The sequence below is a fragment of the Enterobacter oligotrophicus genome (assembly GCF_009176645.1).
In the GTDB taxonomy this organism is placed as follows: Bacteria; Pseudomonadota; Gammaproteobacteria; order Enterobacterales; family Enterobacteriaceae; genus Enterobacter; species Enterobacter oligotrophicus.
Map to the genome: position 1 here is coordinate 3,550,178 of NZ_AP019007.1, position 114,370 is coordinate 3,664,547.

Below are 114,370 nucleotides of genomic sequence, written 5' to 3' on the forward strand. Positions count from 1 at the left end.
CTGATGAAACCCTACCTCTCCCGTCTGCTCGAAGAGCTGGGCCAGGTAGAAAAAGCAGTGTTGCGTATCGCGCTGTTTGAGCTGTCTAAACGTGATGATGTGCCGTACAAAGTGGCCATCAACGAAGCGATCGAACTGGCGAAAACCTTCGGCGCTGAAGACAGCCATAAGTTTGTTAACGGCGTGCTGGATAAAGCCGCACCTGCGATCCGTCCCCACAAAAAGTGATCCGCAAACCGGAGTCTCGCATTGCCTGACGGGCGGTGCGGCTCCGGTTTTTTTATTTAATTTGCTGAGGCATAACGTATGGCATGCGGCGAATTCTCCCTGATTGCCCGTTATTTCGACCGTGTCAGAACCTCTCGTCTTGATGTTGAAACCGGCATTGGCGATGACTGCGCACTTCTCAATATTCCTGAAAAACAGACGCTGGCAATCAGTACCGACACCTTAGTCTGCGGACGTCATTTCTTACCGGATATCGATCCTGCCGATCTGGCGTACAAAGCGCTGGCGGTCAACGTAAGCGATCTGGCGGCGATGGGGGCCGATCCCGCATGGCTGACGCTCGCTTTAACCCTGCCGAATGTCGATGAAGCCTGGCTTGAAGCCTTTAGCGACGCGCTGTTTGACCAGCTCAACTACTACGATATGCAGCTGATCGGCGGCGATACCACTGCCGGGCCGCTGTCGATGACGCTGGCGATCCACGGCTATGTGCCTGTCGGACGCGCGCTGAAACGTTCGGGCGCAAAACCGGGCGACTGGATCTACATCACCGGCACGCCGGGTGACAGCGCGGCTGGGCTGGCGATCCTTCAGGAACGTTTAACGGTCGACGATAAAGACGACGCGGCGTATCTGGTGAAACGCCATCTGCGACCAACACCACGCATTCTGCACGGCCAGGCGCTGCGCGATCGTGCCAGTTCGGCTATCGATCTGTCTGATGGGCTGATCTCCGATCTGGGGCATATTCTGAAGGCCAGCGGCGTGGGGGCTCGCGTTGATCTGGATCTGTTCCCGCTGTCAGAGCAACTGCTTCGTCACGTCGAGCCTGAGCAGGCGCTGCGCTGGGCGCTCTCCGGCGGTGAAGATTACGAGCTGTGCTTTACCGTTCCTGAGCTTAATCGCGGGACGCTGGATGTGGCGTTAGCGAATCTGGGCGCGAAATTTACCTGCATCGGGCAGATTATGCCGGAAAGTGAAGGACTGCAGTTTGTCCGTGAAGGTGAGCCGGTCGCGTTTGACTGGAAAGGGTACGATCACTTCGCGTGAGTTTTTTGCCGGGTGGCGGCTTCGCCTTACCCGGCCTACAGGTTTTATTCCCTCTCCCACAGGGAGAGGGTTAGGGTGAGGGCATCAGGCCGCACAATTCCTATTTAAACCCCACCACCGGATGTTGCTGATACGGCGTTTCAAGCTCCGCAATCTGCTCCGGCGTCAGCGTTAAATCCACCGCGCTCAGCAACTCATCCAGCTGTTCTTCCCGCGATGTGCCGATAATCGGTGCTGCTACACCGCGTTTGCTCAGCACCCATGCCAGCGCTACCTGTGCACGCGTGGCTCCGGTTTCGTCAGCAATACCCGCAAGGCGTTCAGCTATCTGCGCATCGCTGGCTTCTGTCCCTTCGTACAGCGTTTTTCCAAACTCATCCGATACTGAGCGGGCGGTGGTTTCCCCCCACGGGCGGGTTAAGCGTCCGCGCGCCAGCGGGCTCCATGGGATCACCGCCACCCCTTCCTGGTAGCAAAGCGGCAGCATCTCGCGCTCTTCTTCGCGATAGATCAGGTTGTAGTGATCCTGCATGGTGACAAAACGCGCCCAGCCGTGCTGCGCCTGGAGATCCAGCGCCTGCGCAAACTGCGAAGCATGCATGGATGACGCGCCGATGTACCGCGCTTTACCCGCTTTCACTACATCGTTAAGGGCTTCCAGCGTCTCTTCAATCGGCGTGTTGTAATCCCAACGGTGGATCTGCAGCAGGTCGACATAATCCATGTTCAGGCGGCGGAGGCTGTCGTCAATAGAGCGCAGGATTTGCGCGCGTGACAGCCCTTCTGCGAGATCGCCAACCTGATGATAAACCTTGGTGGCGACAACGACGTCATCCCGGCGAGCAAAGTCACGCAGGGCGCGACCAACGATCTCTTCGCTGCTGCCGTCGGAGTAGCTGTTGGCGGTATCAAAAAAGTTAATGCCGCCGTCGAGGGCGCGTTTGATGATGGGGCGGCTGCTCTCTTCCGGTAGCGTCCAGGCATGTTTTCCCCGGTCAGGCTCGCCAAACGTCATGCAGCCCAGACAAAGCCGGGAAACCTTAAGGTCTGTTTTTCCTAATGTAGTGTATTGCATGGTTCCACTCCTGCTGTGTTAAACATTACGTTTAAGCATAGCAGGAGCGGAAAAGGGGGGAATTCAGGCAAGCCAGGTACGGATTTTAGCTTCGATACCGGCGGCATCCAGGCCAATGGCCGCGCGGGCCTCGTCCTGCGTGCCTTGTGGGATAAAGTGATCCGGTAGGCCGAGGTTCAGCACCGGAACAATTTTACGGTTCGCCATCAGCACTTCGTTCACACCGCTACCTGCGCCGCCCATAATGGCGTTCTCTTCCAGCGTGACCAGCACATCGTGGCTTTCTGCCATGCTCAGAATGAGAGATTCATCGAGCGGTTTTACAAAGCGCATATCGACCAGCGACGCATTCAGGGTTTCAGCGACTTTTGCCGCTTCTGGCATCAGCGTACCGAAGTTCAAAATCGCCACTTTCTCTCCGCGACGTTTGACCAGACCTTTACCGATCTCCAGTTTTTCCAGCGGCTGCAGTTCAACGCCTACGGCATTGCCGCGCGGGTAGCGAACCGCGCTTGGACCATCCTGATAGTGGTAGCCGGTAAACAGCATCTGACGACATTCGTTTTCGTCGCTTGGCGTCATGATCACCATGTCAGGAATGCAGCGCAGGAAGGAGAGATCAAATGCGCCCTGGTGCGTCTGGCCGTCAGCACCCACGATGCCTGCGCGGTCGATAGCAAACAGCACCGGGAGTTTCTGGATAGCCACGTCATGGATCACCTGATCGTAGGCGCGCTGCAGGAAGGTCGAATAAATGGCGACAATCGGTTTGTAACCGCCAATCGCCAGGCCAGCCGCAAACGTTACGGCGTGCTGCTCGGCGATAGCCACGTCAAAATACTGGTCAGGGTATTTTTTAGAGAACTCCACCATGCCGGAGCCTTCACGCATGGCGGGCGTGACCGCCATCAGCTTATTGTCTTTGGCCGCGGTTTCGCACAGCCAGTCGCCGAAGATTTTCGAATAGCTCGGCATGCCGCCGCTGCTTTTTGGCAGGCAACCGCTGGTATGGTCGAATTTCGGTACGGCGTGGAAGGTGATCGGATCTTTTTCTGCCGGCTCGTAGCCACGCCCTTTTTTGGTCATGATGTGCAGGAACTGCGGGCCTTTCAGGTCGCGCATGTTTTTAAGCGTGGTGACCAGACCCAGCACGTCGTGGCCATCAACCGGGCCGATGTAGTTAAAGCCCAGCTCTTCAAACAGCGTGCCCGGCACCACCATGCCTTTGATGTGTTCTTCGGTACGTTTGAGCAGCTCTTTAATTGGCGGTACGCCGGAAAAGACCTTTTTACCGCCTTCGCGCAGGGTTGAATAGAGCTTACCGGAGAGCAGTTGCGCCAGGTGGTTGTTCAGCGCGCCGACGTTTTCAGAAATCGACATTTCGTTATCATTGAGGATAACCAGCATGTCCGGCTTGATATCACCCGCGTGGTTCATGGCCTCAAACGCCATACCGGCGGTGATCGCCCCGTCGCCAATCACGCAGACGGTGCGACGCTGTTTGTTCTCTTTTTCAGCGGCGACGGCAATACCAATACCCGCAGAAATGGAGGTGGAGGAGTGACCGACGCTTAACACGTCATACTCGCTCTCGCCGCGCCACGGGAACGGGTGCAGGCCACCTTTCTGGCGGATGGTGCCAATTTTATCGCGACGGCCAGTCAGAATTTTGTGGGGGTAGGCCTGGTGGCCCACGTCCCAGATCAGCTGATCGAATGGCGTGTTATAGACATAGTGCAGCGCCACGGTCAGCTCAACCGTGCCAAGCCCGGAGGCGAAATGGCCGCTGGAGCGGCTGACGCTGTCGAGCAGGTAGCGACGTAGTTCGTCGCACAGCTTCGGCAGACTCTCTTTCGGCAACAGACGTAACTCCTGGGTGGAGTCAACTAACGCCAGTGTCGGGTATTTGGCAATATCAAAACTCATCAAAGGCTCATCGAGATATATAGTTTATTTATCACGCTGGATTATGTAGTCCGCTAGCGCTTCCAGTGCCGAGGTATCCAGTGATTGCGCGGCCAGTTCATTCAGTGACTGGCGGGCATCCTCTATCAGGTCCCAGGCTTTACGTTGGGCTTGCTCAAGGCCCAGCAGGGCGGGATAGGTACTTTTGCCAAGCTGCTGGTCTGCACCCTGACGTTTTCCCAATGTTGCAGTATCGCCCACCACATCCAGAATGTCATCCTGAACCTGGAACGCCAGACCGATACTCTCTGCGTATCTGTCCAGAATCGGCAGGGCGTTACGCCCGCGTTCACCTGCACTCAGCGCGCCCAGACGAACGGCGGCACGGATTAATGCCCCCGTTTTATGGCGGTGAATGCGTTCCAGCTGTTCCAGGTCAACCTGGCGGCCTTCCGCCTCTAAATCCAGCGCCTGACCGCCGCACATTCCGGCGACGCCGCTGGCCATCGCCAGTTCGGACACCATCGCCAGGCGATCGCGGTCGTTCACTTCGGCCATCGGGGCATCGCTTAAAATCGAAAATGCCAGCGTTTGCAGAGCATCTCCCGCCAGAATGGCATTTGCTTCGCCAAACTTGATATGGCAGGTCGGCTGGCCGCGACGCAGATCGTCATCGTCCATGGCGGGTAAATCATCGTGGATCAGCGAATAGGCGTGGATGCACTCAACGGCAGCCGCCGGGGCGTCCAGCGTGTTATCGCTGATCCCGAACATGTTGCCTGTGGCATACACCAGGAACGGGCGCAGGCGCTTTCCGCCTAAGAGTGCGCCATAATGCATGGCCTCAACCAGAGGAGTGTTCTGAAAAGGCTGTGGCGCAATAAAACGGCGCAGGGCGTCGTTAGCGCGGATTACGCGCGCCTGAAGCGTGTTGGCAAAATCCATTTACTCGGCGTCCGGTGTGAAAGGCGTGGTTTTTGCGTCTTCGGCATCTGAGAGCAGGATCTGCACACGCTGCTCGGCCTGCTGCAGTTTGACCTGCCCCTGGCGCGCCAGCTGCACGCCACGTTCGAATTCGTTGAGCGCCTCTTCCAGCGGGAGATCGCCGCTCTCAAGGCGGGTAACGATTTGCTCCAGTTCATTCAGCGCAGTTTCGAAACTGGCCGGTGCGTCGTTCTTCTTCGGCATAGTGAATTGACTCTTATATTCTCAGCCCCGATATGGTAACGGACTCAGGGCAATTATCAAATAACGCGCAATGTGCACAGGAGCGGCGCGATGGTGGTATACTTGCGCGCCTGGAAGCAGTCTTCGGTTATAGGGGCTGCTGTACTTTTCCATTACAAGCCTTATCGCTTGCCTAAGAAACATTGCCGCCATGAAGTTTATCATTAAATTGTTCCCTGAAATCACCATCAAAAGCCAATCTGTGCGTTTGCGCTTTATTAAAATTCTCACCGGGAACATTCGTAACGTATTAAAGCACTACGACGAAACCCTCGCCGTGGTGCGCCACTGGGACCACGTAGAAGTGCGTGCCAAAGACGAAAACAAACGTCTTGATATCCGCGACGCGCTGACCCGCATTCCGGGTATCCACCATATTCTGGAAGTGGAAGACGTCCCGTTCAGCGATATGCATGACATCTTTGAAAAAGCGCTGGTGCAGTACCGCGACCAGATCGAAGGCAAAACCTTCTGTGTGCGCGTGAAGCGCCGTGGCAAGCATGAGTTTAGCTCTATCGAAGTAGAACGCTATGTCGGCGGTGGTCTGAACCAGCACGTTGAGACGGCGCGCGTGCGCCTGACCAACCCGGATGTGACCGTGAATCTGGAGATCGAAAACGATCGCCTGCTGCTGGTAAAAGGCCGTTACGAAGGTATCGGTGGCTTCCCGATCGGCACTCAGGAAGATGTGCTGTCGCTGATCTCCGGCGGCTTCGACTCCGGCGTCTCAAGCTACATGCTGATGCGTCGCGGCTGCCGCGTACACTACTGCTTCTTCAACCTGGGCGGTGCGGCGCATGAAATCGGCGTGCGTCAGGTGGCGCATTACCTGTGGAACCGCTTTGGCAGCTCCCACCGCGTGCGTTTTGTGGCGATCAACTTTGAACCGGTGGTTGGCGAAATCCTGGAGAAAGTGGACGACGGACAGATGGGCGTGGTACTGAAACGCATGATGGTGCGTGCAGCGTCCAAAGTCGCTGAGCGTTACGGCGTACAGGCGCTGGTCACCGGTGAAGCGCTGGGCCAGGTTTCCAGCCAGACGCTGACCAACCTGCGTTTGATCGACAACGTCTCGGATACGCTGATCCTGCGTCCGCTGATCTCCCACGATAAAGAGCACATCATCGATTTAGCGCGTGAAATTGGCACCGAAGATTTTGCCCGCACCATGCCGGAATACTGCGGTGTGATCTCAAAAAGCCCAACCGTCAAAGCGGTGAAGGCGAAGATTGAAGCGGAAGAAGAGAACTTTGATTTTGCCATTCTTGAGAAAGTGGTGGCGGAAGCGTCCAACATTGATATTCGCGAGATTGCCCAGCAGACCGAGCAGGACGTGGTCGAAGTTGAGACCGTCAGCGGTTTCGGTGCCAACGATGCGATTCTGGATATCCGCTCTATTGATGAGCAGGATGACAAGCCGCTGAAGGTTGAAGGTGTGGACGTGGTGTCTCTGCCGTTCTACAAGCTGAGCACCAAATTTGGCGACCTCGACCAGAGCAAAACGTATCTGCTGTGGTGTGAGCGTGGGGTGATGAGCCGCCTGCAGGCGCTCTACCTGCGCGAGCAGGGCTTTGCGAATGTGAAGGTGTATCGCCCGTAGTTTGTTGCCGGGAGTGCGGCCTGATGCCCTCACCCCGACCCTCTCCCTGTGGGAGAGGGAGAAAAGATGAGCACGTGTAGGCCGGGTAAGGCGTAGCCGCCACCCGGCTTTTTTTATTCGTAGTAGTTATAAATCCCTGCCGCCATCACCAGCGACGACGCCACTTCGTAGGCTTTCTCGCGTCCCACCAGCAGGTCAATAATCTTTAAGCCAAAATCAATCGCGGTACCCGGCCCCTGGCTGGTCAGCAGATTGACGCGCGGGTCCCAGACGACGCGTTTATCCACCCACTGGTCCTCTGGAATCGTCTCCTTCAGCCCTGGGAAACCGGTCATGTTGCCAATCGGGAACAGGTTATGAGGAACCAGAACGGTTCCGGCGGCAGCGCAAATCGCGGCGACAATGCGACCAGACAAGTGAAACTGCCTGACGGTCTCGACTAGCAGCGGGCTGTCGCGGAAACACTCCGCGCCTTTCACTCCGCCCGGCAAGACGATGACGTCGTAATCGCCGTCAGCCACTTCGACCAGTGGAGCATCCGCGAGGAGCTTCACGCCGCGAGAGCAGGTGATGACCCGATCGCCATCGCTGGCGACGCTGGCGGTTGTCACCGCAATCCCACCGCGCACCATTAAGTCAATGGTGGTTACCGCTTCAGTCTCTTCGCTACCAGGGGCGAGGCATACCAGTGCCGACGCGCTCATACTCACTCTCCTTACGTTTAATTCGATCATACAGGCGGGCATTTTCCGGCACAGCGATGCCGTGTGCGCGGGCGCGTTTTAACAGATAGCCGGTGATGTAGTCGATTTCGGTGTGGCGTAACGCCCGAACATCCTGCAACATCGAAGAGATATTTTCTGCCGTACTATCAATAACCTGCTCAACATAATAGCGTAAATCATCCGCCGATGTGTGTAAGCCTTCACGTTCAATCACCGACGCGACCTCGGCACACAAGGCTGCAACCTCCTGAGGATGGTTTTTCAGCTCACCGTTCGGACAGTCCCACAGTGCCGTCAGCGGATTAATCACGCAGTTGGCCGCCAGCTTGCGCCAGAGCTGTGGGCGAATATTGTTATGCCAGGCCACGTCCGGCAGCACGTTTTGCAGTATGTCCGCCAGATAACTGTAGTCGCCATCCTGTTCACGGGCCGGGCCAATGTGCGTTACGCCGCTGGCAACATGCACAATGATATTGCCATCACGTCGTGCGGCATGCGTGGTGGTGGCCATCAGCAGGGGCTGGGCGATGCTTTTCAGCTCATCAAGGGTGCCCATACCGTTATGCAACAGTAAAATGGGCGACGTGGAGGGGAGCTGATCCGCCAGTGTTTTCACCGCATCCGAAACCTGCCACGCTTTGAGAGTGACCAGTAGCAGGTCGCTTTGCGCAAGAAAATCAGGATCGTTCGCGGTGAGCGATTCGTTAAAGATGCTTCCGTCTTCATCAATCAGGTTTACACTGCAGTAGGGCTGGGGCACACGCAGCCAGCCCTGTACCTCGTGTCCGTGCTTGCACAGCGCGGTTAGCCATAGCTGGCCAAGGGCTCCGCATCCGAGCACTGTAATTTTCATTGTTCCTCCTCACCTGCAACTGCGCCAGGTGTTACGGCCTAAGTATAGCGCCGTCAGCTACGCTTCTCGTTATGCCTTGTAGCGGGTATTATGCAACGCAACAAAAATGAAGGGAGAAGAAAAGATGCCATCTTTCGATATTGTTTCCGAAGTTGATATCCAGGAAGTCCGCAACGGCGTGGAAAACGCAAGCCGTGAAGTTGAGTCACGTTTCGATTTTCGCGGCGTTGAGGCGACGTTTGAGCTGAACGATGCAAATAAGACGATTAAGGTGCTGAGCGAATCTGATTTCCAGGTAAATCAGCTGCTCGATATTCTGCGCGCCAAGCTGTTAAAGCGTGGCATTGAAGGCACATCGCTGGATGTGCCGGAAGAGTTTGTGCACAGCGGCAAAACCTGGTTTATTGAAGCCAAACTGAAGCAGGGTATTGAGAGCGCGGTGCAGAAAAAAATCGTTAAGCTCATTAAAGACAGCAAGCTGAAAGTTCAGGCGCAGATCCAGGGGGAAGAAATCCGTGTAACCGGTAAATCCCGTGACGATCTGCAGTCCGTCATGGCGCTGGTGCGCGGTGGCGATCTGGGACAACCGTTCCAGTTTAAAAACTTCCGCGATTAAGTCAAAAAAGCCCGGTTTTCCGGGCTTTTTTTCAGGCTTTCAGCGCCTGCTCCACTTCAAAGCGGTTAGTGATTTTGCTGTCAATTTTGACGTAGGCGCTACGCTCTTCCGGCACAACCAACACCTCAGTAACGCCTTCTTTCGCTTCAAGGCGCTGTTTTAGCGCATCGTTAATGTCGATATCGTCCGGGATTTCCACTCGTAAACTGCTGACATAGCGCGGCTCTTTCATGGTGCTGGCGATAAGCAGCCAGAGCATCGCCAGCAATGCACCTGCTAAAAATACCGTTTGAGAGTCAAACAGGCCGTCCACCCAGCCGCCGAGGGAGCCACCAATCGCGACGCCGATAAACTGACTGGTGGAGTAAATCCCCATCGCGGTGCCTTTGTAGCCAGCCGGGGATTCTTTGCTGATAAGTGAAGGTAACAGCGCTTCCATCAGATTAAAGGCCAGGAAGAATAGCTGCACGCCGATAACCAGTTCCCAGAAGTGGGGGCCCGAACCCCACAGCACGATTTCCGCAATCAGCAGTAGTGCCACGCAACCGAGGAAGACGCGTTTCATCTTACGTTTCACTTCGGCGTAGATGATAAACGGCACGACGGAGACAAAAGAGATAAGCATGGTCACCAGATAGATTTTCCAGTGTTCCGCAGCCGGGAAGCCCGCAGCCGCCAGTTGGCCTGGAAGCGCCACAAACGTGGACATTAGCAGGATGTGCAGGCACATAATGCCGAAATTCAGCTTCAGCAGGCGTGGCTCGGCAATCACCTTATTAAAGCTGCCTTTTACCATGCCGGATTCACGGTTCAGAACGTGGTTTTTACTGTCCGGGACAACCCATAGCGTTAATGCAATGCCGAGCGTTGCTAGCGCGGCAATCATCCAGAACAGGGCGTGCAGGCCAAGTTTATGCGTGATGATGGGGCCAAGCACCATCGCAATCGCAAAGGTGACGCCAAAGCTGACGCCAATAAAGGCCATCGCTTTAGTGCGGTTCTGCTCGCGGGTTAAGTCCGACAATAGCGCCATAACGGCGGCGGCAATCGCGCCAGAGCCCTGCAGGGCGCGGCCAAGAATAATGCCCCAGATAGAGTGGGAGAGGGCGGCAATCACGCTACCCAGTACAAAGACCAGTAGCCCGCCGACGATAAGCGGCTTGCGACCAACGCGGTCAGAGAGTAAACCAAAGGGGATCTGGAAGATCGCCTGGGCTAAACCATAAATGCCAATCGCCAGGCCAATCAACGCTTCGCTGGCACCCTGTAGCGCCATTCCGTATGTGGTCAGAACAGGCAGGACCATAAACATGCCAAGCATACGTAGCGAGAAAACAGTCCCTAAACCCCAGGTCGCGCGCAACTCGCCCGGCGTCATTTTATAATCGTTCATTACCACCTCTACCAAAATGCAGGCCATAGTTTAGGCGGGGTGATAAGTGCGGTAAATAGGTGTTTGTTTAAGAGATATTACGAGGGTGTGATAAAAGCACCCTCGGATAAAAAAATTACGCCTCGACGCGCAACCCGTAGCTTTTGAATTTTTCAAGCACGACGGCAATTTCCTCGTTGCTGAGCACCGGGACGGGATCAACAATCGCCAGCGTTTTCAGATAGAGTTTTGCCAGTACCTCCACTTCCTGCGCCAGCCACAGCGCTTTCTCAAGGCTCTCTTCGCAGGTTATCAACCCATGATGCTGCAACAGCGTGGCTTTGCGATCGCGTAACGCCACCGCGACATGCTCTGACAGGGCGCGTGTACCGAAGGTCGCGTAAGGGGCGCAAGGGATGGAGTTACCGCCCGCGGCGGCAATCATGTAGTGAATGGCCGGAATAGGGCGATTCAGTATCGAGACGGCTGTGCTGTTGACTGCGTGGTTATGAACGACGGCATTGGCTTCCGGGCGAGTTTGATACACCACCTGATGAAAACGCCATTCGCTCGACGGCAGTTTCCCCTCCTCGTGGTGACCCTCTGCATCCACATAGACGATGCTCTCTTCGGTGAGGTACTCGTAGGGAATGCCGGTCGGTGTAATCAGCATCCCGTCGCGGTAGCGCACGCTAATGTTGCCGGCGGTACCCTGATTTAACCCTAAACGGGTCATCTCAAGGCAGGTATCGATAATGTCTCTGGCTAATCGGGCTCGTTCCATTTTTATTCTCCGGGTACAGTTTTATTCTTACTGGCGGGAACGTTTGACCAGCTTCATATCGACTTTCGCCGTCTCGTTGACTGCGTCGCCGTCGATGGCTCGTTGCATAAGTTCAAACGCTTTTTCCGCCCAGGTATCTTCATCCTGCTGCATCGACCAGACGCTGTTAGGCAGGAATCCCAGCATGGGGTGTTCATCGAATGTGCCGATATTGATATTCCTCGGGACTGAGCCAGTACGTGCGCGCAGGGCCTCGATTGCTCCTTCCAGCACCGGTAACGACGAGGCGATAAAAGCCTGCGGGACACCGTTGCTGGCGATAAGTGAGTCCATCAGGGCGTATCCCCCCTGCGGCGTGTTGTCTGGCCCTTCGATGACCCACTCGCGGTGGTTAATTCCTGCGGCTTTCAACGCATGCAGATAACCGTTGAGACGGTCGGTGATGCTGGGAAGCGCGGTATCGCCAACCAGAAACCAGAGCGGAGTTTCGCTACTCTCCAGCATGCTGCTGGTCAGTTCATCGCCCCCGGCTTCGTTATGACTCTCCACCAGTGCGTTGTCGGTAAAGCCAAAATCACGGTCGAGGAGCACCAGCGGCTTTTGGATCTGCCGCAAATGGTGCTGCTGGTTTTCCAGCGTGGAGGGGACGATAAACAGGCCGTCCACGTTGCGTGCCATTAAGGCTTTTACCAGCTTGTTTTCGTAATCCACATCGTTATACGTACAGCTGATCATCAGTTGATAGCCCGAACGGCGGCAGCGCAGTTCGAGTTTTTCTGCGAGCGTGGCAAAGAAGACGTTGGAGATATTGGGCACGATAAGCCCCAGCGTCTCGGTTTTGTTCAGCTTCAGGCTGCGCGCTGAATGGTTCAGTGTGTAGCCGTAGCGCTCGACATGTTCATTAATTCTGGCCTGCGTTTTCACGCTAATCCGGTACTGCTCAGCTTTGCCGCCCAGCACCAGCCGAACGGTGGTGACGGATAAATTCAGATCCTTAGCTATCTGTTCAACTGTTTTGGCCATTGCTATGCCTCAATCCTTAACGTACGTGAAAAACTGCAGATAAAGCATACGCATCCTGCCATTACATTTCCTGTTGCATCAGTTGATTAAGCGCCTGCTGCTGTGTCCACAGCGCAAGGTAAGCCGCGTATTTTTGCTGGTGGAAGGCCGCCGTTTCCGGACGACGGGGAATGACTTCTCCGGTTTTGACCATCACACGCGTGGCATCGGTTAACGTGGGCCAGGCACCACTTGCCACTGCGCCGCAAATTGCCGCCCCCAGCGTGACCGCATCCTCTTCAGCTAACAGATGGATGTCGCAGCCTGTTGCATCGGCGTATTCCCTCAGCCAGAGCGGGTTATGGGTCGCCCCGCCGCAAATCACAATACGTGACAGCGTGTGGCCCTGGTGCGTCAGGGTGTCGATGATATGTCGCGTGCCGTAGGCGATAGCCTGCAGCGTGGCGAGATACAGCCTTGCCAGCGCGCGTTCTCCCGTTTCCAGCGTCAGGCCAACGACGCTGCCTCGTGCGTCCGGGCGCGAACGTGGCGAACGATTGCCGTGGTGATCCGCCAGAATATGCAGGTTGCGGGTGGGGTATTTCTCCTCCTGTTCAAGGGCAGTGACCCAGTCATTAATTAGCGCCACCGGATGGCGTTGTGCCGCCTTCGCTTTCGCCAGTAACTCCGCGCTGGCTCCGTGTTCGCGCAGCGTCCAGTCGACCAGCGCGCCAGCAGCACTCTGCCCGCCTTCTGTCAGCCAGTAGCCCGGCAGCATGGCGCTCCAGTAAGGTCCCCAGACGCCGGGCGTGTGGATCTCTTTCTGGCTGGCAAGCATATGGCAGTTTGAGGTTCCGCTGATGAGTGCCAGCGTACCTTCCGGCTGCGATCCGGTTAGCGCCACGCCGCCCGCGTGGGCGTCGATCATGCCGCTTGCCACGATTACGCCTTCGGATAAACCCAGCGCGTGTGCCGCCTGCGGGCTTAAAGTTCCCGCACAGTCGGCTACGTCCAGAATATGTTCGGGAATTTTAGTCAGTAGGTTTTCCAGACCAACGGCCCTGAGCAGGGTGTCGCTGAAACGTGCCTCATGCGCCAGGTAGTTCCATTTGCAGGTGAGAGTGCAAAGGCTGGCGACGTCCTGACCGGTCGCTTTCCAGACCAGAAAATCGGCCAGGTCGAAAAAACGCCAGGCCTTATTCCAGGTTTCAGGATGGTGATGCTGTAGCCACAGCAGCTTGGGCAGCTCCATCTCAATGCTCACTTCGCCGCCCACATAGCGCAGCGCCGGGTCGCGGGTGGCATTAATTTGGGCGGTTTCAGCCTGCGCCCGGTGATCCATCCACATGATAATGTCCTGCGTCGGCGGGCCGTCCGGCGAGACGCTCAGGCCATTTCCGTTGGCATCCAGCGCCACCAGCGAACAGGTGGCGTCGAATCCCACGGAGCGAATGGCTTCACTGGCGATACCCGATGAGTCGACGGCTTCCCGCACCACCGCGCAAACCTGCTGCCAGATCTCCGCGGAAGATTGTTCCACGCGCGCGTTACTGGCATGAAACTGCGATATCGGGCGGGTCGCAAAGCTCAGTCGATCGCCCTGGGCAGAGTAAAGCCCCGCCCGCACGCTGGCTGAACCGACATCAACGCCGAGGAAATAGCCGTCACTCATCCTGAACTCCCTTATTTTTTACCAAACGGATGCAGCAGTTTATCAATTTCAGGGGTGTTGATATTCTGTGCATTGACATATTTCACTGGAATATCAATTTCTTTCGCCACGGTCTGCCCGGAAATCACCGCATTCAGCGCTTTAATGCCCTGGTAGCCAATCTGATATGCATCCTGAACCACAAAGCCCTGAATCACACCGTTCTTAAGGAAATTAATGATTGCTTCGGTACTGTCGAAGCCGATGACCTTAACTTTCCCCTTCAGGTTCTGGCTGTCGATGGCGTTCGCCACGCCCAGGGTTGAGCCTTCATTCGTGGCATAAATGCCCGCGATATCCGGGTTGGCCTGAACCATATCAATGGTTTTATCCATCGCTTTTTGCGGGTCGCCATCGCTGTACTGGACAGGCAGCACCTGAATGTTCGGATACTTCGCTTTCATCTCCTCGCTGAACCCTTCGGAGCGTTCGATGGCGGAGGTCGTCCCGGCTACGTGGGCAATGATCCCCACTTTCCCTTTCTGACCGATCTGCTCAGCCAGCGCGTCCGCCGCCTGTGCGCCCGCCTTACGGTTGTTGGTGGCGACAAAGCTGGCCGGGATATCGGAATTCACGCCGGAGTCGAACGTTACGACCTTAATTCCACGGCTGTTGGCGGTTTCGACCAGCGGGGCAAGGGCATTAGCGTCCAGCGCGGCCAGCAGCAGGCCGTTCGGTTTCTGCGCCATGGTGTTTTCCACCAGCTGGATTTGCTCGGCGATTTGCGTTTCATCCGCCGGGCCTAAATAGCTGGTTTTGTCACCTAACTCCTTTGCGGCGGCTTCGGTTCCCATTTTGACCGTTTGCCAGAATTCATGCTGATAGCCTTTACTGACCACCGGCAGGTTTAAATCTTTCGCCAGCGCGCTGCTGGTCATGATGGCGACGAGCGACAGGGCGCTCAGGATATGGCTGGTTTTCATTATTTTGCTCCGTTGTAGGGTTTTTTGTGTCGAGAACCTAACGCATTCTTTTACGTAACGTGTCCAGGTAGACGGCGGCCACGACGACCACGCCCATCGCCACCATTTGCCAGAACTGAGATACTCCCATTAAGTTGAGGCCGTTTTTCAGCACGCTCATGATGAACGCGCCAATGATGGTGCCGCCGATAGTGCCCACGCCGCCCATCAGACTCGTCCCGCCGATGACGACCGCGGCGATCGCTTCCAGCTCGTAGCCTACGCCCACGGTCGGCTGGCCGGAGTTGAGACGCGAGGCGAGGATCACCCCGGCAATACCGGTCAACAGGCCGCAGAAGGCGTAGACGAAAATTTTCACCCGCTGCACTTTGATCCCGGAAAGATGCGCTGCGGTTTCATTGCTGCCGACGGCGTAGATATAGCGGCCCATCACCGTTTTTTTCAGTATCCACATCGCAACCAGTGCCACAATGACCAGGTAAAACACCGGATAAGGCAGCACGTCGAACAGGCGGCCCTGCGCCAGAGTTTTGAATTCCGGGTAGTCAGAAAAGTAAATCGCGCGTCCGTCGGTCATCACCATGTTGATACCACGAACGGACATCATCAGGCCGAGCGTGGCAATAAATGGTGGGATAGTCATCTTCGTGACCAGAAATGCGTTTACATAGCCGCACACGCCACCCGCCAGCACACCGGCCAGAATGCAAACTGGCAGTGGCATACCAAACCCGGCGGCAATGCCTACCGCAACGCCAGAGAACGCCACCACCGAACCGAGCGACAGGTCGATCCCGGCGGTGATGATGACGAAGGTGACGCCAATGGCCATGATGCCAATCACCGCCGTTTGCAGGGCGATGGTCATGATATTTTCGGTATTAAAGAAGAACGGTGAGCTGAAGCTGAAAAAAAGAACCAGCAACACCAGGCTGAACAGGGGAGCCAGGCGCATCAGCAGCGCTTTATTAATTTTCATCGAATGATTCCCGCTTTGCGGCGAAGGGACGGTGACAGACATGATTAATCCTCCAGCGTGGCGTATTGCATGATTTTTTCCTGGGTGGCGTGCTCAGCCTCTATTTCGCCGGTAATGCGGCCGCCGCGCATCACTAATATGCGGTCACACATTCCTAAGACTTCCGGCAGTTCGGATGAAATCATGATGATCGATTTACCTTTAGCGACAAGGCGGTTCATTAATTCGTAAATTTCCAGTTTTGCGCCGACATCAATTCCCCGTGTTGGCTCATCAAAAATTAAAATATCGGTGTCTTTGCAGACCCAGCGGGCAATAATGATTTTTTGCTGATTACCGCCGCTTAAATTCAGTGCCGCCTGCTCCAGATGCGGCGTTTTTATGCGTAGTGCATCCACCAGTTTCTGGCTGGATTCCCGACAGCGCTTTTCATCGACATTGCCCATAAGACCGGAATAGTCCGGATAATTGCCGAGCATGATGTTCATCTCAACGGAAAGGCCGAGGGCGAGCCCCTCTTTTTTGCGATCTTCGGTTAAATAGCTAATGCCTTTATCAATGGCATCTGCCACGTCTTTAATGCGGGTTGGCGTACCGTTTAGCGTCAGCGTGCCGGCGTCAATGGGATCGGCTCCGAAGAGGGCTCTGGCAAGTTCTGTACGTCCAGCCCCCATGAGCCCGGCCAGACCGAGGATCTCGCCGCGCCAGAGAGTGAAGTCAATATCGTTCAGCACGCCGTTGCGCGTCAGGCCATTAACTTCCAGCACTTTTTCCGTGCGTTGATGCGGCGGACGTTTAGGGTAGATATTGTCGAGATTGCGGCCCACCATCATGGCGATGAGCTCGCCGATCTGCACCATTTCGTAATCCACGGTGGCGATATAGTGCCCGTCGCGCATGACGGTGGCGCGATCGGCAATCAGCGCCAGTTCCTCCAGGCGGTGCGAGATATAGACAATCCCCGTACCCTGCGCCTTGAGCATGCGTGTGACGTCAAACAGGCTCTCGATTTCACTCTCCGTGAGCGCGGCGGTAGGCTCATCCATAATCAGCACTTTGGCATTAACCGAGATGGCTTTGGCTATTTCCACCATTTGCTGCTGGGCTACGGTTAAATCACTGACGCGAGCATCCGGGGCAATTTTTAAATTCAGCGTTTGCAGTATTTTCTCAACGGCCTGGCGCTGAGCGCGTTTATCCAGCTGCCAGCGGCTATTTTTGCAAAATTCGCGGCCAATAAAGATATTCTCCTCCACGGTTAAATCGGGAAAGAGATTAAATTCCTGGTGAATAATGGTAATACCTGCATGCTGCGCGCTCAGCGGATCGCTGAATGAAACAGGTTGTCCTTCAAACTGAATATCACCCGCATCGGGCTGATAGACACCGGACAATATTTTCATTAGCGTCGATTTTCCGGCACCGTTTTCACCCAGCAGGGCATGTACCTCGCCACGACGTAAATCGAAATCCACCTGATTCAGCGCCAGCACGCCGGGAAAGCGTTTGGTGATGCGCTTCATCTGAATAAGAGTCTCTGACATTGCAAAATTCCTGTGTTGGAAAGGCAATGAATCAATAGCCACATAGATTCTGTTATTAAGCTAACTCGACTTAGCTTGCGTCCTTAAAAGCTATTTTAGGGTCATAATTTAGCCAAATCATTTGTATTCAAATTGTGACGACGTGCAAAGGTATTTTGTTAATTAATTGAATTTAAATGATTTGTTAATTTTGTGCTGAATCGTAATACCTGACGCTGATCGAATTTTGACCTCTCATCGTGAATCTGCTCACAGATCCCGCACAATTATCTTGTCTCATTTTTGTTATGAAACCTAAGCTAATTCGAGTTAGCAAATTTCATTATTCTCTGTTTCCGGTGCTGTCGATGCGCTTTTGGCACGGCTACGCCCACGAAGCGGATAGGTTAACCAACGTGAGGAAGGGCTATGAAAACGAAAAAAGCGTTACCCCGTATTGGCATTCGACCTGTAATTGATGGCCGCCGGATGGGAGTGCGCGAATCTCTGGAAGAGCAGACCATGAACATGGCGAAAGCCACGGCTGCGCTGCTGAGTGAAAAATTGCGTCACCCCTGTGGAACGCCCGTTGAATGCGTGATTGCCGACAGTTGCATCGCCGGTATGGCGGAATCCGCCGCCTGCGAAGAGAAGTTCAGCACCTCTCACGTTGGCCTGACGATTACCGTGACCCCGTGCTGGTGCTACGGCAGCGAAACCATCGATATGGACCCGCTGCGCCCTAAAGCTATCTGGGGCTTTAACGGCACCGAGCGCCCTGGCGCGGTCTATCTGGCGGCTGCGCTGGCTGCGCACAACCAGAAAGGGATTCCGGCATTTTCGATCTATGGTCATGATGTGCAGGATGCGGGCGACGAGGTGATTCCGGCGGATGTCGAGGAAAAGCTGCTGCGTTTTGCCCGTGCTGGCCTGGCCGTGGCGAGCATGAAGGGGAAAAGTTATCTGTCGGTGGGCGGTGTTTCGATGGGGATCGCAGGCTCGATTGTCGATCATAACTTCTTTGAGTCATGGCTTGGTATGAAGGTGCAGGCGGTAGATATGACCGAGCTGCGCCGTCGTATCGATCATAAGATCTACGATGAACAGGAGCTTGAACTGGCACTGGGCTGGGCCAAAGAGCATTTCCGCTTCGGCGAAGATAAAAATGCGCAGCAGTATCGCCGCAACGAGCAGCAAAATGCAGCGATCCTGCGGGAAAGCCTGCTGATGGCGATGTGTATACGCGACATGATGCAGGGCAACCCTAAACTTGCTGAGATGGGCCGCGTGGAGGAGTCGCTGGGCTATAACGCGATAGCTTCCGGTTTCCAGGGGCAGCGTCACTGGACCGATCATTATCCCAACGGCGATACCGCAGAGGCGCTGCTTAACAGCTCTTTCGACTGGAATGGCATTCGCCAGCCTTACGTGGTGGCGACCGAAAATGACAGTCTGAACGGCGTGGCAATGCTCTTTGGGCACCTGATGACCGGCACCGCGCAGATCTTCGCCGATGTGCGTACTTACTGGTCGCCGGAGTCGGTTGAACGCGTTACCGGCCAGAAACTGACCGGGCTTGCGGAGCACGGCATTATTCACCTGATCAACTCCGGCTCGGCTGCGCTGGACGGCACGGCGGAGCAGAAAAATGCTGAAGGGAAACCGACGCTGAAACCCCACTGGGAGATCACCGAAGAGGAAGCCAATGCCTGCCTGGCCGCCACCCACTGGTGTCCGGCGGTGCATGAGTATTTCCGTGGCGGTGGCTTCTCCTCAAACTTCCTGACCCGAGGCGGCGTGCCGTTTACCATGACCCGCGTGAATATTATTAAGGGAATTGGCCCGGTATTACAGATTGCCGAGGGCTGGAGCGTCGATTTGCCAGAAGAGGTGCATGACATTCTGAACAAACGCACGGATTCCACCTGGCCTACCACCTGGTTTGCCCCACGTCTGACTGGCAAAGGACCGTTCTCCGACGTCTATTCAGTAATGGCAAACTGGGGGGCTAACCACGGGGTGTTAACCGTAGGGCACGTCGGTGCTGATTTCATCACCCTGGCCTCGATGCTGCGCATTCCTGTGTGCATGCATAACGTGCCGGACGAGCAGATTTATCGCCCGACGGCGTGGGGCGCTCACGGGATGGACGTAGAAGGGCAGGATTACCGCGCCTGTGAAAACTACGGGCCGCTGTACAAACGTTAAGCCTGTCTGCCAGCCTACTCAGGCGGGCTGGCAACCTGTGGGGGCCGTGATGAAAAAATGTTTTCTGGTTCTCGACTGCGGCGCAACCAACGTGCGTGCGATCGCGCTCGATCCCGAAGGGAAGATTGTGGCGCGCGCGGCTGTTGCCAATGCCAGCGAGCGCGCTGCTGAAAACCCGGCGTGGCACCAGTGGTCGCTTGACGCCATCATGCAGCGTTTTGCTATGTGTTGTCAGACGATTGGCGAGGTGCTGAGTGAGTACCGGCTGTGTGGGATCAGCGTAACCACCTTTGGTGTGGATGGTGCGCTGGTGGATGAAAGGGGAGAGCTGCTTTACCCGGTCATTAGCTGGAAATGCCCGCGTACTGTTCCGGTGATGGACGATGTTGCCCGTACAGGCTTCTCCGCTGAATTACAGCGGATCACAGGAGTGGGGCAGTTTAGTTTCAATACGTTGTACAAGTTATTATGGCTGAAGGAAAACCATTCCGATCTGTTGTCCCGTGCCCACGCCTGGCTTTTTATCTCCTCGCTTATCAATCATCGCCTGACCGGAAGGATGACGACCGATCTCACTATGGCAGGCACCAGCCAGATGTTCGATCTTCATCAGCGCCAGTTCAGCGAAACGATTCTGGAGAAGGTGGGAGTATCTCGCTCGCTTTTCCCCGCTCTGGTTTCTCCTGGTGAGGTGATTGGTGAGCTGCAGCCGGACGCAGCGCACAGGCTTGGGCTACCCTGTGGCGTGCCGGTGATCTCCGCCGGGCATGATACGCAGTTTGCGCTTTTTGGCGCGGGCGCAGGCATTAATGAACCCATTCTCTCTTCAGGGACCTGGGAAATCCTGATGGCACGGACGTCACAGGTGAATACGCCTTTACTGGTGCAGTACCCTGGCGCAACCTGTGAACTGGACAGCCAGACGGGGCTTTATAATCCGGGGACGCAATATATGGCATCCGGCGTGCTGGAGTGGGTCCGCTCGCTGTTCTGGCCCGCAGAGACGGGCTGGGACACTATTCTGGCTGAGGCGGCGGCAATACCGGAGGGGGCAGACGGGGTGCAGATGAATACCCGGCTGCTTGATTCTCCGCTCGCCGGATGGCAGGGCGTGACGCTCAATACCACGCCTGCTCACTTTTACCGTGCGGCGCTCGAAGGGCTGACGGCGCGGCTGAAAGAAAATCTTATCGCCCTGGAGGCCATCGCACAGTTTAAGGCGCGCGAGCTGCTGCTGGTGGGCGGTGGAAGCCGCAATGCGCTGTGGAATCAGCTAAAAGCCGATGCGCTCGGTATCCCGGTGAAGGTTCTTGATGACGGTGAAACCACCGTGCTGGGTGCATCGTTATACGGCTGGTGGGGAGCCGGAGAGGCGGCGAGTGCCGAAGACGCGCGCGGCCGGGTCCAGTACCGCTACCGCTATTTTTATCCGAAGGAACAGACCTATGCTTAAAACGATATCGCCGCTGATTTCGCCGGAGCTTTTAAAAACACTGGCTGAAATGGGGCACGGAGATGAGATCATTTTTTCTGATGCCCACTTTCCCGCGCACAGCCTGGGGCCAAAAGTCATTCGCGCGGATGGCCTGCGCGTAAGTGATTTACTGGCCGCGGTGATCCCGCTCTTTGAACTCGACAGCTATGCGCCGCCGCTGGTGATGATGGCTCCTGTTGCAGGGGATACGCTTGATGCGCAGGTAGAAGCGCGTTATCGCAAAGCGCTGTTCGGTGAGGGAGGAGGGGAGGAGATTACGCGTATCGACCGGTATGCATTTTATGAGCGGGCGCAGAAGGCGTTTGCCATTGTAGTGACGGGAGAGACGGCGAAATACGGCAATATTTTGTTAAAGAAAGGCGTTACGCCAGCCCAATAAAAAAGCCGGGTTAAACCCGGCTTTTTCAATTCAGCACACTTACCAGACGTATGTCAGCAGGCTGTGTGAATCTGGCACCATGAAGTCTACGGACATCATCACCGACAAAGACGTAATAGCGACAATCGAGAACACAAACAGTTTGCGCGCCCAGACTTTGTCATCTTCCACTTTGTAGCCTCGCAGGGCCATACCGAGCCACCAGACGCTCACTGCCGCTGCAACGGCCAGGTATTTATACCCGGCGTAGCCGCCCAGTGAGAGCATCAGCGTTGCCACGGCAAAGGCGATGATGTACAGCGTGATGTGGTTCTTGGCAACCGAAATGCCTTTCACGACCGGCAGAACCGGGATGTTCGCTGCCTGATAATCCTTAAAGCGGAAAATCGCGATGGCGTAGGAGTGCGGCATCTGCCACAGGCTAAAGATAGCCAGCAGGATAGCCGCACCGCTGTCGAACTCGTTTGTGACGGCGCAGTAGCCAATCACCGGAGGCGCAGCGCCGGAGAGAGAACCAATCAGCGTACCGTAGACGGAGTGGCGTTTCATATACAGGCTGTAGACGCCCACATACACCACGAACCCCATCACCCCCAGCCAGCAGGCCAGTGGGTTAGCACCAAACCACAGCAGCATAAAGCCAGCAATACCCAGCAAGGTGGCGTACACCAGCGAGACGGAAGGGGCGATCAGGCCTCTAACCAGCACCCGATTTTTGGTCCTTTCCATCTTCTTGTCGATATCCATGTCGATGTAGTTGTTAAATACACAACCGGACGCAACAACCAGTGACACACCGATCAGCGTGTAAACAAAGAGGGTGTAATCAATGCTGCCCTTAGAGGCCAGCAGGAACCCTCCGATCACGGAGATCAGGTTGCCAAAGATGATGCCTGGTTTCGTTACTTGCAGGTATTGCTTAAACATACTCGCCGCTCTTAGTGAACCATCATGTTGTAGTTGAGGTTCCACATAATCCAGATGGAACCGACTACCAGGATAGCGATGATAATCACGGTAAAGATAAAGGCCGTCATGTTCCAGCCTTCATCGGACTTGGTGTTCATGTGCAGGAAGCAAACCAGATGCACCAGAATCTGAATCACTGCGGTTACCAGGATTGCACCCAGAATAACCGGCTTAGACGCAGAACCGCTCATCACCATCCAGAACGGGATCACCGTCAGGATGATCGACAGGATGAAACCTGTCATGTAGGTTTTTACGCTACCGTGGGAAGCGCCATGATCGGTTGAATGACTCATTACATCGCCCCCATCAGATAAACAACAGAGAACACACAGATCCACACAACGTCCAGGAAGTGCCAGAACAGGCTCAGGCACAGGATACGTGTGCGGTTAGTGCTGGTCAGGCCGCGACGGGAGATCTGGAACATCAGAACGGCCATCCAGATCAGACCCGAAGTGACGTGCAGACCGTGGGTCCCGACCAGCGCGAAGAACGCAGACAGGAAGCCACTGCGATCCGGGCCGAAGCCTTCCATGATCAGGTGATGGAATTCATAGATTTCCATCCCGATAAATCCGGCACCAAACAGCCAGGTCAACGCCAGCCAGGAGACAACCTGGCTCTTGTTGTCTTTGTACATGGCGATAGCCGCCATGCCGTAGGTGATGGAGCTGAATAACAGCAGTGCGGTTTCTACCAGCACGAACGGCAGCTCAAAAATGTCCTTGCCGGTCGGGCCGCCCGCAGTGCCGTTCACCAGAACGGCATAGGTAGCGAACAGACAGCAGAACAGAATGCAGTCGCTCATCAGGTAGATCCAGAAACCGAAGACTTTCGTCGGCCCTGTATCATGGTGCGCATGTTCATGCGCGTGGGCAGTTGAGTGCGCCAGAGTATCAGTTGCCATTTTTCAGCCCCGCTTTAGAAATCTCGTCGAAATGCTGGTTTTCCAGCTTCTCAACTTCACGGACTGGTACGTAGTAGTCCACGTCCTCGTCAAAGCTCTTCACAATCCAGCTGATTACGATGCCAGCGAAGCCAACAATCGCCAGCCACCAGATGTGCCAGATCATTGCGAAACCAAATACCGTTGCGAAGGCGGCAATCACAATGCCCGCGCCGCTGTTTTTCGGCATGTGGATCTCTTCGTAATGAGCAGGTTGCTTGTACGCTTCACCTTTTTCTTTCATTTCCCAGAATGCGTCGCGCTCATGGATCTGCGGCACAATGGCGAAGTTATAGAATGGAGGTGGAGAAGAGGTCGCCCACTCCAGCGTACGGCCACCCCATGGGTCACCGGTCAGGTCACGGTTCTGCTCGCGGTCGCGAATAGAGACGTAGTACTGAATCAGCTGACATGCGATACCGCAGGCAATCAGTGCTGCACCGCCCGCTGCAATCATCAGCATTGGGTGGAACTGTGGATCAATCTGCTGGCTCAGACGACGGGTCATCCCCATGAAGCCCAGCACATACAGCGGCATAAACGCCACGAAGAAGCCAATGATCCAGAACCAGAACGCGCGTTTACCCCATGTTTCATTCAGCGTGAAGCCGAACGCTTTTGGCCACCAGTAGGTTACGCCAGCGAAGCAGCCGAAGACCACGCCACCGATGATAACGTTATGGAAGTGCGCAATCAGGAACAGACTGTTGTGCAGAACGAAGTCCGCACCCGGTACTGCCAGCAGCACGCCGGTCATCCCACCGACGGAGAAGGTGACGATGAAGCCGATGGTCCACAGCATCGCGGAGTGGAACACGATACGGCCCTGATACATGGTGAACAGCCAGTTGAAGATCTTCACCCCGGTCGGGATGGCGATAATCATGGTGGTAATACCGAAGAAGGCGTTTACGTTCGCGCCTGCACCCATGGTGAAGAAGTGGTGCAGCCAGACGATGAACGACAGAACGGTAATACACACGGTTGCCCACACCAGAGAGGTGTAACCAAACAGACGCTTACGCGAGAAGGTTGCCGCGATTTCGGAGAATACACCGAACACTGGCAGAACCAGGATGTACACTTCCGGGTGACCCCATGCCCAAATCAGGTTGATGTACATCATCATGTTGCCACCCATATCGTTGGTAAAGAAATGGGTGCCCAGATAGCGGTCCAGGGTCAGCAGCGCGATGGTGACAGTCAGAATTGGGAATGACGCAATAATCAGGACGTTAGCGCACAGAGATGCCCAGGTAAATACCGGCATCTTGAACATCGTCATGCCAGGGGCACGCATCTTGAGAATGGTCACGAAGAAGTTAATACCGGTCAGGGTAGTACCAACACCGGAGAGCTGAAGCGCCCAAATCCAGTAGTCAACACCTACGCCTGGGCTGTACTCAATTCCCGAAAGCGGTGGATAAGCCAGCCAGCCGGTCTGCGCGAATTCGCCCACACCCAGTGACAGGTTAACCAGGATCACGCCGACAACGGTGAACCAGAAGCTCAGGTTGTTCAGGAACGGGAACGCCACGTCGCGCGCGCCGATTTGCAGCGGCACAACCACGTTCATCAGACCGATAACCAGCGGCATCGCCACGAAGAAGATCATGATAACGCCGTGAGCGGTAAAGATCTGATCGTAGTGGTGCGGCGGCAGGAAGCCAGCTTCACCCGCAGAAGCAAGCGCCTGCTGGCTACGCATCATGATCGCATCCGCAAAGCCACGAATTAACATGACGATACCGACGATGCAGTACATGATACCGAGTTTTTTGTGGTCAACCGAAGTCAGCCACTCATTCCACAGGTAGCTCCACTTACCGAAGTAAGTGATTAAGCCCAGAACGGCTGCGCCACCGATGATAATTGCGGCAATCGTGACCATGATAATAGGTTCATGGTACGGCACCGCATCCAGTGTCAATTTTCCGAACATTTTCTTCCTCGGCCCCTTAGTGAGCGGTTTCCGCGTGGCTCATGTCCATGCCTTCCATACCCTGGTGTGCGCTGTGCTCACCTTCAGGCTGGGTCATGTCCATGCTCTTACCGTGGTCCATAAATTTGCCAATAATGTCTTTGAACAAATCAGGTTTCACGTTAGAGAAGTACTCCACCTTGTTGTATTCGCTTGGCGTAGCCACTTTTTCGAACGCCGCCATGTCAGACATGGTGTTAGTAGACTGCTTCGCTTTCTCAACCCACTGGTCGAAGGCGGCGCGGTCTGGCGTAGCGATAGCTTTGAACTTCATACCTGAGAAGCCTGGACCACTATAGCTGGCGGAGATACCGTCGTAGGTGCCTGCTTCATTCGCGATCAGGTGCAGGTTAGTCTGCATACCGGCCATCGCGTAAATCTGGCTACCCAGACGCGGAATAAAGAAGGAGTTCATTACGGAGTTGGAGGTCACTTTGAACTGAACCGGAGTGTTCGCCGGGAAGGCGATTTCATTCACGGTAGCAATGCCTTGTTCCGGATAGATGAAGAACCATTTCCAGTCCATGGAGACCACTTCAATGGTAATTGGTTTTTCATCGTGAACCAGCGGTTTGCTTGGCTCAAGTGCGTGAGTGGTTTTCCAGGTCAGTACGGCAAGGAAAAGGATGATCAGAATTGGCACTGTCCAGACCACAGCTTCCACTTTATTGGAGTGTGACCAGTTAGGGCTATACTTCGCATCTTTATTGCTCGCACGGTACTTCCAGGCGAAACCAACAGCCATCAAAATGGCGGGAATAACCACAATCAACATCAGGCCAAAAGCCGTCAGTATCAGTGAACGTTGTTCCAGTCCAATCTGTCCTTTGGGGTCAAGTAGTGCAGAATCGCAGCCACTGAGTAATACAGTGCCTGCGAATAATGACAACCATCCCAAACTTTTATTGTATTTCCTGAGTCTCATTTAACGACCTCAATTCCACGGGAGTCTGGTGGCGTTTAAAGTGTGGGGGCATTTTACGGGAAGGTTACATTACTGTAAACATCATTAGGGCTGTGTCAGGAAGGTGTTACCGGGTTCTGCCGCACATGTCACATGTGTTGCAAATTATGTCGGTTTTTATGACGGAAGCCGCATGCGACGGGCATTATAACGAAAGCACCCCCAAGCATACCCTAAAAGGGGCAATTGGTATAACCATTGTCAAAAATATACAAATAATTAACAATTGATTATCAATAAAAAGACAAATAAAAAACGAAAATTCAATCTTCTAAAAGCTGAATCGTTTAATGGAAAATAGTTAACTGGAGAACGCTCCAATAATTTCCAAAAGCTATCCCGCACAAAACAACAAATATTTTTTTAGCGGCTGACGGTTATTTCGCCGTTATAATTTCGGGTCGTGATTACAACGGGAAATAACCTTTCGCTTTTTTCTTCAGGTTAACTGAGTTTTACGTAAAGCCAGAAAATCAAGCAGTCCGCCGATCAGGATGCCAGCGATGGCCAGAAGAGCTCCCGCATCCAGCAGCAGGGCTTCAAAGGGCAGCGACAACGCGGTCGCGGCATTAAGAATGAGCACAATAAGCCACAGCGCCAGTGCAAGGCATCCTGCCATTAACAGACGTAAGGCAAAACGGTAGGCGCGTTGATATTCTGTTCGTGGCATAAAATGTTCTGTTCGCTGGGTATATTCCAGCGTCTGACGGCAGACCAGCAGCAATAAAATCCCCGGCACTGCCGCAACCACCGAGAAGAGATAGAACGTCGGCCAGCCGTGGGCTTCTACAAACCAGCCCGCAATCGGACCGACGTAAACGCGACCCACAGCAGAAAGGGCGGAGAGCAGAGCAAATTGCGTGGCGGAAAACGACTTGTTACAGAGGGTCATCAGCAGCGCCACAAACGCTGCTGTACCCATGCCGCCGCAGAGGTTTTCAAAAAATACCGCAGACGCCATGCTGATCGTGTGTTTGTCGGTGATTGACAGCAGCCAGTACCCTGCATTTGACGCTCCCTGCAGGATACCGAAGATCAGCAGTGCCCGGAAAAGCGTCAGACGTTGCATCAATACACCGCCATACAGTGCGCCGATAATGGTCGCAAACAGCCCCAGCGTTTTGTTGACCACGCCCACTTCACCGGCATCGAAGCCAACGCCGCGGATCAGGAAGGTGGTGGTCAGGCTCATTGCAAACGCATCGCCCAGCTTATAAAGAACGATCAGCAGCAGAATTAGCCAGGCGTTATTACGGCCAAAAAAATCACGCAGCGGCTCAGCAACGGCCTGTTCCAGCGAACGTGGCACCGGGATCACGTCGCTCGGCTCTGGCGCGAACAGCGTGGCGATAATACAGGGGATTAGCAGGGCAGCCATCAGCCAGTACATGCCCTGCCAGCCGAGATAGCGGTCAGCCAGCCACAGCGCCAGCCCGCCGGAAACCAGCATCCCCAGGCGATAACCCAGTACGCTGATAGCGGCACCCGCCCCCCGTTCTTCCGCGGGTAATACGTCCGTTTTCCAGGCATCAAACACGATGTCCTGCGAGGCGGAACAGAAGGCAATCACCACCGCAAGCGCCGCCATCCAGCGTAGCTGCGTGGCGGGTTCAAGGAAGCCCATCGCTGCAATCGCCAGTAAGAGCAGGACCTGCGTCATCACCAGCCAGCCACGACGCCTTCCGAGGAACGGCGGCGTGTAGCGATCCATCACCGGCGACCACAGGAATTTAAAGACGTAGGCCTGGCCGACAAGAGAGAAGAAGCCGATGGTTTTAAGATCGATATTCTCAACGGTCATCCACGCCTGCAGCGTGCCGGAGGTGAGCGCGAGGGGTAAACCGGAGGCGAAGCCGAGGATCAGCAGAATCGCTGATTTTGGTTGCTGGAAAATGCGCAAGTAGTGACTGGACATGTTCTTATAAGACTGACCCGACGAAACGCCGGGTCAGGAAGCGGAATTAACGCGCGTTCTGCTTGATAAAGTCGTGGATGCTGGTGTCCTGTGCCATATCAGAGATGGTATCAGTCAGCACGCTATTAACCGCGTCAGCGATGTTTTTGTTGGATGCCTGGAAAGCACCTTCAACGGAATAGCTGGCACGGTAGTTTTTGGTCATCTTATTGCCGTTCTTCGCGGTCGCGATGATGGCAATATCCGCTTTGGTCGCGATGTTGTAGCGAACGTTACCCTGGGAGACGTCAGCATACAGGTTGTTGACGATGATCTGCAGATCAACCGCACCGCTTGGTCCAATCATATAACCGCGAGCGGTCATCTGTTTTTCCAGCACTTCCTGCAGCAGGAAACGCAGGTCGCGGGAGGCGGTCAGCGTTACCTGCTGATTGTCGCGGGTTACTTTCGCCAGCGCCTGATCCTGACGCTGATCGGCACCATTGATGCTGACAGTCACGCCCATCAGGCTTGGGTCCTGCTGTGGCAGGGTGATTTTTGGTGAAACATCAATTGTTGTTGGCGGGGTTGCACAACCTGCCAGCATAAAAAGTGCTACCAACGGAAAGAAGAGTTTTTTTAACATTTTCAGGTTCTCAACGAATCGTAAGCAGTTAGAGAGAAAAATTGCCGCCATCATAACATCGCCAACGGCGAGGGGAAGTGGTCAACGCATGTAAATTCATCGCCTTGTCTGAAAACTGACCAGCTTACCGCTTTTCTCCACCCGTAAATGACAAAACGTATGAGCGTCATAGTGAACTTCATTCGTTTGAATGAAAAAATCAGACGAAAGCTAAATATTTGTTGTCAAGGTGTAATGGAAACGGTAAAAGCGGCTAACATTTAAAGGGATGGGTGACATCTTAGCGTTGTCGGAGGAGTAATTTCATGATGATACGTGAGCAGATAGAAGAAAAACTAAGGGCAGCGTTCAACCCTGTGTTCCTCGAAGTTGTCGACGAAAGCTATCGTCATAACGTGCCGGCAGGTTCTGAAAGCCACTTCAAAGTGGTTTTGGTCAGCGATCGCTTCACGGGAGAACGTTTCCTGAACCGACATCGCTTGATCTACAGCACTTTGACGGATGAACTCTCCACAACCGTACATGCGCTGGCGCTGCATACTTACACCATTAAGGAATGGGAAGGACTGCAGGATACGGTTTTCGCTTCACCGCCTTGTCGCGGTGCGGGCACCATAGCCTGATAAATCGGATTTGCAACAGCCAGAGTTTTTCCAGTATGTTGCATACAGATTTCGTCAAAACGGCCTCAGGGCCGTTTTGTTTTGCCTGAGTTTTGAGCGGATGGTGCGTTTTTGAGGCTAAAAATAGCCTTAAAGTGTGAAAAAAGCCGCAGCAACATGCTCCAACCGTTCTCGACTCACCTAAGTGATGCCGCTATAATGCCGCGTCTTAATGAATGTCTTCGGGATGATTCTGGCGACAGGGAATGTGAATCTGCACATAAGAGAGCATCCCGGTATTGCGAGACAGATTCAGAGTTGACCGAGCACTGTGATTTTTTTGAGGTAACAAGATGCAAGTTTCAGTTGAAACCACTCAAGGCCTTGGCCGCCGTGTAACGATTACTATCGCTGCTGACAGCATCGAAACTGCTGTGAAAAGCGAGCTGGTCAACGTAGCAAAAAAAGTACGTATTGACGGCTTCCGTAAGGGCAAAGTACCAATGAATGTTGTTGCTCAGCGTTATGGCGCTTCTGTGCGTCAGGATGTGCTGGGTGAACTGATGAGCCGCAACTTTATTGATGCGATCATCAAAGAAAAAATCAATCCGGCTGGCGCACCGAACTACGTTCCAGGCGAATACAAACAGGGCGAAGACTTCACCTACTCCGTAGAGTTTGAAGTGTACCCGGAAGTTGAGCTGAAAGGTCTGGAAACCATCGAAGTTGAAAAACCGGTTGTGTCTGTGACCGACGAAGACGTTGACGGCATGCTGGATACCCTGCGTAAGCAGCAGGCGAACTGGAAAGACAAAGACGGCGCAGTTGACGCTGAAGACCGCGTAACCATCGACTTCACCGGTTCTGTAGACGGCGAAGAGTTCGAAGGCGGCAAAGCGACTGACTTCGTACTGGCGATGGGCCAGGGTCGTATGATCCCAGGCTTCGAAGACGGTATCAAAGGCCACAAAGCGGGCGAAGAGTTCACCATCGACGTGACCTTCCCGGAAGAGTACCACGCTGAAAACCTGAAAGGTAAAGCAGCGAAGTTCGTCATCAACCTGAAGAAAGTTGAAGAGCGCGAACTGCCAGAACTGACTGAAGAGTTCATCAAACGTTTCGGCGTGGAAGATGGTTCTGTAGCCGGTCTGCGTGCTGAAGTACGTAAAAACATGGAACGCGAGCTGAACGGTGCTGTGCGTAACCGTGTGAAATCTCAGGCGATCGAAGGTCTGGTGAAAGCGAACGAGATCGACGTTCCTGCAGCACTGATCGACAGCGAAATCGACGTTCTGCGCCGTCAGGCTGCACAGCGTTTCGGTGGCAACCAGCAGCAAGCGATGGAACTGCCACGTGAGCTGTTCGAAGAGCAAGCGAAACGTCGCGTCGTTGTTGGCCTGCTGCTGGGCGAAGTGATTCGTACCCACGAGCTGAAAGCTGACGAAGAGCGTGTGAAAGGCCTGATCGAAGAGATGGCTTCTGCATACGAAGATCCATCAGAAGTGATCGAGTTCTACGGTAAGAACAAAGAGCTGATGGACAATATGCGCAACGTTGCGCTGGAAGAGCAGGCTGTTGAAGCGGTACTGGCGAAAGCGAAAGTCTCCGAAAAAGCGACCTCTTTCAACGAACTGATGAACCAGCAGGCGTAATTTCGCCCCAACGGTTTAAAGTTTGAACAAAAACCCGTTGCCTTCAGGCGACGGGTTTTTTTTATCACACCAATAGGCCCAGGAAGAGTGCTAAAACGCCCTTTCAGTGTTAGCGTAACACCAAAAGGTTGTTATGCTTGAAATAGGGCAGTGTAAACCCCATAAGTATGTAATCACGATGAATGAGACTGGCTGATAATCCGTCCATAAGGTTACAATCAGTACAGCAGGTGTTTTCAATTTTGATCCAGGAGACGGAAATGTCATACAGTGGCGAACGAGACAACTTTGCACCCCATATGGCTCTGGTGCCAATGGTTATTGAACAGACCTCACGTGGTGAGCGGTCTTTTGATATCTATTCCCGTCTGCTCAAGGAACGCGTTATCTTTCTGACCGGCCAGGTGGAAGACCACATGGCAAACCTGATTGTGGCGCAGATGCTGTTTCTGGAAGCGGAAAACCCGGAAAAAGACATCTACCTGTACATTAACTCGCCAGGCGGCGTGATTACGGCGGGTATGTCTATTTATGACACCATGCAATTCATCAAGCCGGATGTCAGCACCATCTGTATGGGACAGGCGGCCTCAATGGGTGCCTTCCTGTTAACGGCAGGGGCGAAAGGCAAGCGTTTCTGCCTGCCGAATTCCCGCGTGATGATCCACCAGCCGCTGGGCGGATATCAGGGTCAGGCGACGGATATCGAAATCCACGCCCGCGAAATTCTGAAAGTAAAAGCGCGCATGAATGAACTTATGGCGCAGCATACGGGTCAATCTCTTGAGCAGATCGAGCGTGATACTGAGCGAGATCGCTTCCTCTCTGCACCAGAGGCAGTTGAGTACGGCTTAGTCGACTCCGTTTTGACCCATCGTAATTGATGCCCGCGACGCAACTGTGCCGCTATACTAAGGTAGGGCGGCACTCTGCTTACCGCAGCTTGCGTCTGAGAATGGCATTTGCGTCGTCATGTGCGGCACAAAGAACTTAAAAAGAGGTTTGGACTCATGACAGATAAACGCAAAGATGGTTCGGGCAAACTGCTGTACTGCTCTTTTTGCGGCAAAAGCCAGCATGAAGTGCGTAAACTGATTGCCGGGCCGTCCGTGTATATCTGCGATGAATGTGTCGACTTATGTAACGACATCATTCGCGAAGAGATTAAAGAAGTTGCCCCGCACCGTGAGCGCAGTGCGTTGCCTACCCCGCATGAAATTCGTCATCATCTTGACGACTATGTCATCGGTCAGGAGCAGGCGAAGAAAGTGCTGGCGGTGGCGGTTTACAACCACTACAAACGTCTGCGTAACGGCGATACCAGCAATGGCGTGGAACTGGGTAAAAGTAACATCCTGCTAATCGGGCCAACCGGTTCCGGTAAAACGCTGCTGGCTGAAACGCTGGCGCGCCTGCTGGACGTTCCGTTTACTATGGCGGATGCCACCACTCTGACCGAAGCCGGTTATGTGGGTGAAGACGTTGAAAACATCATCCAGAAACTGCTGCAGAAGTGCGATTATGACGTGCAGAAAGCACAGCGCGGGATCGTCTACATCGATGAGATCGACAAGATCTCCCGTAAGTCTGACAATCCGTCCATCACCCGTGACGTCTCGGGCGAAGGTGTGCAGCAGGCGCTGTTGAAACTGATCGAAGGCACGGTTGCTGCCGTTCCGCCACAGGGTGGTCGTAAACATCCGCAGCAGGAGTTCCTGCAGGTTGATACCTCCAAAATCCTGTTCATTTGTGGTGGGGCGTTTGCAGGGCTGGATAAAGTGATCTCTCACCGTGTTGAAACCGGCTCCGGCATTGGTTTTGGCGCAACGGTGAAATCGACTTCTGAAAAACCGAACGAAGGCGAACTGCTGTCGCAGGTTGAACCGGAAGATCTGATCAAATTTGGTCTGATCCCTGAGTTTATCGGCCGTCTGCCGGTTGTGGCGACGCTTAACGAACTGAGCGAAGAGGCGCTGATTCAGATTCTGAAAGAGCCGAAAAACGCGCTGACCAAGCAGTATCAGGCGCTGTTTAACCTCGAAGGTGTCGATCTGGAATTCCGTGACGAAGCGCTGGATGCGATTGCCAAAAAAGCGATGATTCGTAAAACCGGTGCGCGTGGCCTGCGCTCTATCGTTGAAGCCGCGCTGCTTGACACCATGTACGATCTGCCGTCTATGGAAGATGTTGAGAAAGTGGTTATCGACGAGTCCGTAATCGGTGGTCAGAGCAAGCCTTTGCTGATTTATGGTAAGCCTGAAGCACAGCAGGCATCTGGCGAATAATTCACCAAATCATACAAGCAGTTAATCAAAAAGGGGGGATTTTATCTCCCCTTTACTTTTTCCGTATTCATGGCGTTGAATGTGTGGGAAACATCCCCATATACTGGATACATGTTAATGGTTGTGTGAAGCACAGTTACATGACCAGTTTACCTGGCGGACACTAAACTAAGAGAGAGCTCTATGAATCCTGAGCGTTCTGAACGCATTGAAATCCCCGTGTTGCCGTTGCGCGATGTGGTGGTTTATCCGCACATGGTCATACCCTTATTTGTAGGGCGGGAAAAATCTATCCGTTGCCTCGAAGCCGCCATGGATCATGATAAAAAAATCATGCTGGTGGCGCAGAAGGAAGCATCGACGGATGAGCCGGGTGTAAACGATCTTTTCACCGTCGGGACCGTGGCCTCTATTTTGCAGATGCTGAAGCTGCCTGATGGCACCGTGAAGGTGCTGGTAGAGGGCTTACAGCGTGCGCGTATTACCACCTTGTCTGACAATGGCGAGCACTTTTCTGCGAAGGCAGAGTATCTTGATTCGCCGCAGCTTGATGAGCGCGAGCAGGAAGTGCTGGTACGCACCGCCATTAGCCAGTTTGAAGGCTATATCAAGCTGAATAAGAAAATCCCACCAGAAGTGCTGACGTCGCTGAACAGTATCGACGATCCTGCACGTCTGGCGGACACCATCGCTGCCCATATGCCGCTGAAGCTGGCTGATAAACAGTCCGTGCTGGAAATGTCCGACGTTAACGAACGTCTGGAATACCTGATGGCGATGATGGAGTCTGAAATCGATCTGCTGCAGGTTGAGAAGCGCATTCGCAACCGCGTGAAAAAGCAGATGGAGAAATCTCAGCGTGAGTACTATCTGAATGAGCAAATGAAAGCCATTCAGAAAGAGCTGGGCGAAATGGACGACGCGCCGGACGAAAACGAGGCGCTGAAGCGTAAGATTGACGCGGCGAAGATGCCGAAAGAGGCGAAAGAGAAAGCCGAAGCAGAGCTGCAGAAGCTGAAAATGATGTCTCCGATGTCGGCTGAAGCGACCGTCGTGCGCGGCTACATTGAGTGGATGGTGCAGGTTCCGTGGAACGCCCGCAGCAAGGTCAAAAAAGATCTGCGTCAGGCGCAGGAGATCCTGGATACAGACCACTACGGCCTGGAGCGCGTCAAAGACCGCATTCTTGAGTACCTCGCGGTACAGAGCCGCGTGAACAAAATTAAAGGCCCAATTCTGTGCCTGGTGGGGCCGCCGGGGGTAGGTAAAACCTCTCTGGGTCAGTCCATCGCCAAAGCGACCGGACGTAAATATATCCGTATGGCGCTGGGTGGCGTACGCGATGAAGCGGAAATCCGCGGTCACCGCCGTACTTACATCGGCTCTATGCCGGGTAAATTGATCCAGAAAATGGCGAAAGTGGGCGTTAAAAACCCGCTGTTCCTGCTCGACGAAATCGACAAAATGTCGTCGGACATGCGTGGCGACCCGGCGTCCGCTCTGCTGGAAGTGCTTGATCCAGAACAGAACGTGGCGTTCAGCGATCACTATCTGGAAGTGGACTACGACCTGAGCGACGTGATGTTCGTGGCGACCTCTAACTCCATGAACATTCCGGCTCCGCTGCTGGACCGTATGGAAGTGATCCGTCTGTCCGGTTATACCGAAGACGAGAAGCTGAACATTGCGAAGCAGCACCTGCTGCCGAAGCAGATTGAGCGTAACGCGCTGAAAGCCAATGAGCTGACTGTTGAAGACAGCGCCATTGTCGGCATCATTCGTTACTACACCCGTGAAGCGGGCGTGCGTAGCCTTGAGCGTGAAATCTCTAAACTGTGCCGTAAGGCGGTGAAACAGCTGCTGCTGGATAAGAGCCTGAAACACATTGTGATTAACGGCGATAATCTGCATGCGTACCTGGGCGTTCAGCGCTTCGACTACGGTCGTGCGGATAACGAAAACCGCGTTGGTCAGGTGACCGGTCTGGCATGGACGGAAGTGGGCGGCGATCTGCTGACCATCGAAACCGCCTGTGTGCCGGGCAAAGGCAAACTGACCTACACCGGCTCGCTGGGTGAAGTGATGCAGGAGTCCATCCAGGCGGCGCTGACCGTGGTGCGTGCGCGTGCGGAAAAACTGGGTATCAACGCGGATTTCTATGAAAAACGCGATATCCACGTTCACGTACCGGAAGGGGCAACGCCGAAAGACGGTCCAAGCGCAGGTATTGCCATGTGTACCGCGCTGGTCTCCTGTCTGACAGGGAACCCGGTGCGTGCTGATGTGGCGATGACCGGTGAAATTACCCTGCGTGGTCAGGTTCTGCCCATCGGTGGGTTAAAAGAAAAACTGCTGGCGGCACATCGCGGTGGGATCAAAACCGTATTGATCCCTTACGAAAACAAACGCGATCTGGAAGAGATTCCGGACAATGTGATTGCCGATCTGCAGATCCATCCGGTGAAACGCATTGAGGAAGTTCTGACTCTCGCACTGCAGAATGAACCCTCCGGAATGCAGGTTGTAACCGCAAAATAGTGACCTCGCGCAAAGAGCGTCAATAAAAACAAGGCTGGTAAGTCAATTCGGACTTGCCAGCCTTTTTTTGTATAGCTAATTTAGATTGCTGATTGGGTTAGCCATCAACAACGGGTGTTGTAAGGTCATGGCAGGCCTGATATAACTGCTGCGCGGTCGCGTTGTGAAGGACTCAGGCGCGATATAAATTATAAAGAGAGGAAGAGAACAGTGAATAAATCTCAACTGATTGACAAAATTGCTGCGGGTGCTGATATTTCTAAAGCTGCAGCTGGACGTGCATTAGATGCTTTAATTGCTTCTGTTACTGAATCTCTGCAGGCTGGGGACGACGTTGCACTGGTAGGTTTCGGTACTTTTGCTGTCAAAGAGCGTGCTGCCCGTACTGGCCGCAACCCTCAGACTGGTAAAGAGATCACCATTGCTGCCGCTAAAGTGCCAGGTTTCCGTGCAGGTAAAGCGCTGAAAGACGCAGTAAACTGATTGCTTGCCCGCTTCAGGGAAGCCGAAAAGTACAAGGGCGCATCATTTGATGTGCCTTTTTTGTTTGTCCAGGCCTGATTTGTGCGAGTTTATGCGAGTTGTGGGCTGACAATCGTACTGGTTTCTTGTCACAATACGCCTTTACGCGCGACGGTCAGGATTTCCGTCAGCGTCAGGTAACCAGTCACATACAGCGGAGTGTTGTTACACCATGATGGACAGCTTACGCACGGCTGCTAACAGTCTCGTGCTCAAGATTATTTTCGGTATCATTATCGTGTCGTTCATATTGACCGGCGTGAGTAGTTACCTCATCGGCGGTAGCGCCAACTATGCCGCAAAAGTGAATGGCCAGGAAATCAGCCGTGGGCAGTTCGAGAACGCTTTTGCTGGTGAACGTAACCGTATGCAGCAACAGCTGGGCGATCAGTTCTCAGAGCTGGCGGCAAACGAAGGTTATATGAAAACCCTGCGCCAGCAGACGCTGAACCGTCTTATCGACGAAGCACTGCTTGACCAGTATGCAAAAAGTCTGGGGCTGGGCATTAGCGATGAGCAGGTGAAAAAAGCCATCTTCTCGACTCAGGCGTTCCAGTCTAATGGCAAATTCGACAATGCGCGTTATAACAGCATCGTGAATCAGATGGGCATGACGGCCGATCAATATGCGCAGGCGCTGCGTAACCAGTTGACTACGCAGCAGCTTATCAATGCCGTTGTCGGCACAGATTTCATGCTCAAAGGTGAAACTGACGAGCTGGCAGCGCTGGTGGCTCAGCAACGTGTTGTGCGCGAAGCGACGATCGACGTAAACGCGCTGGCGGCAAAACAGCAGGTCAGCGACGCAGACGTTAACGCTTACTACGAGCAGAACAAGAACAACTTTGTGACCCCGGAGCAGTTCCGCGTAAGCTATATCAAACTGGATGCGGCGGCGCTGCAGGAAACCGCGTCTGACGCGGAAATCCAGTCTTACTACGATCAGCATCAGGATCAGTTTACTCAGCCTCAGCGCAACCGTTATAGCGTTATTCAGACCAAAACGGAAGCCGATGCCAAAGCGGTACTGGATGAGCTGAACAAAGGCGCAGATTTCGCAACCGTTGCGAAAGCAAAATCCACCGACATCATCTCAGCCAAAAATGGCGGTGATATGGGCTGGCTGGAAGATGCCACAACGCCTGACGAACTGAAAAACGCAGGTCTGAAAGATAAAGGCCAGCTCTCTGGGGTGATCAAATCCTCCGTCGGTTTCCTGGTGGCGCGTCTGGATGATATCCAGGCAGCCAAAACCAAACCACTGGCCGACGTTCGTGATGATATCGCGGCGAAAGTGAAGCAAGAGAAAGCGCTGGACGCTTTCTATGCTCTGCAGCAGAAAGTGAGCGATGCGGCGAGCAACGATAATGAATCGCTGGCGGGCGCAGAACAGGCTGCTGGCGTGAAAGCGGTGGAGACTGGCTGGTTTGGTCACGATAACCTGCCGGAAGAGCTGAACTTCAAGCCGGTTTCTGATGCTATCTTCAATGGTGGCCTGGTGGGTGAGAACGGTACGCCGGGCAGCAACTCAGACATCATCACTGTCGACGGTGACCGTGCATTCGTCCTGCGCATCAGCGAGCATAAAGCTGAGGCGGTAAAACCGCTGTCTGAAGTGAAGGATCAGGTTGTGGCGTTGGTTAAGCACAACAAAGCGGAACAGCAGGCGAAACTGGATGCTGAGAAGATTCTGGTCGAACTGAAAGCTGGCAAGAATGACGCGCTGAAAGCGGCTGGTTTGAGCTTCGGTGAAGCGAAAACGCTGAGCCGTACCGGCCAGGACCCGATCAGCCAGGCGGCGTTTGGTCTGAGCCTGCCAGCGAAAGACAAGCCGAGCTTCGGTACGGCAACCGATATGCAGGGTAACGTTGTTCTGCTGGCGCTCGACGAGGTGAAAGCAGGCACTCTGCCGGAAGAGCAGAAGAAAGCGATGATCCAGGGTATTACCCAGAACAATGCGCAGATTGCTTTCGAGGCAATGATGAGCAACCTGCGTAAAGAAGCCAAAATTAAGCTGGGTGATGTGATAACTCAGCAGCAATAATTACGTATCTGCTCGCAGATTTTCGTAACGCTCTGCAAAATCTAAAGGCCGCTTTCGCGGCCTTTTCCATTTCTGCAATCTGGCGTTTGTGCCTGTTTTTCCGTGCGGCTATCGTGGCGTGGCTGTCAACAAACAAGGAGAAAACAGCATGAAACGTGGAATCAAAGCACTGCTTATTACACTGGCTCTTGCCACCACCGGGATGAGTGCTGGCGCACAGGCGGCGACGCCTGCCGCTAAAGCACCGTCCGTACAAAGCCAGATGGATGCAACGACGCAAACCAAAGCAACCGCCAGCAGCACAACCACCGACGATGATGGCTCGCGGGTAAGCATCAATTCAGCCTCCGCTGACGATCTGGCCCGCGTCATGAATGGCGTAGGACTGAAGAAAGCACAGGCAATCGTCAGCTATCGTGAGGAGTACGGTCCATTCAAAACCCTTGATGACCTGAAGCAGGTTCCGGGTATGGGGAGCGCACTGGTTGAGCGCAACCTCTCACACCTGACGCTGTAATCGCACATTAACTTGCACTGCGGCAAAAATTTGCCAGGATAAAGAGGTCATACCAGTTGTGACCTCTCACCCTATAACAACAGTAAAGGCTATTGCGCTATGCAGACAAAAATCAAAGTCCGGGGCTACCACCTCGATGTTTACCAGCATGTGAATAACGCTCGCTATCTCGAATTTCTTGAAGAGGCGCGCTGGGACGGGCTGGAAAACAGTGAAAGTTTTCAGTGGCTGACTGCACATAACATCGCGTTTGTGGTTGCCAATATCAATATCAACTACCGTCGTCCTGCCGTCCTGGGGGATTTGCTTACCGTCACCAGCCAGGTGCAGCAACTGAACGGAAAAAGTGGCGTACTCAGCCAGGTGGTCACCCTGGAGCCTGAGGGACAGGTAGTGGCTGACGCGCTGATCACCTTTGTCTGTATCGATCTTAAAACCCAGAAAGCACTGCCGCTGGAAGGCGAGTTACGTGAAAAGCTGGAGTTAATGATTGTGTAGGATGTTTTAGGTCATCCGTGCTGTCGACATTCTCTGGACGACAGCACGGAGAACGCGCGTTATTTCAGCCCGGTTTTTTTCTGCATCGCGGCCATCACGCCGACTTTATCGGCAAGGTAGTGATTCAGACCGTTGGCACGCAGGTTACAGGCTGCACACTGGCCGCAACCGTCGCCTTTGATGCCGTTGTAGCAGGTCAGGGTTTCGCTGCGAACTAAATCAAGCCTGCCCCAGTAGTCCGCCAGCGCCCAGGTTTCCGCTTTATCGAGCCACATCAGCGGCGTTTCAAAGCGTGTCTCTTTCGCCATGCCCAGGTTTACCGCATGATTCAGCGCTTTTACAAACTCATCGCGACAGTCCGGATAGCCTGAAAAATCCGTTTCGCACACGCCGGTGATAACGGCTTCGGCTTTGACCTGGTAGGCATAAATTGCTGTCAGGGTCAGGAAGAGGATATTGCGGCCAGGCACAAAGGTATTGGGAATACCGCTGGCGTCAGGTTCGTAATCGGGAACAGGAATACTGTCGCGGGTGAGGCTACTGACGGCCAGTTCATTTAACAGCGTGACGTCCAGTACCTTGTGCGCACGGGCACCCAGTTTCAGAGCCAGTTCACGGGCAACATCGATTTCAGCGCGGTGACGCTGACCATAATCGAAAGTAACGCAGTGAACTTCATCGTACTGATGAAGCGCCTGTACCAGGCAGGTAGTGGAATCTTGTCCTCCGCTGAACACGACGACGGCACGTTTCATAAATCTTCTCGACAGTTACGGTAAAAACATTATGTTAACGCCTGGCTACGGCGGCGACCAGCTTCTTCACGATTTGGGGGCCGGAAGCCAGGCTTCGGTGAAATCAAACCAGCCGCGCGTGTTGAGCCGAATCCCATTGACGCCCGGCGGAGCGCTGATTTGATACTGATAGTTAAAGAGTGGAGTTAGCACCGCATTTTCCATCAGTCGGCTGAAAATAACTTTTAAGCCAGCATGTCGGGCCTGTTCGTCGGCCTGGGTCTGTACAGCATCCAGCGTGGCCTGCAGGTGAGCATACTGCGGTGCGCTTAGCAGATGCGGCCAGAGCGCATCACAGCGTAACCACTGCTCAAGGGTATATTCCGGCGCTTCCCCAATCAGCCTGTCTCCCATCATGATGTCTGCATCCGCAAGCCGCTGGCACCCGTCCCACGTTTTGGCATCGTGGAAAACCACCTCCAGTTCACAACCCTGCTGCGCAAGATAGCGCTGTAGCTGGCTTGCCATCGTATGTAACTCGACGGGGAGATGATAAAACAGCGTCAATTTTTCCGGCAGGGGAACATCCGTTAAATCCGTCCACCGGGGAATAGACCAGCCGGGAAGCAGTTCCTCTGTAGGCGTAATCAGCCCTTCGTTAAGCGGTAACGTATGCAGAAGCGTCGAAAGGTGGATGATATTGATCAGTCGACGCGCCTGCATTTCACTCAGGCGCGCGCTTTGCTTCAGCGTGAGATAACAGAATCCCAGGCTGGTGCTATTACTGACCAGCCGAAGGCTGGACAGTTCGTCAGGTTCACCCACAGCAATTTGTACAGGATGACGGCAGCTTGTGCCCAGTTCAGCGTCAAATAGCTGTGGCGTGATCCAGAATTCAATGGCCTTAAGCAGAGGATGGCTCAGATGGTACTGTTCATGGCTTTCCAGGCGCACCAGTTCGGGGTCGTATACTGTCAGCCGGAAAGGGCCGCTGCCCGTCATGGGCTGGTCGGGATGGGCAAGACGGCTACAGTAGGCCGCGAGCCGGTGTGCCAGCCAGTAATCTGGCTGATGCAGGATAAACGTCAGACACTGCGGATGCGTCACTTCAATACGCAATACGCTCTGGAACAGTTTGCGCAGGGCGGGCAGCGTCAGCAGTGCCGTCAGGCTTCGCTGAAGCTGTACCGTCTCAATTTTATCGCCGTTATGCCAGTGCAGCGTAGAACGGATGTAAAAATGCCAGCGCAGGCCGTCAGGCGAAACATCCCAGTGATGCGCCAGATCGCCAGTGGGTTCGCTGACATTACCGTTGAAGCGTGTTAAACCGGAGAAGACTTGTCCCGCCAGATGCTGCTCCGCCCGCCCAGGCAGAAAGCCCGGATGAAGCGGGTCCAGTGAGCGGTAATAGGGAATACGCAGTGTCGGCGCGTCGTTTTGCCACTGCCCGCCGAGAAAGGGGTGCAACAGCGCTCGTAAATCCTCTGGCGCAAGCTGGGCCAGCTCAAGGGCATTATGTTGTTGCCCACTCTTCAGCGCCTCTTCCATCATCGTATTGCGCAGCGATTCCGGACTGACGTGGAACGTCAGCTCCCCACGTTTACCGCGACCAGACTGCGCATGCCAGCTGAGCCAGCCTGCGTCCTGCGCCTGCCGCAGCAACGTGCGCACATGTCGCTCGCTACAAAAGCAGCGGCTGGCCAGTTCGGTGACGGTGACCTGCTGCGGTGCCCCTGCAGAAGGTTGCCACAGACGTTGATACTGATTGAGGCGGTTAAGCTGGCGCATGATAAACCCGGAACAATAATTGTCATCTATTCACTATTACTTCCGTATATCTCACGTAATACTGATGCACAAGTCAAACGCATCACATTTCAGGAGTAATCATGGCCCGGCTTGCTGCATTCGATATGGACGGCACTCTGTTAATGCCAGATCACCGTTTAGGGGATAAAACCCTGAATACCCTGAAGCGTCTGCACGAGCGCGATGTCACTCTGACGTTTGCCACCGGCCGCCATGTGCTGGAGATGCGCCATCTGCTGGGGGCGTTTTCCCTCAATGCATTTCTCATTACCGGTAACGGGACGCGCATTCACTCTGTGGAAGGGGATGTGCTGCACCGTCAGGATCTCAACCCGGAAGTGGCGGATATTGTGCTGCACAGCACCTGGGATACGCAGGCCAGTGTGCATGTCTTTAATGACGACGGCTGGTTTACCGGACGTGACATACCCGAAATGCTGCATGCGCATGTTTACAGCGGGTTTAAATATCAGCTTATCGATCTGCGTCGGCTCCCTGCTTACGCGGTGACGAAGATCTGTTTTTGTGGCGATCACGACGATCTCTGCCGCTTACGCGTCCAGCTTAACGAGGTGCTGGGCGACCGCGCGCATCTGACCTTCTCGGCGGTGGATTGTCTGGAAGTGCTGCCGGTAGGCTGTAACAAAGGTTCTGCTCTGGCCGTGCTGAGCAACCACCTGGGCTTTACCCTTCAGGACTGTATGGCGTTTGGCGATGCCATGAACGACCGCGAGATGCTGGGCAGCGTCGGGCGCGGCCTGATTATGGGGAATGCGATGCCGCAGCTTATCGCGGAGCTTCCTCATCTGCCGGTTATTGGACACTGCCGTAACGAAGCGGTGTCCCATTTTTTGACGCATTGGCTGGACAAAAACAACCTCCCGTATTCCCCCGAATAGTGAGACCCTTCCAGCAAGCCAGACTTCGGTCTGGCTTTTTTTTATTTCACCAGCGCTGCAATCTGTGCTTTCCACGGCGCAATGTCGCCAATATTTGCCTGCACCCATTCCGCGTTATAATAGGTGTCGAGGTAGCGCTCACCGCTGTCGCACAGCAGGGTGACGAGAGATCCGGTGCGGCCCTCTTCGCGCATCCGCGCGGCAAGGTGCAGCGCACCCCACATATTGGTGCCCGTAGACGCCCCCACTTTGCGGCCAAGCTGCGTCTCCAGCCAGTGCGCCGTCGCCACGCTGGCGGCGTCCGGCACGCGCAGCATCTCATCCACCACGTCCGGAATAAACGACGGCTCCACGCGCGGGCGGCCAATTCCTTCAATTTTGCTGCCAACCGGGCTGCGCAGCCCGGCATCGCGGCTTTGCCAGTAATCGAGGAACACAGAGTTTTGCGGGTCGACCACCATCAATTGGGTATCATAACCCTGACAGCGAATGTAGCGCCCGATGGTGGCAGATGTTCCTCCAGTACCGGCGCTCATCACAATGTATGACGGAACCGGATGTGGCTCGTGGGTCATCTGGCGGAAAATACTGTCAGCGATGTTGTTATTGCCGCGCCAGTCCGTCGCGCGCTCAGCGAAGGTGAACTGGTCCATATAGTGGCCGTTCAGCTCGCGGGCCAGCATTTCCGAGGCGGCGTAGATTTCGCAGGCGCTCTCTACAAAGTGGCAGCGTCCACCGTAAAATTCGATCTGTTCGATTTTGCGTTTTGCGGTGCAGGAGGGCATCACGGCAATAAACGGCAGGCCCAGTAGCCGGGCGAAGTAGGCTTCAGATACGGCGGTTGAACCGGATGAGGATTCAATAATCGTCGTGCCTTCTTTAATCCAGCCGTTACATAAACCGTACAAGAATAGCGAACGCGCCAGTCGGTGCTTCAGGCTACCGGTCGGGTGAGTGCTTTCATCTTTCAGGTAAAGCTGAATACCCGCAAATCCCGGCAGGGCGAGGCGGATTAAATGGGTGTCTGCCGAGCGTTGGTAGTCGGCATTTATTTCGCTGATGGCATGTTTAACCCAGGTGCTATTCATCGTAGTTATCCGTTTGTCATTTTGTGCCCAGCATAGCGAAAAGCACAGAAAAAATTGTTGCTATCTGGCCTTTAAAATAGAATGAAGGGAGAAAAATTTTCTCTGTGAGGTGGGTATGCTAGATAAAATTGACCGCAAGCTGCTTTCATTGCTGCAAAGTGACTGCACCCTCTCTTTGCAGGCACTGGCAGATGCCGTTAATCTGACCACCACACCGTGCTGGAAGCGCCTCAAAAAGCTGGAAGATGACGGCATTCTGCTGGGGCGTGTCGCGCTATTAGATCCCGAAAAACTGGGGCTTGGGCTGACCGCCTTCGTTCTGATCAAAACGCAGCACCACAGCAGTGAATGGTATTGCCGCTTTGTGACTCAGGTTTCGGACATGCCGGAGGTGCTCGGCTTCTGGCGTATGGCAGGGGAGTATGACTATCTGATGCGCGTCCAGGTCGCGGATATGAAGCGTTACGATGATTTTTACAAGCGGCTGGTCAACAGCGTTCCGGGCTTGTCAGATGTCACCTCCAGCTTTGCCATGGAGCAGATAAAATACACCACAGCATTACCCATTGAATAACTTCGAAAAATACCTTCAGGAAAAAACCGCGTGCGATTATTTGCCCAGTTAAGCTGGTACTTTCGTCGGGAGTGGCAACGCTACCTCGGCGCAGTGGCTCTGCTTATTATCATTGCTATTCTTCAACTGATCCCGCCGAAAGTGGTGGGCTACGTCGTGGATGGTGTTACAGAACAGCATTACACCACCGCACGGGTGTTGATGTGGGTGGGCACGCTGGTGCTGACAGCGGTGATTGTCTATCTGCTGCGCTACGTCTGGCGAGTGCTCCTGTTCGGCGCGTCCTATCAGCTGGCCGTTGAGCTGCGTGAAGATTTTTACCGCCAGCTGAGCCGACAGCATCCTGAGTTTTACCTGCGTCATCGCACCGGGGATCTTATTGCTCGTGCGACAAACGACGTCGATCGCGTGGTGTTTGCCGCCGGGGAAGGGGTGTTAACGCTGGTGGATTCGCTGGTGATGGGCTGTGCGGTGTTGATCGTCATGTCGACTCAGATTAGCTGGCAACTGACTCTGCTGGCCCTGTTACCTATGCCGCTGATGGCGCTGGCAATCAACCGCTATGGTGAAAAATTGCATGAACGCTTCAAGCTGGCGCAGGCGGCGTTTTCATCGCTAAACGATCGCACCCAGGAGAGCATGACCAGCATTCGCATGATCAAAGCCTTTGGTCTGGAAGACAGGCAGTCCGCACTGTTTGCCGCTGATGCGGCGGATACGGGCGCGAAAAACATGCGCGTCGCGCGTATTGACGCCCGTTTTGACCCGACAATATATATTGCGATTGGCATGGCTAACCTGCTGGCAATTGGCGGGGGAAGCTGGATGGTCGTGCAGGGCACCATGACCCTCGGCCAGTTGACCAGCTTTGCGATGTATCTGGGGCTGATGATTTGGCCGATGCTGGCGCTGGCATGGATGTTTAACATCGTTGAGCGAGGCAGTGCTGCCTACAGCCGTATTCGCGCCATGCTGGCCGAAGCGCCAGTGGTGAATGACGGCAGCGAACCCGTTCCGCAAGGGCGCGGAGTGGTGAAAGCGGATATCCAGTCGTTTAGTTACCCGCAAACGGAACATCCGGTGCTGGACAACGTGAACTTTACGCTCCAGCCTGGGCAGATGCTGGGCATTTGTGGTCCGACGGGCTCCGGCAAAAGTACCGTGCTGTCGCTCCTCCAGCGTCACTTTGATGTGAGCAAAGGCGATATTCGTTTTCACGATCTTCCACTGACGACGCTGCAACTGGACGCGTGGCGCAGCCGCCTGGCCGTGGTTAGCCAGACGCCGTTTTTATTCTCTGATACCGTGGCGAACAATATCGCGCTTGGCCATCCTGCGGCGACGCAGGAGGAGATTGAACATGTGGCGCGCTTAGCCAGCGTCCATGACGATATTCTGCGTCTGCCACAAGGGTATGAAACGGAAGTGGGTGAGCGGGGCGTGATGCTCTCCGGCGGGCAAAAACAGCGTATCTCGATTGCGCGTGCCCTGTTGTTAAATGCGGAAATCCTGATTCTGGACGATGCTCTCTCTGCCGTCGATGGCCGTACCGAGCACCAGATACTGCACAATCTGCGCCAGTGGGGCGAGGGACGTACTGTGATTATCAGTGCCCACCGACTTTCCGCGCTGACGGAAGCCAGTGAAATCCTGGTGTTGCAACACGGACACATTGCCCAGCGCGGTCAGCACGACCAGCTTACGGAGCAACCGGGCTGGTATCGCGATATGTATCGTTATCAGCAGCTGGAAGCGGCACTGGATGAGGAGGTCAACAATGCGTAAATTTGGCGCGCTATGGCCGACGCTTAAGCGCCTGCTGGCCTACGGTTCACCGTGGCGAAAACCGCTGTCTGTTGCCGTGCTTCTGCTGTGGATTGCCGCGGTGGCTGAAGTCAGCGGCCCGCTGTTGATCAGCTATTTTATCGACAATATGGTGGCGAAAAGCTATCTACCGCTGGGGCTGGTTGCCGGTTTAGGCGTGGCTTATGTGGGATTACAGCTGACGGCAGCCGGGCTTCACTACGCGCAATCGCTGCTGTTTAACCGGGCGGCCGTGGGCGTTGTGCAGCAACTGCGCACCGATGTAATGGACGCGGCGCTGCGCCAGCCGCTGAGCGAGTTCGATACCCAGCCCGTCGGCCAGGTGATTTCACGCGTAACCAACGATACCGAGGTGATCCGCGATCTGTACGTCACCGTCGTGGCGACCGTTCTGCGAAGTGCGGCGCTGATCGGTGCCATGCTGGTGGCCATGTTCAGCCTCGACTGGCGCATGGCGCTGGTGGCGATCACGATCTTCCCGGCCGTGCTGACGGTAATGGTTATCTATCAACGCTACAGCACGCCCATTGTTCGCCGTGTACGCGCTTATCTGGCTGATATCAACGATGGCTTCAACGAAGTCATTAATGGCATGAGCGTCATCCAGCAGTTCCGCCAGCAGGCGCGATTCGGTGAGCGGATGGGCGAAGCCAGCCGTTCACACTATATGGCGCGTATGCAGACCTTGCGCCTGGACGGTTTCCTGCTGCGCCCGTTGTTGAGCCTTTTCTCGGCGCTGGTGCTGTGCGGTTTGCTGATGCTGTTTGGACTGACAACCCGCGGGACGATTGAGGTCGGGGTGCTGTATGCCTTCATCAGCTATCTTGGCCGCCTTAACGAACCGTTGATTGAACTCACCACCCAGCAGTCGATGCTGCAGCAGGCGGTGGTCGCCGGGGAGCGCGTCTTTGAGCTGATGGACAGACCGCGTCAGACCTACGGCAACGACGAGCGGCCTCTGCAAAGCGGCGCGATTACGTTTGATCATGTCTCGTTCGCCTACCGTGACGACCAGCTTGTGCTGCAGGATATCAGCCTCGATATTCCGTCGCGGGGCTTTGTGGCGCTGGTGGGGCACACCGGGAGCGGCAAGAGTACGCTCGCCAGTCTGTTGATGGGCTATTACCCGTTAACGAAAGGTGAAATTCGTCTGGATGGCCGTCCTCTTGCCTCGCTAAGCCACAACGTGTTGCGCAGGAGCGTCGCGATGGTGCAGCAAGATCCGGTGGTGCTGGCCGATACCTTCTATGCCAACGTCACTCTGGGGCGACCGTATACGCCTGAGCAGGTCTGGGATGTCCTGGAAAAAGTGCAGCTGGCAGAACTGGCGCGCGGGTTTAGCGAGGGGATCAATACCAAACTCGGCGAGCAGGGGAACAACCTCTCCGTCGGACAAAAACAGCTTCTTGCGCTGGCGCGGGTGTTGATTGAAACGCCGCAGGTCCTGATCCTTGATGAAGCGACGGCCAGTATCGATTCGGGTACTGAGCAGGCTATTCAACAGGCGCTGGCTGCCGTTCGTGATCACACGACGCTGGTGGTTATCGCGCACCGTCTGTCTACTATCGTTGAAGCCGATACCATTCTGGTGCTGCATCGCGGGCAGGCCGTTGAGCGCGGAACGCACAGGCAACTGCTGGAGGCGAAAGGGCGCTACTGGCAGATGTACCAGCTGCAGCTGGCGGGGGAGGAGCTGGCGGCCAGCGCCCGTGAGGAAGAGTCGCTTAGCGCCTGATGCACCAAAATCAGGCAGTGCGCTAACAGTCACAACTGTTGGTGCAAAACTGAAACGCACCGTGCACTGTCATGGTGCGTTTTTTTTCACCAGTACAACCCTCCACGCCTTCTTTTGCACACCGCGCCGCTTTTTCTCTCACTTTTCAATTCTGGCACACCGCTTGCAATAACTCCTGCGTGTTAGCTGCGGCCATTACCGAATTCTGACTGGAGGGGATTTATGAAGCTGGTTACGGTGGTAATCAAACCATTCAAACTCGAAGACGTGCGTGAAGCACTGTCTTCCATGGGTATTCAGGGACTGACAGTGACCGAAGTGAAAGGCTTTGGTCGTCAGAAAGGTCATGCCGAGCTTTATCGCGGGGCGGAATACAGCGTTAACTTCCTGCCTAAAGTGAAGATCGATGTGGCCATTGCGGACGATCAGCTCGACGAAGTGATTGATGTTGTCAGCAAGGCGGCCTACACCGGCAAGATTGGCGACGGCAAAATTTTCGTTGCCGAACTGCAGCGCGTTATTCGCATTCGTACCGGCGAATCCGACGAAGCGGCATTGTAAGTAACTCCTGGCACACAGTGATAGGGATCGAGAAAATGAAGATAGCAACAATCAAAACGGGTCTGGGGTCGCTGGCACTGCTGCCGGGCCTGGCAATGGCTGCCCCTGCTGTGGCAGACAAAGCCGATAATGCTTTTATGATGATCTGCACCGCGCTGGTGCTGTTCATGACCATTCCGGGCATTGCGCTGTTTTACGGCGGCCTGATCCGCGGCAAAAACGTCCTCTCTATGCTGACGCAGGTAGCCGTGACGTTCGCGCTGGTATGCGTGTTGTGGGTGGTCTACGGTTACTCGCTGGCGTTCGGCGAAGGTAATGCCTTCTTCGGTAACTTCAACTGGGCGATGCTGAAAAATATCGAACTGACCGCGCTGATGGGCAGCTTCTATCAGTACATTCATGTCGCTTTCCAGGGTTCATTCGCCTGTATTACCGTCGGTCTGATTGTCGGGTCGCTGGCTGAGCGTATCCGCTTCTCTGCGGTACTGATCTTCGTGGTGGTCTGGCTGACCCTCTCCTATGTGCCGATTGCCCATATGGTCTGGGGCGGCGGTCTGCTGGCATCCCATGGTGCGCTGGACTTCGCAGGCGGTACGGTTGTACACATCAACGCAGCCGTAGCAGGCCTGGTGGGTGCATACCTGATTGGCAAACGCGTGGGCTTCGGTAAAGAAGCGTTCAAACCGCACAACCTGCCGATGGTATTTACGGGTACGGCTATCCTTTACTTTGGCTGGTTCGGTTTCAACGCCGGTTCAGCAAGCGCAGCTAGCGAAATCGCGGCGCTGGCTTTCGTGAATACCGTGGTCGCAACCGCTGGCGCTATTCTGTCGTGGGTGTTTGGCGAGTGGGCTGTTCGCGGTAAGCCGTCACTGCTGGGTGCCTGCTCAGGTGCGATTGCCGGTCTGGTCGGCATTACGCCAGCGTGTGGTTATGTGGGTGTCGGCGGTGCGCTGCTCATTGGTATCGTGGCGGGACTGGCGGGTCTGTGGGGAGTCACCGCACTGAAACGTATTCTCCGCGTTGATGATCCGTGTGATGTGTTCGGCGTGCACGGCGTGTGCGGCATCATCGGCTGTATTATGACGGGTATCTTTGCCGCGGCATCTTTGGGCGGCGTGGGCTACGCAGAAGGCGTTACGATGGTTCACCAGGTTCTGGTGCAGCTGGAAAGTATCGCTATCACCGTCGTCTGGTCGGGGGTGGTGGCCTTCGTTGGCTACAAGCTGGCGGACATGACCGTTGGCCTGCGTGTACCGGAAGAGCAGGAGCGCGAAGGTCTGGACGTCAACAGCCACGGCGAGAATGCGTATAACGCATAACACATAGCAAAACGGCAACTTCGGTTGCCGTTTTGAGTGTGTATGCCCTCTCCCAAAGGGAGAGGGCATCAGCCCGCACAAAATCACCCTCGGTTACGCATCACCCCTTCCTGCACCGTTGATGCCACCAGTACGCCATCCTGAGTATAAAACTCACCCCGCACGAATCCGCGCGCGCTGGACGCCGAGGTACTTTCCACGCTGTAGAGCAGCCAGTCGTTCATATCGAACGGACGGTGGAACCACATAGAGTGATCGATGGTCGCCACCTGCATCCCTTTCTCCAGGAATCCTACGCCGTGCGGCTGCAGCGCAACGGGCAAAAAGTTGAAGTCAGACGCGTAGCCGAGCAGATACTGATGAACGCGGATATCAGCCGGAACACTCCCGTTGGCACGCATCCAGACCTGACGTTTTGGCTCGGCAGTGTGGCCTTTCATCGGGTTATGGAACTCGACGGGGCGGATCTCCAGCGGCTTATCGCAGAGAAACTTCTCTTTCACTTGCGGCGGCAGCAAATGCGCCAGCGCGCGGGCGATTTCAGTCTCAGATTTAAGGTCGTCCGGTGACGGCGCGGGCGGCATCTCTTTTTGATGCTCGTAACCTGGCTCAGGTGCCTGGAACGAGGCGGTCATGTAAAAGATGGGCTTTCCGTTTTGCACGGCAGCCACGCGGCGGGCGCTGAAACTGTTGCCATCACGTAAGACTTCCACGTCATACACAATGGGTTTTGCACTATCACCAGGGCGTAAAAAGTAGCTGTGAAAGGAGTGCACCAGACGGTCTGCCGGGACGGTTTCTTTTGCGGCATACAGCGCCTGTCCCACGACTTGCCCTCCGAAGACCTGGCGTAAGCCCAAATCTTCGCTCTGTCCGCGGAAGAGTCCCTCCTCAATTTTTTCCAGATTCAGTAATGTCAGCAGATTGTTCAGTGCCTGACTCATAATCGTCCTCAATAAACGCCGTGGCGAAAGATACGCTGAGTATAACGCAGAAATGAAAGTGGTCCGATGGGTAGATTAGTCTGAATATCGAGGCGAAATTAGGCATTAATCAGTGATTTGTGCCAGACTTGTATGCGTTATATGAATGTAAACGACATCGGGTGGGATCGATCCCGCTGGTGCATTGATGATAAGGAGACTTCAATGAAACTCGTGCCCATGCTAAGTGGTGTAGCTATTGCGGTGGCGTTGTCCGCCTGTGCAGGTAAGAGCGCCCAGGTGCCGGTGCCAGCAGCAGACCCGAACGGGATTAACACTCTTTCGCAGCAGTCCATTCAGCAACCAAATGTTTCCGGGACAATCTGGATCAAACAGAAAGTCGCGCTACCGCCGGATGCGGTATTGACGGTTACGCTTTCCGACGCCTCGCTGGCTGACGCGCCATCGAAAGTGCTGGCGCAGCGCGCCGTTCGTACTGAGGGGAAACAGGCACCGTTTAGCTTTGTGCTGCCGTACAATCCTTCAGACGTTCAGCCGAATGCCCGTATCCTCCTGAGCGCAGCAGTAACAATCAACGATAAACTGGTCTTTATCACCGATACGGTGCAGGAAGCGATTAATAACGGCGGGACAAAAGTCGATCTGAACCTGGTGCCGGTGCAGCAAACTGAAGTGCCCGTAGCACCACAGACTAACCAGCCGTCGCTGCCGACGCCGCCAACGCAGCTTTAAAGACTCTGACACCCTCTCCTTCGGAAGAGGGTGTCAGTACACCCAGCGATACTTCTGTAAATCAACCTGCCCTGAACCTGATACCTGTATCCCTTCTGAAAGCAACGCCTGGCGTTGTCGCTGGAGATCCGGCCCGGTGAGCGAAATAGCACCATGGCGATTCACCACCCGGTGCCAGGGCAATGTGCTGCCTTCCGGCAGTCGTTTCAACACCCCGCCGACCTGACGCGCAGCGCGCGGTGAACCGGCCAGCCGGGCAACCTCTCCGTAAGTTGTTACATACCCTTCCGGTATGGAGGCAATGATTTGCCAGACGCGCTGCGGGAAAGCGTCGTGTTCGTCCATACTTACTCCTGTGGGGAACCTTTGATGTGTCATGGTAAACGAAGATAAACCTGATTGCTGCGCCTGTTTGCGCAATAAACCATCATCCGGTTGCCGGCGGCTTGCAATTGCAGGCCAGCACAGGGATAATGCGCCAGCGCGTTGGTTATCAACGCTCTCAATGGGGGCTCTGTTGGTTCTCCCGCAACGCTACTCTGTTCACCAGGTCAGGTCCGGAAGGAAGCAGCCAGGGCAGACGACGTGTGTGCCGGGATGTAGCTGGCAGGGCCCCCACCCATTTCTGCTCCTCGACAGTACTTGTATCCTCCTTCGTCGTTACCGATTCGTGCCTGAGTTTGTTATTCCCCACAAATAAAAAGTATTTTATATATTATGTAATTTATCTTTCATTAATTTGAAATATAACTGTCATAAACCTGTAATAATAGCCTGTCATTTTATTACTGGGCATCTTTTTTCTGTCATAAGCAAAAAATATATATCTGGATAAGCAAGTTAACTTCGTGTATTAAATAAGGCACGTATTCCGAAGGGAAGTGACGAACATGGCTACTGCGGTTTTAAACGTTAAAATTGATGAAACGCTAAAAGAAAAACTTCGCCACTATGCAGAAGTGAATAATGAGAATTTAAGCGTGACCACAGAGAAACTGCTGCTGCTGGCGTTTGAAGCAGTAGAAGAGGCGGGAGTATCGGAAGAGGATATCGATAATCAGCATACGGAAGAAGAGAGTGTATCTCCATTTACTCCTAAAGAAATCAAGGCACTACGTAAAATTCTGAAGAAGAGAAAATGAAACAACAACTGTCGACTGCCAGTGACTACAAAGAGGCCTGCGATTTGTTGCGTTCAGGCTATGTCAAACACGTACGTCTTGGCTGGAATGTAGGAAGTGATGAGTTCTTTCGGATTGCGTCAGACTGGTGTGATACCGGCGCGAAAATAAAGAAAGACGGTGAAAGTTTCGTTATTTCACTGAAAGGTTTCCCTATTCCTCCCCAGCACTAAAATCTGCCCCGTGAAAACTGCTGACTGCAGAACGCCAGTCAGCAGTTTTTATTATTTTTCGCTGAGAAAACTAAATCAGGCTCCGTTTTACGGGCGGCGTGGTTTTATTCAGGGTGAGCCACAGCGGTTTAATTCGCAGCAACGCCTCTTCAAGCGCCGCCGGGGCGAGCGAGAAGGGCATACGCAGATAGCGGTCAAAGGCACCTGACAGACCAAACCGTGTGCCGGTCCCCAGATTAATCCCCGTCGTCTCTGCCCGTGCCGCGAGCTGTGTTGCCAGCATACCGGGCAACTCAATCCAGTAAGAAAGGCCTCCTTCTGCCTCGTGAAACGACCATGCCGGAAAATGTTCGCGCAGCAACGCGCCGCACCGGTCCCGACGTTCCGCCAGCATTTTCCGCCGTGCGGGCAAAAAAGCATCACTGTTTTCGATAAGCCAGAGCGTTGCAAGCTGTTCCAGCAGCGGTGTGCCCAAATCCAGAGTGTCGCGCGTCTGGGCGAGCGTCGCGATCGTCCGCGACGAGGCGCGGAGCCAGCCGAGGCGAAGCCCTCCCCAGAAACTTTTTCCGGCAGAGCCCAGCGTGATGACGGCAGCCTCCGGGTTAAACGCGGCCAGCGGGGGCGGAGGGGGAGCATCAAACCAGAGATCAACCATCGTTTCATCCACGACCAGCGTGGTGCGGGTCTGTGCGGCAATGTCGGCTATCGTCTGGCGCGTTGCGGTGTCCATGCAGCGTCCCGTCGGGTTATGAAAGTCTGGCATCAGATACGCCAGGCGCGGCGCTGTCTGGGCAAGCGTCGCGGCGAAACCATCGGTATCCCAGCCCGTTTCGGGAAGGGATACGCCTACCGGCCGACAAAGTGCACCCTGAATAGCGGCAATCGCCAGCGGATAGGTGGGATGGTCGACCACCACGCGATCGCCGGGACCCGTCATCATGCGTAACACCAGCGAAAAGCCGCTCACGGCACCATTAACCACCATCACTTCATCAGCCCGTGTCGGAAGCCCGCGCGCCGTGTAGCGTGCGGCAATGGCTTCCCGCAGTGCTGGTAATCCGAGCTGGTCGTAGCCTGTCTGTGAAAGGTGTTGCGTGATCGCCGTGAGTGCATGCGTATACGCCTGGTGGATTTCCGGGCCGGCGCTAAGCGCGGCAGTGGAAAGATCCAGCGCCGCGCTGGCCGCTGAGAGGGTCGGTATGGCACGTGTGTCCGGCAGGATCACGCGTGACCCGCTGCCGTGACGACTTTCCAGATATCCTTCTTCCCGCAGATGGGCCAGCGCGCTGCTGATGGTGGTTCGGCTTACCTCCAGCGCAGAGGCCAGTTCTCGCTCTCCTGGCAAGCGCGTGCTGAGGGCCAGCCTGCCGTCGAGTATCAGCAGACGTAGTGCATCCGCCAGCTGCCGCCAGAGCGGGGTTCGGGATGATGATTGCTGCCAGTGGCCTAACAGCCGGACCAGAGACTGACTACCGAAGCGACGTGATGACATGTGCAGTCCACTATTTGAAAACTGGACATTAATCATAGAGCCATTTTAGACGAGGATGGAAGTCTGGTTCATCGGAGAAGCTAAAAATGGTACGTCGTCTGGTTCAACTTTATGTCGGCTTAGGTCTGTACGGCCTTTCAACCGCGATGTTTATTCGTTCGGATTTAGGCGTCGATCCGTGGGATGTGTTTCATCTTGGCGTGGCGCTACAGCTGGGGTTGAGCATTGGTACAGTGATTATTGTCACTGGCGCTGTGGTTCTGCTGCTGTGGATACCTCTGCGTCAACTTCCCGGTGTTGGCACCATCAGCAACGTGATTTGTATCGGGCTGGCGGCGGATGCCGCCATGGCGCTGATACCCGAACTGTCCTCACTGCCGATCCGCATCGCTCTGCTGGTTTCAGGCATTGTGATTAACGCGATAGCCACCGGTATGTATATCGGCGCTGGGTTTGGCGCAGGGCCTCGGGATGGCCTGATGACCGGCATTCATGCCCGGCTGGGGCGGTCGATTCGCAGCGTGCGCACCGCGATTGAAGTGAGTGTGTTAATCATTGGCTGTATTCTGGGGGGCACATTTGGCGTAGGAACGGTGCTGTATGCCCTGACCATCGGCCCGCTGATTCAGATCTGCTTACCGTGGTTTCGTCAAAAGCCGCGCGTACAGAAGGCGCAACAGCCTGAGCGCGTGGTTTAATTCTGCGAAGCGCTCACATGCTTTAATGGCATAGCTGTGCCAGAATGAGGGCAACTCTTCTCGCGATGCCAGAATGCATGAAAGCTATCACTCTTTATGACGTTGCCCTCCTTGCGGGGGTTTCTTACCAGACCGTTTCCCGTGTGATTAACGATGCGGAGCATGTTTCCTCCCGTACACGGGAAAAGGTTCGACAGGCCATGGAGGAACTGCACTACGTTCCCAATCGTGGCGCGCAGCAACTGGCCGGAAAGCGCACCCGCACGCTGGGGCTGATCACGACCGATCTTGCCCTGCACGCCCCTTCGCAGATTGCGTCGGCGGTAAAATCCCGCGCGGTGGAGCAGGGGGCGAGCGTGTTAATTTCCATGGTGCAACAGCCGGAACAATGTCAGGCAGCTCTGCAGGAACTGCTGGCACAACGGGTGGAAGGGCTGCTGGTGAACGTTCCGCTGGAAGATGCGCAGGCAGAACAGCTTCAGGTCATGGCCTCGCCCGTTCCGGTTCTTTTTCTTGATGTATCTCCTTCTGCACAGGTCAACAGCCTCGTTTTCAATGCCGTGCAGGGGGCGAGCCTGGGCGCTGAACACCTGATCTCGCTGGGGCAAACGCGCATTGCGTTACTCAGCGGGCCGGAAAGCTCAGTCTCCGCCCGGATGCGCCTGGCAGGATGGAAAGCCACACTGGCGCAGGCTGGCCTTGAGGCGATCGCAGTGGCACAGGGCGACTGGAGCGCGGCCTCAGGCTATGAGAAAGGTCATCAGCTTTTGTCCGGTACCGAGCAGCCCGAAGCTATCCTGGTCGCGAACGATCAAATGGCGCTCGGCGTGATGCGCGCCTGTGCAGAAAAAGGCATTGCGATACCGGGCCAGATCGCCGTTGTCGGGTTTGATGATACGGCTGACAGCGCGTGGTTTTCTCCCCCGCTAACCACGATCCGCCAGGCTTTCCGCGATGCCGGTGAACGAAGTGTGGAGTGGTTATTGAGGCCAGAGCGTACCAAAACGTGCTGGCAAGTGCAGCTCCCCGTCACGCTGATCGCACGTCGTTCGACTGCCCCCCGCACAGTCGATCAGGCCGATCGTGAAGAACTGGCGCAAAAGCTCAGAAGCCTGGCGCTGATGGCAGAGAAACTCGCTCGCGGATAATGCTTTTGTGATCTCACTCGCTTCGTGACGATCCGGAGCTTTACCGTACAGATTCACCAGGGCATGTTGGCTAAGATTGTGAGCGCTTCGCAAAGAGGTTAATATGCCCAATACACCGCCGCTGACTCTCAGCGCACTTCTGGCTCGTCGGGACTGGGAAAATCCTGGTGTAACGCAGTGGAACCGTCTGGCCGCACATGCGCCGTTTCATAGCTGGCGTGAAGAGCAAGCTGCCAGGGATGACGCAGAATCATTAAGCAAGCGTTCACTCAATGGCGAATGGCGATTTAATTTCTTTTCTGCACCTGAGCGGGTCCCCGAAACGTGGGTGACAGAGGATCTGGCTGATGCCGTTGCGATGCCTGTTCCCTCAAACTGGCAAATGCAGGGTTTTGATATTCCCGTCTATACCAACGTCACGTATCCGATAGCCGTTAACCCGCCGTTCGTTCCGGCTGAAAATCCCACGGGTTGTTACTCGCTCACATTTGAGATGAATGACACATGGGCAGAGAGCGGCCAGACCCGCATTATATTCGATGGCGTGAATTCCGCTTTTCATTTGTGGTGCAATGGCCAATGGATTGGCTATTCGCAGGACAGCCGTCTGCCTGCTGAGTTCGATCTCACATCGATCCTTCGTCCGGGCGAAAACCGTCTGGCGGTGATGGTGCTGCGCTGGTGCGACGGAAGCTACCTTGAAGATCAGGATATGTGGCGGATGAGCGGTATTTTCCGCGATGTGTCGTTGCTGCATAAGCCTGAGACGCAGATTGCGGATTATCACGTTGCGACCGATCTGAACGCGGAGTGTGATCGGGCGGTGCTACACGTCGACGTCGCGCTGGCTGGCACGCGCTATGAGTCATGTGAAGTGGCATTTATCCTGTGGCGTAACGGCGAAAAATGCGCGAGTGCCGCCCAGCGCCCTGGCTCTGCCATTGTGGATGAGCGTGGAGGCTGGGCCGAGCACCTGACAGTTGCGTTACCCGTTGTGGAACCTGCGTTATGGAGTGCCGAAACGCCCGCCCTCTACCGCCTGACAATTACGCTTATGGACGCGCAGGGCAACGTACTGGAAATTGAAGCCTGCGATATTGGTTTCCGCCGCGTTGAGATCAGCAATGGCCTGCTGAAGCTGAACGGTAAACCGCTGCTGATCCGCGGTGTGAACCGTCATGAGCATCATCCGGAAAATGGTCAGGTGATGGATGAAGCAACGATGCGTCGCGACATTGAACTGATGAAGCAGCATAACTTTAACGCCGTGCGCTGTTCGCACTACCCGAATCATCCGCTCTGGTACACGCTTTGCGATCGCTATGGCCTGTACGTTGTTGACGAAGCGAATATCGAAACCCACGGCATGGTGCCAATGAGTCGCCTTGCTGACGATCCCCGCTGGCTTCCGGCCATGAGCGAACGCGTCACGCGTATGGTGCTGCGCGATCGTAATCATCCGTCGATTATCATCTGGTCGCTGGGGAATGAATCCGGACACGGCGCGAACCATGATGCCCTTTATCGCTGGCTGAAAACCACCGATCCGACGCGACCAGTACAGTATGAGGGGGGCGGGGCGAATACGGCGGCGACTGATATTGTCTGCCCAATGTATGCCCGCGTCGATCAGGACCAACCTTTCCCGGCGGTGCCGAAATGGTCGATTAAAAAATGGATTGGCATGCCGGATGAAACGCGGCCGCTGATCCTGTGTGAATACGCTCATGCGATGGGGAACAGCTTTGGCGGGTTCGCCAGATACTGGGAAGCGTTTCGTCGCCATCCGCGTCTGCAGGGCGGGTTTGTCTGGGACTGGGTCGATCAGGCGCTGACAAAGAAGGATGAAAATGGCAACGCCTTCTGGGCCTACGGCGGTGATTTTGGCGATAAACCCAACGATCGGCAGTTCTGTCTTAACGGGCTGGTGTTCCCGGACCGCACGCCGCATCCGGCGCTGTATGAAGCCCAGCGTGCGCAGCAGTTTTTTACCTTTACGCTGCGGAGTACCTCTCCGCTGGTGGTTGAGGTGAAAAGCGACTACCTGTTCCGCAATACCGACAACGAACATCTCAGGTGGTCGATCGCACGTGATGGAAATGTGCTGGCTGCAGGCGAGGTGGTGCTTGCCATTGCTCCGCAGGGAACACAAAGCGTGGAAATTACCCTGCCGCAACCGGAAGCGGAGCCAGGTGAACTCTGGCTTAATGTGGATATTGTTCAGCCACTGGCGACACCGTGGTCGTCGGCGAACCACCGCTGCGCATGGGATCAGTGGCCGCTTCCGGTTCCGCTGTTTATCGCGCCGCAGCAGCCTGCAGGGAACCCTCCGGTGTTAGCCACTCAGGGCGATGTACTTGAAATTACCCATCAGCAGCAGCGCTGGCAGTTTGACCGGGCGTCAGGAAACCTGACGCAGTGGTGGAACAATGGCACAGAAACGCTGCTCTCACCGCTGACGGATAACTTTACCCGTGCACCGCTGGACAATGATATTGGCATCAGCGAAGCCACACGAATTGACCCGAATGCGTGGGTGGAACGCTGGAAAGCGGCGGGGATGTATGAGATGTCTTCGCGTGTGTTGCGGTGTGAAGCAGAGCAAACGGCGCGTGAGGTGGTGGTGACCACGCTGCATGTCTGGGAATATCGCGGTAAGGCGCTGTTCCTGAGCCATAAAATCTGGCGGATAGATGAACACGGTGCGTTGCAGGGGGATGTGCGGGTGCAGGTGGCGTCTGATCTCCCCGAGCCTGCGCGTATTGGTCTGAGCGTTCAGCTTGCGCAGACGCCAGAAACGGCCCGCTGGCTGGGGCTGGGGCCGTTTGAAAACTATCCTGACAGGAAGCTCGCAGCGCAGCAGGGGCGCTGGGAATTGCCGCTGGAGGCGATGCAGACGCCGTACATCTTCCCGACGGAAAATGGTCTGCGTTGCGACACGCGGGCGCTTTTCGCGGGCGCGCACCAGTTCCGGGGGAATTTCCATTTCTCCCTCAGCCGCTACAGCCAGCAACAGTTGCGTGAGACGACGCACCAGCATTTGTTGCAGGACGAGCCGGGCTGCTGGCTCTGCCTTGATGCATTTCATATGGGCGTCGGGGGCGATGATTCATGGAGTCCGAGCGTCTCACCGGAGTTTATCCTGCAAAACCGCCAGCTGCGCTACACCTTCAGTTGGCAGCAAAGCGCCTTTTGAGTGACCCGGAGCGGCCACAAACGTGGCTGCTCCGCTCAGGCAAAAATGCCGCGCATCCCGTGAATACTCATATACAGCCCGACCATGACGATCAGTGCGGCTGAAATCCACGGTGCTTTTCGAGAAAACTCACTGAACCCCGGCCAGCGCGTCACGGCGTGTTTAAGGCTCAACGCTGCAATTGCGCCAGACGCCACCAGCGTCAGCGCCAGACCGATACTGAAGCTCAACACCAGCGTCGCACCGAGCGCGAAGTGTTTCAGCTGCAGGCAGATTAGCAGCACCGTAATGGAGGCCGGACAGGGGATAAGCCCACCGGTCAGGCCAAACAGAGCGATCTGCCCGGTGGTGACGTTTTGCCCGTTAAAACGGCGGCTAATGTCCTGCGCATGCGCGCGCTGGTGGGCGTCCTGCCACTCCTCGTCAACCTGTTGATGATCGTGATGATGATGATGATGATGATGATGGTGGTGATGATCGTGCGGTTGACTCTCTTTCCAGGTTCGCCATGCCATCCATAATGCGATGAGAATGATCACTAACCCTGAAATCAGCTGAAACCAGGGTTCAGACGTGTGTGCATCCCATCCCTGACCAAACCACAGGCCCGCCATCGCGATGATCCAGACCACCACCGTGTGAGAAAGCGTCGCGGCCAGGCCCAGAAGGATCGCCTGCTTTAACGTGCCCCGGATCGCCACGATAAACGCGGCCATCATCGTTTTTGAATGACCCGGCTCAAGGCCATGCAGCGCACCGAGCAGAATGGCGCTGGGCACAAACAGCCAGGCATTACCCTGTTGCAGGAGTGACGTGAAATCGTTCATGAAGGATTCCGTAAAGGAAAATGTGCTTCGAATACTACTCCCCCCCAGTAGTCAAATACTACCCCCCAGTAGAAAAATACTCAGGGGGAGTAGAGCATGTTATGCTCATGCGCCAAAAGAAGGAGATGCTGAGATGTCACATACGGTTCGTCACAAGAAAATGTTATTGACGCGTCTGAAGAAAATTCAGGGGCAAAGCACCGCACTGGAAAAAATGCTTAATAGCGATCATGAGTGTGCTGATGTCTTACAGCAGCTGGCGGCGATCCGTGGGGCGGTGAATGGTATGATGTTGCAGGTGATCGAGGGCCATTTAACCGATCATGTGGTGAAAGAGCCCGAAGAAGATCAGCGCGAAGCCGATCTTGGCGTCGTGTTGCAGGTGATCAAATCCTATCTTAAGTAGAATACTTTTCGAGGTTGTACTCGGCCCAGAGAATGAACTCGACTTTTGGCAGCGCCTTACTGTAGTACCAGCCTTGCCCGTACTGTACGCCGTGGCGATGCAGCCATATAAGCTGTCCCTCCGTTTCAATGCCTTCGGCGACCATGGCAAGATCCAGTGATTTTGCCATTTCGATAATATGCGGCGTCACGTTTTTGTACTCCAGCGCATCCACAAAAGACTTATCAATTTTCAGCGTGTCGACGTCCAGATCCTGCAGGTAGCTCAGGCTGGAATAACCTGTACCAAAATCATCAATATAGACAGGGTGACCCGAGCGGCGGAACGCAGCAATGGCCGGCGCGCTAACGCTGGGATCGGCAAAACCACGTTCGGTTAACTCAAGGGCGATCTGCCGGGGATGGACTTCCCACTTATTCAATAACTGGCTCAGCAGAGGCGGCAGCTTGCCTGACGTCAGATCCGCAGGCGCGAGGTTGATGGAGATATGCTGGTCAGGATGAAGGTGTAACCAGTTGCCCATATCCTCGAACACCTTTTCGATGATTAACCGGGTGAGTGATGAGATGAGGCCCGTTTGCTCTGCCAGTGGGACAAAAATATCCGGCGACAGGTAAGTTCCGTCTGGCTGAGGCCAGCGCGTCAGCGCTTCCGCACCCACAATTTTTCCTGTGCTTAACGCCACAATGGGCTGGTAGTGAACGACAAAATCACGGCTGCTGATGGCATCCTGCAGGCGATTACGCGGAGACTGAATGCGGCGCAATATTCGCAATAAAAAGAGTGCAGCAAGCAGGCTGACCAGTATGCCAAACGGGAGCCAGAAGAGGAGCTGACGGTGCCAGCTTTCATCCAGCGGTTTTAACGTTGCCCATGCGACGATCGCAAAGCCCAGTTCAGGGATCGGTTTTCGGATATACATTGCCCCTTTGTACTGCAGGCGCATCAGGTTTTTGTCTTCCAGCAACGAGCGGACGTGCGGATCGAGCTTATTACTGCTGGCAAAAACGATATGGTTTGCATCACCAATCAGGGCGGCATCAATGGTGATTGCGCCAAAAGGAATAACATCCACCAGTGATGCAGGGTCGAGCATCACCAGGTAATTTGCGCTGCCCAGAACGGCCATGTAGTGGTTAAGCCCGAGATCGTTTTGCGTCGTCAGCCATGCGTTGTAACCGTCTGGCGTCATGCGCATCGGTGGTGGAAAAGCGGCGGCATTGCTGGTTTGCTCCAGGGAAGAGCAAATGGGTTTCAGGTTATTGATATACACCACTTCCTGAATGTAACGCCAGGAGAAAGCCACACGACGCATTTCGCGCAAGTGTGGAGGGCTGCAGGGAATACCGTCAAAGGATTGCAGCTGAGTGAGGGCCTCCTTCGCTTGCCCGATAACTCTTTCTGTACGGATCAGCACGCGTGACGCGTAGCTATCCAGCGCATCGATAAATTTGTCTTCCGCCTGACGATGTGCCAGCCAGATGCTGAGGCAAATGGGGATCAGCACAGAGAAGATCAATATCCCTGTTACCAGGCTGACCAGATGTCGGGTTCTCATGCTGCTGTTTCCTTCCTCATCGCCCACTCCTGGGGCATTGCGTTCGCTCGCCAGAGGAGAAATTTTTTACCACGAAATGATACAGTTATAGCACGTGACAGGCATTGATTTCATACCAGAAATGGAAAATCAGCAGCAGTGCGGAAGCGCGACGCAGCATCGAGGGGTTGTTTTTGCAGCATAGCTCAGATATCATTTTGTTATGTTATAACAAAACATGAGAGCGTATGATGAAACCCAATATCCATCCAGCCTATCGCACCGTTGTGTTTCATGACACCAGTGCCAATGAATACTTCAAAGTCGGGTCGACGATTAAGACTGACCGCGAGATTGAACTCGACGGTAAAACTTATCCCTATGTTTCTATAGAAGTTTCTTCAAAATCGCATCCGTTTTACACCGGTAAACAGAAAACCTTCTCAACGGAAGGAAGCGCGGCACGCTTCCGCCAGCGTTTTGGCGGTTTTCTTAATGCGAAGCGAGGTTAACCATGCAGGTACTTAACTCACTGCGCAGTGCGAAACAGCGCCATCCGGATTGCCAGATCGTCAAACGCAAAGGCCGTCTGTACGTCATCTGTAAATCCAACCCGCGCTTTAAAGCGGTGCAGGGGCGTAAAAAAAGACGCTAAACGCGCGATTCACGCCAGCTTTCCAGGGATCTTCTCTGCTTGCCATCGGCAGTAAAATTGTCGGTGGCAAGCCAGCGTTCAAACGCGCTCGCCAGTACCGGCCACTCTTTGTCTATGATGGAAAACCAGTCCGTATCCCGGTTATGTCCTTTCGTGACCAGCGCCTGGCGAAAACGGCCTTCATACTGAAAGCCAAGTCGCAGGGCTGCTTTGCGGGAAGGCTCATTCAGGCTATTGCACTTCCATTCATAGCGTCGATAACCCAGAGTATCAAACACATACCGCATCAGCAGGTATTGCGCTTCGGTGGACATCGGCGTGCGGCTGAGCAGCGGCGAAAAATGGACGTGACCCACCTCGACCACGCCATTTTGGGGATCAATGCGCATCAGAGCCAGCGTGCCCACCGGCGAGTGCGTCTGGTTATCAATAACGGTGAAATGCACGGGATCAGATAATTCACACACACCCGCAACCCATTGAGTAAACGCGTCCACGGAGGTGTCGGGTTCACGGAGCAACCATGTCCAGCTGCGGGTGTCTTCAGCCTGGCTGTAAGCGGAGAACAGCGCGGCGGCATGCTCTGTGCGTAGCGGTTCAAGCCGACAATAACGACCCTGCAGAACGACCCGAGAAGGATGCTGGCGCGGCTGCCAGTCGATAAGTGCATCGCCAACCGGCTGTCCGAACTGATTGAATGTGTTCATGTTACTCTCCGTTGTGGTGTAAAGACGCCCAGACTAATTAAAATCTGGTTCCTTAAAAAGAACCACTGGGCTATGTTCTGGTGGTACCACGAGGAGGGGGAAGATGAACATACCGGGCGATGAATTTCACAACGTGCTAAGTGCGGCGCTTGCTGGTCGCGGAGAAGAGACGCTCCAGCGGACGCTTTATCTTGCCTTACGGGAGGTGATCCTGCAGGGCAGATTGCAGGCGGAGTGCCGCTTGCCCGGCTCCCGCGTTATTGCGCAGCAACTTTCCCTCTCCCGGAATACTGTAAATGCAGCGCTGGAACAGCTTACGCTTGAAGGGTATTTACATCGTAGCCGGCAGGGAACACGGGTGGCGCAACTGGCTCAGCGCTCCCTTGCGCAGGATTTACCTGAGCCTGCCGTGATGCTCGCCAGACGGATGGCGCAACTGCCTGCACCTGTCCCCAGGGAAACGCCGGTTCCGGCCTTTACGCCAGGGACGCCAGCCATTAACTATTTTCCTTTGCCTCTGTGGCGGCGCTTGTACGACCGGGTGCTGCGTGAAGAGGGGAGCGCACTGTTAGGTTATGGCGATCCGGCAGGGGAACCGTCGCTGCGGGAGGCCATCGCCCGCCATCTGGCGCTGTCGCGCGGGATCAATTGCGACGCCAGCCAGATTGTCATCACCGAAGGGGCGCTGGAGGGGGTTAATCTTTGCACTCTGCTGCTAAGTGAACCTGGTGATGTGGCGTGGATTGAAGATCCCGGCTATGCGGGGGCAAAAAGTGCGTTTGCGAAATCTGGCCTGCAGATGATCGGTATGCCGGTGGATGACGAAGGAATGTGTTGGGAGGGGCAACATGCACCGTCCCCTTCGCTTATTTTTACGTCACCGTCGCATCAGTTTCCTTATGGAAGTGTGCTCACTGCACGTCGGCGGCTGGCACTGCTGGAACTGGCCCAGCGACACCAGGCCTGGATTATCGAGGACGACTACGACAGTGAGTTTCGTTATACCGGTGAACCCGTCCCGGCCATGCTGGGGATGAAAAAAAATGCGCCAGTGGTCTATCTGGGGACATTCAGCAAAACGCTGTTTCCCTCTCTGCGGATGGGATTTATGGTGTTCCCTCCGGCGCTGGCAAAAGCCGCTCTCCCGGCAATCGGCTCGCTACTGCGTGGTGGCCATCGTGCCGAGCAGCGCCAGCTTGCGCTGTTTATTGAAGAAGGCCATTATGCGCGGCATCTTGCCGCCATGCGTCGGCTCTATCGAAAACGCTATCGCCAGCTGCGCGAGGTGCTGAGTGCTGAGCTGCATGTTGCGCACCGCGTTCTGGCAGGGGAAGGGGGAATGCATCTGACGGTGGCGATCGACGGGATCGATGATAAAGCTCTCGTCCGGCAGGCCAGAGCTTTCCAGCTTGCCCCCGCGGCGTTGAGCGGTTACTACCTTGGTACGACGCAGGGGCAAACCGGTCTGGTGTTAGGCTACGGTAATACCTCTGCTTCGCAGTTCACATCGGCTATCCGGCGTTTACAGCACCTTATTACGCAGCAGCAGGGCGGGAAAGGGTAAAAATGTCATAGAACGAAAGGTCGCCCTTCGTCGACACCATTTTCTGCAGCTTCTCTTTTTGCGCCGTTTCTACCGCAGGCGAGTGCAGGATACTGTCGATAAGCTCAGGCGGCACAAGGCGCGTGTTATACCACTCTCCGTTATAGCAGACCCGGAAATCAAGAACGTCGATATCTTCATACCGATAGCGTGGATTGACGTCGAAAAAGAAGAATGCGTTAAACACCACAAACAGCACCACGAGAAGCCAGACGGAATCTACCAGCGTTTCGGATGTGAGCATCACCACCAGCGTTGCCAGCCAGGCGGCGTACATAGCAATGAACAGGCCGGGATGTTTACGGATAAAGCTAATGCTAAAGCGCGGGCGATTGTCACGCTTTTCACGTCTGTTGAGATCGTCGATGGTGGCAGTGAGCAGGCGCTGTATCTCTGTCATTTTTTGCCTTCATGAATTATGAAAATACAGGGGATCTGTCTATTTTAGGGGAGCCGTTTCAGCGAAAAAAGTAACAGTTACAGAGGGAAAAACCATAACAGTTACTCTCTGCAGGCTTAGAGCATTTTGATAATTTTCGCCGGATTTCCACCGACCACGGCGTTTGCCGGAACGTCTTTCGTCACCACGGCACCAGAGGCGACAACCACATTATCACCGAGCGTGACGCCTGGGTTAATGACCGCGCGTCCGCCAATCCAGACATTATTGCCAATGGTTACCGGTTTGCCATACTCCGCGCCGCTATTGCGCGCGACGGCGTCCAGGGGATGGGTCGCTGTATAGATATGAACGCCCGGTGCGAGCATGCAGTTATCACCAATGTGAACAGGGCAGACATCCAGTATTACACAGTCAAAATTGGCGTAGAATTCTTTACCCAGAAAGATGTTATAGCCGTAATCGCAGCGGAAGCTCGGCTCAATATATGCGCCTTCACTTTGCCCCAGCAGTTCAGCCAGTATTGCCTGGCGTTCTGTTTTCTCGTCCGGAGCCGTATGGTTATAGCGGTGGAGCAGATGACGGGCGCGCAAGCGGTCGGCCCGTAGAGTCTCATCGCCAGGGCGGTAAAGCTCGCCTGCAATCATCTTCTGTTTTTCTTTACTCATGGGAATCTCTCCGAAAACGTCGATGACCGTAGGGTAAAGGGTATTAACCGGAAAGGGAACGTTCCCGAAAAGTCTGTGTGATTATAATCACAACATTGTTGCCGATAACGCATTTGAATCGGGGACCCGTCAGTCACACAGGGATCATAGCGCGAAAGGTAGAGTGAGTTAAAAAAGTGACGAAGAACCTCAACAGCCACATTCAGGAATTAACGAACAAACTTCCAGACAGATGAAGGAATCTTATCATACAGTTTATTCATTGTTAGCTCAGCAAGACGATGGTCAGCAGCTGAATAAAATACAGCCAATTCATTATCAGAAAGCTCGTATTTATTTTTTTCAATTACACGCTCAAGCGTGTCTATTGACTGACAACGTCGCAAGCGCATCAAATAATCAATCTTGGTTAATGGTTTTTCAGTCATAAATTCACCTTAGTAATTGTAATAATTTTAACAGGAAAGGCTAACAGGGTTAGCTCTGCTCACGTTGATGAAGCAGCGAAATAGACGGTTTCCTGATTTACGCCATTTTTGCAAATCCTGTGCGTTAATGCCGTAGCTACTGAACAACATAAAGGTGTCATCCAGGTATTCGTCAATTTGCTCAATCAGCTTATTATCTTCATTGTACTTAATTTTATAATTAAGTGCGAAGGTCGCGATATGCTCTATCAACTCATTTAGCTGTAAATTGATTGCAGACGTTGGGTCATTCACCCAGCCATGGTTGCTTTCATCAAGATTGGCAAGGCAGTCATGGTACAAGGATTCGCAGAGAAATTTCAACTGCGCGATATCATGCCTTTTTGGCGAGTACTCGTCCATAGCGCATCCCCTTTTGAGTGATTTCTTACTCACCGAACATCAATGTCGGGATGGATACAACTTACTTAGCCGCACGGGTGCTGTGTTCCTGATAACTCTAACTATAAGCTACTCTGATCAAGATTTCACCGCGCTATTACGAAAAATTACAATTAAAGCGTCAGGTTGCGAGCCTTTACGCAAATGTGCGTTCTGCACAGGGCATTTTTAGCAAAATTATTGCTTGTCTTTTACCGCTTCCTTACATTTCATTGAGTTAGCATTTACTTTCGCAAGGAGTCCAGATTCAGTCTTGACTTTTATTCGCTGATAATTAGGACTTTTCCTAATAACGCAGACGATGATATGAAATTAAAAAAATCATAATTTCGTTAAGCATTAAATATGATACGCCTGATTAAGGTGGCAAAGAATAAATAGAACGACAATAAGCGTATTTTATGATTTATCACGCAAATGAAAAAGGCCGCAAATGCGGCCTTTTTATCATGTGAAACCGGTATCAGTGGTGTTCTACTGAATGAGTGTGTTCAACATCTTCATTCTTACGGCTGAAGCGGCGACGAACCACCACGAAGAACACCGGTACAAAGAAGATAGCAAGAACGGTCGCGGTGACCATACCACCCATTACGCCCGTACCTACCGCATTCTGCGCGCCTGAGCCCGCACCCGTGCTGATAACCAGCGGCAGTACACCGAGGATGAACGCCAGGGATGTCATCAGGATTGGACGCAGACGCATACGGACCGCTTCAAGCGTCGCCTCAATCAGACCCTTACCTTCTTTTTCCATCAGATCTTTGGCGAATTCCACGATAAGTATCGCGTTCTTCGCCGACAAGCCAATGGTTGTCAGCAGGCCCACCTGGAAGTACACGTCGTTAGTCAGCCCGCGGAACGTGGCAGCCAACAGTGCACCAATAACCCCCAGCGGTACAACCAGCATGACGGAGAACGGAATAGACCAGCTCTCATACAGTGCCGCCAGACACAGGAACACGACGATCAGTGAAATGGCGTACAGGGCAGGGGCCTGGTTCCCGGACAGACGTTCCTGATAGGACATACCGGTCCAGTCGTAGCCAATACCTGCAGGCAGCTTGCTGGCTAACTCTTCCATCAGGTTCATGGCTTCACCGGTGCTTCGACCTGGTGCGGCCTGGCCGAGGATCTCCATGGATGGCAGCCCGTTATAACGTTCCAGACGCGGCGATCCGTATTCCCAGCGTGACGTTGAGAAGGCGGAGAACGGCACCATCTGACCATTGCTGCCGCGCACGTACCAGTTGTTGATATCGTTCGGCAACATGCGGTATTCCGCTTCTGACATCACGTACACCTTCTTCACGCGACCACGGTCGATGAAGTCGTTGACGTAGCTACCGCCCCAGGCTGCGCCCAGCGTGGTATTGATGTCGCTGATGGAAACACCCAGCGCCTGCGCTTTTTCCTGATCGATATCGATCTTGTACTGCGGCGTATCTTCCAGGCCGTTAGGACGTACACCGACCAGCAGTTCAGGATGCTTCGCAACTTCACCGAAGAGCTGGTTACGTGCCTGAGTCAGTTTTTCGTGACCGAGGCCGCCCTGGTCAATCAGCTGGAAGTCGAAACCGGTCGCTGTACCCAGTTCAACAATCGCTGGCAGGTTAAAGGCAAAGACCATCGCATCTTTAATCTGCGAGAAGGTGCCCATCGCACGGCCTGTAATCGCTTCAACTTTGTTCTCGTCGCCTGGACGGTCTGACCAGTCTTTCAGAGAAACGAAGGCGATACCGGTGTTCTGACCACGACCTGCAAAGCCAAAGCCGTTAACCGCAAACACGGATTCAACGTTGTCTTTTTCTTTATTCAGGTAGTAGTCCGTCACTTCATCCAGCACTTTCTGGGTACGCTCCTGCGAGGCACCCGCTGGCAACTGGGCCATGGTCAGGAACACGCCCTGGTCTTCATCTGGCAGGAAGGAGCTTGGCAGACGAACGAACAGGTAAGCCATGCCGACCACGATGATGATATAGAGCAGCAGATAACGACCGGTGCTGCGCAGGATGTTCCCCACGCTGTCGGTGTAGTGGTGCGTGCTTTTATCAAACATGCGGTTAAACCAGCCGAAGAACCCTTTATGCTCGCCGTGGCCGCCTTTCTGAATCGGCTTCAGCATGGTGGCACACAGGGCAGGCGTCAGAATCAACGCGACCAGCACCGACAGCGCCATCGCGGAAACGATGGTGATGGAGAACTGACGGTAAATCGCACCGGTCGATCCACCGAAGAAGGCCATCGGGATAAATACCGCAGAGAGCACCATGGCGATACCGACCAGCGCGCCCTGGATCTGACCCATGGATTTACGGGTCGCTTCCTTCGGTGGCAGACCTTCTTCCGCCATCACACGCTCGACGTTTTCGACCACCACGATGGCGTCATCCACCAGCAAGCCGATGGCAAGCACCATCCCGAACATCGTCAGGGTGTTTATCGAGTAGCCAAATATCGCCAGTATCGCGAAGGTCCCGAGCAATACGACCGGTACGGCGATGGTTGGGATCAGCGTCGCGCGGAAGTTTTGCAGGAACAGGTACATAACCAGGAAGACGAGGATAATCGCTTCCACCAGCGTTTTAACCACTTCGTGAATCGAGATTTTGACGAACGGCGTGGTGTCATACGGATAAACGATTTTCAGACCTGACGGGAAGAACGGTTCCATCTTCTTCAGCTCTGCACGGATAGCCGTGGCGGTGTCCAGGGCGTTTGCCCCTGTTGCCAGTTTGATACCCAGGCCGGAAGCCGGTTTGCCGTTGAACTTCGCGATGATGTCGTAGTTCTCGCCACCCAGCTCCACTTTCGCCACGTCACGCAGGCGCACCTGAGAACCGTCCTGATTCACTTTCAGCAGAATTTTGCTGAATTCATCGGCGGAGGTCAGACGCGTCTGCGCGATGATCGAGGCGTTAAGCTGCTGGCCTTTGACCGGCGGTGTACCGCCTAACTGACCCGCGGCAACCTGGGCGTTCTGCGCTTTGATGGCGTTAATCACGTCGACCGGCGTCAGCTGGAAGTTATTCAGTTTGTTCGGGTCCATCCAGATACGCATCGCGTACTGAGAACCAAACAGCTGAACGTCACCCACACCAGATGTACGGCTGATGGCGTCTTTCATGTTGGCACCCACGTAGTCGGAAATATCCTCCTGCGTCATGGTGCCATTGGTATTGATAACGCCAACAACCATCAGGAAGCTACTGGACGATTTCTCGACGCTCACACCCTGCTGCTGTACTTCTTGTGGCAGCAACGGCATCGCAAGCTGCAGCTTGTTCTGCACCTGAACCTGCGCGATATCTGCATCCGTACCTGATTCGAAGGTCAGGGTGATCTGGACCGTACCGGTTGAGTCACTGTTGGAGGACATGTACATCAGGTTATCGATACCGTTCATGTTCTGTTCGATAACCTGCGTCACGGTATCCTGCACCGTTTTCGCATCAGCCCCTGGGTAGGTTGCGGAGATCGTCACCGCCGGTGGCGCAATCGTTGGATATTGCGCGACAGGCAGCTTCAGGATCGCAAGTCCCCCAGCCAGCATGATGATAATGGCGATCACCCACGCAAATATGGGGCGATCGATAAAGAAATTAGGCATGTCTTAACGGCTCCTGTTTAAGTTAAGACTTGGTTTGTTCTGACTGACCTGCGGCTGAGGCTTGTTGTTTATCGTCAGATTTGACTTCCTGTGCCTTCACCTGCGCGCCAGGACGTACTTTTTGCAAACCAGTAACAATCACGCGATCGCCATCTTTCAGACCTTCCGTCACCAGCCATTTATCGCCAATCGCCTGCGTTGCAGTGATATTGCGCGTTTCGACTTTGTCATCTGCACCTACAACCAGCGCGCTCGCATCGCCACGTGGCGTGCGGGTCACACCCTGCTGAGGAACCAGAAGTGCGGTTGGGTTAGTCCCTTCTTCCAGACGTGCGCGTACGAACATACCCGGCAACAGGGTATTGTCCGGGTTCGGGAAAATCGCACGTAAGGTGATGGAACCGGTGGTCTGATCGACCGTTACATCAGAAAATTCCAGTGTGCCGGTCTGCGGGAACTTGATACCGTCATTAGTAACAAGCTCCACTTTGGCTTTGCCGTTTTCCTGTTTCAGCGTGCCGTTTGCCAGCTCTTGTTTCAGACGCAGGAAATCGTTGCTGGACTGAGTAACGTCAACGTAGATCGGATCAAGCTGCTGCACGGTCGCCAGCGCGGTAGTTTGGCCGTTCTGCACCAGCGCCCCTTCGGTGACGGAAGACTTACCAATGCGACCGCTGATAGGGGAGGTCACTTTGGTATAGGCCAGGTTGATACGTGCCGTTTCAACCGCCGCTTTCGCCGCAACAACGGCTGCATTGGCTTGTTGCGCATCGGCCAGGGCAGTATCGTAATCCTGTTGACTGATGTACTTCGTACCGAGCAGTTTTTTGTAGCGGTTCAGCGTTAACTGGGCAATTTTGGCTGCGGCGTCAGCTTTCGCCAGGTCACCTTTTGCGCTTTCATAAGACGCCTGATAGGTTGCTGGATCAATCTGATACAGAGACTCACCGGCTTTCACATCACCGCCCTCGGTGAAGTTACGTTTCAGGATGATGCCATTCACCTGAGGACGAACTTCCGCAATACGGTATGCGCTGGTGCGACCCGGTAATTCGGTTGTCATCTGCAGAGGTTCGGATTTGAGCGTCACGACGCCAACTTCTGGCACCTGCTGAGCCCCTTGTTGAGCCTGTTTGTCGTCACATCCTGTAAGCGCTAAGCTGCCTGAGAGCATCAGAACGACCGCCAGAGGCGTTAACCCTCTGTTTTTGTTCATATGTAAACCTCGAGTGTCCGATTTCAAATTGATCAATGGTCCTGAGTCCAAAAACCCATTGCTGCGTTTATATTATCGTCATGCTATGGTACATACATTCATAAATGTATGTAAATCTGACTCCTGTAAATTCACTAACGTATGGCACGAAAAACCAAACAACAAGCGCTGGAAACCCGGCAACACATTCTGGATGTGGCAATGCGTTTGTTCTCACAGCAGGGTGTTTCGTCAACCTCGCTGGCACAGATTGCTCAGGCCGCGGGCGTCACGCGGGGAGCGATTTACTGGCATTTTAAAGACAAGTCAGATCTGTTTGGTGAAATCTGGGAGCTTTCAGAATCCAGCATTAGCGATCTTGAGACTGAGTATCGGGCAAAATTCCCCGACGATCCACTCTCAGTATTAAGAGAAATATTAGTATATATCCTTGAAGCAACGGTAGTTGAAGAACGTCGTCGCTTAATGATGGAAATCATCTTCCATAAATGCGAGTTTGTGGGGGAAATGGCGGTCGTCCAGCAGGCGCAACGCAGCCTCTGCCTGGAAAGCTACGATCGTATTGAACAGACACTGAACCAGTGCATTCAGGCCAATATGCTGCCAGCAAACTTGCTGACCCGCCGGGCGGCCATCCTGATGCGCAGCTACATTTCGGGCCTGATGGAAAACTGGCTGTTCGCGCCACAGTCTTTTGATCTGAAAAAGGAAGCGCGTAACTATGTCGCGATATTGCTGGAGATGTGCCAGTTTTGCCCGACGCTTCGCGATGACGCCTCGCCACTCCCTGCCTGAACCGTCCAGGATTTATCCCGGAGGTTAACGTTCGCGCTATTCTGCTTTCAGCGGGCGTGATATTCTTCACGCCGGACTATTTTCGGTCATTCTCAGACATCACATTCACGACTATGCTGCACACCAATCGCTCGCAACATCCTGTTCTTGCATTATTTTTCGCTATGCTGTTTTTCTTTGCAGCCGCGCCGCTTTCGTATGCTCGCGCAGATAACGCCAATGATATCCCTACGCGTGCCGACGTTCAGGCGCAGCTGGATACCCTGAGTAAGCAAAAAGAGCTGTCGCCTCAGGAGAAGCTCGTCCAGCAGGATTTGACGGAAACGCTGGAAACTCTCGATAAAATTGAACGGGTTAAAGCTGAAACCGCTCAGCTTCGCCAGAAGGTCGCCCAGGCACCGGAGAACATGCGTAAGGCAATGGATGCGCTGAGTGCGCTGAGCGACGTCGATAACGATGATGAAACCCGCAAAACGCTCGCCACGCTCTCGCTACGCCAGCTTGAGTCACGCGCTGTACAATTGATGGACGATTTGCAGACGGCCCAGTCGGATCTGGCAACTTATAATAGCCAGCTTGTTTCGCTGCAGACTCAGCCTGAGCGCGTGCAAAACGCGATGTACACCGCCTCACAGCAGCTTCAGCAGATCCGCAACCGCCTGAATGGCACGGCGGTGGGAGATGGCGCGTTACGTTCTACTCAGCAGACGTTGCTGATGATTCAGCAGACGTTACTTAATGCGGAAATTGAACAGCAGCGTAAGAGCCTTGAAGGCAATACGGTGCTGCAGGACACTCTGCAAAAGCAACGTGATTACGTGACGGCTAACATAAACCGTCTGGAACATCAGCTTCAGCTGTTGCAGGAGGCGTTAAACAGTAAGCGCCTCACTTTAACGGAAAAAACCGCGCAGGAAGCGGTATCGCCAGACGAAACAGCCCGTATTCAGGCCAACCCGCTGGTGAAGCAGGAGCTCGACGTTAACCATCAGTTGAGCGAGCGTCTGATTCAGGCCACGGAAAGCGGTAACTCGCTGGTGCAGCAAAATATCAAAGTCAAAAACTGGCTGGATCGTGCGCTGCAGGCGGAACGTAACATCAAAGAGCAGATTGCGGTTCTGAAAGGCAGTCTTCTGCTGTCGCGTATTCTGTATCAGCAACAGCAGACGCTGCCGTCCGCCGATGAACTGGAGGACATGACCAACCGCATCGCGGATTTGCGTCTGGAGCAGTTTGACGTCAACCAGCAGCGCGACGCGCTTTTCCAGAGCGATACCTTTGTCGCCAGGCTGGAAGAGGGCCACTCCAGTGACGTGAACCCGGAAGTTCACGACGCACTGCTTCAGGTGGTTGATATGCGCCGCGAGCTGCTTGACCAGCTCAACAAACAGCTCGGCACGCAACTGATGATGGCGATTAACCTGCAGATTAATCAGCAGCAGTTAGTCAGCGTCTCGAAAAGCCTGCAGGAGATTTTGACCCAGCAGATTTTCTGGGTGAACAGCAACAAGCCGATGGACTGGGACTGGATTAAATCCTTCCCTGAGGCGCTGAAAACACAAATCAAAAGCATGAAAATCACCGTTAACTGGGAGAAAGCCTGGCCTGCGGTGATGATTGCTTTCCTGGCGGGCTTGCCGCTGTTGCTGATCGCTGGCCTGATTCGCTGGCGGTTGAGCTGGTTAAAGACGTATCAGGCGAAGCTCGCGCATGAAGTCGGGCAATTGCGAAACGACAGCCAACTGCACACCCCGAAAGCAATTCTGATTGACCTCATCCGTGCGCTGCCGATCTGTCTGCTGATCCTGGCGGCCGGGCTGATTCTGCTTACCATGCAGTTGAATATCAGTGACTTGCTGTGGGCATTCAGTAAAAAGCTGGCGCTGTTCTGGCTGGTGTTTGGCGTGTGCTGGAAAGTGCTGGAAAAAGATGGCGTCGCCGTCCGCCACTTCAATATGCCGGAACAACTGACCAGCCACTGGCGTCGTCAGATTGTGCGTGTCAGCCTGGCGCTGTTACCGCTTCACTTCTGGTCTGTTGTTGCTGAGCTTTCCCCGCTGCATCTAATGGACGACGTGCTGGGACAGCTGGTTATTATGCTGAACCTGCTGTTGATCGCTATCCTGATGTGGCCGATGTGCCGCGACAGCTGGCGCGATAAAGAGTCGCACAATATCCGCCTGATCACCGTTACAGTGCTGGCGGTCATCCCGCTGGCGCTGATGGTGCTGACGGCAACGGGCTACTTCTACACCACGCTGCGTCTGTCTGGCCGCTGGATTGAAACGGTTTATCTGGTCATTATCTGGAACCTGCTTTACCAGACCGTACTGCGTGGGCTGAGCGTGGCAGCACGTCGTATTGCCTACCGTCGTGCGATTGCGCGTCGTCAGAATCAGGTAAAAGAGGGTGCTGAAGGCGCTGAACCGGTGGAAGAGCCGACCATCGCGCTGGAGCAGGTCAACCAGCAGACGCTGCGTATCACCATGCTGGTGATGGTGGCACTGTTTGGGGTGATGTTCTGGGCGATCTGGTCTGATTTAATCACCGTGTTTGCTTATCTCGACAGCGTAACGCTCTGGCAATACAGCGGGACAGAAGCGGGCACAACGGTGATGAAAAGCGTGACAATGGGCAGCCTGCTCTTTGCGCTGGTCTCCCTGGTGGTCGCCTGGGCATTAATTCGTAACCTGCCCGGTCTGCTGGAAGTGTTGGTGCTGTCGCGTCTGAACCTTCGCCAGGGGGCGTCGTATGCCATCACGACGATCCTGAACTATGTGATCATTATCGTCGGGGCGATGACCGTCTTCGGGTCGCTCGGCGTTTCGTGGGATAAACTGCAATGGCTGGCGGCGGCCCTCTCCGTGGGTCTTGGTTTTGGCTTGCAGGAGATCTTTGGTAACTTCGTTTCCGGCCTGATCATCCTGTTCGAACGTCCGGTGCGTATCGGCGATACCGTCACCATCGGCACTTTCTCAGGGACGGTCAGCAAGATCCGCATTCGTGCGACCACCATTACCGACTTCGATCGTAAAGAGGTGATCATCCCGAACAAAGCGTTCGTTACTGAACGTCTGATCAACTGGTCGCTCTCCGACACCGTGACCCGCGTGGTGATCCGCCTGGGTGTGGCCTATGGATCGGATCTGGACAAGGTGAAAGAGGTCTTACTGAAAGCGGCCGCCGAGCATCCGAAAGTCATGCACGATCCGGCCCCGGCGGTGTTCTTTACCACGTTTGGCCCGAGTACGCTGGATCATGAGCTGCGTTTATACGTGCGTGAATTGCGCGATCGCAGCTTTACCGTCGATGAGCTGAACCGCGCCATCGATCGCCTGTGCCGCGAAAACGACATTAATATTGCCTTCAACCAGCTTGAAGTTCACCTGCGTAACGAGAAAGGTGACGAGCATACGGAAGTGAAGCGCGAGATTAAGGGGGATGACCCCACTCCGGCTTAACGTCTGCGGATCTTTTCCTCCCTCTCCCTCAGGGAGAGGGCTGGGGTGAGGGCAATTTCCCCTCAAAATCTTTTCGCACAATCTCCAGCGCTTTCAGCACCGTCTCCGCCGGGATCTCGTGATTCTCCAGCAGCATAATTAAATCGACGGCCAGCTTGACCTCGTCGGGGGCATTTTCCAGTGACATCAGTGGCTCCTGTTAACGGGTCAGGCGTTCAATAACGCGCTCAATCTCTTCCAGTGCCTGTTTACAGCGGACCAGGCGACCTTCCAGAGCGCTAATCTCGCGCATCAATAACTGCTGCTCTTCCAGCGTCTCGCTGTTGTTCAGACGCGCTTCACGCTCGCGCTTCATCTCAAACAGGCGACGCTCAAACTCCTGGTTCTCCAGCCGTTTGCGCTGCCATTTGCCGAGGCCCGGCGATGCGCTGTCCCATGCGCGCAGCGGCCAGGCTGTAATTTCGCGATGCAGGGCGGTGATCTGCTCGGTAAGATGTTCCGCAAGCCACGCCACCTGTTCCCGTTGCTCGTTCTGTACCGCATGACGTAACTCATCAAGATTCGTCTGCGCTTCGGCAAGATAATCCTGGATTAAGGTGCTGCGGGTACGAAAAAGCTGTCGGTCAAAGCGCGGCTTCAGCGTGGCGTGCCCCATCAGCGGTGTGGCCTGCGCGCGCAGGGCGGTCAGCTGATTTTGTAGCGTCTCCAGAAGCAAGGCTGTTTTCAATGCGCTCTCCAGTGGTAAAGTAGCCGTTCAGTTTGATAACGATTCGCATTATGCAGCGTACTATTTTAATCATCATTGGCTGGCTCGCGGTAGTGCTTGGCACGCTGGGTGTCGTTTTGCCATTACTGCCGACCACGCCCTTCATTCTGCTGGCGGCGTGGTGCTTTGCCCGCTCGTCGCCGCGTTTTCACCACTGGCTGCTGTACCGTTCATGGTTTGGCGGTTACCTGCGTCACTGGCAAAAACACCGGGCAATGCCGCCTGGCGCAAAGCCGCGCGCCATTGCGGTGATCCTGATTACCTTCGCCATCTCATTATGGCTGGTGAAAATGATGTGGGTGCGTATCCTGCTACTGGCGATCCTGACCTGCCTGCTTATCTTTATGTGGCGCATCCCCGTGGTTGATGAAAAGCAACAAAAGCACTGAAGCCTTATCATGGCTGTTGCAATTATCGCGCGCAGCCAGTAAATTCGACCGTTTTCGAGCACAGGTGCGCCTGGTCAAAGGTTAAACAATTGTAACTTTGACCGCCTCTTTACGCGCCGTGAGTAACACTGTTTCATTTAGGCACAAACCGATGACCGCAACTGCACAGCAGCTTGAATATCTGAAAAACAGCATCAAAAGCATCCAGGACTATCCGAAGCCTGGCATTCTTTTCCGTGATGTCACCAGCTTGCTGGAAGACCCGAAAGCGTACGCGCTCAGCATCGAACTGCTGGTCGAGCGTTATAAAAACGCCGGGATCACTAAAGTAGTAGGTACAGAAGCCCGTGGCTTCCTGTTCGGCGCACCGGTTGCGCTGGCAATGGGCGTGGGTTTTGTGCCGGTGCGTAAACCGCGCAAACTGCCACGTGAAACCATCGCAGAAAGCTACGAACTGGAATACGGCACCGATCAGCTGGAAATCCACGTTGATGCCATCAAACCAGGCGACAAAGTGCTGGTGGTGGACGATCTGCTGGCGACCGGTGGCACCATCGAAGCGACCGTGAAGCTGATCCGTCGTCTGGGTGGTGAAGTGACCGACGCGGCCTTCATCATCAACCTGTTCGATCTCGGCGGTGAACAGCGCCTGGAAAAACAGGGTATTACCAGCTACAGCCTGGTGCCTTTCCCCGGTCATTAATCCCGGTTTTCACAACCTCGCTCAATGGGTGAGGTTGTGATAGCATTCCCCTCCATAAATTCACCTTCCAGCGTTGCAGAGCCTGCCCATGAGTTATCAGGTGTTAGCCCGTAAATGGCGACCACAAACCTTTGCTGACGTTGTCGGTCAGGAACATGTGCTGACGGCCCTGGCGAACGGCTTGTCGCTAGGTCGCATCCATCACGCCTATCTTTTCTCCGGCACCCGCGGCGTCGGTAAGACTTCTATTGCCCGTTTGCTGGCAAAAGGTCTGAACTGTGAAACCGGGATCACCGCCACGCCGTGCGGCGTGTGTGATAACTGCCGGGAGATTGAACAGGGGCGTTTTGTCGACCTGATCGAGATCGACGCCGCCTCGCGCACCAAAGTGGAAGATACCCGCGATCTGCTCGACAACGTGCAGTACGCCCCGGCGCGTGGCCGCTTCAAGGTCTACCTGATCGATGAAGTGCACATGCTGTCGCGCCACAGCTTCAATGCCCTGCTGAAAACGCTGGAAGAGCCGCCTGCACATGTGAAGTTCCTGCTGGCGACCACCGATCCGCAAAAGCTGCCGGTCACGATCCTGTCGCGCTGCCTGCAGTTCCATCTGAAGGCGCTGGACGTTGAGCAGATCCGCGCTCAGCTCGAACACATTCTTGATGAAGAGAAGATTGTTCATGAGCCACGCGCCCTGCAACTGCTGGCACGTGCCGCCGACGGCAGCCTGCGCGATGCGTTAAGCCTGACCGACCAGGCGATTGCCAGCGGTGACGGCAAACTCTCCACCGATGCGGTCAGCACCATGCTCGGCACGCTGGATGACGATCAGGCGCTGTCGCTGATCGAAGCGATGATCGCCGCCAACGGCGAGCGCGTGATGTCGCTGGTTAACGCGGCCTCTGCCCGTGGCGTCGAGTGGGAAGCGCTGCTGGTGGAAATGCTCAGTCTGCTGCACCGCGTGGCGATGCTGCAGCTTTCTCCGTCGGCGATTGGCGCAGATATGGCGACCATCGAACAGCGCATGCGTGAACTTGCCCGCACCGTACCGCCTGCCGACGTACAGCTTTATTATCAGACGCTGCTGATTGGCCGCAAAGAGCTGCCGTTTGCACCGGACCGCCGCATGGGTGTCGAAATGACGCTGCTGCGCGCGCTGGCGTTCCACCCGCGTATGCCGCTGCCTGAGCCGGAAGTGCCGCAGCAGTCTTTTGCGCCCGTCGCCCCTACGGCGGTGATGTCGCAGCAGCAGGTGCCACCGCAGCCGACACCGCCGCCGCAGCAAAACGTGCCGCTGTCGGATGCCACCAGTTCGGTGCTTGCCGCACGAAGCCAGTTGCAACGTGCGCAGGGAGCAACCAAACCAAAAAAGAGTGAACCGGCAGCGCCAGGAAGAGCGCGGCCGGTGAACAACGCCGCGCTTGAACGACTGGCTTCGGTAACGGAGCGCGTACAATCGCGCCCGGCACCGTCCGCGCTTGAGCAAAAAGCCCCGGCGAAAGAAGAGGCATACCGCTGGAAAGCGACCACCCTCATCGAAACGGTGAAAGAAGAGGTCGCCACGCCGAAAGCGCTGAAAAAGGCGCTGGAGCATGAGAAAACGCCGGAGCTTTCCGCGAAGCTCGCCGAAGAATCGATTGAGCGTGACGCCTGGGCCGCTGAGGTCAGCAAACTGCAACTGCCGAAGCTGGTGGAGCAGGTCGCGCTGAACGCCTGGAAAGAGCAGGACGGCAATCAGGTGCGTTTACATTTGCGCCCTGGTCAACGGCACCTGAACTCCCCTGGTGCCCAAAAAGCGCTGGCGGAGGCGCTCGCCACATTACAGGGTGCGCCGGTTGAATTGACTATCATTGAAGATGATAATCCGGCAGTTAAAACGCCGCTGGAGTGGCGGCAGGCCATTTATGAAGAGAAGCTCGCGCAGGCGCGCGAGGCGATTATTGCGGATAACAACATCCAGACGCTGCGCCGGTTCTTCGACGCGGATCTGGATGAAGAGAGTATTCGCCCCATTTGATCGTGAGTCTGACTTACGGTTGTCATCATTAAACGTGAAAGAGAGAGAAGCCTATGTTTGGTGGAAAAGGCGGTCTGGGTGGCCTGATGAAGCAGGCTCAGCAGATGCAGGAAAAAATGCAGAAGATGCAGGAAGAGATCGCTCAGCTGGAAGTCACAGGTGAATCTGGTGCGGGTCTGGTCAAAGTGACCATCAACGGTGCGCACAACTGCCGCCGCGTTGAAATCGACCCAAGCCTGCTCGAAGACGACAAAGAGATGCTGGAAGATCTGGTTGCTGCCGCGTTTAACGATGCTGCGCGCCGTATCGACGAAACGCAGAAAGAGAAAATGGCCTCTGTTTCCAGCGGTATGCAACTGCCGCCGGGCTTCAAGATGCCGTTCTGATGCAAACCAGTCCGCTGCTCACGCAGTTAATGGAAGCACTGCGCTGCCTGCCGGGCGTTGGCCCGAAGTCGGCGCAGCGCATGGCGTTCACGCTTTTGCAGCGCGACCGCAGCGGCGGGATGCGCCTGGCGCAGGCACTGACCCGCGCCATGTCAGAAATTGGTCACTGTGCGGATTGCCGTACCTTTACCGAGCAGGATGTCTGCAACATCTGCTCGAATCCGCGTCGTCAGGAAAACGGTCAGATTTGCGTGGTGGAGAGTCCGGCGGACATCTACGCCATCGAGCAGACCGGGCAGTTTTCCGGCCGCTACTTCGTGCTGATGGGGCATCTTTCCCCGCTGGACGGCATTGGCCCGGATGATATTGGTCTTGACCGTCTTGAGCAGCGTCTCGAATCGGAAACGATCAAAGAGGTGATCCTCGCCACCAACCCGACGGTGGAAGGGGAGGCAACCGCCAACTATATCGCTGAACTGTGCGCGCAGTATGGCGTTGATGCCAGCCGCATTGCTCACGGCGTACCGGTGGGCGGCGAGCTGGAGATGGTGGACGGTACCACGCTGTCGCACTCTCTGGCCGGGCGTCACAAGATTATTTTCTGACCAAACGGAGGCTGCATGCGCGGCCTCCGCTTGAAAATTTCCTCTCTTATCCCCATCTCTCCCTCAACGTTTCAAAACCCCATTAAATGGCATTGTTGAGGTCGACTTAGATGAAAGGACAAGAAACCCGTGGTTTCCAGTCAGAAGTAAAACAGCTTCTGCACCTGATGATCCATTCCCTGTATTCCAACAAAGAAATCTTCCTGCGCGAGCTGATTTCCAACGCCTCGGATGCGGCGGACAAGCTGCGCTTCCGCGCGCTGTCTAACCCGGATCTGTATGAAGGTGACGGCGAGCTGCGCGTGCGCGTCTCTTTCAACAAAGAGAACCGTACCCTGACCATCGCCGATAATGGCATCGGGATGAACCGTGACGAGGTGATCGACCACCTCGGGACCATCGCCAAATCCGGCACCAAAGCGTTCCTTGAGTCCATGGGCTCTGACCAGGCGAAAGACAGCCAGCTGATCGGTCAGTTCGGTGTGGGCTTCTACTCGGCGTTCATCGTGGCGGACAAAGTCACCGTGCGCACCCGCGCGGCGGGCGACAGCGCTGAAAACGGCGTGCTGTGGGAATCCAAAGGGGAAGGCGAGTACACCGTTGATGACATCACCAAAGCGGATCGCGGCACCGAAATCACCCTGCACCTGCGTGAAGGCGAAGATGATTTCCTGAACGACTGGCGCGTGCGCTCCATCATCAGCAAATATTCCGACCACATCGCGCTGCCGGTTGAGATTGAAAAACAGGAAGAGAAAGACGGCGAAACCGTGGTCTCCTGGGAGAAGATCAACAAGGCGCAGGCGCTGTGGACGCGCAATAAGTCTGAAATCAAAGACGACGAATACAACGAATTCTACAAGCACATCGCCCACGACTTTACCGACCCGCTGACCTGGAGCCACAACCGCGTGGAAGGCAAGCAGGAGTACACCAGCCTGCTGTACATCCCGGCGCAGGCACCGTGGGACATGTGGAACCGCGATCACAAGCACGGCCTGAAGCTGTACGTGCAGCGCGTGTTCATCATGGACGACGCCGAGCAGTTCATGCCGAACTACCTGCGCTTTGTCCGTGGCCTGATCGACTCCAACGATCTGCCGCTGAACGTCTCCCGTGAAATCCTGCAGGACAGCACCGTCACCCGTAACCTGCGTAACGCCCTGACCAAACGTGCATTGCAGATGCTGGAAAAACTGGCGAAAGACGACGCGGAAAAATACCAGACCTTCTGGAAACAGTTCGGTCTGGTGCTGAAAGAAGGTCCGGCGGAAGACACCGCGAACGTTGAAACGATCGCCAAACTGCTGCGTTTCGCCTCCACGCATACCGACTCCTCCGCGCAGACCGTGTCGCTGGAAGAGTACGTTTCCCGCATGAAAGAAGGGCAGGAGAAGATCTACTACATCACCGCCGACAGCTATGCGGCGGCGAAGAGCAGCCCGCACCTGGAGCTGCTGCGTAAGAAAGGCATCGAAGTGCTGCTGCTTTCTGACCGCATCGACGAATGGATGATGAACTACCTGACCGAGTTCGACGGTAAATCCTTCCAGTCCGTGGCCAAAGCCGACGAATCTATCGACAAGCTGGCGGATGAAGTGGATGAAAGCGCGAAAGAAGCTGAGAAAGCGCTGGAGCCGTTCGTTGAGCGCGTGAAAACCCTGCTGGGCGACCGCGTGAAAGAGGTGCGCTTCACGCACCGTCTGACCGACACCCCGGCCATTGTCACCACCGATGCCGACGAAATGAGCACTCAGATGGCAAAACTGTTCGCCGCGGCGGGCCAGGCGATGCCGGAAGTGAAATATATCTTTGAGCTTAATCCGGATCACCCCCTGGTAAAACGCGCAGCGGATACTCAGGACGAAGCACGCTTCGCTGAGTGGGTTGAGCTGCTGCTGGATCAGTCCCTGCTGGCCGAGCGCGGCACGCTGGAAGATCCTAACCTGTTCATTAAACGTGTGAATGCGCTGCTGCTGGCGTAATTGACCACGCCTCCCCTGGTCTTCTCCCTCTCCCGTGGGAGAGGGCCGGGGTGAGGGCATCAAACCGCACCCTCCCAAATATTCTCCCCCCGTTAACCGTTTCAGCCTTCCCGCCTTCCTTGAGCCATACCCGTTCTGGTGGTATTGTTTAGCGCTTTTTGAAAAATTGAATCGACTTTTGAGGGGATTTTCGCAATGCGTATTATTCTGCTTGGCGCTCCGGGCGCGGGTAAAGGAACTCAGGCTCAGTTCATCATGGAGAAATACGGTATTCCGCAAATCTCCACCGGTGACATGCTGCGCGCCGCTGTTAAATCTGGCTCCGAGCTGGGTAAACAAGCGAAAGACATCATGGACGCAGGCAAGCTGGTGACCGACGAGCTGGTTATCGCGCTGGTCAAAGAGCGCATTGCTCAGGAAGACTGCCGTAACGGTTTCCTGCTGGACGGCTTCCCACGCACCATTCCTCAGGCTGACGCCATGAAAGAAGCGGGCATCAACGTGGACTACGTGCTGGAGTTCGACGTACCGGACGAGCTGATCGTTGACCGTATCGTGGGCCGTCGCGTACACGCTGCCTCTGGCCGCGTTTACCACATCAAATTCAACCCGCCTAAGGTTGAAGGCAAAGACGACGTGACCGGCGAAGAGCTGACCACCCGTAAAGACGATCAGGAAGAGACCGTGCGTAAGCGCCTGGTGGAATACCATCAGATGACGGCCCCGCTGATCGGCTACTACAGCAAAGAAGCGCAGGCGGGTAACACCAAATACGCGAAAGTTGACGGCACCAAAGCTGTCGCTGACGTTCGTGCAGAGCTGGAAAAAATCCTCGGCTAATGGCATGTCTCTCACCCGGTTCCTCCGGGTGAGAAAAATTCTCATCTTACCTATCACAGCAATGGGTTCCGTTTAAACGCATTTCCGCTACAATTGATAACTAATCAAAAGGTTAAGAGGCGTGAATGAGTCAGGCGAAAACCGGCATCCTGCTTGCCAATCTGGGCACTCCAGAAGCACCCACTCCAGACGCGGTAAAACGCTATCTGCGACAATTTTTAAGCGACACGCGTGTTGTGGATACCCCGAGATTGCTGTGGTGGCCGCTGCTGCGTGGCGTCATTCTGCCGATTCGCTCTCCACGCGTGGCAAAGCTCTACCAGTCCGTGTGGATGGAAGAGGGCTCACCGCTGATGGTTTACAGCCGTCGTCAGGAAAAAGCGCTGGCTGCCCGTCTGCCGGATATGCCGGTGGCGCTCGGCATGAGCTACGGTAAGCCATCGCTGGAAAGCGCTGTCGACGCGCTTCTGGCGCAAGGCGTTGAGCACATTATCGTGCTGGCGCTTTATCCGCAGTATTCCTGCTCTACGGTGGCAGCCGTCTGGGATGAGCTGGCGCGCATTCTTGCCACCCGTCGTCGTATTCCGGGTGTGACCTTTATTCGCGATTATGCCGATAACGATCTCTACATTAAGGCGCTTGCCAGCAGCGCGCGCGTCTCGTTTGAAAAACATGGCGAACCGGATCTGCTTCTGCTCTCCTATCACGGCATCCCGCAGCGTTACGCCAATGAAGGCGATGATTACCCGCAACGCTGCCGCGACACCACCCGTGAGCTGGTTTCTGCGCTCGGTTTGCCGCCAGAGAAGGTGATGATGACCTTCCAGTCGCGCTTTGGGCGCGAGCCGTGGCTCACGCCGTACACCGATGAAACGCTCAAAATGCTGGGTGAGAAAGGCGTGAAACATGTTCAGGTCATGTCGCCGGGCTTTTCGGCGGACTGCCTTGAAACGCTGGAGGAAATTGCGGTTCAGAACCGGGAGTTTTTCCTTGAAGCGGGTGGGACAAAGTACGAATACATTCCGGCACTTAACGACGCTCCTGAACATATCGACATGATGGTCTCGCTGGTAACGAACAGCCGCTGATCGCGCTTTAGGCCGGGTTTGTGCTACCATTCCCGGCCCATAATCCTTGCACAGTTCAGACCATGAAATTTCCCGGTAAACGCAAATCCAAACACTACTTTCCCGTTAACGCCCGCGATCCGCTGCTGCAGCAAATCCAGCCGGTAAACGAAACCAGTGCCGCATGGGTGGTAGGTATCGATCAGACGCTGGTGGACATTGAAGCCAAAGTGGATGATGCGTTTGTCGCACGTTACGGTCTGAGCGCCGGACACTCACTGGTGATTGAGGACGACGTTGCCGAAGCGTTGTACCAGGAGCTGGTGCGCGAAAATCTGATCACCCACCAGTTTGCCGGTGGCACTATCGGCAACACTATGCATAACTACTCCGTCCTGGCAGATGACCGTTCGGTTCTGCTGGGCGTGATGTGCAGCAATATTGAAATCGGTGGCTACGCCTACCGCTACCTGTGCAATACCTCAAGCCGTACCGATCTGAACTATCTGCAGGGCGTCGACGGGCCGATTGGCCGCTGCTTCACGCTGATCAGCGATTCCGGTGAGCGTACCTTTGCCATCAGCCCAGGCCACATGAACAAACTGCGTGCGGAGAGCATCCCGGAAGCGGTGATCGCGGGCGCATCTGCGCTGGTGCTCACCTCCTACCTGGTGCGCTGCAAACCGGGCGAACCGATGCCGGAAGCGACCATGAAGGCGGTAGAGTACGCGAAGAAATACAACGTCCCGGTCGTCCTGACGCTCGGCACTAAATTCGTGATTGCCGATAACCCTGAGTGGTGGCAGGCCTTCCTGAAAGAGCACGTCTCGATTCTGGCGATGAACGAGGAAGAGGCTGAGGCGTTGACGGGCGAGAGCGATCCGCTGCTGGCCTCCAATAAAGCGCTGGACTGGGTGGATTTGGTGCTCTGTACCGCCGGACCGGTTGGGCTGTACATGGCGGGCTTTACGGAAGAAGAGAGCAAACGCAAAACCCAGCACCCGCTGCTGCCAGGGGCGATTGCCGAGTTCAACCAGTACGAATTCAGCCGCGCTATGCGCCATAAAGACTGTGTGAACCCGCTGCGTATTTTCTCCCACATTGCACCGTACATGGGCGGCCCGGAGAAGATCATGAATACCAACGGCGCAGGCGACGGCGCGCTGGCGGCATTGCTGCATGACATCACGGCGAACGCGTATCACAAAACCAACGTGCCGAACTCCAGCAAGCACAAGTTCAACTGGTTGACTTATTCGTCGCTGGCGCAGGTGTGTAAGTATGCGAACCGGGTGAGTTATCAGGTTCTGAACCAGCATTCGCCGCGCTTAACGCGTGGGCTGCCGGAAAGGGAAGATAGCCTCGAAGAGGCTTATTGGGATCGTTGATTGCTAAAAGAAAACCCCGGTGGCGCTGCGTTTACCGGGGCTACTTGTAGGCCTGCTAAGCGTAGCGCCAGCAGGCTTTCTTTAACCCGACACCGTCACTTCAACCGGCGGTTTCTCCAGCAGCGTCAGCATTGTATTCGCAATTTCACGCTCACCCATCACCACCTGATTTGCACCGCGTTCGGTGATGTACTCGACTTCGTCGTCATAGTGGGCCCGCGCGATAATCTCAATATTCGGGCACTTTTCGCGCGCCGACGCCACAATTTCACCCGCTTCATAGCCGTTTGGAATGGTCAGCAGCAGCCAGCGCGCGCAGTCCAGGTGCGCCAGATTCATGATCTCTTCATTCGCTGCATTGCCCAGTACGGCACGAATACCACGCTCGCGCAGCTCATCGACGCGAGTGCGTGACGTTTCAATCACCACCAGCGGAATGCCCTGCGCCATCAGCTTCTCTCCGAGCAGGCTGCCGACGCGGCCGAAGCCGACCAACAGCGCATGGTTACAGATATCCACCGGGATCTGCTTCTCTTCTTCCGTTGCCTCTTCCAGCGTTTGCTCTTCCAGCGTCTCGGTTTTCTCGAGGTATTTTTCCAGCAGCGCAAACAGTACCGGATTCAGCATAATGGAGAGGATCGCCCCCGCGAGAACCAGATTTTGCCCGGCCTGCGGCAACAGATTCAGCGCCATGCCCAGTCCGGCCAGAATAAAGGCGAATTCACCGATCTGTGCCAGACTGGCGGCAATGGTCAGCGCCGTGCGCGGCGAGTGACCAAACAGACGCACCAGGAAGAAGGCGGCAACCGACTTACCAAAGATGATAATCGCCAGCGTGCCCAACACGGCCAGCGGTTGTTGGATCAGGATCAGCGGGTCGAACAGCATCCCGACGGAGACAAAGAACAGCACCGCAAACGCGTCACGCAGCGGCAGGGTATCGTGTGCGGCGCGGTGGCTCAGCTCGGATTCGTTCAGCACCATTCCGGCGAAGAACGCACCCAGCGCAAAGGAGACATCGAACAGCTCTACGGCACCAAAGGCGATACCCAGCGCCAGCGCCAGCACGGAAAGGGTAAACAGTTCGCGGGAACCGGTCGCAGCACTGCGGGACATGATCCACGGTACCAGACGGCGGCCGACCAGCATCATGATGGCAATAAACGCCACAACCTTACCGATAGTGATGCTCATATCCAGCGCCAGCGAGGCGAAGCCAACGTTGTCTTTTTCCATCATTCCGGCGACAGCGGGCAGCAGAACCAGCGTCAGCACCATCACCAGGTCTTCTACAATTAGCCAGCCAATCGCGATCTGCCCGCGCTGGCTGTCTATCAACTGCCTCTCTTCAAGCGCGCGCAGCAGCACCACGGTACTGGCGGTTGAAAGACACAGCCCGAACACGATACCGGTCATCAGTGACCAGCCCAGCACTGCTGAGAGCGCCATTCCCAGTAGCGTCGCCACCCCTATCTGGGCGATCGCTCCCGGTATGGCGATAGACTTTACCGCCATCAGATCCTTCAGTGAGAAATGCAGACCGACGCCAAACATCAGCAGAATCACGCCTAATTCCGCCAGTTCGGGAGCCAGTTTAGTATCCGCCACAAAACCTGGCGTAAACGGTCCCGCCAGCACACCCGCTAATAAATAGCCTACAAGAGGTGAAATACGCAGTTTGTTGGCAATCATGCCAAGGATAAAAGCGAGCACAAGTCCACCAACAATGGTGGTGATAAGCGGTGTGGCGTGATGCATTCCGTCTCCTTTCGTGATGGGTGTTCCTCTTTTGGCGTAAACACCAAAAAGCCGATTAATAGTTTATGACAATTTTCATTGTTATGTTTATGAATAATTGTTGAAGTTTGAATAAAACAGCAATATGCGGTCAAAAAAGCAGATTTTGATAAATTCGGGGGCGTAGAGAGAAGAAAGCCTTATAGCATCAGGGGATCAGGTCGCCAAAGTAAAACTTTAGCGACCCGGAAATTACGCTTTGTGGCGGTTGTCAGGCAGGAATATGGTCAACATCCCCAGAAGTGGCAGGAAAGCGCAGATTTTATAGACCAGGAAGATGCTGGTGTGGTCTGCAACCATCCCCAATACCGCCGCGCCCAGGCCGCCCATGCCGAAGGCAAAGCCGAAAAAGAGACCGGAAACCATACCGATACGGCCCGGTAAGAGTTCCTGGGCATAGACCAGAATGGCCGAGAACGCCGAGGCAAGAATAAACCCAATGATGACGGTTAAAATCCCTGTCCATTCAAGGCTTGCGTAGGGTAAAACCAGCGTAAACGGCGCGACACCCAGAATAGAGCCCCAAATCACATATTTACGTCCGATTTTATCGCCAACAGGCCCGCCAATCACCGTGCCTGCGGCGACTGCAAACAGGAAGGCAAACAGGTGGAACTGGGCGTTTTGTACCGATAATCCGAATTTTTGCATCAGATAAAAGGTGTAATAGCTGCTGATACTCGCCATGTAGAAGTATTTCGAGAAAATCAGCACCAGAAGCACGCTGACCGCGAGGATAATCTTGTTACGGGGAAGAGGATTGATAACCTTCGCGGCAGGTTTACCTTTATTCACGCGGTGCTGAGCGGCATACCAGCGGCTAATTTGTGCCAGAACGATAATCGCCAGCAGGGCCGCGAGCACAAACCACGCCACATTACCTTTGCCGTATGGGGCGATGATCACTGCGGCCAGCAGTGGGCCGAGGGAACTACCAAAATTCCCGCCCACCTGGAACAGGGATTGCGCCAGCCCGTGACGGCCACCGGAGGCCATACGCGCCACGCGGGAGGATTCCGGGTGGAACACTGACGATCCGGTGCCGACCAGCGCGGCGGCGACCAGTACCGCTTCAAAGCTGCCCGCTATGGCCAGCAGTACCAGCCCGCTCAGGGTAAAGCACATGCCAATCGGCAGCGACCACGGCATCGGATATTTATCCGTCCAGTAACCGACAACGGGCTGCAGTAGCGAGGAGGCCAGCTGGAAGGTCAGGGTGATCATCCCGATCTGTACGAAGGTTAATGAAAACTCGGACTGCAGCAGCGGATAGATCGCCAGAATCAGCGACTGGATCATGTCGTTGAGCAGATGCGAGAGACTGATTGCGCCTAATACCTTAAATGAGGTGCGCGATTTTGGCGGCGACGCCGGAGCGCCCGAAACGGGCTGGGTTGATTCACTGATTGCCATAGAGAGAATTACCACGTCTTTAGTTATTAGAAATGCAGGGTGTAATTATTATCCGACTAACATACCCGTCTGTGACATTTGAAGAAAGTCGCAATTCTGAAAACATATTTGTCTATTCTGATTACTCATTGTAATTTTTGCGTTTGTCTATGGTCAGGGAGAGAGAAGATGAAGTTAATGAAGCGTGGCATTGCGCTGGCGTTGATCGCTGCATGGGGGCTGGCAAGCCTGCCCGCGCAGGCGTATGAGAAAGACAAAACCTATAAAATCACCATTCTGCATACCAACGATCACCACGGTCACTTCTGGCGCAGCGAATACGGCGAATATGGCCTGTCTGCTCAAAAAACGCTGGTGGATGGCATTCGTAAAGAGGTGGCGGCAGAAGGTGGCAGTGTGCTGCTGTTATCCGGTGGCGATATCAATACTGGCGTACCAGAATCCGACCTGCAGGATGCGGAGCCAGACTTTCGCGGCATGAATTTAATCGGCTACGACGCGATGGCCGTTGGTAACCATGAGTTTGATAATCCGCTGAGCGTGCTGCGCCAGCAGGAGAAATGGTCCAAATTCCCGTTCCTCTCCGCCAATATTTACCAGAAAAGCACCGGCGAGCGTTTATTTAAGCCGTGGGCGCTGTTTAAGCGCCAGGATCTGAAAATCGCGGTGATTGGGTTAACGACTGACGACACGGCAAAAATTGGCAACCCTGAGTTCTTCACCGATATCGAATTCCGCAAACCGGCAGACGAAGCGAAGCTGGTGATTCAGGAGTTACAGCAGAACGAGAAACCGGATGTCATTATCGCCGCCACCCATATGGGCCACTACGACAACGGTGAGCACGGCTCTAATGCTCCTGGCGACGTGGAGATGGCACGCAGCCTGCCAGCGGGCTCGCTGGCGATGATTGTGGGTGGTCACTCACAGGACCCGGTGTGCATGGCGTCAGAGAATAAAAAACAGGTGGATTACGTGCCCGGCACGCCGTGTGCGCCGGATCGTCAGAACGGCATCTGGATTGTGCAGGCCCACGAGTGGGGCAAATACGTGGGCCGCGCGGATTTTGAATTCCGTAACGGCGAGATGAAACTGGTGCATTACCAGCTTATTCCGGTCAACCTGAAGAAGAAGGTCACTTACCCGGACGGGAAAAGTGAGCGCGTACTTTATACGCCAGAAATTGCGGAAAACCAGCAGATGCTCTCGCTGCTGACGCCGTTCCAGAGTAAAGGCAAAGCGCAGCTGGACGTGAAGATCGGCACGCTGAATGGTCGCCTGGAAGGGGATCGCAGCAAAGTTCGTTTTGTGCAGACTAACATGGGGCATCTGGTGCTGGCGGCACAAATGGCGCGTACAAACGCTGATTTTGGCGTGATGAGCGGCGGCGGCATTCGTGACTCCATTGAAGGCGGAAATATCACCTATAAAGATGTGCTGAAGGTACAGCCGTTTGGTAACGTGGTGGTGTATGCGGATATGAGCGGCAAAGAGGTGATTGACTACCTGACCGCCGTGGCGCAGATGAAGCCGGACTCCGGGGCCTATCCGCAGTTTGCAAACGTCAGCTTTGTGGCGAAAGATGGCAAGCTGAATGACCTCAAAATCAAAGGCGAGCCGGTTGATCCCGCCAAAACCTACCGTCTGGCAACGTTAAGTTTCAATGCCACCGGCGGTGACGGCTATCCGCATATTGATAATAAACCGGGCTATGTGAATACCGGCTTTATCGATGCGGAAGTGCTGAAGCAGTTTATCCAGCGGAATTCACCGATTGACGTGAATGCGTATGAGCCGAAGGGTGAGGTGAGCTGGCAGTAGTGCGGGGTTTGGTTGCCCGGTGGCGCTGCGCTTACCGGGCCTACGGGAGCAACATGTAGGCCGGGTAAGGCGTAGCCGCCACCCGGCTTTTTCGTCTACTCCCGGCGCGCAATATCCGCAAATTTCGCGTCCAGCATTTTCGCCAGATCGCCCGCCGCCAGTTCGATATCCAGCCCGCGTTTGCCGCCAGAAATATAGATGGTTTCAAATTCCTGCGAAGGCGCATCGATCAGCGTTGGCAGACGCTTTTTCTGCCCCAGTGGGCTGATCCCGCCAACCAGATAGCCGGTGCTGCGTTGCGCAACCATCGGGTCTGCCATATCGACCTTTTTTGCCCCCAGCGCTTTGGCGACTTTTTTCAGATCCAGTTGTCCCGCAACAGGTGTCACCGCGACGGCGAGATGTTTCATATCACCATTCACGGCAACCAGCAGCGTTTTATAGACCTGGTCGGCATTCAGACCCAGTTTACGCACCACTTCATCACCAAAGTTTGTCTCGTGCGGATCGTGATCGTAAGTGTGTATCCGGAAAGAAATTTTGTTTTTTTCGAGTAATTTAACGGCGGGAGTCATAGCTATCCTTCTTACGACAGACAATTCATGCCAACAGCATACGCCTGACGTTTGTCTAAAAAATAGCACCATCTTGCGCAATAGTATTGGCAGTGATGGTCACTTTGAGCGACAATCGGCTCAACCGAAGGTCTCCTTCGGCATAATAAAAACGATGAAATTCCTCTTTGACGGGCCAATAGAAATATTGGCCATTTTTTTATTTCAGCAGTGAGGGTAAATTCCCTTCCCCATACAAATGCAGCGCGCCAACGGCCACGACATACCTCCCGGCAGGCAGAGCATACAGCATTTCTCGCCACGCCTGATTGCGCGCGTTCATCAGCACATCATACAACGATTCGCTGAACGTTGACGGTAATGTCAGCTTACTGCCCGTGGGCGGCGCATCCAGCCACCAGCCGATCATCGTTTGCAACAGACGCGCGTTGGTGTGCCAGTGGGTGAGGGTGTCATCCAGCAGCATCAGGCCATCATCGGGAAGCTGGCGAAGCAGGGCAATCTGGCTGTCCGTTCCTTCCAGCTCAATGATGGGCATACTGCGTGCCCGCGCCGTATTTAACAGCTGATAATCAATGCCGTAATCACCGCGCAGCCCCAGGCGCTGCGCCTGCGTTGCCTGCAATACCATCGCAATTTGCCACAGCGGCAGGGTGTCCAGCATGGCGAGCGATACGCCGGTTTCATCCGCGAGCCGCGTCAATTCGGTCAGTTGGGCTTCGTTGAGACGTTCTGCAAGAGGACGAGCGCGCTCCAGTCCTGCAAACGGTGACTCATGACCCGAAATATCGGCCTCAACGACCAGCGCGTCAGCATGCTTTAGCAGTTTTATCAGGCCGGCAGGCAGCGGGGACATATCCTGCGTGCCCATATGGATGCTGCCCACAAGGTGCAGGTGTTGCCCGCCGGGGAGTGAGATATCCATACCAGGCCAGGCATAACGTCGGGGGAAGAGGGCGCGAAACGATGTTTTTATACGATTAAACAGACTCATACGCGCTCCATGACCGGAAAGGTTCATGCTAGCGCGTAGGAGAAGAAGGTTCAATCCTTCGGTTTAAACCGCAGCAGCCGGTTGGCGTTGCTCACTACCGTAATGGAGGAGAGCGCCATGGCAGCCCCAGCCACCACCGGGTTTAGCAGCGTTCCGGTCAGCGGCCACAAAATCCCGGCGGCAATCGGTATCCCGAAGGCGTTGTAGATGAATGCTCCCAGCAGGTTCTGCTTCATGTTGCGCAACGTTGCTTTCGAAATGGCCAGCGCATCCGCAACCCCCATCAGACTGTGGCGCATCAATGTAATCGCTGCCGTTTCAATGGCAACATCGCTCCCGCCACCCATCGCAATACCTACATCCGCCTGGGCCAGCGCCGGCGCGTCGTTGATACCGTCACCGACCATCGCCACCTGACGCCCCTGACGTTGCAGGTTCTTAATCGCATCCGCTTTGCCATCCGGCAGCACGCCTGCAATCACCTCATCAATACCGGCTTCTTTGGCAATAGCGTTAGCCGTTGTTGGGTTATCCCCGGTCAGCATTACCAGGCGATAACCCGCGCGGTGCAGGCGCTGTAACGCGTCCATACTGTCCTGGCGTAACGGATCGCGCACAGCCAGTAGCGCTATCGCTTGACCGTCGACCGCCAGCAGCACCGGCGTTGCTCCCTGAGAAGCCTGCGTTTTCAGTTCACTCTCAAGCGCTGAGGTATCAATGCCGTTTTCATTCAGTAGCGCCTGATTGCCCAGCAGCAGCGCGTGGCCCTCTGCTTCACCGCTGACACCCAGCCCGCGGAGAGTACGGAAGTTGCTGACCTGTGGCAGAGCGGAATCATTCGCTTTATCGAGAATGGCGCGAGCCAGCGGGTGGCTGGAACCTTGTTCTAGGGCCGCGGCGAGACGAAGTGCGTCTGCTTCCGCGAAGCCGATGGTATGCACCGCCACGACCTGCGGTTTCCCTTCCGTCAGCGTCCCGGTTTTATCAAAGACCAGTGTATCCAGCGTACTTGCGCGTTGCAGGGCATCGGCATCACGCACCAGCACGCCAAACTCAGCGGCGCGGCCGACGCCTGAGATAATTGACATCGGTGTTGCCAGGCCGAGCGCACACGGGCAGGCGATGATCAGCACCGTGGTGGCAATCACCAGCGTATAAACAATCTGCGGTGCGGGGCCAAAGATATACCAGATTGCCGCACTCAGCAGGGCAATCCCCACAACAACCGGAACGAAAATGGCGGAAATTTTATCCGCAAGCTGACCAATTTCCGGCTTGCTGCTTTGCGCCTGGCGAACCATGCGAATAATACGCGACAGCGTGGTATGGCTGCCGACGGCGCGGGCGCTGAACAGCACGCTGCCGTCCTGTACGACCGTACCCGCGTGCACCGCGTCGCCCTGCGATTTCTGCTGTGGGATGGGTTCGCCGGTGAGCATCGCTTCATCAAACCAGGCTTCGCCCTGGGTAATTTCACCGTCGACGGGGACACGGTCACCGGTAGTCAGGCGCAGCGTCATACCGGGCTGAACGTCCGCCAGCGGAACGTTTTTTTCGCCGTCCTCCGTTACCACGCGTGCCGTCGGGGGTGTTAAATCAAGGAGCCGTTCCAGCGCCTTCGAGGAGCGCTGACGGGCGCGGGCTTCGAGCATATGACCTAAGTTAATCAGGCCGATAATCATCGCGCTCGCTTCATAATAGAGATGACGTGCTTCCATCGGGAACCACTGCGGCCAGACGTTAACGCTCATCGAGTAGAGCCATGCTGCACCGGTGCCGAGGGCGACCAGCGTATCCATTGTCGCCGCGCGATTTTTCAGGCTCTTCCAGGCGCTGGTGTAAAAATGCCCGCCAGCAAAGACCATTACGGCAAGCGTAATGAACCCAATCACCAGCCACAGCGTGCGGTTATCCGCGGTGACCATCATGTTGTCGCCGAGCATGCCCCACACCATTACCGGAATACCGACCAGCAGAGCGACAATCGCCTGCCAGCGGAAGCGTTTCATGGTGGCGATGGCCGTTTCCTGCTGGCGTTCGCGGCGTTTGGCATCGTCTTCGATGGCTTCTGCGCCATAGCCCGCTTTCTCAACGGCCTGCACTAAATCAGCGGCGGAAGCACTGCCCATCACCAGCGCAGTACGTTCCGCAAGATTAACCCGTGCCTGCGCGACGCCGGGCACAGCCTGCAATGCATTCTGTACTCTGGAGACGCAGCTGGCGCAGCTCATGCCGTTGATCAGCAGCTGTTGGCTGTCATCAATGTCATCCGCTACCGGAAGCTCAGGAGTGGCCGCTGTCAGTGCTTCCGACGGGGATGGTGACTCTGCCAGCGGTTTAGCCTTTGGGTGGCTTAGCTCCGCCCCGTAACCGGCCTGTTTGATGGTGTCGATCAGCGCATCTGCACTGGCGCTGCCGGTGACGGCGGCGTGATCGATAGTGACCTCGGCGCTCTCAACATCAGGACGCTGTTCCAGGCTTTCTTTAACGCGTTTGACACAGTGGCCGCAGGAGAGGCCGTCCAGTGTCAGGTCAATAGTGTGAGACATAACAAAACTCCCGTATAATGAACTGGTCAGTTGTTGACCTAAGTAACACTTTTCGCTAACTGTTATGAAGGTTAAACCTTCCATCAAGGGGAAGGTCAAGGGGGAAATGTGAATATCAGTGATGTTGCGAAAAAAACCGGATTGACCAGCAAAGCGATTCGTTTTTATGAAGAGAAAGGGCTGGTAACGCCGCCGCTGCGCAGTGAAAACGGCTACCGCAGTTACACGCAACGGCATCTTGATGAACTGACGTTACTGCGCCAGGCCAGACAGGTGGGTTTTAACCTGGAGGAGTGCGGCGAGCTGGTCAACCTGTTTAACGATCCGAAGCGTCACAGCGCGGACGTGAAAAAACGGACGCTGGAAAAAGTGGCAGAGATTGAGCGTCATATTGTTGAGCTGCAGTCGATGCGTGAACAGCTCCTGCAACTGGCGGAATCCTGTCCGGGTGATGACAGCGCCGACTGCCCGATTATCGACAACCTTTCCGGCTGCTGTCATCGCAAGACCCACGCTTAACAGGCTCTGACCCGCAGAGTTATCCCTTCTACCGCGATGACCTCAACCTGCGTTCCGGCGCTGAGGTCATCATCAGCCACTACCGGCCAGGAACTATCACCCACGCGCATATGTCCGCGTCCGTTCACCAGCGCGGCGTCGAGGGTAAAACGCTTGCCGACGATCTGCTGCCCGCGCTGATTAAGATGCGCATCCGCTGGTTTCTGCTCCCTGACCTGGCGGTTCAGCCAACGCCACCACAGCCACGCGGCAATCAGCGTCAAAACGGCGAATGTCGCGCCCTGCCATTCCCAGCCGAAAGGCAGAATCCAGACGACCAGACCAGTAATAACGGCAGCTACGCCGCTCCAGAGCAGGTAGCCGTTGCCGCCAAGCATCTCCGCGGCCAGCAACAAACCACCGAGGCTTAGCCAGAACGCATGAGGATGTGCAACAATCAGCTCAATCATTTTTTACGCTCGTTTCCGCTGTCTTTGATCAGTTCAGCAATCCCGGCAATGGAACCCATCAGGCTGCTGGCATCCAGCGGCATCATCACCACTTTGCTGTTGTTCGCGGAGCCGATCTCTTTCAGGGCATCAGTATATTTCTGCGCGACGAAGTAGTTCACGGCCTGGATATCACCGGCGGCAATGGCCTCGGATACCATCTGCGTCGCACGGGCTTCCGCTTCTGCTGAACGTTCACGCGCTTCCGCCTGTAAGAATGCCGACTGACGATCGCCCTCGGCTTTCAGGATCTGCGACTGCTTTTCCCCTTCGGCTTTCAGGATCTCCGCCTGACGCACCCCTTCGGCTTCCAGAATATAGGCGCGCTTGGTTCGTTCGGCTTTCATCTGGGCGTTCATGGAGGCGATAAGCTCTGCCGGTGGACGCACGTCACGGATCTCAATACGGGTGACTTTGATCCCCCAGGGATTGGTGGCTTCATCAACAATGTGCAGCAGGCGGGTGTTGATGCTGTCGCGCTGGGAAAGCATCTCGTCCAGCTCCATGGAGCCAAGTACGGTACGGATGTTGGTCATCGTCAGGTTCACGATCGCCAGCTCCAGGTTGCTCACTTCATACGCGGCTTTCGGGGCATCGATCACCTGAATAAAGCAGACCGCATCAATGGTGACGTTGGCGTTGTCTTTAGAGATCACTTCCTGAGAAGGAATATCCAGTACCTGTTCCATCATATTGATCTTGCGACCAATGCGGTCCATGAAAGGAACAATCAGGCTTAAACCGGGCTGCAATGTGTTGGTATAACGACCGAAGCGTTCTACCGTCCACTGATAGCCCTGCGGAACAATTTTGACGCCTGCGCCTACAATGACCAGCGCAACGAAAATAAGGACAGGAATAACGATGAGCATAAAACCTCCTGTTTTGAATGCTGTAATGAGAAAATTGCGTGTTTGTTGTTCTAAGTATATCGGTTAACGGGGGGAAATTCGCCCCTGTAAAGAGGTGGGAAACGGACAACCGGAAACTAAAATCATTGCCTGATATCGGGCGTCCTATAACGCGTGGTAATTGCGCCGGGCGGCACGTTTGCCCGGCCTACGGTGTAACCGTTCATTGTAGGCCCGGTAAGCGTTAGCGCCACCGGGCTTTTGCATCAGTAGAGCAGCGCGTACAGCTGACGACGATACTTAGACGCCAGCGCATCACCCGTGCCCAGTGCAGCCAGGATCTCCTGGAACATCTTCCGCGCCTGACCCTCTGCGGCAGCAAGGTCTTTCTGCAGATGGCTGAACAGCAGTTCCAGCGCCTCTTCATTACGGCCTACCTGATGCAGTTGCAATGCGAGCTGGCTCGCCAGCGCGGCATCGGCCGGATTATCGGCGACCTGCTGTTGAAGCTGCTGAATTTCAGGAGTATCTGCCGCCTGTTTCAGCAGTTCAATTTGCGCGACCAGACCCTGATAACGGGTATCCTGATCCTGTAGCGGAACGGTTTTCAGCACGGCTTCTGCATCGTCTGAACGGTGCAGGGCTATCTGCGTTTCCGCGAGCAGCAGGCCAATCTGGCTATCCTGATTCGACAACTGCCAGGCGTCTTTCAGCAGCGGCAGCGCTTCGTCATATTTACCTTCCTGCATCAACGCCGCGGCTTCTTGCGCTTTCAGCTCCTCTTCTCGTGGCAGCACTTTATCCAGCAGGGCGCGGATCGCCTCTTCTGGCTGCGGCCCCTGGAAGCCATCGACAGGCTGGCCGTTCTGGAACAGATAGACCGTTGGGATCGCACGCAGGCCGAACTGTGACGCCACCATCGGCTCTGCGTCACAATCCAGTTTCGCCAGAATGAACTGACCATTGTACTGCGCAGCAAGGCTCTCCAGTATCGGCGTCAGCTGCAGACAGTGTTGGCTGCGTTCAGACCAGAAGTAGAACAGCACCGGTTGCGTCATCGACTGTTCGAGGATCTGTTGCAGGTTTGCTTCAGTGATATTGACGATATTCTGTACGGACATACGGCATTCTCTTTTATCGGTTTGTTCTTTACATGGGGGTAAGCGGCGATGCTTCAACTCAGCCATGTAAAATTTTGTCCATCATCCGGCCCGGCAGCAGGCGTTTTAGCCAGCCGACGGCATGGGTCACCAGCGTGACCGGATAGCGTATTTTGGGTTTATCACTCTCAAAAGCATGGCGCACTTTGGCGACAACGGCCTCCGGGCCAAGCGTAAAACGTGCGGCGATACCCGGATTTTCGACGGGATTGTCCGCTTGCGTCTGGTTTACGTTCTCGGTAAAACGGGTTCGGATAGGGCCGGGTTCAATCAGGCTGACCTTGATCCCGCTGTGGCGCAGCTCCATACGCAGGGCATCCGACCAGGCTTCCAGCGCGTATTTACTGGCGGCGTAGGCCCCGCGGCCTGGGGTAGAGATCAGTCCCATCACGGATGATGTCATGACGATACGCCCTTCACCGTGCGGCAGCATGGCGGGAAGCAGACGCATCGTCAGCTGATGCACACCAAAAAAATTGGCAGAAAACTGTTGCTCAAGCTGTTCTCGTGAAAGGGTCTGCAACGGGCCGTACACGCCAAAACCGGCATTATTAAACAAGCCGAATAATCGGTTTTCGGTCAGCGCGATAACCTCGTCGGCGGCACGTTCAATACTCTCTGGTGAATCCAGATCCAGCAAAATGCCGGTTAAACCCTTGCCATTCATGCGTTCGACATCTTCGGGTTTGCGGCAGGCTGCCAGCACCCAAAATCCCTGACGCTTCAGTTCAAGGGCACTTTCAAGGCCAATTCCGCTGGAACATCCTGTTATTAAGACCGATTTTTGCATAACTTTACCTGTCAGGATCTCAGCTGTTTGACGAGTCATGTTTTACTAAAGGGGCCAGCTGCGTTGCCATCCAGTCGGCAATAAACGGCTGGGCATCGCGGTTGGGGTGAATACCATCGTCCTGCATCCACTGGGGTTTCAGATAAACCTCTTCCATGAAAAATGGCAGCAGCGGAATATCAAACTCTTTGGCAAGCGCAGGATAGATCGCGCTAAAGGCTTCATTATACCGACGACCGTAGTTGGCGGGCAGGCGAATTTGCATGAGCAGCGGCTGTGCGTTGGCCGCTTTAATATCCTGCAAAATGGTGCGCAGCGTTTGCTCCGTTTGCTGAGGCTGGAAGCCGCGCAAGCCGTCATTGCCGCCCAGCTCCACCAGCACCCAGCGCGGCTGGTGTTGCTTGAGCAGGGCGGGGAGTCGCGACAGCCCTTGCTGTGAGGTATCGCCGCTGATACTGCCGTTAACGACGGTGGTTTGAGATTGCCATTTGTCGTTGAGCAGGGCGGGCCACGCTGCACTGGCCGCCATACGATAGCCTGCGCTCAGGCTATCGCCCAGAACGAGTAACGTGTCCGCAGCCGCCGCGCGGAAGGTCAACAGAATCAAAAACAGGAAGGGCAAATGCCAGCGGAAAACATTGTTGAAGTTCATCGTCTTAAGAAGTCCGTCGGTCAGGGGGAACACGAGCTTTCCATCCTTACCGGAGTTGAACTCGTTGTCAAACGCGCCGAAACCATCGCGCTGATTGGCGAATCCGGCTCCGGTAAGTCTACGCTGCTGGCCATTTTAGCCGGGCTGGACGATGGCAGCAGTGGCGAGGTCAACCTGGTGGGCCAGCCGCTGCACCAGCTTGATGAAGAGGCGCGTGCGGCCCTGCGTGCGCGGTACATCGGGTTTGTCTTTCAGTCCTTCATGCTTATTCCAACCCTGAACGCACTGGAAAACGTGGAACTGCCGGGCCTGCTGCGCGGGGAAAATACCCGCGAGAGCCGCGATCATGCCAAAGCCTTGCTGGAACAACTGGGGCTGGGAAAACGCCTTGACCATCTTCCGGCACAGCTTTCCGGCGGTGAGCAGCAGCGCGTGGCGCTGGCGCGCGCCTTTAATGGCCGCCCGGAGGTGCTGTTTGCTGATGAACCTACCGGGAATCTTGACCGTAAAACCGGCGATAAGATTGCCGATCTGCTGTTTTCGCTCAACCGTGAACACGGCACCACGCTGATCCTGGTCACCCACGATCCCCAACTGGCTGCCCGCTGCGATCGCCGCCTGCGCCTGGTGAACGGTGTGCTTGAGGAGGAAGCATGATTACCCGCTGGTTCTGGCGCGAGTGGCGCTCGCCCTCTCTGCTGATTGTCTGGCTGGCGTTAAGCCTGGCGGTGGCGTGTGTGCTGGCGCTCGGCAGCGTCAGCGATCGAATGGAGAAAGGCTTAAGCCAGCAAAGCCGCGAATTTATGGCGGGCGATCGGGCGCTGCAAAGCTCGCGCCCGATCTCGCCCGCGTGGATTGACGAGGCGCGCAAGCAGGGGCTGAAGGTTGGTGAGCAGATTACTTTCCAGACCATGACCTTCGCAGGCGACACGCCACAGTTGGCCAGCGTTAAAGCGGTCGATGATATTTATCCAATGTACGGCGAACTGCAAACCAGCCCGCCAGGGTTAAAACCGAGAGCCGGTACGGTGCTGCTGGCTCCGCGCCTGATGGCGCTCCTGAACCTGAAAACCGGTGACAGTATCGACGTCGGTGATGCCACGCTAAAAATTGCCGGGGAAGTGGTGCAGGAGCCTGATTCCGGCTTTAATCCGTTCCAGCTCGCGCCGCGTCTGCTGATGAACACCGCTGACGTGGCGAAAACCAATGCGGTGCAGCCGGGAAGCCGCGTCACCTGGCGCTACAAATTTGGCGGTACGCCTGCACAGCTGGATGCGTATGAAAAATGGCTGTTGCCACAGCTAAAACCGGAGCACCGCTGGTACGGGCTGGAGCAGGACGAGGGGGCGCTCGGTAAATCCCTTGAGCGCTCTCAGCAGTTCCTGCTGCTCTCGGCGCTGTTGACCCTGCTGCTGGCGGTGGCGGCCGTCGCCGTGGCGATGGGGCACTACTGCCGCAGCCGCTACGATCTGGTGGCGATCCTGAAAACCCTCGGCGCGGGCAGGGCGCAACTGCGCAAGCTGATCGTCGGCCAGTGGCTGATGGTACTGGCGTTGTCGGCAGTTACCGGCGGGGCAATAGGACTGGTGTTTGAAAAGCTGCTGATGGTGCTGCTTAAACCGGTGCTGCCTGCCGCGCTTCCGCCAGCCAGTCTCTGGCCGTGGCTGTGGGCTATTGGCGCAATGACGGTGATCTCGCTACTGGTTGGATTACGCCCGTATCGGCTACTGCTCGCGACACAACCGCTGCGCGTGTTGCGCCGTGATGTGGTGGCTAACGTCTGGCCGCTGAAATTTTACCTTCCCGTTATTATCGCCGTGGCGGTTGGTCTGCTGGCCTGGCTGATGGGCGGTAGCACGTTGTTATGGGCGGTACTGGCGGGCGCGGTGGTGCTGGCGCTGCTGTGCGGCGCACTCGGCTGGATGTTGCTCAATGTGCTCAGGAAGCTGACCGTCAAATCGCTTGCGGTGAGGCTGGCGATCAACCGCCTGCTGCACCAGCCGTGGTCTACCCTCAGCCAGCTTTCGGCGTTTTCGCTGTCGTTTATGCTGCTGGCGCTTCTGCTGGTGCTGCGCGGGGATCTGCTGGATCGCTGGCAACAGCAGCTTCCACCAGAAAGCCCGAACTATTTCCTGATCAACATTGCACCTGAACAGGTGACACCACTGAAAGCGTTTCTCTCAGAGCACCACATTGTGCCGGAGTCGTTCTACCCGATTGTTCGCGCGCGTCTGACGCAAATCAACGGCCAGCCGACGGAGGGCAATACAGACGAAGCACTTAACCGCGAGCTGAATCTGACCTGGCAGGAGCAGCGTCCCGATCACAACCCGATTACCGCTGGCACCTGGCCGCCGAAAGCGGGTGAAGTGTCGATGGAAGAGGGGCTGGCGAAGCGCCTGAACGTCAGGCTGGGGGACAGCGTGACTTTTACCGGTGATACACAGGACTTCAGCGCCAGAGTGACCAGCCTGCGCAAGGTGGACTGGGAAAGCCTGCGGCCCAACTTCTTCTTTATCTTCCCGGCGGGTGCGCTGGACGGGCAGCCACAAAGCTGGCTGACCAGCTTCCGCTGGGAGAACGGTAACGGCATGCTGACTCAGCTTAACCGGGAATTTCCGACGGTGAGTCTGCTGGATATCGGCGCGATCCTGAAGCAGGTCGGGCAGGTACTGGAGCAGGTGAGCCGCGCGCTGGAGGTGATGGTGGTGCTGGTGACAATCTGCGGTCTGCTGTTACTGCTGGCACAGGTACAGGTGGGCATGCGGCAGCGTCATCAGGAGCTGGTGGTCTATCGCACGCTCGGTGCCAGCAAGCGTCTGTTACGCGCCACGCTCTGGAGCGAGTTCGCGCTGCTTGGGCTGGTGGCTGGTCTGGTGGCGGCCATCGGTGCAGAGACGGCGCTGGCGGTACTGCAGACCAGAGTCTTCGATTTCCCGTGGGAGCCTGACTGGCGGCTGTGGTTTACGCTACCTGTCTGTGGTGCGGTGCTGTTGTCGCTGTGCGGCGGCTGGCTGGGCACACGGCTGTTAAAAGGCAAAGCGCTGTTTCGGCAGTTTGTCAGTTAATTCATTTCCGTGATGATTGCGCACCGGTTTATATGCTGGTGCGTAATCACTTAGTAGCACAAATAGGTAATACCTCATGTTTTAGCAGCACAAAACATTAAAAACCCGCCCACACAGCCAGAATATTTCCAGTTAATATTCATCTGCTAAATATTTAGCAGCGTGTCTATTAAGGAAAAATAATGACTATAAAAAAAACAGCGCTGGCGGCAACCATCGGCGCAGCAGTGGCACTGGCCTCCTTTGCATCCCAGGCGGAAATCACTGTTCTTAAGCAAGATCCTCAGGCGGGTGACCCGCTGAGCCGTCTGAACTTCACCGTGGGCGGCAGTATTCGTCCGCAGTTCAACATGATGACCGGTGATGGTGATAAAGGCTCCTACAAACGTAATGGCTTCGATGGCGGCACCCGTTTCCGTTTCGCGGCTGATTACTATCTGTTTGATGACATCAGCTGGGTCAGCTACTACGAGCTGGGTGTGAACATTCCGGCGCTGTTCGACTGGGATAACCACTACGCAGAAGGTGCAAACGACACCTCTCGCCGTATGCTGTACACCGGCCTGAAAAGCGATACCTGGGGTACGCTGACCTTCGGTCAACAGAACAGCGTTTACTACGATGTGGTGGGGGCGAAAACCGATATCTGGGACTACGACATGATTGGTCAGGCACCAGGTAACGGGATTAACGGCGACTATGACGGATCTTATCGTTCACGCAAAATGCTGAAATATAAGAAAACCGTGGGCGATGCGGATATCTATGCTTCTTACCTGTTTGAAGATGGTGAATACCTGCCGGGTAACGGCCTGCGTTACAAACGTAAAGGCGGCGGTTCACTGGGTCTGGATTACCACCTGACCACCGATCTGACCTGGGGCGCAGCATGGAACTACACCCGTGCGGAGATGCGTAACCCGGACAACGGCGACAGCAAAACCTACGACCAGAATATCCTCGGTACGGCGCTGAGCTGGACGCCGGATAACTGGACCTTCTCTGCTGGCGGCGGCTGGTATCAGAACTTCATGACCACCAAAAAAGTGTCTACCGACAACTACTTTGCTGGTGATGCGTGGGGTATTGAATACTTTGCAGGGTATAAATTCCCAATCAATCAGTATGCGGTGAAATCCATCCAGCCTTACTTTATGGGTGACCGTATTGAGTACGTGAATGGCCGTAACTACCAGCGCATCGACAACGGCGTGGGTATCAGCTTCCAGCTGGATTACGGTTTCCGTGTGGATTACGAACACGTGTTCACCTCCAGCACCGATGACCTGGGCGACATGAACCTGGTGCGTCTGCGTTACGACTTCTGAGTCGTCTGTTCCCCGGTGGCGCTGCGCTTACCGGGGCTACAAAAGTTCGCGTAGGCCGGGCGTAGCCGCCACCCGGCTTTTTTCAGCGATTAAGCCACTCAGCTATTTCTTCAAACGTCCCGCGACAGACAATCTTCTCCGCTTTCTTTTCCAGCTGATAGCTGTACATCGGGTCGTAGTAATCGTTCAGCAGCGGCGCAAGCCAGCTAAAGTGTGCTTCGGTATTGCCGGAGCGTTGCTGTTCCAACAGCGCGGCATCTAACAGCGCGGTGAATTCCGCAAAGCGCTGCAGCCCCAGTCGGCGGCGAATGGCGTAAAGCCCGTGATGCAGGTACTCGCTGTACTCCTTCCAGCCCGCCTCTTCGCCGTATGCGGCAGAAAAATCCGCCCACATATGGTCGAAATACTCCTCGCGCAGGCGCTCAAGACGAATGTCAAACGGATCGTCCACCACCACGATAGGTGCTTCCCCCATGCGGTCACGCAAACACTCCGGCAGGTGGTTGGAGCCAATCATCCGGCCTTCATCTTCCAGCACCCAGCGCGTGGCCTCTTTTTTCAACAGCTCAACCGCAAGGTGGTTTTCAAAACTCGCCTGGCAAAGCTGGGGCGTGAGCGTCCGGCCAAATGACGAGCCGCGATGGTGCGCCAGACCTTCCAGATCGACACCCTGCGCGTGTTGTTTGACCAGCAGCGTTTTACCGCTCCCGGTACAGCCGCCGATCAGCACCATCGGTTTTTGCACCTGTTCGATGGTGACCTGAATCGCGGTCTGGCGCAGGGCTTTATAACCACCGGCAATCAGCGGGTAATCGACTCCTGCCTCTTTCAGCCAGGACTGGGTAATGTGCGAGCGCTGACCGCCGCGCGCGCAGCAGAGATAGCCGCCGGGGTGCGCAAGGCAGGCTTCACGCCAGGCGTTGATGCGATCGTCACGGGTTTTGCCCTTCACCAGGCTGTGGCCGAGTGCCAGAGCCGCCTCAGGCCCCTGACGCTTATAACAGGTGCCAACGGCGGCGCGCTCGTCATCGTTCATCAAGGGCAGGTTGAGTGCCGCAGGCATCGCGCCCTGGGCAAATTCGATCGGCGCGCGAACGTCGATTAAAGGGGTATCGGATGCGAGGATCGCGCGATAGTCCGTTCCATCGTTCATGGTTATTCCAGAAATCAAAACAGCAATGGAAGGGGATTTTACGCGCGTGAGGAGTGGCCGGGGAAGGGGAAGATCAACTCCCCGGCACTTATCGCTTATTTGAGCTTAGATTGCGCCCAGACAATGCCGCTCGCATATTCTGGCGGCAGCAGAGTAGTGATGGCTTCAAGCGTCGCGCTCAGGCGGTCCGTGTCACTGTCATTCAGGTTCAGGTGACCGACTTTACGACCCGGACGCACCTCTTTGTCGTACCAGTGCAAATGTACCAGCGGCAGCTTCAGCCAGTCGTAATTCAGATCGGTCCCGATCAGGTTGATCATCACCGACGGGCTGTTCACCACCGGCTGCGGCAGCGGCAGGTTGGTAATGGCGCGCAGGTGCAGCTCAAACTGACTGATGGACGCGCCGTTTTGCGTCCAGTGGCCGCTGTTGTGGACGCGCGGTGCCAGCTCGTTGATCAGCAGACCGGATGGGGTGACGAAGCACTCCATCGCCATCACGCCCACGTAGCCCAGCTCGTGCATAATGGCTGAGAGCATCTCTTCCGCCTGCGCCTGTTGGTCGGCATTCGCGTGCGGAAACGCCACGCTGGTACGCAGAATGCCGTCCTGATGCAGGTTGTGGGTCAGCGGATAAAAGACCGTGCTGCCATCGTGCGCACGTGCGCCAACCAGCGACACTTCGCCGCTAAAGTTAATGCCCTGTTCAACGATGCACTCGCCGTAGCACTCGTCCGGCAGCTCGGCGGTTTCTGCTGCGCGCAGACGCCACTGTCCACGGCCGTCGTAACCACCCACGCGACGCTTCACGATCGCCAGTTCGCCCAGCATGGCGAACACATCGTTCCACTCGCTTTTATCAGACAATAACTGCCAGGGGGCGGTTGCGAGGCCGAGCTTGTCGAACAGCTGTTTTTGCGTCAGGCGGTCGGCAATGATCGGAAACACATCGCGGTTAACAAAGGCGTTATGGCGCGCCAGTTCGCGGGTGAGTGCGGTTTCCGGCCAACGTTCAATCTCGGCGGTAATCACGCTCTGGTGAAAGGGCACGGCTTCCGGTTCGGCATCCAGCCCGACGGGCCAGACGGAAATACCCAGCGGCTCACCGGCCTGACGCAGCATGCGGCCTAACTGACCGTTACCGAGGACGCAAACCTGCTTCATGCTGCACCCCGCGGGTCCGGGTTATCCAGCACCTCGTCGGTCTGGGCTTTACGCCAGTCCGCCAGACGCTGACGTAAGTCTCTATCATGCGTCGCGAGGATCTGCGCGGCGAGCAGGGCGGCGTTTGCGGCACCCGCTTTACCTATTGCCAGCGTACCGACCGGAATGCCGCGCGGCATCTGAACGATGGAGTAGAGGCTATCGACACCGCTTAACGCGGCGCTCTGCACCGGTACGCCCAGTACCGGCACCAGCGTTTTGGCGGCAATCATGCCTGGCAGATGTGCTGCACCGCCCGCACCGGCAATGATCACCTCGTAGCCGTTCTCTTCGGCGCTTTCGGCGAAGCTGAACAGTTTGTCCGGGGTACGGTGTGCGGAGACCACTTCGACGTGGTGCGGAACATTCAGGATTTCGAAGATTTCGGCGGCGAACTGCATGGTAGCCCAGTCGCTTTTGGACCCCATCACGATGGCGACACGCGCCGGATTATTGCGGGAAGACATGCGTCTTAAAACTCCTGTGGTGCGAAACACACTGCTTTCGAGGGCACAGAGAATAGCATGTAATAACGGCAAGGAAAACGGTTGCGTGGCTGAGAAACGGGCGAAAAAATGAGAATCCGTTAAAACGGGAAGGCGATCAGTTCTACACCTTCCTGCGTCACTTTTACCATTGATCCTTCGCTGTGCCAGGCCCCTAAAACCACGCGATGGGCCGGTTCGCCGTTGGCGATAAGAGAATGTACATCAGGGCGATGGGTATGGCCGTGGATGAGCCACTGGACGCGATGCTTTTCCATCACGTTCACAACCGCCTGCGGGTTTACGTCCATGATGGTCATCGATTTGCTGCTGTTAGCGGCTTTACTGCCTGCACGCATTCTGGCGGCGATACGGCTACGAATAAACAGCGGCAGGGCGAGGAACAATTTTTGTATCCACGGCGTGTGGACTTTGGCGCGAAACGCCAGGTAGCCCGTATCGTCAGTGCATAGCGTGTCACCATGCATGATCAGCACTTTGCGGCCATACAGGTCGAGCATTTGCTCTTCTGGCAGCAGCGTCATGCCGCTTTCGCGGGCGTAGCGCTTACCGAGCAGGAAATCGCGGTTACCGTGGATGAAATAGCAGGGGATACCGGAATCGACCAGCGCCTTAATCGCAGTAGCGATTTCGCGGTGCAGCGGGTTGGGATCGTCGTCGCCAATCCAGGCTTCGAACAGGTCGCCCAGAATATAAAGGGCATCGGCGCTTTTCGCTTCACCACGTAAAAAACGCAGAAAACCGGCGGTGATCGCCGGTTCTTCTGTCTGCAGATGCAAGTCTGCAATAAAGAGTGTCGCCACGAATTACTCGCTGACGGTCACGCTTGTAATCACAACGTCTTCTTTAGGAACGTCCTGGTGCATACCGCTGCGGCCAGTAGAAACGGCTTTGATCTTGTCAACCACGTCCATACCTTCAACCACTTCCGCGAATACGCAGTAGCCCCAACCCTGCAGGCTTTCGCCGGAGAAGTTCAGGAAGTCGTTGTCCGCCACGTTGATGAAGAACTGCGCGGTTGCGGAGTGTGGGGCCTGAGTACGTGCCATCGCCAGCGTACCACGGGTGTTTTTCAGACCGTTGTTCGCTTCGTTTTTGATCGCTTCTTTGGTCTCTTTCTGGTGCATACCAGGTTCGAAACCGCCGCCCTGGATCATAAAGCCGTTGATCACACGGTGGAAAATTGTGTTGTTGTAGAAACCTTCGCGGCAGTAGTCCAGGAAGTTTTTAACTGTTTCAGGCGCTTTGTCATCAAAGGTTTTGATTACGATATCGCCATGATTAGTGTGGAAAGTAACCATTTTTGCATCCTGTTCCGTTATTGTGGTGCGTCGACCCCTGTTCGGGTCACATATAGGGGCTTGTTATAGCATAACCGCAGGATGCGATCACCTTGCATTGTGTGCTGCTTCGGGTTTGAATTACGGGTAGAATAGCCGGTTTTCGTCCACACACGTGTTTACATGGAATCTTCGATGTTAAAAATCTTTAATACAATGACGCGCCAGAAAGAGGAATTTAAACCTATCCATGCCGGGGAAGTCGGCATGTACGTGTGTGGTATTACGGTTTACGATCTCTGTCATATCGGCCATGGTCGTACCTTCGTTGCCTTCGACGTCGTTTCACGCTACCTGCGTTTCCTGGGGTATAGCCTGAAATACGTGCGCAACATCACCGATATCGACGACAAAATCATTAAACGCGCTAATGAAAATGGCGAAAGTTTTGTCGCGCTGGTGGATCGTATGATCGCGGAAATGCACAAGGATTTTGACGCCTTAAATATTTTGCGCCCGGACAGCGAGCCGCGCGCGACCCACCATATCCACGAAATTATTGAGATCACGGAAAAGCTGATCGCACGCGGCCACGCTTATGTCGCCGATAATGGCGACGTGATGTTCTCTGTGCCAACCGATCCAACTTACGGCCAGCTTTCCCGCCAGGATCTGGATCAGCTGCAGGCTGGCGCGCGCGTGGACGTGGTTGACGTGAAGCGTAACCCGATGGACTTCGTACTGTGGAAGATGTCCAAAGAGGGCGAACCAAGCTGGCCATCCCCGTGGGGTGAAGGCCGTCCTGGCTGGCACATTGAGTGCTCAGCGATGAACTGCAAGCAGTTGGGCAAACACTTCGATATTCACGGCGGCGGCTCGGATCTGATGTTCCCGCACCACGAAAACGAAATCGCCCAGTCAACCTGTGCGCACGGCGGCGAATACGTGAACTACTGGATGCACTCCGGCATGGTGATGGTTGACCGCGAGAAGATGTCCAAATCTCTGGGCAACTTCTTCACCGTGCGTGACGTGCTGAAGTATTACGATGCGGAAACCGTGCGCTACTTCCTGATGTCTGGTCACTATCGCAGCCAGCTGAACTACAGCGAAGAGAACCTGAAGCAGGCACGTTCGGCGCTGGAGCGTCTGTACACCGCCCTGCGCGGCACCGACAAGTCTGTTCCTGCGGCGGGCGGCGAGGCGTTTGAAGCACGTTTCGTAGAGGTGATGAACGACGACTTCAACACGCCGGAAGCGTACTCCGTGCTGTTCGATATGGCGCGTGAAGTGAACCGCCTGAAATCTGAAGATATGGCAGCCGCCAATGCGCTGGCCTCTCACCTGCGTAAGCTCTCTTCCGTGCTCGGCCTGCTGGAGCAGGAGCCAGACGTATTCCTGCAGAGCGGTGCGCAGGCGGACGACGGTGAAGTGGCGGAGATTGAAGCGTTGATCAAGGCGCGTCTGGAAGCGCGTCAGGCGAAAGACTGGGCGGCAGCAGATGCTGCACGTAATCGTCTGACCGAGATGGGTATCATTCTGGAAGATGGCCCGCAGGGAACGACCTGGCGTCGTAAGTAAGTCCGTAATGCCCGGTGGCGCTTACGCTTACCGGGCCTACAGGTGAAAGTAGGCCGGGTAAGGCGCAGCCGCCACCCGGATTTTTTTACCTTCTCTTCCACCATAACACTCCCATCAGCACCATCCCCGGCAGCCACACCCACAGCAGTTCCGAGATAATGACCTGATGCCCGTATGGCGTGGTATAGCGCGACAGCGCAAACGGCGCGACCTTGATCACCTGCCACGGCGCAAAGAACCGTTCGTCCGACCACGGCCACAGCCAGCCGACGCCTTTTCCGCCGGTGGTAATGGAATCCAGCAAACTGTGCGACAGCAACGACACGGTTAAAAACAGCCAGCAGCGCGTCAGGCTTGCCCTGAACCATCGTCGGCCAATCAGCACGCAGAGCACCGGCACCACAAAGGCAAACAGCAGCGAATGGGTAAAACCGCGGTGGCCGAAAATATTGCCGTAGGCGACGCCGAACTTAAACGCCAGCACGTCGGCGTCGGGCAGCATGGCGAGGACGATACCGGCAAACAACAGGCGGGGAGGGATCGTTTTACGTCCCAGACCTAAGCCCAGGCACAGCGGAACAGCAGCGTGAGTGATAACGGTAGGCATTGTAATTATCCATGGCAAATCATGGAAATATAGCAGCGAAAACGCGCTTGCAGACCTGGGCTAAATTCTGATTTACGCCGACTCTCGCGCGATAAGCTGCCCGGAAAGCGTGATACGCTGCGTTTGCAGGTCCGGCTCTTTCAGCTTGCGGATCATCAGGCCTGCGGCCTGACGCCCCGTCTCTTCGCTGGTAGAGGAGACGTAGGTGAACGACGGTGAAGTGAGGTTGACGTGCAGCATATCTTCAAAGCCGACGAGTGCGACCTGCTGGGTTAAGAACACATCTTTCCCCACGGTACGCCCCACCTGGTGAATGCCGGATATCGAGCCGATCATCGCATCCGGTGAATGACACAGCAGGGCGGTGATGGTGTTGTTCTTCTCAAGTAACTGGCGAGTGACCATCGCCGCTGCCTGCGTGTCATCGCTACAGGCAGGAGAGTATTCTTCACGCCAGACCAGCCCGTTTTGCGTCATCGCGCTGCGAAAACCGAGCAGGCGCTGCTCGCGGATAAGGCAGCCCTCGCGCCCGCCAATGTAGGCGATCGTGCGGTGTCCACGCTCGATAAGATAGCGCGCGGCAAGGTTTGCCGCCTGGCGGTTATCGCGCATCACCAGATTGCATTTTTCATCCAGCAGAGACTGCGAGACCACCACCAGCGGCAGCGGACACTGGCGGATTTGCTCCGGCAGGGCAGACGTGCAGGTATCGGAGGCGAGATAAATCACGCCTGCAACACCCTGCTGTTTGAACGACAGCAGACAACGTTCCAGATGCTCACGATCGTTCAGCGGCTGGCCGAGGAAAACCATATAACCCTGCTTCTCCAGCTCCTGAACGATGCTCGCCATCACCTTGATGGAAAAGCTGTCGCTGAAGTCACGCAGGATCAGACCGATCAGGTTAGAGGTGTTGGCGCGAAGGTTGGCAGCGGCGACGTTATGAACATAGCCAAGCGTCGTGATGGCGGCGTTGACCTTCCCGATCGTCGCCTCTGAGATTTTCCCTTTCTGGCGTAGCACCAGCGAGACGGTAGAGACCGAAACGCCCGCGTGCTTTGCGACATCAATAATGCTGACTTTCTTCAAAACCGCTCCCTGAAATTTACCGATTATCAGCCAGATATGACAGCGTCTCCCAGCGTACAGGAGACGTGTCGTTCAGGCATCTTATTATTTGCCGATCATGGTGGACATGGTCTGGGCGATAAACTGTGCTCTGGCACCGAAAATCACCTGAATACCGGTGTCGCCAACGAACACCACGCCGCGCGCGCCGAGTCCGTTCAGGCCGTCTTTATCCACCGCATCGCTCTTCGCCACTTCCAGACGCAGACGAGTGATGCAGGAGCCCACAGAATCGATATTCTGCGCGCCGCCCAGCAGGCTGATGATTTCGGTGGCGAGTTCGGAGTCTGATTTATCGTTCGCACTGGCGGTCACTTCGGTACGGCCCGGCGTTTTCACGTCGAAGCGACGGATCACAAAGCGGAAGGTGAAGTAGTAAATCAGGCCCATCGGAATGCCGATGATAATGGCGTTCAGGAAATTGGTCTGGTAGCCGTTAAACGATGGCAAAATCCCGAAAGACAGATAGTCGATAAAGCCTGCCGAGAAGGACTTGGCAATATGTGCATGCATGAGATACATGGTCATATACGCCAGGCCCGCCATGATGGCGTTAAAGATATACAGAATCGGTGCCACGAAGATAAAGGTGAACTCTACCGGTTCCGTAATACCCGTCAGGAAGCAGGTGAGGGCGGCAGAGAACAAAATACCGGCTGCGATTTTCTTATTCTTCGTGTGCGCTTCGTGATACATCGCCAGACATGCCGCAGGCAGCGCGAACAGCATCAGCGGGAATTCACCCTGCATGAACTTACCGGCGTTCTGGTAGGTGTCGCTGCTGAAGGATTTCACCCCTTCTTCCAGCATCTTGAACCAGATGGTCTGGTCGCCGTGGATCACCTGGCCTGCCTGGGTGGTGTAATCCCCGAACGAATACCAGAAAGACGGATACCAGATATGGTGCAGGCCGAGTGGGATCAGCGCGCGTTCCACCAGACCGAAAATAAAGGTCGAGGCTGCCTGGTTATCGCCGTTCACCACCACGGAAAGGGCATCGATGCCGGACTGGATATGCTGCCAGACATACGGCAGCAGCAGGCCGAGCAGGAACGACAGAAACGCGGTCGCAATCGCCACAAAACGCTTGCCGGAGAAGAAGCCGAGGAACTCCGGCAACTGCATGGTGTGGAAGCGGTTATAGCACCAGGCCGCGAGAATACCGCAGATCAGGCCGCCAAAAACGCCCATCTGCAGCGTCGGGATGCCGACGACCATGGCGTATTTCCCGCCCTGAGAGGCCATTTCCGGCGTGATGCTCAGCACGGTGCTGATGGTGATGTTAGTGACAAACACCGAGACTGCCGCAGAAAGCGCCGCAATGCCCGATTCTGACGCCAGGCCGACAGCAGAGCCGATGGCGAACAGCATTGGCAGGTTATCAAAGATAACGCCGCCTGCGTTCATCATTAACGGCAGGTGGAACTTATCGCCGAAGGCCAGCAGCAGGCCCGCAGCGGGAAGCAGTGAAATTGGCAGCATCAAGGCGCGACCAATCATCGATAACTTAGACAGCGATTTAACAAACCCTGATATCAGACTCATGCTGATTTCCCCCGAGCGAGAAGCGCTTTTTTGGCGCTGTTATTGTAAGTAGAACGTTTTAGTAGAACGTTCTACTTATCGTGGGGAAAGCATGAAATTCGCGCAACTTAATTTTCACATTTCAACAGATGAAATAATGATTATTTGAAGTTGATCGATAATTAACCGTGATGGGGGTGGGGGGATTTGAGAAGAATTGCCGGGTGGCGCTGCGCTTACCCGACCTACAAAACCCGTAGGCCCGGTAAGCGCAGCGCCACCGGGCAACAAACGGCTCAGGCCGTAACCGTAACGCTCTGCCCTTCAAAGCTCACGGTCTGGCCCGCGACAATCTTGCAGCGCTTGCGGGTTTCCACCACGCCGTCGACCGTCACCAGACCGTCGGCGATAACAATTTTCGCCTGCGCACCGCTTTCGCTCCAGCCTTCCAGCTTCAGCAGATCGCACAGCTCAACGTGCGGGTGTTTACCTAATGAAAATGTGGACATCTTATGCTTCCTCCGGGTCGTGGTACTCAACGCACGCCTGATAGGTGTTCTGAATCAATGTAGCGACGGTCATCGGGCCTACGCCGCCCGGTACCGGAGTGATATACGACGCTCGCGCGGCGGCATCGTCAAACACGACATCGCCAACA

Annotated in this window: 105 protein-coding genes, 1 other RNA gene, 1 pseudogene and 1 other annotated feature (2 of these 108 cut by a window edge); of the genes and pseudogenes, 50 read left to right on the plus strand and 57 right to left on the minus strand. The window is 55.1% G+C overall.

Translation table 11 applies throughout. The features are described 5' to 3' along the window. Both nusB and thiL read left to right on the plus strand, forming a co-directional pair. A protein-coding gene (gene nusB, locus EoCCA6_RS16995; RefSeq protein ID WP_006809908.1) for a transcription antitermination factor NusB crosses the window boundary here: on the plus strand, positions 1-228 show its 3' portion. Its footprint begins 192 nt before the window's first position; the window shows 228 of its 420 coding nt (coding positions 193-420); the start codon falls outside the window, past its left edge; its stop codon occupies positions 226-228. Positions 229-306: 78 nt separating this feature from the next. Continuing rightward, positions 307-1,278, plus strand: a complete 972-nt coding sequence (thiL, locus tag EoCCA6_RS17000) for a thiamine-phosphate kinase (RefSeq protein WP_152083640.1) — start codon at positions 307-309, stop codon at positions 1,276-1,278. A 100-nt stretch (positions 1,279-1,378) separates the two neighbouring features. On the opposite strand, the gene EoCCA6_RS17005 is transcribed toward thiL, so the two are convergent. From EoCCA6_RS17005 to xseB, 4 genes are all read right to left on the minus strand, one after another. Then, positions 1,379-2,353 carry an aldo/keto reductase gene (locus EoCCA6_RS17005; protein ID WP_152083641.1) on the minus strand — a complete coding sequence of 325 codons (975 nt, stop codon included), beginning with the start codon at positions 2,351-2,353 and terminating at the stop codon, positions 1,379-1,381. A gap of 63 nt (positions 2,354-2,416) precedes the next feature. After that, positions 2,417-4,279 (minus strand): 1-deoxy-D-xylulose-5-phosphate synthase, encoded by a 1,863-nt coding sequence (dxs, locus tag EoCCA6_RS17010; RefSeq protein ID WP_152083642.1) that lies wholly within the window; start codon positions 4,277-4,279, stop codon positions 2,417-2,419. 24 nt (positions 4,280-4,303) lie between these two features. Then, entirely contained in the window at positions 4,304-5,203 is a 900-nt protein-coding gene (gene ispA, locus EoCCA6_RS17015) for a (2E,6E)-farnesyl diphosphate synthase (protein WP_152083643.1), read from the minus strand. Beyond that, the gene (xseB, locus tag EoCCA6_RS17020) at positions 5,204-5,446 is read right to left on the minus strand and encodes an exodeoxyribonuclease VII small subunit (RefSeq protein WP_152083644.1); all 243 of its coding nucleotides are present in this window, start codon (positions 5,444-5,446) and stop codon (positions 5,204-5,206) included. Positions 5,447-5,636: 190 nt separating this feature from the next. Between xseB and thiI the strand changes: the two genes are divergently transcribed. Further along, positions 5,637-7,085: a tRNA uracil 4-sulfurtransferase ThiI gene (thiI, locus tag EoCCA6_RS17030; protein WP_152083646.1), complete on the plus strand. Its 1,449-nt coding sequence runs from the start codon at positions 5,637-5,639 to the stop codon at positions 7,083-7,085. 113 nt (positions 7,086-7,198) lie between these two features. On the opposite strand, the gene yajL is transcribed toward thiI, so the two are convergent. Together yajL and panE are read right to left on the minus strand one after the other, a co-directional pair. Beyond that, positions 7,199-7,789 carry a protein deglycase YajL gene (yajL, locus tag EoCCA6_RS17035; RefSeq protein WP_152083647.1) on the minus strand — a complete coding sequence of 197 codons (591 nt, stop codon included), beginning with the start codon at positions 7,787-7,789 and terminating at the stop codon, positions 7,199-7,201. Beyond that, entirely contained in the window at positions 7,752-8,663 is a 912-nt protein-coding gene (gene panE, locus EoCCA6_RS17040; protein ID WP_152083648.1) for a 2-dehydropantoate 2-reductase, read from the minus strand. The genes yajL and panE overlap by 38 nt, the downstream gene beginning before the upstream one ends. Positions 8,664-8,787: 124 nt before the next feature. On the opposite strand from panE, the gene EoCCA6_RS17045 reads away from it, so the two are divergent. Then, positions 8,788-9,279, plus strand: a complete 492-nt coding sequence (locus tag EoCCA6_RS17045) for a YajQ family cyclic di-GMP-binding protein (RefSeq protein WP_152083649.1) — start codon at positions 8,788-8,790, stop codon at positions 9,277-9,279. A 31-nt stretch (positions 9,280-9,310) separates the two neighbouring features. Here EoCCA6_RS17045 and EoCCA6_RS17050 read toward each other — a convergent pair whose 3' ends face one another. From EoCCA6_RS17050 to EoCCA6_RS17080, 7 genes are all read right to left on the minus strand, one after another. Further along, positions 9,311-10,672, minus strand: a complete 1,362-nt coding sequence (locus EoCCA6_RS17050) for an MFS transporter (protein ID WP_152083650.1) — start codon at positions 10,670-10,672, stop codon at positions 9,311-9,313. A gap of 115 nt (positions 10,673-10,787) precedes the next feature. Continuing rightward, complete coding sequence (fucA, locus tag EoCCA6_RS17055) at positions 10,788-11,435, minus strand: L-fuculose-phosphate aldolase (protein ID WP_152083651.1); 648 nt, start codon at positions 11,433-11,435, stop codon at positions 10,788-10,790. A 27-nt stretch (positions 11,436-11,462) separates the two neighbouring features. Next, on the minus strand, positions 11,463-12,458 hold the full coding sequence (locus EoCCA6_RS17060; protein WP_152083652.1) for a LacI family DNA-binding transcriptional regulator: 996 nt from the start codon (positions 12,456-12,458) through the stop codon (positions 11,463-11,465). Between the two features lie 61 nt (positions 12,459-12,519). Beyond that, complete coding sequence (locus tag EoCCA6_RS17065) at positions 12,520-14,109, minus strand: FGGY-family carbohydrate kinase (RefSeq protein ID WP_152083653.1); 1,590 nt, start codon at positions 14,107-14,109, stop codon at positions 12,520-12,522. An 11-nt stretch (positions 14,110-14,120) separates the two neighbouring features. After that, positions 14,121-15,071 carry an ABC transporter substrate-binding protein gene (locus EoCCA6_RS17070; protein ID WP_152083654.1) on the minus strand — a complete coding sequence of 317 codons (951 nt, stop codon included), beginning with the start codon at positions 15,069-15,071 and terminating at the stop codon, positions 14,121-14,123. 37 nt (positions 15,072-15,108) lie between these two features. Next, positions 15,109-16,092, minus strand: coding sequence for an ABC transporter permease (locus EoCCA6_RS17075; protein WP_152083655.1), 984 nt, complete (start codon positions 16,090-16,092; stop codon positions 15,109-15,111). Between the two features lie 2 nt (positions 16,093-16,094). Then, a complete protein-coding gene (locus tag EoCCA6_RS17080) occupies positions 16,095-17,594 on the minus strand; it encodes a sugar ABC transporter ATP-binding protein (RefSeq protein WP_152083656.1) in 1,500 nt (499 codons plus the stop codon). Between the two features lie 408 nt (positions 17,595-18,002). On the opposite strand from EoCCA6_RS17080, the gene fucI reads away from it, so the two are divergent. Genes fucI through fucU form a run of 3 tightly spaced genes read left to right on the plus strand, consistent with a single transcriptional unit; the run spans position 18,003 to position 21,655 of the window. Next, positions 18,003-19,781 carry an L-fucose isomerase gene (gene fucI / locus EoCCA6_RS17085; protein ID WP_152083657.1) on the plus strand — a complete coding sequence of 593 codons (1,779 nt, stop codon included), beginning with the start codon at positions 18,003-18,005 and terminating at the stop codon, positions 19,779-19,781. A 46-nt stretch (positions 19,782-19,827) separates the two neighbouring features. Further along, complete coding sequence (fucK, locus tag EoCCA6_RS17090) at positions 19,828-21,234, plus strand: L-fuculokinase (RefSeq protein WP_232623285.1); 1,407 nt, start codon at positions 19,828-19,830, stop codon at positions 21,232-21,234. Next, positions 21,227-21,655, plus strand: a complete 429-nt coding sequence (fucU, locus tag EoCCA6_RS17095) for an L-fucose mutarotase (protein ID WP_152083659.1) — start codon at positions 21,227-21,229, stop codon at positions 21,653-21,655. The genes fucK and fucU overlap by 8 nt, the downstream gene beginning before the upstream one ends. Before the next feature lie 39 nt (positions 21,656-21,694). Here fucU and cyoE read toward each other — a convergent pair whose 3' ends face one another. The 7 genes from cyoE to EoCCA6_RS17130 all read right to left on the minus strand — a co-directional run bounded on the left by cyoE (position 21,695) and on the right by EoCCA6_RS17130 (position 29,058). Further along, positions 21,695-22,582 carry a heme o synthase gene (gene cyoE / locus EoCCA6_RS17100; RefSeq protein WP_152083660.1) on the minus strand — a complete coding sequence of 296 codons (888 nt, stop codon included), beginning with the start codon at positions 22,580-22,582 and terminating at the stop codon, positions 21,695-21,697. Positions 22,583-22,593: 11 nt separating this feature from the next. After that, the gene (locus tag EoCCA6_RS17105; RefSeq protein WP_152083661.1) at positions 22,594-22,920 is read right to left on the minus strand and encodes a cytochrome o ubiquinol oxidase subunit IV; all 327 of its coding nucleotides are present in this window, start codon (positions 22,918-22,920) and stop codon (positions 22,594-22,596) included. Continuing rightward, entirely contained in the window at positions 22,920-23,534 is a 615-nt protein-coding gene (locus EoCCA6_RS17110; RefSeq protein WP_152083662.1) for a cytochrome o ubiquinol oxidase subunit III, read from the minus strand. Before EoCCA6_RS17110 ends, EoCCA6_RS17105 begins: the two co-directional genes overlap by 1 nt. Then, complete coding sequence (gene cyoB, locus EoCCA6_RS17115) at positions 23,524-25,515, minus strand: cytochrome o ubiquinol oxidase subunit I (RefSeq protein WP_152083663.1); 1,992 nt, start codon at positions 25,513-25,515, stop codon at positions 23,524-23,526. Before cyoB ends, EoCCA6_RS17110 begins: the two co-directional genes overlap by 11 nt. 16 nt (positions 25,516-25,531) lie before the next feature. Beyond that, positions 25,532-26,479, minus strand: coding sequence for a cytochrome o ubiquinol oxidase subunit II (gene cyoA / locus EoCCA6_RS17120; protein WP_152083664.1), 948 nt, complete (start codon positions 26,477-26,479; stop codon positions 25,532-25,534). A 478-nt stretch (positions 26,480-26,957) separates the two neighbouring features. Continuing rightward, positions 26,958-28,433, minus strand: a complete 1,476-nt coding sequence (gene ampG, locus EoCCA6_RS17125; RefSeq protein ID WP_152083665.1) for a muropeptide MFS transporter AmpG — start codon at positions 28,431-28,433, stop codon at positions 26,958-26,960. A gap of 46 nt (positions 28,434-28,479) precedes the next feature. Then, on the minus strand, positions 28,480-29,058 hold the full coding sequence (locus EoCCA6_RS17130) for a lipoprotein (protein ID WP_014882772.1): 579 nt from the start codon (positions 29,056-29,058) through the stop codon (positions 28,480-28,482). Positions 29,059-29,363: 305 nt separating this feature from the next. On the opposite strand from EoCCA6_RS17130, the gene bolA reads away from it, so the two are divergent. The 9 genes from bolA to EoCCA6_RS17180 all read left to right on the plus strand — a co-directional run bounded on the left by bolA (position 29,364) and on the right by EoCCA6_RS17180 (position 39,716). Further along, positions 29,364-29,681, plus strand: a complete 318-nt coding sequence (bolA, locus tag EoCCA6_RS17135) for a transcriptional regulator BolA (protein ID WP_006809882.1) — start codon at positions 29,364-29,366, stop codon at positions 29,679-29,681. 332 nt (positions 29,682-30,013) lie between these two features. Further along, positions 30,014-31,312, plus strand: a complete 1,299-nt coding sequence (gene tig / locus EoCCA6_RS17140) for a trigger factor (protein ID WP_152083666.1) — start codon at positions 30,014-30,016, stop codon at positions 31,310-31,312. 260 nt (positions 31,313-31,572) lie between these two features. Next, on the plus strand, positions 31,573-32,196 hold the full coding sequence (gene clpP / locus EoCCA6_RS17145) for an ATP-dependent Clp endopeptidase proteolytic subunit ClpP (RefSeq protein ID WP_014069126.1): 624 nt from the start codon (positions 31,573-31,575) through the stop codon (positions 32,194-32,196). Between the two features lie 126 nt (positions 32,197-32,322). Then, positions 32,323-33,597, plus strand: a complete 1,275-nt coding sequence (gene clpX, locus EoCCA6_RS17150) for an ATP-dependent protease ATP-binding subunit ClpX (RefSeq protein ID WP_152083667.1) — start codon at positions 32,323-32,325, stop codon at positions 33,595-33,597. A gap of 183 nt (positions 33,598-33,780) precedes the next feature. After that, the gene (gene lon / locus EoCCA6_RS17155; protein WP_152083668.1) at positions 33,781-36,135 is read left to right on the plus strand and encodes an endopeptidase La; all 2,355 of its coding nucleotides are present in this window, start codon (positions 33,781-33,783) and stop codon (positions 36,133-36,135) included. 210 nt (positions 36,136-36,345) lie between these two features. Next, positions 36,346-36,618, plus strand: coding sequence for a nucleoid-associated protein HU-beta (gene hupB, locus EoCCA6_RS17160; protein ID WP_002444653.1), 273 nt, complete (start codon positions 36,346-36,348; stop codon positions 36,616-36,618). A gap of 211 nt (positions 36,619-36,829) precedes the next feature. Then, positions 36,830-38,701: a peptidylprolyl isomerase gene (ppiD, locus tag EoCCA6_RS17165; protein ID WP_152083669.1), complete on the plus strand. Its 1,872-nt coding sequence runs from the start codon at positions 36,830-36,832 to the stop codon at positions 38,699-38,701. A gap of 148 nt (positions 38,702-38,849) precedes the next feature. Continuing rightward, the gene (locus EoCCA6_RS17175; protein WP_152083670.1) at positions 38,850-39,218 is read left to right on the plus strand and encodes a helix-hairpin-helix domain-containing protein; all 369 of its coding nucleotides are present in this window, start codon (positions 38,850-38,852) and stop codon (positions 39,216-39,218) included. A 99-nt stretch (positions 39,219-39,317) separates the two neighbouring features. Next, entirely contained in the window at positions 39,318-39,716 is a 399-nt protein-coding gene (locus EoCCA6_RS17180) for a YbgC/FadM family acyl-CoA thioesterase (protein ID WP_152083671.1), read from the plus strand. 59 nt (positions 39,717-39,775) lie between these two features. Here EoCCA6_RS17180 and queC read toward each other — a convergent pair whose 3' ends face one another. Both queC and EoCCA6_RS17190 read right to left on the minus strand, forming a co-directional pair. Beyond that, entirely contained in the window at positions 39,776-40,471 is a 696-nt protein-coding gene (gene queC / locus EoCCA6_RS17185) for a 7-cyano-7-deazaguanine synthase QueC (protein WP_152083672.1), read from the minus strand. Positions 40,472-40,537: 66 nt separating this feature from the next. Further along, positions 40,538-42,238: an SgrR family transcriptional regulator gene (locus EoCCA6_RS17190; protein ID WP_152083673.1), complete on the minus strand. Its 1,701-nt coding sequence runs from the start codon at positions 42,236-42,238 to the stop codon at positions 40,538-40,540. 101 nt (positions 42,239-42,339) lie between these two features. Here EoCCA6_RS17190 and cof point away from each other — a divergent pair, with 101 nt between their 5' ends. Further along, positions 42,340-43,158 carry an HMP-PP phosphatase gene (gene cof / locus EoCCA6_RS17195; RefSeq protein ID WP_152083674.1) on the plus strand — a complete coding sequence of 273 codons (819 nt, stop codon included), beginning with the start codon at positions 42,340-42,342 and terminating at the stop codon, positions 43,156-43,158. A gap of 41 nt (positions 43,159-43,199) precedes the next feature. Here the strand turns inward: cof and EoCCA6_RS17200 are convergent, their stop codons facing one another. Next, the gene (locus EoCCA6_RS17200) at positions 43,200-44,246 is read right to left on the minus strand and encodes a PLP-dependent cysteine synthase family protein (RefSeq protein ID WP_152083675.1); all 1,047 of its coding nucleotides are present in this window, start codon (positions 44,244-44,246) and stop codon (positions 43,200-43,202) included. 115 nt (positions 44,247-44,361) lie between these two features. On the opposite strand from EoCCA6_RS17200, the gene EoCCA6_RS17205 reads away from it, so the two are divergent. From EoCCA6_RS17205 to amtB, 5 genes are all read left to right on the plus strand, one after another. Beyond that, a complete protein-coding gene (locus EoCCA6_RS17205) occupies positions 44,362-44,820 on the plus strand; it encodes an Lrp/AsnC family transcriptional regulator (protein WP_015571267.1) in 459 nt (152 codons plus the stop codon). 30 nt (positions 44,821-44,850) lie between these two features. Next, positions 44,851-46,605: a SmdA family multidrug ABC transporter permease/ATP-binding protein gene (locus EoCCA6_RS17210; RefSeq protein ID WP_152083676.1), complete on the plus strand. Its 1,755-nt coding sequence runs from the start codon at positions 44,851-44,853 to the stop codon at positions 46,603-46,605. Continuing rightward, positions 46,598-48,379, plus strand: coding sequence for a SmdB family multidrug efflux ABC transporter permease/ATP-binding protein (locus EoCCA6_RS17215; protein ID WP_152083677.1), 1,782 nt, complete (start codon positions 46,598-46,600; stop codon positions 48,377-48,379). The genes EoCCA6_RS17210 and EoCCA6_RS17215 overlap by 8 nt, the downstream gene beginning before the upstream one ends. 222 nt (positions 48,380-48,601) lie before the next feature. Continuing rightward, positions 48,602-48,940, plus strand: a complete 339-nt coding sequence (gene glnK / locus EoCCA6_RS17220; RefSeq protein WP_006809867.1) for a P-II family nitrogen regulator — start codon at positions 48,602-48,604, stop codon at positions 48,938-48,940. Between the two features lie 35 nt (positions 48,941-48,975). Beyond that, on the plus strand, positions 48,976-50,262 hold the full coding sequence (amtB, locus tag EoCCA6_RS17225) for an ammonium transporter AmtB (protein WP_152083678.1): 1,287 nt from the start codon (positions 48,976-48,978) through the stop codon (positions 50,260-50,262). Positions 50,263-50,345: 83 nt separating this feature from the next. Here the strand turns inward: amtB and tesB are convergent, their stop codons facing one another. Next, positions 50,346-51,206, minus strand: coding sequence for an acyl-CoA thioesterase II (gene tesB, locus EoCCA6_RS17230; RefSeq protein WP_152083679.1), 861 nt, complete (start codon positions 51,204-51,206; stop codon positions 50,346-50,348). Positions 51,207-51,410: 204 nt separating this feature from the next. Between tesB and EoCCA6_RS17235 the strand changes: the two genes are divergently transcribed. Further along, positions 51,411-51,938: a YbaY family lipoprotein gene (locus tag EoCCA6_RS17235; RefSeq protein WP_152083680.1), complete on the plus strand. Its 528-nt coding sequence runs from the start codon at positions 51,411-51,413 to the stop codon at positions 51,936-51,938. A 33-nt stretch (positions 51,939-51,971) separates the two neighbouring features. Here the strand turns inward: EoCCA6_RS17235 and EoCCA6_RS17240 are convergent, their stop codons facing one another. Next, positions 51,972-52,283, minus strand: a complete 312-nt coding sequence (locus EoCCA6_RS17240; RefSeq protein ID WP_152083681.1) for an MGMT family protein — start codon at positions 52,281-52,283, stop codon at positions 51,972-51,974. A gap of 170 nt (positions 52,284-52,453) precedes the next feature. Between EoCCA6_RS17240 and ffs the strand changes: the two genes are divergently transcribed. From ffs to EoCCA6_RS17255, 3 genes are all read left to right on the plus strand, one after another. Next, positions 52,454-52,550: signal recognition particle sRNA small type (ffs, locus tag EoCCA6_RS17245), an RNA gene on the plus strand. A 278-nt stretch (positions 52,551-52,828) separates the two neighbouring features. Beyond that, the gene (locus EoCCA6_RS17250; protein ID WP_152083682.1) at positions 52,829-53,080 is read left to right on the plus strand and encodes a hypothetical protein; all 252 of its coding nucleotides are present in this window, start codon (positions 52,829-52,831) and stop codon (positions 53,078-53,080) included. After that, positions 53,077-53,292 carry a hypothetical protein gene (locus tag EoCCA6_RS17255; protein WP_013095877.1) on the plus strand — a complete coding sequence of 72 codons (216 nt, stop codon included), beginning with the start codon at positions 53,077-53,079 and terminating at the stop codon, positions 53,290-53,292. Before EoCCA6_RS17250 ends, EoCCA6_RS17255 begins: the two co-directional genes overlap by 4 nt. A 70-nt stretch (positions 53,293-53,362) precedes the next feature. Here EoCCA6_RS17255 and yczR read toward each other — a convergent pair whose 3' ends face one another. Then, on the minus strand, positions 53,363-54,784 hold the full coding sequence (gene yczR, locus EoCCA6_RS17260; RefSeq protein WP_152083683.1) for a MocR-like transcription factor YczR: 1,422 nt from the start codon (positions 54,782-54,784) through the stop codon (positions 53,363-53,365). 86 nt (positions 54,785-54,870) lie between these two features. Here yczR and yczE point away from each other — a divergent pair, with 86 nt between their 5' ends. The 3 genes from yczE to EoCCA6_RS17275 all read left to right on the plus strand — a co-directional run bounded on the left by yczE (position 54,871) and on the right by EoCCA6_RS17275 (position 59,826). Further along, the gene (gene yczE, locus EoCCA6_RS17265; protein WP_152083684.1) at positions 54,871-55,482 is read left to right on the plus strand and encodes a membrane protein YczE; all 612 of its coding nucleotides are present in this window, start codon (positions 54,871-54,873) and stop codon (positions 55,480-55,482) included. A gap of 77 nt (positions 55,483-55,559) precedes the next feature. Continuing rightward, complete coding sequence (locus EoCCA6_RS17270) at positions 55,560-56,630, plus strand: LacI family DNA-binding transcriptional regulator (protein ID WP_152083685.1); 1,071 nt, start codon at positions 55,560-55,562, stop codon at positions 56,628-56,630. Between the two features lie 103 nt (positions 56,631-56,733). Beyond that, a complete protein-coding gene (locus EoCCA6_RS17275; protein ID WP_152083686.1) occupies positions 56,734-59,826 on the plus strand; it encodes a beta-galactosidase in 3,093 nt (1,030 codons plus the stop codon). A 35-nt stretch (positions 59,827-59,861) separates the two neighbouring features. On the opposite strand, the gene EoCCA6_RS17280 is transcribed toward EoCCA6_RS17275, so the two are convergent. Next, the gene (locus tag EoCCA6_RS17280) at positions 59,862-60,653 is read right to left on the minus strand and encodes a nickel/cobalt efflux protein RcnA (RefSeq protein WP_152083687.1); all 792 of its coding nucleotides are present in this window, start codon (positions 60,651-60,653) and stop codon (positions 59,862-59,864) included. 133 nt (positions 60,654-60,786) lie between these two features. Between EoCCA6_RS17280 and EoCCA6_RS17285 the strand changes: the two genes are divergently transcribed. After that, entirely contained in the window at positions 60,787-61,059 is a 273-nt protein-coding gene (locus EoCCA6_RS17285) for a metal-sensing transcriptional repressor (RefSeq protein WP_152083688.1), read from the plus strand. On the opposite strand, the gene EoCCA6_RS17290 is transcribed toward EoCCA6_RS17285, so the two are convergent. Beyond that, the gene (locus EoCCA6_RS17290; RefSeq protein WP_152083689.1) at positions 61,052-62,617 is read right to left on the minus strand and encodes an EAL domain-containing protein; all 1,566 of its coding nucleotides are present in this window, start codon (positions 62,615-62,617) and stop codon (positions 61,052-61,054) included. The genes EoCCA6_RS17285 and EoCCA6_RS17290 overlap by 8 nt on opposite strands. Positions 62,618-62,847: 230 nt before the next feature. On the opposite strand from EoCCA6_RS17290, the gene EoCCA6_RS17295 reads away from it, so the two are divergent. Together EoCCA6_RS17295 and ykgO are read left to right on the plus strand one after the other, a co-directional pair. Next, positions 62,848-63,108 carry a type B 50S ribosomal protein L31 gene (locus tag EoCCA6_RS17295; RefSeq protein ID WP_152084475.1) on the plus strand — a complete coding sequence of 87 codons (261 nt, stop codon included), beginning with the start codon at positions 62,848-62,850 and terminating at the stop codon, positions 63,106-63,108. Between the two features lie 2 nt (positions 63,109-63,110). Continuing rightward, positions 63,111-63,251, plus strand: a complete 141-nt coding sequence (gene ykgO / locus EoCCA6_RS17300) for a type B 50S ribosomal protein L36 (protein WP_003859006.1) — start codon at positions 63,111-63,113, stop codon at positions 63,249-63,251. On the opposite strand, the gene EoCCA6_RS17305 is transcribed toward ykgO, so the two are convergent. Continuing rightward, on the minus strand, positions 63,248-63,958 hold the full coding sequence (locus EoCCA6_RS17305) for a GNAT family N-acetyltransferase (protein WP_152083690.1): 711 nt from the start codon (positions 63,956-63,958) through the stop codon (positions 63,248-63,250). The two genes, ykgO and EoCCA6_RS17305, sit on opposite strands and share 4 nt — an antisense overlap. A 103-nt stretch (positions 63,959-64,061) precedes the next feature. Here EoCCA6_RS17305 and pdxR point away from each other — a divergent pair, with 103 nt between their 5' ends. Next, positions 64,062-65,522 carry a MocR-like pyridoxine biosynthesis transcription factor PdxR gene (gene pdxR / locus EoCCA6_RS17310; RefSeq protein WP_152083691.1) on the plus strand — a complete coding sequence of 487 codons (1,461 nt, stop codon included), beginning with the start codon at positions 64,062-64,064 and terminating at the stop codon, positions 65,520-65,522. Here pdxR and EoCCA6_RS17315 read toward each other — a convergent pair. The 6 genes from EoCCA6_RS17315 to acrA all read right to left on the minus strand — a co-directional run bounded on the left by EoCCA6_RS17315 (position 65,494) and on the right by acrA (position 72,324). Then, positions 65,494-65,961, minus strand: a complete 468-nt coding sequence (locus tag EoCCA6_RS17315; RefSeq protein ID WP_152083692.1) for a YlaC family protein — start codon at positions 65,959-65,961, stop codon at positions 65,494-65,496. The genes pdxR and EoCCA6_RS17315 overlap by 29 nt on opposite strands. A gap of 116 nt (positions 65,962-66,077) precedes the next feature. Beyond that, entirely contained in the window at positions 66,078-66,629 is a 552-nt protein-coding gene (gene maa, locus EoCCA6_RS17320) for a maltose O-acetyltransferase (RefSeq protein ID WP_152083693.1), read from the minus strand. A gap of 209 nt (positions 66,630-66,838) precedes the next feature. Continuing rightward, positions 66,839-67,057 carry an HHA domain-containing protein gene (locus EoCCA6_RS17325; protein WP_152083694.1) on the minus strand — a complete coding sequence of 73 codons (219 nt, stop codon included), beginning with the start codon at positions 67,055-67,057 and terminating at the stop codon, positions 66,839-66,841. Between the two features lie 27 nt (positions 67,058-67,084). Further along, on the minus strand, positions 67,085-67,459 hold the full coding sequence (gene tomB / locus EoCCA6_RS17330; RefSeq protein WP_020885187.1) for an Hha toxicity modulator TomB: 375 nt from the start codon (positions 67,457-67,459) through the stop codon (positions 67,085-67,087). A gap of 502 nt (positions 67,460-67,961) precedes the next feature. Then, positions 67,962-71,108, minus strand: a complete 3,147-nt coding sequence (gene acrB / locus EoCCA6_RS17335) for a multidrug efflux RND transporter permease subunit AcrB (protein WP_152083695.1) — start codon at positions 71,106-71,108, stop codon at positions 67,962-67,964. Positions 71,109-71,130: 22 nt separating this feature from the next. Beyond that, positions 71,131-72,324: a multidrug efflux RND transporter periplasmic adaptor subunit AcrA gene (gene acrA, locus EoCCA6_RS17340; protein ID WP_152083696.1), complete on the minus strand. Its 1,194-nt coding sequence runs from the start codon at positions 72,322-72,324 to the stop codon at positions 71,131-71,133. Between the two features lie 141 nt (positions 72,325-72,465). On the opposite strand from acrA, the gene acrR reads away from it, so the two are divergent. Next, positions 72,466-73,119: a multidrug efflux transporter transcriptional repressor AcrR gene (acrR, locus tag EoCCA6_RS17345; protein WP_152083697.1), complete on the plus strand. Its 654-nt coding sequence runs from the start codon at positions 72,466-72,468 to the stop codon at positions 73,117-73,119. A 113-nt stretch (positions 73,120-73,232) separates the two neighbouring features. Then, positions 73,233-76,580 carry a mechanosensitive channel MscK gene (gene mscK / locus EoCCA6_RS17350; RefSeq protein ID WP_152083698.1) on the plus strand — a complete coding sequence of 1,116 codons (3,348 nt, stop codon included), beginning with the start codon at positions 73,233-73,235 and terminating at the stop codon, positions 76,578-76,580. Between the two features lie 18 nt (positions 76,581-76,598). Here mscK and rsmS read toward each other — a convergent pair. Both rsmS and priC read right to left on the minus strand, forming a co-directional pair. Beyond that, positions 76,599-76,767: pseudogene (gene rsmS / locus EoCCA6_RS17355) on the minus strand (pleiotropic regulatory protein RsmS); the annotation flags it as partial. 12 nt (positions 76,768-76,779) lie between these two features. Beyond that, positions 76,780-77,307, minus strand: coding sequence for a primosomal replication protein N'' (priC, locus tag EoCCA6_RS17360; RefSeq protein ID WP_152083700.1), 528 nt, complete (start codon positions 77,305-77,307; stop codon positions 76,780-76,782). 50 nt (positions 77,308-77,357) lie between these two features. Between priC and EoCCA6_RS17365 the strand changes: the two genes are divergently transcribed. The 9 genes from EoCCA6_RS17365 (at position 77,358) to EoCCA6_RS17405 (ending at position 86,726) form a co-directional block, all read left to right on the plus strand. Further along, complete coding sequence (locus EoCCA6_RS17365; RefSeq protein WP_028017608.1) at positions 77,358-77,735, plus strand: DUF454 family protein; 378 nt, start codon at positions 77,358-77,360, stop codon at positions 77,733-77,735. 151 nt (positions 77,736-77,886) lie between these two features. Further along, positions 77,887-78,438 carry an adenine phosphoribosyltransferase gene (gene apt / locus EoCCA6_RS17370; RefSeq protein WP_000127359.1) on the plus strand — a complete coding sequence of 184 codons (552 nt, stop codon included), beginning with the start codon at positions 77,887-77,889 and terminating at the stop codon, positions 78,436-78,438. An 88-nt stretch (positions 78,439-78,526) separates the two neighbouring features. Beyond that, positions 78,527-80,455, plus strand: coding sequence for a DNA polymerase III subunit gamma/tau (gene dnaX, locus EoCCA6_RS17375; RefSeq protein WP_152083701.1), 1,929 nt, complete (start codon positions 78,527-78,529; stop codon positions 80,453-80,455). Then, positions 79,785-79,849, plus strand: a sequence feature (DnaX frameshifting element). It overlaps the preceding gene by 65 nt. A 53-nt stretch (positions 80,456-80,508) precedes the next feature. Continuing rightward, entirely contained in the window at positions 80,509-80,841 is a 333-nt protein-coding gene (locus EoCCA6_RS17380; protein WP_003858972.1) for a YbaB/EbfC family nucleoid-associated protein, read from the plus strand. After that, positions 80,841-81,446, plus strand: a complete 606-nt coding sequence (gene recR / locus EoCCA6_RS17385) for a recombination mediator RecR (protein ID WP_013095898.1) — start codon at positions 80,841-80,843, stop codon at positions 81,444-81,446. The genes EoCCA6_RS17380 and recR overlap by 1 nt, the downstream gene beginning before the upstream one ends. Positions 81,447-81,556: 110 nt before the next feature. Continuing rightward, the gene (gene htpG, locus EoCCA6_RS17390; RefSeq protein WP_152083702.1) at positions 81,557-83,431 is read left to right on the plus strand and encodes a molecular chaperone HtpG; all 1,875 of its coding nucleotides are present in this window, start codon (positions 81,557-81,559) and stop codon (positions 83,429-83,431) included. Between the two features lie 195 nt (positions 83,432-83,626). Then, on the plus strand, positions 83,627-84,271 hold the full coding sequence (adk, locus tag EoCCA6_RS17395) for an adenylate kinase (protein WP_022647279.1): 645 nt from the start codon (positions 83,627-83,629) through the stop codon (positions 84,269-84,271). A 125-nt stretch (positions 84,272-84,396) separates the two neighbouring features. Next, positions 84,397-85,359 carry a ferrochelatase gene (gene hemH / locus EoCCA6_RS17400; RefSeq protein ID WP_152083703.1) on the plus strand — a complete coding sequence of 321 codons (963 nt, stop codon included), beginning with the start codon at positions 84,397-84,399 and terminating at the stop codon, positions 85,357-85,359. A gap of 62 nt (positions 85,360-85,421) precedes the next feature. Continuing rightward, on the plus strand, positions 85,422-86,726 hold the full coding sequence (locus EoCCA6_RS17405; RefSeq protein ID WP_152083704.1) for an inosine/guanosine kinase: 1,305 nt from the start codon (positions 85,422-85,424) through the stop codon (positions 86,724-86,726). Between the two features lie 81 nt (positions 86,727-86,807). On the opposite strand, the gene ybaL is transcribed toward EoCCA6_RS17405, so the two are convergent. Then, positions 86,808-88,484: a YbaL family putative K(+) efflux transporter gene (gene ybaL / locus EoCCA6_RS17410; RefSeq protein WP_152083705.1), complete on the minus strand. Its 1,677-nt coding sequence runs from the start codon at positions 88,482-88,484 to the stop codon at positions 86,808-86,810. Positions 88,485-88,715: 231 nt separating this feature from the next. After that, entirely contained in the window at positions 88,716-89,936 is a 1,221-nt protein-coding gene (locus EoCCA6_RS17415) for an MFS transporter (RefSeq protein ID WP_152083706.1), read from the minus strand. Positions 89,937-90,104: 168 nt separating this feature from the next. On the opposite strand from EoCCA6_RS17415, the gene ushA reads away from it, so the two are divergent. Then, entirely contained in the window at positions 90,105-91,757 is a 1,653-nt protein-coding gene (gene ushA / locus EoCCA6_RS17420) for a bifunctional UDP-sugar hydrolase/5'-nucleotidase UshA (protein ID WP_152083707.1), read from the plus strand. 95 nt (positions 91,758-91,852) lie between these two features. Here ushA and ybaK read toward each other — a convergent pair whose 3' ends face one another. From ybaK to copA, 3 genes are all read right to left on the minus strand, one after another. After that, positions 91,853-92,332: a Cys-tRNA(Pro)/Cys-tRNA(Cys) deacylase YbaK gene (gene ybaK, locus EoCCA6_RS17425; protein ID WP_152083708.1), complete on the minus strand. Its 480-nt coding sequence runs from the start codon at positions 92,330-92,332 to the stop codon at positions 91,853-91,855. A 199-nt stretch (positions 92,333-92,531) separates the two neighbouring features. Further along, a complete protein-coding gene (locus EoCCA6_RS17430) occupies positions 92,532-93,326 on the minus strand; it encodes a TraB/GumN family protein (protein ID WP_152083709.1) in 795 nt (264 codons plus the stop codon). 50 nt (positions 93,327-93,376) lie between these two features. Next, complete coding sequence (gene copA, locus EoCCA6_RS17435; RefSeq protein ID WP_152083710.1) at positions 93,377-95,875, minus strand: copper-exporting P-type ATPase CopA; 2,499 nt, start codon at positions 95,873-95,875, stop codon at positions 93,377-93,379. A 108-nt stretch (positions 95,876-95,983) separates the two neighbouring features. Between copA and cueR the strand changes: the two genes are divergently transcribed. After that, positions 95,984-96,394 carry a Cu(I)-responsive transcriptional regulator gene (gene cueR, locus EoCCA6_RS17440; RefSeq protein ID WP_152083711.1) on the plus strand — a complete coding sequence of 137 codons (411 nt, stop codon included), beginning with the start codon at positions 95,984-95,986 and terminating at the stop codon, positions 96,392-96,394. On the opposite strand, the gene EoCCA6_RS17445 is transcribed toward cueR, so the two are convergent. From EoCCA6_RS17445 to tesA, 5 genes are all read right to left on the minus strand, one after another. Next, on the minus strand, positions 96,391-96,843 hold the full coding sequence (locus tag EoCCA6_RS17445) for an NfeD family protein (RefSeq protein ID WP_152083712.1): 453 nt from the start codon (positions 96,841-96,843) through the stop codon (positions 96,391-96,393). The two genes, cueR and EoCCA6_RS17445, sit on opposite strands and share 4 nt — an antisense overlap. Continuing rightward, positions 96,840-97,754 (minus strand): SPFH domain-containing protein, encoded by a 915-nt coding sequence (locus tag EoCCA6_RS17450; protein ID WP_152083713.1) that lies wholly within the window; start codon positions 97,752-97,754, stop codon positions 96,840-96,842. Before EoCCA6_RS17450 ends, EoCCA6_RS17445 begins: the two co-directional genes overlap by 4 nt. Positions 97,755-97,999: 245 nt before the next feature. Beyond that, on the minus strand, positions 98,000-98,854 hold the full coding sequence (locus tag EoCCA6_RS17455; protein ID WP_152083714.1) for a co-chaperone YbbN: 855 nt from the start codon (positions 98,852-98,854) through the stop codon (positions 98,000-98,002). Between the two features lie 58 nt (positions 98,855-98,912). Further along, a complete protein-coding gene (locus tag EoCCA6_RS17460; protein ID WP_152083715.1) occupies positions 98,913-99,722 on the minus strand; it encodes an SDR family oxidoreductase in 810 nt (269 codons plus the stop codon). Continuing rightward, complete coding sequence (gene tesA / locus EoCCA6_RS17465; RefSeq protein ID WP_152083716.1) at positions 99,703-100,335, minus strand: multifunctional acyl-CoA thioesterase I/protease I/lysophospholipase L1; 633 nt, start codon at positions 100,333-100,335, stop codon at positions 99,703-99,705. Before tesA ends, EoCCA6_RS17460 begins: the two co-directional genes overlap by 20 nt. On the opposite strand from tesA, the gene ybbA reads away from it, so the two are divergent. The 3 genes from ybbA to EoCCA6_RS17480 all read left to right on the plus strand — a co-directional run bounded on the left by ybbA (position 100,306) and on the right by EoCCA6_RS17480 (position 104,731). Beyond that, positions 100,306-100,992: a putative ABC transporter ATP-binding protein YbbA gene (gene ybbA / locus EoCCA6_RS17470; RefSeq protein ID WP_152083717.1), complete on the plus strand. Its 687-nt coding sequence runs from the start codon at positions 100,306-100,308 to the stop codon at positions 100,990-100,992. The genes tesA and ybbA overlap by 30 nt on opposite strands. Beyond that, positions 100,989-103,403 carry a putative ABC transporter permease subunit YbbP gene (gene ybbP / locus EoCCA6_RS17475; protein ID WP_152083718.1) on the plus strand — a complete coding sequence of 805 codons (2,415 nt, stop codon included), beginning with the start codon at positions 100,989-100,991 and terminating at the stop codon, positions 103,401-103,403. Before ybbA ends, ybbP begins: the two co-directional genes overlap by 4 nt. A gap of 182 nt (positions 103,404-103,585) precedes the next feature. Next, positions 103,586-104,731, plus strand: a complete 1,146-nt coding sequence (locus tag EoCCA6_RS17480; protein WP_152083719.1) for a porin — start codon at positions 103,586-103,588, stop codon at positions 104,729-104,731. Positions 104,732-104,813: 82 nt separating this feature from the next. On the opposite strand, the gene mnmH is transcribed toward EoCCA6_RS17480, so the two are convergent. The 5 genes from mnmH to ppiB form a co-directional block, all read right to left on the minus strand. Beyond that, positions 104,814-105,884: a tRNA 2-selenouridine(34) synthase MnmH gene (gene mnmH, locus EoCCA6_RS17485; protein ID WP_152083720.1), complete on the minus strand. Its 1,071-nt coding sequence runs from the start codon at positions 105,882-105,884 to the stop codon at positions 104,814-104,816. Positions 105,885-105,979: 95 nt separating this feature from the next. Next, positions 105,980-107,047 (minus strand): 5-(carboxyamino)imidazole ribonucleotide synthase, encoded by a 1,068-nt coding sequence (purK, locus tag EoCCA6_RS17490; protein WP_152083721.1) that lies wholly within the window; start codon positions 107,045-107,047, stop codon positions 105,980-105,982. Further along, positions 107,044-107,553 carry a 5-(carboxyamino)imidazole ribonucleotide mutase gene (gene purE, locus EoCCA6_RS17495; protein WP_152083722.1) on the minus strand — a complete coding sequence of 170 codons (510 nt, stop codon included), beginning with the start codon at positions 107,551-107,553 and terminating at the stop codon, positions 107,044-107,046. The genes purK and purE overlap by 4 nt, the downstream gene beginning before the upstream one ends. Positions 107,554-107,672: 119 nt before the next feature. Then, complete coding sequence (gene lpxH / locus EoCCA6_RS17500) at positions 107,673-108,395, minus strand: UDP-2,3-diacylglucosamine diphosphatase (protein ID WP_152083723.1); 723 nt, start codon at positions 108,393-108,395, stop codon at positions 107,673-107,675. A gap of 3 nt (positions 108,396-108,398) precedes the next feature. Continuing rightward, positions 108,399-108,893 carry a peptidylprolyl isomerase B gene (gene ppiB / locus EoCCA6_RS17505; RefSeq protein WP_028017583.1) on the minus strand — a complete coding sequence of 165 codons (495 nt, stop codon included), beginning with the start codon at positions 108,891-108,893 and terminating at the stop codon, positions 108,399-108,401. A 174-nt stretch (positions 108,894-109,067) separates the two neighbouring features. Here ppiB and cysS point away from each other — a divergent pair, with 174 nt between their 5' ends. Beyond that, on the plus strand, positions 109,068-110,453 hold the full coding sequence (gene cysS / locus EoCCA6_RS17510) for a cysteine--tRNA ligase (protein ID WP_152083724.1): 1,386 nt from the start codon (positions 109,068-109,070) through the stop codon (positions 110,451-110,453). A gap of 85 nt (positions 110,454-110,538) precedes the next feature. On the opposite strand, the gene EoCCA6_RS17515 is transcribed toward cysS, so the two are convergent. The 5 genes from EoCCA6_RS17515 to folD all read right to left on the minus strand — a co-directional run. Beyond that, positions 110,539-111,060, minus strand: coding sequence for a metal-dependent hydrolase (locus EoCCA6_RS17515; RefSeq protein WP_152083725.1), 522 nt, complete (start codon positions 111,058-111,060; stop codon positions 110,539-110,541). Positions 111,061-111,132: 72 nt separating this feature from the next. Continuing rightward, the gene (gene malI, locus EoCCA6_RS17520; protein ID WP_152083726.1) at positions 111,133-112,149 is read right to left on the minus strand and encodes a Mal regulon transcriptional regulator MalI; all 1,017 of its coding nucleotides are present in this window, start codon (positions 112,147-112,149) and stop codon (positions 111,133-111,135) included. Positions 112,150-112,233: 84 nt separating this feature from the next. Further along, positions 112,234-113,733 carry a PTS transporter subunit EIIC gene (locus EoCCA6_RS17525; RefSeq protein WP_152083727.1) on the minus strand — a complete coding sequence of 500 codons (1,500 nt, stop codon included), beginning with the start codon at positions 113,731-113,733 and terminating at the stop codon, positions 112,234-112,236. A 275-nt stretch (positions 113,734-114,008) separates the two neighbouring features. After that, complete coding sequence (gene ybcJ / locus EoCCA6_RS17530; protein WP_152083728.1) at positions 114,009-114,221, minus strand: ribosome-associated protein YbcJ; 213 nt, start codon at positions 114,219-114,221, stop codon at positions 114,009-114,011. Position 114,222: 1 nt separating this feature from the next. After that, positions 114,223-114,370: the final stretch of a bifunctional methylenetetrahydrofolate dehydrogenase/methenyltetrahydrofolate cyclohydrolase FolD gene (gene folD / locus EoCCA6_RS17535; RefSeq protein ID WP_152083729.1), read on the minus strand. Its footprint extends 719 nt past the window's final position; only the last 148 of its 867 coding nucleotides appear in the window; its start codon lies off the right edge, out of view; the stop codon is at positions 114,223-114,225.

What these genes read in the sequence shown, in the direction of transcription:
- fucA (WP_152083651.1), bottom strand. Translation starts at nt 11,435, where the DNA reads ATGGAACGAGCCCGATTAGCCAGAGACATTATCGATACCTGCCTTGAG.
- yczE (WP_152083684.1), top strand. Translation starts at nt 54,871, where the DNA reads ATGGTACGTCGTCTGGTTCAACTTTATGTCGGCTTAGGTCTGTACGGC.
- hemH (WP_152083703.1), top strand. Translation starts at nt 84,397, where the DNA reads ATGAGTCAGGCGAAAACCGGCATCCTGCTTGCCAATCTGGGCACTCCA.
- panE (WP_152083648.1), bottom strand. Translation starts at nt 8,663, where the DNA reads ATGAAAATTACAGTGCTCGGATGCGGAGCCCTTGGCCAGCTATGGCTA.
- tig (WP_152083666.1), top strand. Translation starts at nt 30,014, where the DNA reads ATGCAAGTTTCAGTTGAAACCACTCAAGGCCTTGGCCGCCGTGTAACG.
- mscK (WP_152083698.1), top strand. Translation starts at nt 73,233, where the DNA reads ATGCTGCACACCAATCGCTCGCAACATCCTGTTCTTGCATTATTTTTC.
- pdxR (WP_152083691.1), top strand. Translation starts at nt 64,062, where the DNA reads ATGAACATACCGGGCGATGAATTTCACAACGTGCTAAGTGCGGCGCTT.
- fucU (WP_152083659.1), top strand. Translation starts at nt 21,227, where the DNA reads ATGCTTAAAACGATATCGCCGCTGATTTCGCCGGAGCTTTTAAAAACA.
- EoCCA6_RS17460 (WP_152083715.1), bottom strand. Translation starts at nt 99,722, where the DNA reads ATGACTCGTCAAACAGCTGAGATCCTGACAGGTAAAGTTATGCAAAAA.
- bolA (WP_006809882.1), top strand. Translation starts at nt 29,364, where the DNA reads ATGATGATACGTGAGCAGATAGAAGAAAAACTAAGGGCAGCGTTCAAC.
- EoCCA6_RS17080 (WP_152083656.1), bottom strand. Translation starts at nt 17,594, where the DNA reads ATGTCAGAGACTCTTATTCAGATGAAGCGCATCACCAAACGCTTTCCC.
- EoCCA6_RS17065 (WP_152083653.1), bottom strand. Translation starts at nt 14,109, where the DNA reads ATGAGTGACGGCTATTTCCTCGGCGTTGATGTCGGTTCAGCCAGCGTG.
- fucI (WP_152083657.1), top strand. Translation starts at nt 18,003, where the DNA reads ATGAAAACGAAAAAAGCGTTACCCCGTATTGGCATTCGACCTGTAATT.
- maa (WP_152083693.1), bottom strand. Translation starts at nt 66,629, where the DNA reads ATGAGTAAAGAAAAACAGAAGATGATTGCAGGCGAGCTTTACCGCCCT.
- EoCCA6_RS17045 (WP_152083649.1), top strand. Translation starts at nt 8,788, where the DNA reads ATGCCATCTTTCGATATTGTTTCCGAAGTTGATATCCAGGAAGTCCGC.
- queC (WP_152083672.1), bottom strand. Translation starts at nt 40,471, where the DNA reads ATGAAACGTGCCGTCGTCGTGTTCAGCGGAGGACAAGATTCCACTACC.
- EoCCA6_RS17305 (WP_152083690.1), bottom strand. Translation starts at nt 63,958, where the DNA reads ATGAACACATTCAATCAGTTCGGACAGCCGGTTGGCGATGCACTTATC.
- cof (WP_152083674.1), top strand. Translation starts at nt 42,340, where the DNA reads ATGGCCCGGCTTGCTGCATTCGATATGGACGGCACTCTGTTAATGCCA.
- amtB (WP_152083678.1), top strand. Translation starts at nt 48,976, where the DNA reads ATGAAGATAGCAACAATCAAAACGGGTCTGGGGTCGCTGGCACTGCTG.
- tomB (WP_020885187.1), bottom strand. Translation starts at nt 67,459, where the DNA reads ATGGACGAGTACTCGCCAAAAAGGCATGATATCGCGCAGTTGAAATTT.
- cyoB (WP_152083663.1), bottom strand. Translation starts at nt 25,515, where the DNA reads ATGTTCGGAAAATTGACACTGGATGCGGTGCCGTACCATGAACCTATT.
- EoCCA6_RS17110 (WP_152083662.1), bottom strand. Translation starts at nt 23,534, where the DNA reads ATGGCAACTGATACTCTGGCGCACTCAACTGCCCACGCGCATGAACAT.
- EoCCA6_RS17480 (WP_152083719.1), top strand. Translation starts at nt 103,586, where the DNA reads ATGACTATAAAAAAAACAGCGCTGGCGGCAACCATCGGCGCAGCAGTG.
- ushA (WP_152083707.1), top strand. Translation starts at nt 90,105, where the DNA reads ATGAAGTTAATGAAGCGTGGCATTGCGCTGGCGTTGATCGCTGCATGG.
- EoCCA6_RS17450 (WP_152083713.1), bottom strand. Translation starts at nt 97,754, where the DNA reads ATGCTCATCGTTATTCCTGTCCTTATTTTCGTTGCGCTGGTCATTGTA.
- apt (WP_000127359.1), top strand. Translation starts at nt 77,887, where the DNA reads ATGACCGCAACTGCACAGCAGCTTGAATATCTGAAAAACAGCATCAAA.
- yczR (WP_152083683.1), bottom strand. Translation starts at nt 54,784, where the DNA reads ATGTCATCACGTCGCTTCGGTAGTCAGTCTCTGGTCCGGCTGTTAGGC.
- EoCCA6_RS17050 (WP_152083650.1), bottom strand. Translation starts at nt 10,672, where the DNA reads ATGAACGATTATAAAATGACGCCGGGCGAGTTGCGCGCGACCTGGGGT.
- ampG (WP_152083665.1), bottom strand. Translation starts at nt 28,433, where the DNA reads ATGTCCAGTCACTACTTGCGCATTTTCCAGCAACCAAAATCAGCGATT.
- EoCCA6_RS17280 (WP_152083687.1), bottom strand. Translation starts at nt 60,653, where the DNA reads ATGAACGATTTCACGTCACTCCTGCAACAGGGTAATGCCTGGCTGTTT.
- lon (WP_152083668.1), top strand. Translation starts at nt 33,781, where the DNA reads ATGAATCCTGAGCGTTCTGAACGCATTGAAATCCCCGTGTTGCCGTTG.
- yajL (WP_152083647.1), bottom strand. Translation starts at nt 7,789, where the DNA reads ATGAGCGCGTCGGCACTGGTATGCCTCGCCCCTGGTAGCGAAGAGACT.
- EoCCA6_RS17380 (WP_003858972.1), top strand. Translation starts at nt 80,509, where the DNA reads ATGTTTGGTGGAAAAGGCGGTCTGGGTGGCCTGATGAAGCAGGCTCAG.
- glnK (WP_006809867.1), top strand. Translation starts at nt 48,602, where the DNA reads ATGAAGCTGGTTACGGTGGTAATCAAACCATTCAAACTCGAAGACGTG.
- cyoE (WP_152083660.1), bottom strand. Translation starts at nt 22,582, where the DNA reads ATGTTTAAGCAATACCTGCAAGTAACGAAACCAGGCATCATCTTTGGC.
- cysS (WP_152083724.1), top strand. Translation starts at nt 109,068, where the DNA reads ATGTTAAAAATCTTTAATACAATGACGCGCCAGAAAGAGGAATTTAAA.
- acrA (WP_152083696.1), bottom strand. Translation starts at nt 72,324, where the DNA reads ATGAACAAAAACAGAGGGTTAACGCCTCTGGCGGTCGTTCTGATGCTC.
- ykgO (WP_003859006.1), top strand. Translation starts at nt 63,111, where the DNA reads ATGCAGGTACTTAACTCACTGCGCAGTGCGAAACAGCGCCATCCGGAT.
- EoCCA6_RS17215 (WP_152083677.1), top strand. Translation starts at nt 46,598, where the DNA reads ATGCGTAAATTTGGCGCGCTATGGCCGACGCTTAAGCGCCTGCTGGCC.
- EoCCA6_RS17430 (WP_152083709.1), bottom strand. Translation starts at nt 93,326, where the DNA reads ATGAGTCTGTTTAATCGTATAAAAACATCGTTTCGCGCCCTCTTCCCC.
- ybbA (WP_152083717.1), top strand. Translation starts at nt 100,306, where the DNA reads ATGCCAGCGGAAAACATTGTTGAAGTTCATCGTCTTAAGAAGTCCGTC.
- cyoA (WP_152083664.1), bottom strand. Translation starts at nt 26,479, where the DNA reads ATGAGACTCAGGAAATACAATAAAAGTTTGGGATGGTTGTCATTATTC.
- recR (WP_013095898.1), top strand. Translation starts at nt 80,841, where the DNA reads ATGCAAACCAGTCCGCTGCTCACGCAGTTAATGGAAGCACTGCGCTGC.
- ybaL (WP_152083705.1), bottom strand. Translation starts at nt 88,484, where the DNA reads ATGCATCACGCCACACCGCTTATCACCACCATTGTTGGTGGACTTGTG.
- EoCCA6_RS17190 (WP_152083673.1), bottom strand. Translation starts at nt 42,238, where the DNA reads ATGCGCCAGCTTAACCGCCTCAATCAGTATCAACGTCTGTGGCAACCT.
- acrR (WP_152083697.1), top strand. Translation starts at nt 72,466, where the DNA reads ATGGCACGAAAAACCAAACAACAAGCGCTGGAAACCCGGCAACACATT.
- ybaK (WP_152083708.1), bottom strand. Translation starts at nt 92,332, where the DNA reads ATGACTCCCGCCGTTAAATTACTCGAAAAAAACAAAATTTCTTTCCGG.
- EoCCA6_RS17405 (WP_152083704.1), top strand. Translation starts at nt 85,422, where the DNA reads ATGAAATTTCCCGGTAAACGCAAATCCAAACACTACTTTCCCGTTAAC.
- EoCCA6_RS17200 (WP_152083675.1), bottom strand. Translation starts at nt 44,246, where the DNA reads ATGAATAGCACCTGGGTTAAACATGCCATCAGCGAAATAAATGCCGAC.
- tesB (WP_152083679.1), bottom strand. Translation starts at nt 51,206, where the DNA reads ATGAGTCAGGCACTGAACAATCTGCTGACATTACTGAATCTGGAAAAA.
- clpX (WP_152083667.1), top strand. Translation starts at nt 32,323, where the DNA reads ATGACAGATAAACGCAAAGATGGTTCGGGCAAACTGCTGTACTGCTCT.
- EoCCA6_RS17445 (WP_152083712.1), bottom strand. Translation starts at nt 96,843, where the DNA reads ATGATTGAGCTGATTGTTGCACATCCTCATGCGTTCTGGCTAAGCCTC.
- ispA (WP_152083643.1), bottom strand. Translation starts at nt 5,203, where the DNA reads ATGGATTTTGCCAACACGCTTCAGGCGCGCGTAATCCGCGCTAACGAC.
- ppiB (WP_028017583.1), bottom strand. Translation starts at nt 108,893, where the DNA reads ATGGTTACTTTCCACACTAATCATGGCGATATCGTAATCAAAACCTTT.
- EoCCA6_RS17515 (WP_152083725.1), bottom strand. Translation starts at nt 111,060, where the DNA reads ATGCCTACCGTTATCACTCACGCTGCTGTTCCGCTGTGCCTGGGCTTA.
- clpP (WP_014069126.1), top strand. Translation starts at nt 31,573, where the DNA reads ATGTCATACAGTGGCGAACGAGACAACTTTGCACCCCATATGGCTCTG.
- EoCCA6_RS17295 (WP_152084475.1), top strand. Translation starts at nt 62,848, where the DNA reads ATGAAACCCAATATCCATCCAGCCTATCGCACCGTTGTGTTTCATGAC.
- thiL (WP_152083640.1), top strand. Translation starts at nt 307, where the DNA reads ATGGCATGCGGCGAATTCTCCCTGATTGCCCGTTATTTCGACCGTGTC.
- EoCCA6_RS17075 (WP_152083655.1), bottom strand. Translation starts at nt 16,092, where the DNA reads ATGTCTGTCACCGTCCCTTCGCCGCAAAGCGGGAATCATTCGATGAAA.
- dnaX (WP_152083701.1), top strand. Translation starts at nt 78,527, where the DNA reads ATGAGTTATCAGGTGTTAGCCCGTAAATGGCGACCACAAACCTTTGCT.
- EoCCA6_RS17270 (WP_152083685.1), top strand. Translation starts at nt 55,560, where the DNA reads ATGAAAGCTATCACTCTTTATGACGTTGCCCTCCTTGCGGGGGTTTCT.
- EoCCA6_RS17415 (WP_152083706.1), bottom strand. Translation starts at nt 89,936, where the DNA reads ATGGCAATCAGTGAATCAACCCAGCCCGTTTCGGGCGCTCCGGCGTCG.
- htpG (WP_152083702.1), top strand. Translation starts at nt 81,557, where the DNA reads ATGAAAGGACAAGAAACCCGTGGTTTCCAGTCAGAAGTAAAACAGCTT.
- EoCCA6_RS17175 (WP_152083670.1), top strand. Translation starts at nt 38,850, where the DNA reads ATGAAACGTGGAATCAAAGCACTGCTTATTACACTGGCTCTTGCCACC.
- EoCCA6_RS17455 (WP_152083714.1), bottom strand. Translation starts at nt 98,854, where the DNA reads ATGTCCGTACAGAATATCGTCAATATCACTGAAGCAAACCTGCAACAG.
- copA (WP_152083710.1), bottom strand. Translation starts at nt 95,875, where the DNA reads ATGTCTCACACTATTGACCTGACACTGGACGGCCTCTCCTGCGGCCAC.
- ppiD (WP_152083669.1), top strand. Translation starts at nt 36,830, where the DNA reads ATGATGGACAGCTTACGCACGGCTGCTAACAGTCTCGTGCTCAAGATT.
- EoCCA6_RS17290 (WP_152083689.1), bottom strand. Translation starts at nt 62,617, where the DNA reads ATGAGAACCCGACATCTGGTCAGCCTGGTAACAGGGATATTGATCTTC.
- adk (WP_022647279.1), top strand. Translation starts at nt 83,627, where the DNA reads ATGCGTATTATTCTGCTTGGCGCTCCGGGCGCGGGTAAAGGAACTCAG.
- EoCCA6_RS17130 (WP_014882772.1), bottom strand. Translation starts at nt 29,058, where the DNA reads ATGTTAAAAAAACTCTTCTTTCCGTTGGTAGCACTTTTTATGCTGGCA.
- EoCCA6_RS17365 (WP_028017608.1), top strand. Translation starts at nt 77,358, where the DNA reads ATGCAGCGTACTATTTTAATCATCATTGGCTGGCTCGCGGTAGTGCTT.
- xseB (WP_152083644.1), bottom strand. Translation starts at nt 5,446, where the DNA reads ATGCCGAAGAAGAACGACGCACCGGCCAGTTTCGAAACTGCGCTGAAT.
- EoCCA6_RS17525 (WP_152083727.1), bottom strand. Translation starts at nt 113,733, where the DNA reads ATGAGTCTGATATCAGGGTTTGTTAAATCGCTGTCTAAGTTATCGATG.
- EoCCA6_RS17240 (WP_152083681.1), bottom strand. Translation starts at nt 52,283, where the DNA reads ATGGACGAACACGACGCTTTCCCGCAGCGCGTCTGGCAAATCATTGCC.
- mnmH (WP_152083720.1), bottom strand. Translation starts at nt 105,884, where the DNA reads ATGAACGATGGAACGGACTATCGCGCGATCCTCGCATCCGATACCCCT.
- EoCCA6_RS17250 (WP_152083682.1), top strand. Translation starts at nt 52,829, where the DNA reads ATGGCTACTGCGGTTTTAAACGTTAAAATTGATGAAACGCTAAAAGAA.
- dxs (WP_152083642.1), bottom strand. Translation starts at nt 4,279, where the DNA reads ATGAGTTTTGATATTGCCAAATACCCGACACTGGCGTTAGTTGACTCC.
- EoCCA6_RS17315 (WP_152083692.1), bottom strand. Translation starts at nt 65,961, where the DNA reads ATGACAGAGATACAGCGCCTGCTCACTGCCACCATCGACGATCTCAAC.
- EoCCA6_RS17275 (WP_152083686.1), top strand. Translation starts at nt 56,734, where the DNA reads ATGCCCAATACACCGCCGCTGACTCTCAGCGCACTTCTGGCTCGTCGG.
- EoCCA6_RS17005 (WP_152083641.1), bottom strand. Translation starts at nt 2,353, where the DNA reads ATGCAATACACTACATTAGGAAAAACAGACCTTAAGGTTTCCCGGCTT.
- EoCCA6_RS17235 (WP_152083680.1), top strand. Translation starts at nt 51,411, where the DNA reads ATGAAACTCGTGCCCATGCTAAGTGGTGTAGCTATTGCGGTGGCGTTG.
- ybbP (WP_152083718.1), top strand. Translation starts at nt 100,989, where the DNA reads ATGATTACCCGCTGGTTCTGGCGCGAGTGGCGCTCGCCCTCTCTGCTG.
- purE (WP_152083722.1), bottom strand. Translation starts at nt 107,553, where the DNA reads ATGTCTTCCCGCAATAATCCGGCGCGTGTCGCCATCGTGATGGGGTCC.
- purK (WP_152083721.1), bottom strand. Translation starts at nt 107,047, where the DNA reads ATGAAGCAGGTTTGCGTCCTCGGTAACGGTCAGTTAGGCCGCATGCTG.
- EoCCA6_RS17060 (WP_152083652.1), bottom strand. Translation starts at nt 12,458, where the DNA reads ATGGCCAAAACAGTTGAACAGATAGCTAAGGATCTGAATTTATCCGTC.
- tesA (WP_152083716.1), bottom strand. Translation starts at nt 100,335, where the DNA reads ATGAACTTCAACAATGTTTTCCGCTGGCATTTGCCCTTCCTGTTTTTG.
- ybcJ (WP_152083728.1), bottom strand. Translation starts at nt 114,221, where the DNA reads ATGTCCACATTTTCATTAGGTAAACACCCGCACGTTGAGCTGTGCGAT.
- EoCCA6_RS17285 (WP_152083688.1), top strand. Translation starts at nt 60,787, where the DNA reads ATGTCACATACGGTTCGTCACAAGAAAATGTTATTGACGCGTCTGAAG.
- thiI (WP_152083646.1), top strand. Translation starts at nt 5,637, where the DNA reads ATGAAGTTTATCATTAAATTGTTCCCTGAAATCACCATCAAAAGCCAA.
- EoCCA6_RS17325 (WP_152083694.1), bottom strand. Translation starts at nt 67,057, where the DNA reads ATGACTGAAAAACCATTAACCAAGATTGATTATTTGATGCGCTTGCGA.
- EoCCA6_RS17180 (WP_152083671.1), top strand. Translation starts at nt 39,318, where the DNA reads ATGCAGACAAAAATCAAAGTCCGGGGCTACCACCTCGATGTTTACCAG.
- EoCCA6_RS17205 (WP_015571267.1), top strand. Translation starts at nt 44,362, where the DNA reads ATGCTAGATAAAATTGACCGCAAGCTGCTTTCATTGCTGCAAAGTGAC.
- EoCCA6_RS17070 (WP_152083654.1), bottom strand. Translation starts at nt 15,071, where the DNA reads ATGAAAACCAGCCATATCCTGAGCGCCCTGTCGCTCGTCGCCATCATG.
- EoCCA6_RS17105 (WP_152083661.1), bottom strand. Translation starts at nt 22,920, where the DNA reads ATGAGTCATTCAACCGATCATGGCGCTTCCCACGGTAGCGTAAAAACC.
- acrB (WP_152083695.1), bottom strand. Translation starts at nt 71,108, where the DNA reads ATGCCTAATTTCTTTATCGATCGCCCCATATTTGCGTGGGTGATCGCC.
- EoCCA6_RS17255 (WP_013095877.1), top strand. Translation starts at nt 53,077, where the DNA reads ATGAAACAACAACTGTCGACTGCCAGTGACTACAAAGAGGCCTGCGAT.